Raw genomic sequence first — 86,134 nt, 5'->3', positions numbered from 1 at the left:
AAAGCACACTATTGAGTTCTCAAACAACGAACCACACAGCCACCACCAGCCCCGAACACTCGGAACCAGAGACGACCATCGGTCTCTCGGAAAAACGTCACCGTCTCGATCGGCGGCAACCTGTCCACCGTACCAGACCCTCACACCATCCCGCAAACCTGCGGATCCTCGGTGATGATCCGGCCGGTCAGGACCGGCCCGCCTCGCGGCGACCTGTAAGACTTTACAGACCCCCACCAGGCCACGCAAGCCGGGAGACAGTGAAGTGCGCCACCGCTGCCGAACCCCGGAATTCCGCGGATCCGCAGCGGTGTCATAGCTCAAGACACAGCCTACGGCGATGCCGGTCACTCGTCCAGGCCGGGGTGCGCACCGCTCGCCCGCGTCTGCCGCGCGGGGTCGCAGGCCCCGTTCCCCCCTGCGCTCACCGCCCACCCCAGGCGCCCGGTGCACCCCTCCCCGCTGCCACGACCCGCTGCGGCAGCGCCGCCGGGCGCGCGCGGGGTCGCCCCCCCCCCGGAATAGCCCGACCGGGATCGGCCGTTGCACCCGTGCAGAACCGGCGTCCGCGCCCGTCGTCCCCGCGCCCCGATCTCGCGGACAACGCGGGAGCGGCCACCGCGATCGCTCACCGTCTCGAAAGAAGGCTCACCATGCTCCCCCTGTCCCTCATCGACTTCGCGACCGTCTACGACGGCGAGACCCCCGCGGACAGCTATGTCCGCTCCGTGGACATGGCCCAGCGCGCCGAGGCCCTGGGCTACTCGCGGATCTGGTACGCCGAGCACCACAACATGCCCAGCATCTCCTCCGCCGCCCCGGCCGTGCTGATCTCGCACATCGGAGCGCACACCCGCCGCATCCGGCTGGGCGCCGGCGGCGTCATGCTGCCCAACCACTCACCGCTGACCGTCGCCGAGCAGTTCGGCACCCTCGCGGAGCTGTACCCGGGCCGGATCGACCTGGGGCTGGGCCGGGCCCCCGGCACGGACATGCGCACCCTGCAGGCGCTGCGCCGGGACCCCCAGGACGCCGAGCGCTTCCCCAGCGACGTCGTCGAGCTGCAGGGGTACCTGTCCGGCTCCTCCCGCATCCCCGGGGTGGAGGCGATCCCCGGGCGCGGGACCAACGTTCCCCTGTACATCCTGGGCTCCTCCCTGTTCGGCGCGCAGCTGGCGGCCCGGCTGGGTCTGCCGTACTCCTTCGCCTCGCACTTCGCCCCCGCGGCCCTGGAGCAGGCCACCACGGTGTATCGGGAGACCTTCCAGCCCTCCGAGCACCTGGCCGAGCCGTACGTCATCGCCGCCGTGAACGTCACCGCCGCGGACACCGAGGAGGAGGCCGCCGAGCAGACCCGACTGGTCCGGCGCAACCGGGTCAAGGCCATGGTGGGCCGCGGCAGGGAGTTCACGGAGGAGGAGCTGGACCTGCTGGTGGATTCCCCCGCCGGGCACCAGATCATCGACATGCTGCGCTTCACCGCCCAGGGCACCGGGGATCAGGTGCGGGAGTACCTGGAGCGCTTCACCGCCCAGGCGCAGGCCGACGAGCTGATGGTGTCCCTGCAGTCCCCGACCACCGAGCAGTCCCGCCGCTCCATGGAGATCCTCGCCCAGGCGTGGGGGCTGCCCGCCGAGAACGACGACGCCGCCGCGTCCGCCTGATCCGGCCCGCCGACCCGCGCGGGACTCCGTACGACACCTCGCGATCCGGCATCGCGCCGGTCTGCGATCCGGATCACGAAAAGTCGCGTTCAGGTCTTCCCCTCGCGGGCGGGCGGTGGGATACTGGAGGTGGTTGATCAACCGGACCGATTCCACCGGCAGACGGGAGAGCACATGATCGCTGACCCCGCAGAAGAGCACGCGCGGGCCCGCTGAGGCCCCGGACCGCTTCGACCCCGCTGAGCTGACAGCACACCGCCCAGGGCATCCCGTACGGCGAGACACAGCACGGAAGGCACCGGCCCGGACCCCACGGATTCCGCATCGCAGCGGAGCGAGGCTTCCCGGTCGCCGCGATGAGGGCGAGACCCCACCGAGGAACCGGAGGAACCCGCCTCCCACAGCTCACAGGAGACGGACTCACTGCTTGAGTCCCGCTCCTCCTCTGGCGCCATGCCGACCTCGACGCCCCCACCCGCGATCCACGGCTCCTCGAGCCGCTCGCACCGCCCGTCCTCCGTGACGACGGCGGCAGCCATCCGGATCCGACGCAGGGGGCCGACGGGTCGGCATGAGTGCGTCCGGGGGTGCACCGCAGGTGCCGCCCGGTGCCCGCCATCGGGCGGCACCGCTGGGGACGGGCCCGGATAGGCTCAGTCCATGACCGACGCCCCGCAGCATGTCCGCCCCTGGCAGATCGTCACCGCACCCGCAGGCTCCTTCCGCACGGTGCGCGAGGACGGCGTCGTGCGGGCCCGGGGCATCCGGTACGCCGAGGCCCAGCGCTTCGCCGCCCCCGCGCCCTTCGCCTACCCGCAGACCACTCCGCAGCAGCCCTTCACCGCGGACACCCCCGCCCCAGCCTGCCCCCAGCGCCACCAGGACACCGATGAACGGCTGATCGCCCTCGGCTTCGACGAGCACTGCCAGCGGCTGAGCATCACCCGGCCGGAGGATGGGCGCACGGACCTGCCGGTGCTGCTGTGGATCCACGGCGGCTCCTACACCGGCGGCGCCGGGGACCTCCCGCACTACGATCCGCGCTGGCTGGTGCGGGAGCAGGGCGTGATCGTGGTCAGCGTGACCTACCGGCTGGGGCTGTTCGGCTACCTCGGCGACGCCGGCTCCCGCGAGGCCAACGCCGGGCTGCTGGATCAGCTCGAGGCCCTGCGCTGGACGCACCGCAACATCGCGGCCTTCGGCGGAGACCCGGACAACATCACCGTGGCCGGGCAGTCCGCGGGCGGGCACGCCGCCTGGGACCTGCTGCTGGCCGCGGACGCGCAGGGCCCCGCGACCCGGATGATCCGCCGGGCGATCGTGCAGTCCGCGCCCCTGGGGATCGTGCACGGGCGGACCCAGCGAGTCTGGGAGGCCCTGGCCCCCTCCGCCGAGCAGACCGAGCGGATGCTCGCGGAGACCCCGGAGCAGATCGTCGCCCGGGAATCCGGGATCAACCGGCTGGCCCTGCGCCGGGGAGCCGCGAGGTTCATGCCCTTCTCCACCCGCTACGGCGCGGACCCCCTGCCGCCCGAGGAGCGGCTGGAGGAGGGATGGCGCCGCGCGGCCGAGGCCGTGGACCTGCTGATCGGGACGACGGCGCGGGAGGTCGGCCTGTTCACCGGGATCCTGCCGCCCCTGCAGCGCCTGGGACGCACCCGCTGGGGCTCGCGCGGCGTCGTCGAACCCCTGGTGCGGGCCCTGACCCGGCGCATCTACGCCAAGGACGCCCGCCGCTGGGCACGCCGGTTCCGCGACGCCGGGGGCCGGGTGGGGCTGTACCGCTTCGAGTTCGGGCGCCCCGGGCATCCCCTGGCCTGCTGCCATCTGGCCGAGCTGCCGCTGCTCTTCCCGCACCCCGCCTGGCGCACCGGGCAGGAGGAGGCCGGGGCCGGGGTGACCGGGCCGCAGCTGATGGACTCCTACGATCCCGACACCCTGGAGCGGGCCGGCCGGGAGCTGCGAGCGCGGTGGGGCGCCGTCCTGCACGGGGCGGACCCGGGCGAGCTGACCGGGATCCCCGGGGTCCTGCGGATGCTGCCGGTGGGCGGGCGCCGGGGCTAGGTTGGGAGGCGAACCGCCTTCGAGAGGAGAACCCCGTGCCGAAGACCGACGGGAACGACCGCGCCCGCGCCGAGGAGCTGCCGAAGACCCTGCAGCGCTCGGACCGCAAGGCCCAGGACACCTACGCGCAGACCTACGACTCCGCGATGGAGGAGTACGACGACGCCGAGCGGGCCGCCCGCACGGCGTGGGCCCAGCTGAAGCACACCCACGAGAAGGTCGGGGACCGCTGGGAGCAGAAGGAGCAGTACGGGGACTCGGACGATCGGGCCGCCTCCGCCGGACGCGACGAGGGCGAGACCGCCGGCGGGGTCAACGCCCGGGCCTCCAAGGAGCACCTGTACGAGCAGGCGCAGCGGCTGGGCATCGAGGGCCGCTCCGAGATGACCAAGGACGAGCTCATCGAGGCCCTGGAGAAGGAGAGTCGGCGCCGAACCTCCGGCAGCTGAGGCGGCCGACGCGGCATCCGGGCCCTGCTAGGCCGGGGCCACCGTGACGACCTGGACCCCCGCGGCCCGAAAGGCCTCCAGGTGGCTCGGGCGGGCCGTCGCCCCCGTGACCAGCGCCGAGACGTCCTCGATCCGCCCGAAGCGGTGCACCGAGCTGCGCTCCAGCTTCTCCGGGGAGACCAGCAGGATGCTGCGCCCCGCGGTCTCCAAGCACGCCCGCTTCAGGCGCGCGTCCTCGGCCTCCGTGGCGGTGAGCCCGTGCCCGGGGGCGGCCGAACAGGCGCCGAGCACCGCGACGTCGGCCCGGAAATCCCGCACCGCCTCCACCGCCTGCGCACCCCGGAAGCACAGCGCCACCGGGCGCACCGGACCGCCCGGCACCACGACGTCGGCCCCGGGACGGGCCGCCAGCTCCCCCGCGGCGCGCAGGGACAGAGCCAGGGCCTGGATCGGACGCCCGGCCAGCCGCGCGGCGAGCGCGGCGCAGGTGGTGCCGTCATCCACGATCACCGCCTCCCCGTCCCCGATCAGCTCGGCCGCGGCCCGCGCCATCGCGGCCTTGAGCCCCGGATCCTCCTCCGCCCGCTCGGCGTAGGGGCGGGGGACGCCGTGGGCAGTGCCGCGCCGGGCCCCGCCGTGGGTGCGCACCAGCTAGCTGTCCTGACCGGGGACGTTGGTCAATCGTGAGAACGGCGGCTGGTTGCCACAGGCCGTGTGGGGCCGGTGCTGGTTGTAGTAGTGCAGCCACCCGTCCAGCTCACCTCGGCGTTCGGCTTCGGAGGTGTAGCAGCGGGCGTAGGCCCAGCCGTCAGCCAGGGTGCGGTGGAAGCGCTCGATTTTTCCGTTGGTCTGCGGCCGATACGGACGGGTGCGCTTGTGCCGGATGCCGAGCTCTGCGCAGGTGTCGCGCCATAGGTGTGAGCGGTAGGCGCCGCCGTTGTCCGACAGGACGCGCTCGACGGTGGCGCCGCGGGCGTTGAACCACTCGACAGCCCGCACCAGGACCGCGGTGGCGGTGATCGCGGTTTCGTCGTCGTGGATCTCGGCGTAGGCGACGCGGGAGTGGTCGTCGATGACGGTGTGGACGTAGGCCTTGCCCATCAACGGGTCGTAGTGCTTGTTCTTCGGCTTGCCCGGGGTTGTCGCGCGGTTCTTCTCGCCTTGGCGGCGTCCGACGTAGCGCCAGCCGCCGCCGTCGGGAATGTTGCCGAGCTTCTTCACATCGGCGTGCAGCATCGCGCCGGGATGGTCGTGCTCGTAGCGGCGGACCGGCTCGCCGGTGGCGCGGTCGACGTGGGACAGCCGGTTCAGGTGCGCGTCGACCAGGATGCGGTGGACCGTGGACGGGGCGATGCCGAGTCGACAGGCCAACTGGACTGGCCCCTCGCGAAGGCGCAGTCGCAGGTTGATGCAGCGCCGGGTGGTCTGCGGGCTGGTCCGGTTGGGCGAGTAGCGGGGTCTGGATGATCGGTCCTGCATGGACTCGCCCTGGCGGTAGCGATCGGCCCAGCGCTTCACAGTCGGCCAAGAGACCTGGAAACGGGCGGCGACCTCACTGATCGGCCACCCGTGGTCAACCACGAGTTGGGCGACTTTGAGGCGATGGCGGGGTGTCAGCGCAGCGTTCTGGTGAGTCATTCATGGCCTCATTCTTAGAGTGGTTGCCTCGCGGGTACATGGGCGAGTTGTGTGCGCTGGCTCATGCCGGTTCTGCCGCTGACCTTTCAATGCGTGTGGTGGCGCAGGCCACTCCGCCCAGCACGACAAGCAGCCCCGCCCATTGGATGGGGGAAGGCCGCTGACCGAACATGGCCCAGGCCCACAACATCGTGACGGGGGCTGTCAGGTAGAGCAGGGTGCTGGTTGCGGTGGCCCCCACGTGGCGCAGGCACCAGGTGAAGGTGGCATAGCCGCCCAGGCCTGACAGGAGAACGAGCCAGATGAGCGCCAGCACCAACCGTCCGGAGACGGGAACGCGGAAGCTCCCATCGGCGAGCGCGCAGAGCATGAAGAATCCAGCCGCCACACAGACTTGAATGGTCAGGCTGAGCATGACCGGCATTGCCGGTTGCCACACGCGCTCCAGGAGCGCAGCCGTGGACAGGCCGAGCAGGCTTGCCACCACCAGGCCGACACTGGCCACGCCGGCCGCGCTGATCCCACCAACGCTGAGGGTCACACCGGCAAGCGCCACACCAAGACCAGCCCACTGGCGAATGCTGACGGAATCAGAGAAGACCAGTCGCCCCACGGCGGTGACCAGCAAGGGCTGCAGTGCGCACACCAGGGCAGACAGCCCGGCATCTAGCCCGTGGTGGGCGGCAAGGAACACCCCGCCGAGGAATACGACATGCGACAGCAGCGACAAGGCAACCTGTCGCAACAGATCACCGCGTCCCACGTCGACCACCGCTCGGCGGGTCGAGGACGTCACCATAGAGACGACAAGGAGCACTGCCGCGGTCACCAGGTAGCGCCAAGCCAGTAGCCCCCAGACTCCCACCGCCGTCTGGTCGGCCAAGGACGCGCCCACGAAACCAGAGCTCCACGTCATCACGAATGCTGCAGCCAAGATCCATCGCATCGCAACAGGTAACCATACCGGTCGGTATACTGTCAGTGTATCCGCATCCGAGCCAGGAGCAACCATGGACATGGATCTCGAACCCTTCGCTCCAGTGAGCACCACCCCGGCGGGCCACCGGATCCTCGACGCCGCGACATGGCTCTTCCGGGAACAGGGCATCACCGCCACGGGCGTCGACAGCATCGCCGAGCGTGCCAGCACGACCAAGCGAACCCTCTACCAGCGCTTCGACTCCAAGGACCATCTCGTCGCCTGCTACCTGCAACAACGCGCCCATAACTGGCAGGGCGAACTCGTGACCGCACTGCAGCAAGCCAGCCTCGCGGAAGGCCTCGACATCGTCTACGACCACACCATCCGGTGGGCCGGAGACACACTCCGCGGCTGCGCCTTCGCCAACGCCTGGGCCGAAATCGGGGCCAGTGACCACCAGGCCACAAGGATCATCCTGAACGAGAAGAACTGGATGTTGGCACTCTTCACGATCCTGGCCGAAGGCAACCACCGCATGGCCGGTCTACTCCACCTACTCCACGAAGGTGCCCAGGTCACCGCATCCATCCACCAGGACCCCACAGTCTTCACTGAGGCTCGCACCGCATCCCACCACCTGCTGGCCAGCCGGTCATGAGCTCGACCGGCAACCGTCGAGCTCCGGGGCGCGCTTCTCGATCAACGTGTCCGGTTAGTACAGCTGTGATCATCCAACCACTTACCGTGATCGCATCGCGCGGCCGCGAGGCCGCGCCCCGCCATCGATCCCCTCGGAGGAGACCCATGCCCCGCATCGACCACACCGCGATCTGCGTCCGGGACCTGGAGGCCGCCCGCGGCTTCTGGGAGACCTACTTCGGCGCCACCGCCGACGCCGGCTACCACAACCCCCGCACCGGGCTGCGCACCCACTTCCTCACCTTCCAGGACGGCACCCGTCTGGAGATCATGACCCGTCCGGAGCTCACCGACGGCGCAGGGCACACGGCCTTCGGCTGGAACCACCTGGCCCTGTCCCTGGGCTCCGAGCAGGCCGTGGACGAGCTGACCCACCGGCTGCGCGCCGACGGCTACGAGATCCTCGACGGCCCGCGCACGACCGGGGACGGCTACTACGAGACCGCCTTCCTGGATGCGGAGGGCAACCGCATCGAGATCACCGTCTGACCCCGCCGCCGCGCCGTCATACTCGCGCGCCTGCCCGCCTCCGATCTCCGGCGGAGCTACACTGAGCGCGCCGAGACGCGCCGCACCGCCCGCCCCGGCTCCACCCATCACTTCGGGACCGGGCTTCCGCACGGAGGCGCCGTCCCGCCGCACCATCGGAGGATGACGTATGGTCGCGATCATCGTCGCAGCCCACGGGGAGACGGCCCCGGCGCTGCTGAAGACCTCCGGCATGATCCTCGGGGAGATCGAGGGCGTCACCCCCGTGACGTTCCTGCCCGGCCAGGGCCCCGAGGACCTGCTGGAGGCCTACGCAGCCGCCGTCGGCCCGGAGGAGGACGTGCTGCTGCTCGTCGACCTCTTCGGCGGCAGCCCCTACAACGCCGGAGCCCGCTTCGTCGCCGAACGCGAGCACGCCGACGTCGTCACCGGCGTCAACGTGCCCATGCTCCTGGAGGTCCTGCCCGCCGCCAAGCGGCCCACCGCCACCGTGGAGAAGCTCGTCGCCAAGGCCGTGAAGGCCGGATCCCGCGGAGTCCGCAGCTTCAAGGAGACCATGGCCCCGGCGCAGAAAGCCCCGGCCCAGCAGGCCCCGGCCGCCGGCTCGGCTCCCGCCGCGGGTGCCGAGCAGACGAGCCCGGACGGGCAGGCCTCCACCGACGCCGCCGCCCGCTCCGCCCTGACCCCGCCCGGCGCCACCGCCGCCCCGGAGGGCCAGGCCACCGCCACCCCGGCCGCAGCGGGTCAGGCCCCGCAGGCGGCCCCGACCGGCGCCGTCGTCCCCCTGGAGGAGATCCCCCGGGACCCCGAACGCCACATGGACGTCGCGTTCCTGCGCATCGACTCCCGCCTGATCCACGGGCAGGTCGCCAACAACTGGGTCAACGACATCGCCCCCAAGACCCTGATCGCCGCCTCCGACGCCGCCGCCCAGGACACCCTGCGCAAGACCCTGCTGCTGCAGGTCGGGCCCGCCTCGGTGCGCACCAACGTGCTCACCGTGGAGCGCACCGTGCGCGTGTACTGGAACCCCGACTACGCCGGGATGCGCACCATGATCGTCGTGGAATCCCCGATGGACGCGCTGCGGCTGCTGCGCGAAGGCGTGCGCGTCAAGGAAGTCAACGTCGGCGGGGTCACCTACCGCAAGGGCATGACCCAGGTCTCCGAAGCCGTGTCCGTGGACGACGAGCACGTCGCCGCCTACCGCGCCATCCACGAACTCGGCGTCCCCCTCACCCTGCAGCAGGTGCCCAGCAGCTCCCGCCAGGACATGATGGCCACCCTGAAGGAGAAAGGCATGCTCCGATGACCCCCGTCCAATTCGTCCTGGTCGTGCTCGTCGCGCTGATCGCCGGCATGGCCTCGGTGCTCGACGAGCGCCAGTTCCACCGCCCCATCGTCACCTGCACCCTCATGGGCCTGGTCCTCGGGGACCTGCAGACCGGCATCGTCCTGGGCGGCTCCCTCGAGCTGATCGCCCTGGGCTGGATGAACGTCGGCGCCGCCATGGCCCCCGACGCCGCCCTCGCCGGGACCGTCGCCTCCGCCGTCGTGATCCTCGGCCACCAATCCGTGGGCGAGGGCATCGCGATCGCCGTGCCCCTGGCCGCGGCCGGGCAGGTGCTCACCATCTTCGTGCGCACCATCGCCGTGTTCTTCCAACATCAAGCCGACCGCTTCGCCGAACAGGCCAACTTCCGCGGCATCGAGCTGATGCACTTCTCCGCGCTGCTGCTGCAGGGCCTGCGCGTGGCGATCCCCACCGCCGCCGTCGCCGCGGTGGCCGGGACCAGCATCGTCGAGCAGTGGCTGAACGCGATCCCCGACGTCGTCACCACCGGCCTGCAGATCGCCGGCGGGTTCATCGTCGTCGTCGGGTACGCGATGGTCATCAACATGATGAAGGCCCGCTCGCTCATGCCGTTCTTCTTCCTCGGCTTCGTGCTGGCCGCCTTCATCCCGGACTTCAACCTCGTGGGTCTGGGCATCATCGGCGCCTGCCTGGCCGTCGTCTACGTGCAGCTGAACCCCGTCTTCCACGACCGCATCCAGGCCCCCGCACCCGCCGCGAGCACCGGCCCGCGCCTGGACAACGAGCTCGAGTAGGAGCCACCCCATGACCGTGCAGCACACCCCCGCCCAGCCCGACGCCGTCTCCGGCGCCGAGGCGACGGCCACCGCCCAGAAGCGCCTGACCCGCCGCGACTACGTCTCCACGTACTTCCGCTCGACCTTCATGCTCGGCTCCTTCAACTTCGAGCGCATGCAGGCCATCGGCGTGTGCGTGAGCATGATCCCCGCGATCCGGCGGTTCTACACCAAGAAGGAGGACCAGGCCGCGGCCCTGGGTCGGCACCTGGAGTTCTTCAACACCCAGCCGTGGATCGCCTCCCCGATCTTCGGGGTCACCGCCGCGATGGAGCGGCAGAAGTCCGAGGGAGAGGACATCTCCGCCGCGGACGTCACCAACGTGAAGGTGGGCCTGATGGGTCCGCTGGCCGGCGTCGGGGACCCCCTGTTCTGGGGCACCGCCCGCCCCGTGCTGGCGGCCCTCGGCGCATCCCTGGCGATGAGCGGCTCCATCCTCGGACCGCTGCTGTTCTTCGTGGTGCTGAACATCATCCGCATCGCGACCCGCTGGTACGGCTTCCGGCTGGGCTACCAGAAGGGCGTGCAGGTGGTCTCCGAGGTCGGCGGCAACACCCTCAAGCGCCTCACCCAGATCGCCTCCGTGATGGGTCTGTTCGTGATGGGCGCGCTGGTGTCCAAGTGGACCACCGTGAACATCCCCTTCGTGCTCTCCGAGTACACCCAGTCCGACGGCAAGCACGTGACCAACACCGTCCAGTCCATCCTGGACTCCCTGCTGCCGGGGCTGGTGCCGCTGCTGCTGACCTTCCTGTGCATGTGGCTGCTGCGGCACAAGGTCAACGCGATCTGGATCATCTTCGGGATGTTCGCCGTCGGGATCCTCGGCTACTGGGCCGGGATCCTCGCTCCGTGAGCCGCCGGGCGCACCGGCAGGCGGCCGGGGGCCCGGAGGATCCGGCCGGCTCGAGACCGGCCGGCCGACGGACGGAGGAGCGGCCGAGCTTCCGGGAGACCTTCGTGGCCGTGGGCCAGCAGACCCTGGACAAGTCCCGGCACGACGCCGCCCCCATCGTCTCCGTGGCCGTAGCCGTCACCGTCCTGATGGTGCTGGCGGCGGTGGCGTACACCTGGCTGCCGTGGCTGTCCGTGACCCTGCTGGTGTGCGCCGTGGTGCTGCTGTGGGGCCGGTGGATGATCCTGCGGCAGGTGACCCGGGACCTCGCCCAGATGTCCTCGGCCCGGGAGTCCTTCGCGGCCACCGGAAATCCGGAGTACTCGGAGTTCGTGCGCCTGCGGGCCGAGCAGATGCTGCGGGACAACCGGGCCCTGACCGCCGCGGGGCGCGACGCCGTGCAGGAGCACCTGGCGTGGGCGCGCCGCAGCGTCCAGACGCCGGACGGAGACTGAGCGCGGCGGCGTCGTCGGGGGCGGGGCTGGTGCGTGCTGAGATGCGGGTTTGGTGTTGAGGTGCGCCGTTCGTGCTGAGATGCGGCCCGGCGTGCGGCATCTCAGCACGAACGACGCATCTGAGAACGAATCCCGCACCTCGCGCGGTCGATTCCGGCGGCAGGGCTGGGCGGCGGAGCGCGGTCCAGCGGCGCGCTAAGCTCCTGCGAGGGCGCCGACCGGCGTCCACTGACGACGACGGAAGCGGTGGACCCGTGGAGGACAAGAAGCTCGCGACCCTGGGATGGGTGGCCACCTGCATGTCGGTGGCCATGTACGTGGCCTACATCCCGCAGATCATCGGCAACCTGGAGGGCGACAAGGGCGACTGGATCCAGCCGCTGGTCGCCTCCATCAACTGCACCTTGTGGGTCATCTACGGGATGCTCTACTCCCCGCGGGACTGGCCCCTGGCCGTGGCCAACATGCCCGGCATCGTCTTCGGCCTGCTCGCCTTCTCCACCGCGCTGTTCTGACCGCGGGGCACCCGCACCCGGCCGACCCGGTGCAGAAGCATGCCCTTCCTCCCCTAAAACTGGACATCCTTCCCATAACGGGACGTGTCACGTCCCGTTATGGGAAGGATCTCCAGTTTTGCGGTGGGATCTGAACCCCGCATCTCACGCGGCCCGGCCACCCGGGCCAGGGATCAGGCGAAGGACTCCGAGGCCTCGTCCAGGGCGTCCACCTCGGCCTGGATCAGCTTCACGCCGGGGGCGGCCACCAGGGCCTCGAGCTGCTCGGGGGTGCGGGCCGAGGCGATCGGGGCGGTCACGCCCTTGGCCAGCAGCCACGCCAGCGCGGCGGTGGTGACTTCGACGTCGTGGTTCAGGGCCACCCGCTTCAGGGCCTCCACGACCTTCAGGCCCGGCTCGATCCCGGTCTCGGAGAAGTACGTGGTCACGAAGTCCTTGCGGGCCGCGCCCTCCAGGTCCTCCGCGGAGGAGTACTTGCCGGTCAGGAAGCCGGAGGCCAGGGAGAAGTAGGAGAACACGGCGACGTCGTACTCCTGGGCGATCTCCCGGTAGCCCTGCTCGTAGTCCTTGCGGTGCAGCAGGTTGTACTGCGGCTGGATCGCCACCGGCACCGCCAGCCCCTCGGCCTTGGCGAACTCGAACCACTGGCGCATCCGGTCCGGGGAGTAGTTGGACAGGCCCACGTACCGGGCCTTCCCGGCGCGCACGACCTCGTCGTAGGCGCGGGCCTGCTCCTCGATGGTCACGGACTCGTCGTCGAAGTGCGCGTAGTACAGGTCCACGTGGTCGGTCTGCAGCCGCTCCAAGGAGGCGTCGATCGCCCCGAGCACGGCCTCGCGGCTCTGCCCGGAGTGCTCCGGGTGCTGGCCGGCCTTGGTCGCGATGACCACGTCCTCGCGGTTCTCGCGGGCGGCCAGCCACTTGCCCAGGACCTCCTCGGACTCCCCGCCCGAGTGCCCCTCGGCCCACGCGGAGTACACGTCCGCGGTGTCGATGAAGTTGCCGCCGGCGGCCACGAAGGCATCCAGCACGGCGAAGGACTGCTCCTCATCCGAGGTCCAGCCGAAGGTGTTCCCGCCCAGGTTCAGGGGGAACACGGACAGGTCGGTGCGGGGGATGTCGTTGCGCTCGGTCATGGGGACTCCTTGTCTCGAGGCTCACGACGCCTCCGCCGTGCCGGCGGGGCGTCGTCATCGTCACCTACGCACAACGGGACCGGCGGAAGAGGTATTCCGCCGGTCCCGTGCCGCGGTTGCCGGGACGAACCCGGCGTGGGGTGGATCAGCGCACCCCGGCGGCCTCCTGCCCGGAGCCGCCGGCCGCACCCGACCCGGCACCCGTCCCAGCGGACGGGCCAGCCGCGGACGACGCCGCGGCGTCGCCGTCGGTGCGGATCTGGGAGATGTCGATCGGCATGGTCGACAGGTCGTACTTCTCGTTCTCGTGGATCGTGGCGGCGACCTCCTGGGCCTCCTCCTCGTGCTCCACAGCGGGCATGGACCCGATGAGGTTGCGTCCGGAGGACTCCTTCATGCAGTACACGCCGATGCCGCCCACCAGGCAGGCGAACATGATGTAGTACGCGCCCATCATCTCGGTGCCGAACAGGTTCTGCAGCGCGGAGATGACCAGCCCGGTGGTGCCGCCGAACAGCCCCACGGCCACGTTGAACATCAGGCCCATCGCGGTGTAGCGCCGGTCCGTGGGGAACAGCGACGGCAGGGCGGAGGCCTGCACGGAGACCTGGAACATCATGATGACGCCCATGATCAGCAGCCCCAGGAACGTGGACCAGGTGTGGCCCAGCATCATCAGGCGGAACGCGGGGATCGCGGCGAGGATGCCGACGACGCAGCCGGTGATCATCACGGGGCGGCGCCCGATGCGGTCCGAGAGGGCCCCGAACAGCGGCAGGCCCACAGAGACGATGATCAGCACGGGGATCAGCAGGGCGTTGCCGTGCAGGGTGTCGTAGCCCAGGGTCTCGGTGAGGTAGGTGGGCATGTAGGTGGTCACGGCGTAGCCGACGACCTGCGCGCACATGACCAGGGCGGTGCCCATGAGGATCTGCGGCCAGAAGTCCCGGATCAGGGAGCCGATCTGGCGCCACATGCCGGTCTTCTCCATCTCCCGCTCATCCTGGGCGACCTGCTCGCTCTGCGCCTCGAAGGCGTGGGACTCCTTGATGTGGCTGCGCATGTACAGCCCGATCAGCCCCAGCGGCAGGGCCACCCAGAACGGGATGCGCCAGCCCCAGGCCAGCATCTGCTCGTCCGTGGTGGCCAGCTCGACGACGGTCACCAGCGCGGCCGCCGCGGCGAAGCCCAGGTAGGAGCCCAGGTCCAGGAAGGAGCCCCAGAAGCCGCGGCGCCGGTCCGAGGCGTACTCGGCGATGAAGGTCGCGGCCCCGGCGTACTCGCCGCCGGTGGAGAAGCCCTGGACGAACTTCAGCAGGATCAGCAGGATCGGCGCGGCCAGGCCCCAGGCGGAGTAGCCGGGCAGGCAGCCGATGAGGAAGGTGCCCAGGGACATCATGATGATCGTGAACGCGAGGATCGCCCGGCGCCCGATCCGGTCGCCCAGGGGTCCGAGGACCAGGCCGCCGAAGGGCCGCACGACGAAGGTCACGGCCAGGGTCGCGAAGGTGGCCAGCTGGCCCCACGGCTCCGGCAGCGGGAAGAACACCGCGGCGATGTAGGTCATGACGTAGGCGAACACGCCGATGTCGAACCACTCCATAAAGTTGCCCAGGAGGGTCGCGCGCAGCGCCTTCTTCATCTCGGGCTGGTCCACGACGTGGATGTCGTCGGGGCTCAGCGCCACATGGTCGGGTGAGGGATGGGTTCGGCTCATCAGTAAGTATGCTTTCCGGTCGACAAACCCGGACTACAGTACTCCTTCTGCTGAGCGATGCAATGCAGATCCTCGGTTCGTGGGGGAATTCACGGCGCCCCCGGGCTGGTCTACGCTGGTCCGGTCCCACCCCGCTCCCGAAGGAGACCCATGTCCGCACTGCCCGCCGACGCCGCCGCCCCCCGACCTGCTGGTGCTGACCACCGGCGGCACGATCGACAAGATCTACTCCACCGCCGGTCAGCTGGAGATCCACGAGCCCACCGTCGGCCCGATCCTCGAGCAGGCCGCCACGAACCTGCGCACCGCGGTGCGCGGCGTGCTCGCCGTGGACTCCCTGGACATAACCGCCGAGCACCGACGCATCCTCACCGAGGCGGTGGCCGCGGCCGAGACCCCGCGCATCGTCATCACCCACGGCACGGACACGATGACCGAGACCGCCGAGCACCTGCTCGCCCATCCGGAGGCCGTCGCGGGGAAGACGGTGGTGCTCACCGGGGCGATGCAGCCCTCCTGCATGAGGATCACGGATGCCCCGTTCAACGTGGGCTCGGCCGTCACCGCCGCGCAGCTGCTGGACCCCGGGGTGTACCTCGCGATGTCCGGGCGGGTCTTCCCGGCGGGCACCGTGGCCAAGGACCGGGCGCGCGGGGTGTTCGTGGACCGCTGAGGGTCCGGCGAGTCCGGCGGATTCAGGCGCGGTCGCGCACGCGGCGTCGGCGGCGGCGCCGATGCCGGCGGATCTGCTCCGGGGTGACCGTCTCCAGGTTGCGGGTCAGCGGCTCCCCCGGGGTCCAGCCCTGCTCCTTCAGCGGGCCCCGGCGGATCCGACGCCGCCCCAGGCGCAGCTTGGGGCGCGGGACCGTCAGATCCACCGGGGCCGGCAGGCGCCAGTTGCGCCAGCGGGACAGGATCCCCAGCACCCCGCAGGTCACGATCGCCACACCCATGCCCACGTTGGGCCGGTGCAGCAGCTCCTGGAAGACCACCATCTCAGCACCCCCGATCACCGCGATCGTCGCGTAGAGGGAGTTCCCGCCGAACACCGCCGGGATGCGGTTGACCATGATGTCCCGGATGGCCCCGCCGCCCACCGCGGTGGTGACCCCCAGGGCGACGGCGGGCAGCCAGTGCAGCCCCAGCCCGAGGGCCTTCAGGGTGCCGGTGGCCGTCCAGGCCCCCATGCCGACGAAGTCCAGGACGATCAGCAGCCGATCCGCCCACCGGGACCCCAGATCGATGGTGTAGGCCACCGCCGCCGCGGCCAGGACTCCCACCCAGTACCCGGCGTCGGTCAGGGCCACCGGGAACCCGGAGTTGAGCAGGACGTCGCGGATCATGCCCCCGCCCATCCCGGAGACGATCGCGAGCATGACGAAGCCGACGATGTCGAAGCGGAAGGCCCGCGCGACCGCGCCGCCGAGCAGCCCGTTGGCGGCCACCGCCGCGATGTCCACGGTCCGGAACATCACGCTGGGGTCCCAGTGCTCCACGGGCGGTCTCCTTCGGGGTCGGGGCGGTCGGTCTGGTCGGGGCGGTCGGTCGAGAGGATTCGGCGCGCGGCCCAGGTCAGAGACGCGGGCGGGGGTCGACGTCGTCGGTCTGCGCGGCGTCGGGCCGGGACTTGCCGCGCACGGTCCACAGGGTCCACAGCGGGCCGACCAGGGGGAAGGCGAGCATGACCACGAGGTAGCCGAGCTTGCCGATCGGATCGATGCGGCGGGACCTGCCCACCACCACCAGGGCGACCAGGAACAGGACCGCACAGATCAGGGCGAGGATCCCGATGGTCAGCTCCCCCGGGGACAGCGCCAGCGGGGACGCGGCGGCGAGCGGGATCATGGCGGACTCCTCGGGGTGCGATGGCGGGCCCGGCCGGGGTGCGGGCGGCGCAGGCACCGGATCCCGCGGGCGGGGCCGGAATCCAGCATGCGGGCCGGGTGCGGCCCGGTCAAGACGGGCGGGTGCGGCCAGGTCCGCGACGGCTCCCGGCCCCACCGCGGCGGCGTGTCCAGAACCACGACCCTCGCAGGTACTTAGCTTCCCTCTGCGCTGTAGGATCGAGAAGCCAGAAGATCAGTACGGTGATGATCTGCCGATCCCGCCGACCGCAGGGCCGCCCGAGGGGACCACCGCCGCGCCGCCCCGATCCCTGGCCGGACGCGACCCACCGGCGGCGCCCGCGGCATCGAACGGAAAGGGCATGAGCATGGTCGCCGGACCCTCGCAGCAGGAGCAGCATCGGCACTGGGAGGTCGAGGACGTCACCGTCACCGAACCGCCCGTCATCAAGCGCGCCATCGCGGCGGCCGCCATCGGCAACATCACCGAGTGGTACGACTTCGGCGTGTACGGCTACCTCTCGCTGACCATGAAGACCGTCTTCTTCCCGGAGACCGACGGCGTGCTCGGCAGCATCCTCGTGGCCGGGCTGTTCGCCGTCGCCTTCCTCGTGCGCCCCCTGGGCGGGATGTTCTTCGGCCCGCTCTCGGACCGGATCGGGCGCAACCGGGTGCTCGCGCTGACCATGCTGCTCATGGCCGCCGGCACCTTCCTCATCGGCTGCCTGCCGGACTACCACTCCATCGGGCTGTGGGCGGCCTTCCTGCTGCTGTGCCGGCTGCTGCAGGGCTTCTCCACCGGCGGGGAGTACGGCAACGCCATGACCTTCATCGCCGAATACGCCCCGGACCGACGCCGCGGCCTGCTCGGCTCCATGCTGGAGGCCGGCACCTTCACCGGCTACCTGCTCGGCGCCTCCCTGGCCACCATCATGTCCGGGGGTGCTCAGCCCCGAGGCCATGCTGGCCTGGGGCTGGCGGGTGCCCTTCTACGTCGCCCTGCCCCTGGGCGTGGTCGGCCTGTACCTGCGCTCCAAGCTGGATGACACCCCCGCCTTCGAGGCCATGGAGAAGAAGTCCGCGGCGAAGGAGGAGCACCGCGTGGGCGCCCAGCTGAAGGAGACCTTCCGGCTCTGGCCCAACATGCTCGTGTGCTGCGGCCTGGTGATCGCCTGGAACGTCGCCAACTACATGCTCACCGCCTACATGCCCTCCTACATCCCGATCATGGCGAGCATGCAGGGCGGGCGCGGGGCCGTCTCCGAGCTGACCTCCCAGATCCTGCAGATCATCGTCATGGCCGTGTGCCTGGCGCTGATCCCCGTGCTCGGGTGGCTCTCGGACCGGGTGGGCCGGCGCGCCGTCGCCCTGACCGGCTCCGCCGCGCTGATCCTGCTGGCCGTCCCCGCCCTGCTGCTGATCCGCGCGGACGGGACGCTGAGCACCCTGTTCGGCCTGCTCATCATGGGTCTGTCCCTGATCTGCTTCAGCGCGACCATGCCCTCCACCCTGCCCTCCCTGTTCCCCACCGCCCTGCGCGCCGGGGCCCTGTCCATCGCCTTCAACATCTCCATCTCGCTGTTCGGCGGCACCACCTCGGTGGTCATGGAGACCCTGGTGGGCAAGACCCAGAACCTCATGTGGCCGGCCTACTACCTGATGATCACCGGGGTCATCGGGTTCATCTCCCTGCGCTTCACCCCGGAGTCCAACGGACGGCCGCTGTGGGGGTCGACGCCGGCCGTGGCCCGCCCCGAGGAGGCCCCCGAGCACGTCGCCGAGCTCAACGGCCGGGTCCAGGCCGCGCAGCAGCCCCGCGAGAAGGCGCCCACCGCGGGCTGACCAGCGCGGACGCCCGCCCGGACATCCGCCCCGGCCCCACCTCGCCAACCCCTTCCCCGAGGGTTATGATGGCCTCAGCGTCCCGGGAGGGCAGGCTCGGAGACACCGGGCCCCCGGGCCCGGCGAGGAGGTCAGCGCCGACGATGCTGCGGGCACGCGCCAGACACAGCCAGGGCCGCCGGGAATGGGTCACCACCCGGGACGGGCGCGAGCTGTGCGCCATGGTCATCGACGGCCCCCGCTGCGGTGCGGCCGAGGCCGCCGGGGCCGTGTGTCCCCGCCCCACCGTCATCGTCGAGGCCGACGCGGCGGACACCGGCTCGATGTGGGCGCTCGTGCAGCGCACCGTCGGCGTCTCCGCCCGCACCGTGGTCTACGACCGCACCGGGCTGGGCCGCTCCGCCGGATCGGGTCGCCGCCCGGCTGCCCCGTGGACCCTGGAGCGTATGACCGCGGACCTGGAGGATCTGCTCGAGCACTTCGGCCCCGGACCCTTCGTCCTCGTGGGGCACGGCACCGGCGGGCCCGTGGTGCGCGCGGTGGCCGCCCGGCGTCGGGAGCGGATCTCCGGACTGGTGCTGGTGGATCCCGTGGACGAGCTGGGCCCCGCCCCGACCCAGTGCCGGCTCGGCCCGGTGAGCCTGGGAAGCCTGATGAGCCCGGAGAGCCCGGAGAGCCCGCGCCGCGGCCTCTCCGAGCGGCGTCGCCCCCGGTGGGCCGCAGCGCTGTCCGGCACCCCAGACGCCGCCCGCCGCCTCGCGGCCCTCGCGCGGCACGGACGCTGCCTGCACCTGCTGCCGGAGGACGTCCGCGCGGACCTGGCCGCCGACGGCTGGGACGCCGCCAGCCGGACGGCCTCCGCGCAGCTGCGGGCCTCCCTCGACGAGACCCTGCGCGGCTGGCTGGACCAGTCCCCCAAGCTCGGCCGGATCCCGGTGACGGTGATCTCCGCCGGACGGCGCGAGGCCCGCCAGCCCGCCCGGCTGCGCGCCGCCCTGACCGCGGCCCACGCCCGCCGCGCCGGGGCCACCGGCCACGGCCGCCACGTGATCCTGCCCGGGGTCGACGGGGCGGGGCTGCCCGTGCTGGCCGCGCAGCAGGTGGCCGCCGAGATCCGCGCGCTGGCCGGCTGCCTGCCCGGGCGCCGGGCCTACACCCCGCACCCCTGGCGGCTCTAGCCCCTTCCCACGGGTCCGCGGCGCAGAATGGGAGCATGAGCAGCACCGACCTCCCCGTCTTCTCCTTCGGAACCCTCCTCAACCCCCGCGTCCAGGAGCACCTGTTCGGGCACACCGTGCACGCCCAGCCCACGGAGCTGGCCGACCACGACGTCGTCGACGTGCCCATCCTGGATCCGGCGGTGATCGCGGCCAGCGGCAAGGACGTGCACCCCGGTGCCGTGCGCCGGATCCGCCGCAGCGTCGCCGGGGCTCTGCTGCCCCTGGACGCGCAGCAGCTGGCCGCGGCGGACGCCTACGAGGTGGCCGCCTACGCCCGGCGCCGCACCCTCACCCGCACCCCCGGCGCCACCGAGACCCGGCCCGCGTGGGCCTACCTCAGCGCGAACCCGCTGGCCGTCGCCCAGCGGATCGCGGTGATCGGGGATTCCATCGCCTACGGCCGAGCCAGTCTCGACGGCGGGTGGGCGGCGGCCCTGGGCGCCTGGCACGTGGGCCGCGAGGAAGCCGAGCACCGGCTGTACCAGCTGGCCTACCCGGGCACCACGATCCGCCGGATCGCCCAGCACATCCTCCCGGAGCTCACCGCGCGCAGGGCCGACACCGTGCTGATCAGCGCGGGGATCAACGATCTGCTGCTGGACGGCACCTCCCCGCGGGAGCTGGTGGAGCTGGTGCAGCGGCTGTGCGCCGACCTGGAGGCCGAGGGTATGCGCCCGGTGGTCCTGGGCCCCACGTGGCTGGACGCCCAGCGGGTCCGGACCGTGCTGGGCCACGAGGTGGACCCGACCCTGGTGCGGGAGCACCGCGAGCGCCTGGCCGCGTGGGCGCGGCAGACCCACCGGGACCACCTGGATCCCTGGCCGGTGCTGGAGGGCCACCCCGAGCGGGTGCGCGCGGACGGGCTGCACCCCGACGCCGAGGGTCACCGGATGCTGGCGCGGTGGCTGCTGGGGCTGGCCCAGGGCCCGGCCGAGGACTGGCAGCCCGCCTGACCGGGCAGCCCGACCGGGCCGGGCTCAGCGCTTCCCGAACCCCTGGAAGGCCCTCTCGATGGTCTCGGCGAAGACCGTGCCGCCGGGGATGTTGGGGTGGGTCAGGTCCGACTGCAGCAGGTCCGGGCGGGTGGAGGCGATCGCGTACCAGTCCGCGATCCGCACGTTCGGCCGCTTCTTCGGCTGATCCCACAGCAGCTGGTTGGCGGCCTCGATGAAGGTGGACTGCCCGTAGATCGTCACCAGCACGACGTCGCGGTCCGGGCCGATCATGTCCACCACGCGGTCCAGCACCCCGGGCTCGGGGATGCCGCCGTTGGTGCCGAAGTCCAGGACCACGCAGGGCCCGAGGGTGCCGTCATCCAGGTGCGAGCGCACCAGCCCCTCGGCCTCGTCCCACTTGCGGTTGGGCACCCCGTCGATCACCGCCCCCGGGAACTGCTGCATGAGCCCGGGCGCGGAGACGGCGATCAGGGAGTCCCCGATGAACGTCATGTCCTCGGGCTTGGGGGAGGCGCACTGCGATCCCTTCGGCGTCGGGCTGGCGGAGGGGGTGGCGGAGGCGCTGGCCGAAGGGGCGGCGCTGGCCCGCTGCTCGGCCCGCTCCTTCGCCCGCTCGCGCGCCTTCTGCTGGGATTCGGCCATGGCCTGCTGGGCGGCGTCCACGTCCTGCTCCACCTGGCTGCGCTGCGGGGCGGTGACGACGGCGACCGCGGCGGTGCCGAACAGCAGCACCCCCACCAGCCCGCCGGCCAGGGCGGCGCGCAGGCGAGACGACATCGTGCGCCGGGCGTCGGCCGAGCCGATGGCGGCCAGTCCGGCGCTGAGCACGGTGGCCGCCCCGAGCAGGACGGCGCGGAAGCCGCGGCGGCGCACGGGCTGCTCGATCCACCGCTCGGAGACGGCGGCCAGCACCACGGTGAGCGCCACCGCCGCGGCCTGCACCCCCCCACCACGCGGGGGGTGCGGACGCCGGTGGGCGCCAGGTCGTTTCGGATCTTCAGCACGGGCCAGTGCCGCAGGTAGATCCCGTAGGAGCGGCGCCCCACCCATACGAGGGGCCGGGGCCGGGCCGAGCTGGCTGGCGATCATCGCCAGGGCGCCGAGGCTGACCAGGACCAGCCCCCCGCAGTAGGTGGCCGCGGCCCCCTCGGCAAAGACCGCGAAGCACACGGCGACGACGAGCGTCCCCACCCCCAGCAGCCCCAGGGCGGGGGCCCGCCGGGCGAGCAGGCCGGCGGCCGGGCCCCGGCCCAGCTGTCAGGCGAAGGCCAGGGCGATGCCCAGCAGCAGCCCGAAGGCGTGGGTGTCCGTGCCGTAGTAGACGCGGGTGGGGTCCTCGCCCGGGACGTAGAGACCGGCCATCAGCGCCGCGGAGGCGACGGCCCCGGCCAGGGCCAGGAGGATGCGCGGGGCGGGGCGGCGGCTCAGGGCCATGATCCCGAGGAACAGCAGCGGCCAGACCAGGTAGAACTGCTCCTCCACGGCCAGGGACCAGAAGTTCATGAACAGCACGGGGGCGGTGTGGTGGAAGTAGGAGCCGCCCGCGGCCAGTTCCAGCCAGTTGGTGGAGAAGGTCAGCGCGCCGAGGACCTGCCGGTCCAGGTGCACCCGCAGATCCGGGCCGCCCAGCAGGGACGCCGCGCAGCACACGGTGATGACCACGAGCAGCGCCGGCAGCAGGCGCCGGGCCCGCCGGACCCAGAAGCCGCGCAGGTCGATCCGCCGGTGCGGGCGCGTTCGCGCAGCAGAAGGGTGGTGATGAGGAAACCCGAGACCACGAAGAACACGTCCACCCCGAGGAAGCCGCCGGGCAGCAGAGCCGAGTCCACGTGGTAGACGACGACGGCGAGCACCGCGATCGCCCGCAGGGCGTCCAGGCCGCTGATGTGGAAGCGGCGGGCCGGCGAGCTCGCGGCGGTGGCGTCGGGACCCGCGGGGAGCACGGCGGTCTCGGAATCGGTGACGTCGGAGCCTGCGGGGGCGGGGCGGTCGCTGGGGGAGGAGGGGATCATGGATCCTCGAGGGGCGAAGACGGGGATGCGAAAGGGGAGCGCGGGGCCACCCGACGCCGTCGCCGATTCTAACCCGGGCGAGCCGTCACAGCAGGCGGCTGCGGATCAGGAAGCGCTTGCCCTCCGGGGCCTCCACGGAGAACCCGGAGCCGCGCCCGTCCACCACGTCCACCGTCAGGTGGGTGTGCTTCCAGTACTCGAACTGCTCGCGGGACATCCAGAACCCGATCGGCCCGAGCGCCCCGCCGCTCCCGTCCGGCAGGTCCAGCTCGCCCAGGAGCACGTCCGCCGCGCCGGTGCGGAACTCCCCGGCGGGGAAGCACATGGGCGAGGAGCCGTCGCAGCACCCGCCGGACTGGTGGAACATCAGCGGCCCGTGGATCTCCCACAGGCTCTGCAGCAGCGCCACCGCCTCCCGTGTGAAGGCCACGCGGGAGGCGGTCTCCCCCGCGACGGCGGGGCGAGCCTCGATGACCTCCCGCCCGGGGCCGGCATCAGGCCCGGCACCCGGCGCGGCGCCGTTCGCGGTGCCGTTCACAGCGCAGGACGCCGGGCGGGCGTCGTCGTGGGCCGGCATCAGTACTCGATCACCACACGACCCTCGATCTTCCCGTGGTGCATCTCGTCGAAGATCCCGTTGATGTCCTGCAGCGGGCGCTTGGAGAAGGTCGGATGGATCAGGCCGCGGGCATAGAAGTCCAGGGCCTCCTCCATGTCCCGTCGGGTGCCGACGATCGACCCGCGGATGGTCAGGCCCTTGAGCACGATGTCGAAGATCGGCGCCGGGAACTCCCCCGGGGGCAGGCCGTTGAACACGATGGTCCCGCCGCGGCGGGCCATGTCGATGGCCTGCCGGAAGGCGTCCGGGTGCACCGCGGTGACCAGCACCCCGTGCGCCCCGCCGGTGGCCTCCTGGATCTGCGCGGCCGGATCCCCCGACATCGCGTTGACGGTGAGCTCCGCCCCGTGCTGGCGGGCCAGGGCCAGCTTGTCCTCGGCGACGTCCACCGCGGCCACCCGCATCCCCATCGCCACCGCGTACTGCACCGCCAGGTGCCCCAGACCGCCGATCCCGGAGATGACGACCCACTGGCCGGGCCTCACCTCGGTGCGCTTGAGGCCCTTGTACACGGTCACCCCGGCGCACAGCACCGGCGCCACCTCGTACGGGTCGGCGCCTTCGGGGATGCGGGCCGCGAAGTCCGCGTCCACCAGCATGTACTCGCCGAAGGAGCCGTCCACCGAATACCCGCCGTTGACCTGCTCCTCGCACAGGGTCTCCCAGCCGGTCTGGCAGTGCTCGCAGCGACCGCAGGCCGACCACAGCCACGCGTTGCCCACCAGGTCGCCGACCTGCAGGTCCGCCACCCCCTCGCCGAGGGCCACCACCTCGCCCACGCCCTCATGGCCGGGGATGAAGGAAGGGGTGGGCTTGACCGGCCAGTCGCCGTCCTTGGCGTGCAGGTCCGTGTGGCACACGCCGGAGGCGATCAGCTTGACCAGGGCCTGTCCGGGCCCGGGGGTGGGACGCTCGACGTCGGTGACGTCCAGCTCCTCGCCGAAGGCGCCGACCACGGCTGCTGTCATGGTGCTCATCAGGGATTCTCCTTCGAATCGTCGTGAAAGGGTTCCAGGGGTGCTCGGGGAGGGGCGTGCTCGCCTCAGAAGAGGCCCATCGCGTCCTCCGAGTACGAGACCAGGAGGTTCTTGGTCTGCTGGTAGTGGTCCAGCATCATCAGGTGCGTCTCCCGGCCGATGCCGGAGGACTTGTACCCGCCGAAGGCCGCGTGCGCGGGGTAGGCGTGGTAGTTGTTCACCCACACCCGCCCCGCCTGGATGGCCCGGCCCGCCCGGTAGGCGACGTTGCCGCTGCGGGACCAGACGCCGGCCCCCAGCCCGTAGAGGGTGTCGTTGGCGATCGAGATCGCGTCGTCGTAATCGGCGAAGGTGGCCACGGAGACCACGGGCCCGAAGATCTCCTCCTGGAAGATCCGCATCGAGTTATCCCCCCGGAAGATGGTGGGCTGCACGTAGAAGCCGTCGGCCAGCTCGCCGTCGAGCACGGCCCGCTCCCCGCCGGTGAGCACCTCGGCGCCCTCCTGCCGCCCGATGTCCAGGTAGGACAGGATCTTCTCCAGCTGGTCGCTGGAGGCCTGGGCGCCCATCATCGTGTCCGTGTCCAGCGGGTTGCCCATCCGGATCCGCTCGGTGCGGGCCACCACGGCCTCCAGGAACCCCTCCGCGATGCTCTCCTGCACCAGGGCCCGGGAGGGGCAGGTGCACACCTCCCCCTGGTTCAGGGCGAACAGGGTGAAGCCCTCCTGGGCCTTGTCCCAGAAGGCGTCCTCCCGGTCCATGACGTCCTCAAAGAAGATGTTGGGGCTCTTGCCGCCGAGCTCGAGGGTCACCGGGATGATGTTCTCCGAGGCGTACTGGGAGATCAGCCGGCCGGTGGTGGTCTCCCCCGTGAAGGCGATCTTCGCGATGCGCGGGGAGGAGGCCAGGGGCTTGCCGGCCTCCACCCCGAAGCCGTTGACCACGTTGAGCACGCCGGCCGGCAGCAGGTCCCCGATCAGCTCCATGAGCACCAGGATCGAGGCCGGGGTCTGCTCCGCCGGCTTGAGCACGACGGCGTTGCCGGCGGCCAGCGCGGGGGCCAGCTTCCACACCGCCATCAGCAGCGGGAAGTTCCAGGGGATGATCTGCCCGACCACGCCCAGCGGCTCGTGGAAGTGGTAGGCGGTGGTGTCCTCGTCGATCTGGGACAGCCGCCCCTCCTGGGCGCGGATCGCCCCGGCGTAGTACCGGAAGTGGTCCACGGCCAGCGGCAGGTCCGCCGCCAGGGTCTCCCGCACGGCCTTGCCGTTGTCCCAGGTCTCCGCGACGGCGAGCATCTCCAGGTTCTGCTCCATGCGCTCGGCGATCTTCAGCAGCACCGCGGCCCGCTCGGCGGGGGCGGTCCGGCCCCAGGCGGGGGCGGCGGCGTGGGCGGCGTCCAGGGCGGCGTCGATGTCCTCGGCGGTGCCGCGGGCGATCTCGCAGAAGACCTTCCCGGTCACCGGGGTGACGTTCTCGAAGTACCGGCCCTTGGCGGGCGGCGTCCACTCACCGCCGATGAAGTGCTCGTAGCGGTCCTTGAAGGTCAGCAGCGAGCCGTCGGTGCCGGGATTCGCGTACACGGTCATGGGATCTCCTCCGTCTTCGGGCGCCTCATCGCACCCATGGGTGATGCTAGTCACCCTTCGGGCTCATGTGAAGCGGAGTGCGCGATCCGAACAGACGGAGCGGATTCATGGCTCGACCCCCCGGCCACCGGACTTGCGGCGGATTCGGGATTTCGCCGAGCGGAGCGGCGGACTCATGCACTGCGGAGTGTCGATCCGGGAGCGGGCGGGGCGGCGGGGGCGGGAGGATGCGTTCCCGCAGGGCGATCACCCTGGTCCGCGGCGTCGGGATGGGCCATGCTGGAAGCGGCACCCCATCCGGGGCGCCTCGAGCCACCGAAGGAGCCCGTCATGCCCGATCCCACGAAGGACGACCTGGAGCACACCGCCTCCGAGGAGGAGCCCGGCCAGGGCGAGACCACCGAGGAGGCCGCCGAGCAGCAGATCTCCGGCGGTGCGCAGGAGCGGCGCGGCAGCTGACCCCGTCTCCCCGCGGGGCGCAGGGCTATGCGGCGTGCAGCCGCACCCCGTGCTCCGCGCACCAGCGGGCCAGGTCCTCATGGGGCGCCTCGGTGACGATGTCGTCGATGACGCCCAGGGCCGCCAGGTGGTAGAAATCCTGGTATCCCACCTTGGAGGTGTCCAGGGGCACCACGACGCGCCGTGCCGCCTGGATCGCCGCCTGCTTCACATACCCCTCGGCCACATCCACAGTGAAGATCCCCTGCGGGGTGATGCCGCTGACCCCGATGAACGCGGTGTCCACATGGAAGCGGGAGAGGGTCTCCACGGTGATGGCCCCGCTCAGAGAGCCGCCGACCCGCTTGTACTCCCCGCCGAGCAGCGTGTGGCGGAGGCCGGGGCGCTCCGCGACGGCCATCGCCGCGCCGATCGAGTTGGTCAGCACGTTCACCGCATCCCGCTCCAGATGCTCGGCGAGCACCTCGATCGTGGTGCCGGAATCGAGGAACACCGACTGTCCCTCCTGCACCATCTCCGCGCAGCACGCGGCGATCGCCCGCTTGGCCTCGATGTGGCGGGCCTTCCTGGCGTCATTGGTGGACTGCGGTCTGGTTTCGATCGCGATCGCTCCACCATGGGTGCGTCGCAGGAGTCCCTCCTGCTCCAGGGCGGTGAGGTCCTTGCGCAGCGTGGGCTCGCTGACGCCGAAGGGCTGCACGAGGTCGGCCAGCCGGACGCTGCCGGCGCGTCGGACCAGGTCGGCGATCTTGCGGCGGCGCTGTTCGGCGAAGTCCGTGCTCTGAGCTCTCATCGCTCCCCAGGATACCGGCGTCGCCCAGCGATCGCGGGGCGACGGGCTCCACCCCCCACGTGGTTTCGTTCGTGATCGTTGCACATCACTAGCTTTCGTTCTACGCTCCTTCTGAGCATAAGCGAAAGGTAACGATCATGTTCAAGCGCACCCGAACCCTGAACCGGAACACCACCGCAACCCTCCTCTCTCCCGCCTCCGGGGACCTCGTCTCCCTGTCCAAGGTGCCGGATCTGCTGCACGCCCGCCGCGTGCTGGGCCCGGGCGTGGCCGTCGCCCCGGAGGATGGGCTGTTCGTCGCACCCCTGGACGGCGTCGTGCGCACCAGCCCGCGCAGCCCGCACGCCTACTGGATCCGCTCCGAGGACACGCTGGGCGGCAGCCCCCTGGAGATCCTCGTGCTGGTGGGCACGGACAGCTGCCGCGCACAGGCCCCGGCGGTGATCCCGCTGGTGGCGGACGGGCAGCGGGTCACCGCCGGACAGCCGCTGTGCCGAGCCGATCTGGAGATCCTCGAGGCTCAGGCCAGCTCCACCCTCTCCCCCGTGGTCATCACCGCCCGCCCCGAGGGCACCGCGATCAGCCTCGGCACCGCGCACGCCACCGCCGGTTCGACGCCGCTGGTCCGCCTCACCGCCGCCTGACCCCGCGCCGAACCGTCACCTGCGTGGCATCTGAGCGCCCCGGAACCCCCGCGCGTGACGGTTCGGCGATTCCGCACGCTCCCTACCGCCCGTAGGCGCTGGACTCCGGGTGGTCCAGGGTCGAATGGCTCCGGTTGTCGTGCATGAACAGCACCGCGACCAGGCCCAGCACCCCCACGACCACCACGTACCACGGGAAGACGCCCGCGAAACCCTGCTCCTTCAGGAACAGCGCCACATACTCTGCGGACCCGCCGAACAGAGAGTTGCCGATCGCATACGTGAAGCCCACCCCGAGCCCGCGCACGTGCGCGGGGAACATCTCCGCCTTCACGATCCCGGAGATCGAGGTGTACAGGCTGAGGAACAGCATCGCCACGAGCACCAGCAGTGAGGCGGTGACCAGGGAGGAGGACCGTCCGATGAGCGTCAGCAGCGGCACCACCAGCACGATCATCCCGAGCACGTAGATCAGCATGGAGGTCTTGCGCCCGATCCGATCCGAGAGCCACCCGGCCGCCGGCTGCATCAGCAGATACAGCAGCAGGCACACGGTCATCGCATCGGCCACCTCCCCCTTGGCGAACCCGCCGGTGTTGATCAGATACTTCTGCATGTACGTGGTGAACACGTAGAAGGTCAGCGAGCCGATGCTCGTGATCCCCAGGACCACCCAGAACGCCCGCGGGTAGTCCCGCAGGATGGTCAGGAACCGGCCGGTGGTGCGCCGCTGCCGCTCCTCGGACGTCGTCGTCTCCGCCAGCCCGGAGCGCAGCCACAGGGACACGACGGCGGCCAGCGCCCCGATCACGAAGGGCAGGCGCCACCACCCGGCGGTGATCGCGTCATCACCGAGGGTGTGGGTCATGATCACCGCGAGCAGGCTGGCCAGCAGCTGTCCGCCGATCAGCGTGACGTACTGGAAGGAGGAGAAGAACCCGCGCTTGCCGGCGGTGGCGACCTCGGACATGTACGTGGCGGTGGAGCCGTACTCCCCGCCCACGGACAGGCCCTGCACGCAGCGGACGAGCAGCAGCAGCCACGGCGCGGCCGCCCCGATGGTCTGCGCCGTCGGCAGCATGGCCAGACACAGCGACCCGGCGCACATCAGCAGGATCGAGGCGAGCATCGAGGTCTTGCGGCCGTATCGGTCCGCGACCCGCCCGAACACGTACCCGCCGATCGGGCGCATCAGGAAGCCGACGAAGAACACGGCCGCGGACTTCGCGAAGGCCCCGGTCTCTCCCGTGCCGGTGAAGAACAGCGGCGCGAAGTACACGCTGAAGAACGCGTAGATGTAGAAGTCGAACCACTCCACGAGGTTGCCGCTGGAGGCGGCGAGGATGGACTTCACGACGCTCGCGGTGGAGCCCGCGCCGGGATCGGCGGAGCCCGGTCCGGGATGCCGTCGAGCCTCGGACTCGACTGGGGCCTCCTCGGGGGTTCGGCGGGAAGGTTCCACGGGGGACATGGCAGCTCCTCGATCCGATGAGAGATATTCGCCTCAGAATACTTCCCTCAGAGTAATCCACGTCACCGACGCCGACTGACCCCGCGCCGAGCCGTCACCGGCGTGGCGTCTGAGCCCCTCAGAGCCCCCGCGGGTGACGGCTCGGCGACCGCGGGGGAAGGCACCTCAGCCGTGCTCGGAGAGGAAGCATTCGGCGGCTCCTGTGACCAGCTGGTAGCCCGCGGACTCGCGCGCCTGAGCGTCGAAGGCGTGATTGGCCAGCGGGACCCGCAGATCCGTGACCGCGGCTCCCCGGGCGCGGGCCGCGGCGACGAAGTCCCGCACCGAATCCGGGGGCACGAACGTGTCCGCTCCGCCGCGGATGATCAGCGTCGGCGGGTCACCGCGCGTCGCCCAGGTGCGCGCATCCAGGGTCTGGTAGCGCTCGGGAGGCTCCGCGGGGGTGCCGCCGACGAACTCCTCCGCGGCCTTCCCGGCCCCCAGGGCCCGGACCCGCTGCACCGCGGCCACGTCCACCGTGGGATACAGGGCGACGACGGCGCGCGGCACCGGCAGGGCGGCGGCGTCGTCGATCCCATCGAGGGTCCCCGCCGCGATCCGATCCGCCAGATTCACCGCCAGGTCCCCGCCGGCCGAGTCGCCGAACACCGAGATCCGCCGGGGATCCCCGCCCAGCGTGCCCGCGTGGCGGGCCACCCAGGCGTAGGAGCGGGCCAGGGAGCGCGGCGCCTCCTGCCAGGTCGGGTGCCCCGGGGAGGCCAGCGGGTACTCCGGGCGCACCACGAGCCAGCCGCGCTGGGCCAGATCCCGCAGCGTGGCCTGCATCTGCGCGTCGGTGGTCCAGCCGCCGCCGTGCACATCGAACAGGATCGGGGCGTGCTGGGCCCCGCCGGGCGGCGTCCAGATCTGCAGCCGACCGTGGACCTCATCCTGAGCGGGGATCGTGCGATCCGGGGGCGCGGTCATGGACCCCGGGGCGAGCGTGCGGACCAGGTCCACGGGAGCCCCGGCGCGCTCAGCGGTCACAACGACGGCGCCGTAGGCGGCCCCGGGAACCACCGCGCCCAGCACCGCCAGGGCCAGGGTGCTCAGATCGCGGATCCGGGACGCGACCCGCACGCGGCGGCGTGCCGGCATCCCGGAGAGCACGAGCCCCGCCCCGAGCAGCGCGGCCGGCGCGAGGAAGGGTGCCAGGGTGGGCAGCAGGACGGAGAGGGCGAAGGGCACCTGCTCCGCCGCCGGGACGATGGCGAGGGCGGCGGGGATGCCCGCGAGCGCGCAGAGCACCGCGCCGAGGACCCGACGCAGTCGACCGCGGCGGGCCGATGCGCCCGGGGACCGGCGTCGCGGCCCCGCCGGATCGACAGCGACCTCGCGTCCCCGTCGCGACAAGATTCGCATAGCCTCAGAATAGGGTGCCGGGCCGACGGCCGACAGGGGTCGGGAGCTACAGGTGCAGCCCCAGCAGCATCCCGCCCCAGGCCGCGAGCGTCCCGAGGCCGATGACCCCGAGCAGGTTCGCCGCGGCCAGCCCCCACCGGCGCTCCTGCACCAGCCGCACCGTCTCGACCATCGCCGTCGAGAAGGTGGTGTACCCGCCGAGGAAGCCCGTGCCCAGCACCGCCTGCCACACCGGGGACACCAGCCCACCCAGGGCCAGACCGGTGACCAGGCCCAGCAGGAAGGAGCCGGTGACGTTGATGACGCCGGTGGCCCACGGGAACGCCGCCCACCCGCGCAGCGGCGCCGAACCTGCCGCGACGGCGGACTTCAGCAGCCCGTCCAGCAGCATCCGCACGGCGGCACCCAGCCCTCCGGCCAGGCACACGCCCAGGAACAGGACGAGGCTCATGCGTCCTGCACCTCCCGCTCCGGGGAGGCCGGGGCCACCAGCCGGTGCCCCAGCGCGACGCCGAGGAAGGCCGCCGCCAGCCCCAGCACCAGGGTGGCCGCCGGGTAGGCCAGCCCCACCCCGAGGCCCCGCTCCCCCAGCAGCTGGACGGTGGTCTCGGACAGCGTGGAGTAGGTGGTGAACCCGCCGAGCAGGCCCGTGCCCACGAGGATGCGCCCGGTGCGCCGGATGCCCTGGTCCGGGCCGCGCATCGCCAGACCCTCCAGCAGCAGGCCCAGCAGGAAGGCGCCGAGCACGTTGGCGACCAGCACCGCCCCGCGGCCCTGACCGGCCCCGGGCAGCAGCAGCGTCAGCCCGTACCGCAGCCCCGTGCCCAGCGCGCCGCCGAGGAACGCGAGGCCGAGGTAGCGGAACCTCAGATGCAGGGGGCGCACGGCTGCCTCCTCAGGTCGGACGGATGGACGGCGGATCCGGAGATGATCCGTCTCCACGGTAGTCCCTCCCCCGACCCCGACGCCCCCGGAGCAGGAGAGCGCCGGGGAGCGCCGGAGGAGCCCGGAAACGGGGAGCACAATGGGAGGACTACGCATCCCCTCGCGAACGGAGCACCACCGTGGACCACATCCGACTCGGCGATTCCGGGCTGTACGTCTCCCGCCTGGCCCTGGGCACCATCCCCTTCGGCTCCGGCGGCGGCATGGAGGAGATTGCCGGGCTGGACGACGCCGCCGCGACCCGCCAGCTGGAGACCGCCCTGGAGCGCGGGGTGAACTTCGTGGACACCGCGAACATCTACAACGGCGGGGACTCCGAGAAGGTGCTGGGCCGGATCCTCGGCCGGCACCGGGAGGAGATCGTGCTGACCTCCAAGGCCCGCACCGCCGTCGGGGACGGACCCAACGACTCCGGGGCCTCCCGGCTGCACCTGACCCGCGCCGTCGAGGACTCCCTGCGCCGCCTGGATACGGACCACCTGGACCTGCTGTACCTGCACCAGTGGGACGGGCAGACCCCCATCCGGGAGACCATCGAGACCATGGCACAGCTGATCCGGGCCGGGAAGATCCGCTACTGGGGGGTGTCCAACTACAGCGGCTGGCAGCTGGCGAAGACCGTGTACGAGGCCCGCATGGCCGGTCTGCCCGCCCCGATCGCCCAGCAGGTCTACTACACCCCCGAGGCCCGGGAGATCGAGTACGAGATCATCCCGGCCGCCCGGGACCTGGGGGTCGCCACCTTCGGCTGGTCCCCGCTCGGGGAGGGACTGCTCAACGGGAAGGTGCGCCGCGGGCGCCCGACGCCGTCGGACACCCGGCAGGGCACCGGCTGGCCCGAGCCACACGTGACGGACTGGGACCGGGCCTACGACCTCATCGAGCTGTTCGACGAGATCGCCCAGGAGCTGGGGTGGAGCATCCCGCAGGTGGTGATCTCCTGGATCCTGGGTCGCCCCGGGGTGGCCGGCACGGTGATCGCGGCCCGGCGCCAGGAGCACCTGGAGCAGGACCTGGACGCCGCCGAACTGCACCTGCCGCAGGAGGCCCGCGATCGCATCACCCGCGCCTCCCAGCTGCCGGCCTACTACCCGCTGTGGCACCGGCTGATGAACGGCCAGGACCGCCCGGAGCCGACCGAGAAGGAGTTCTTCGCGGAGCAGCGCGAGCACGTCTTCGGCGCATCGGACGGCGCGTCCGGCGACGACGACTGAGCCGCCCGTGCTGAAGCCGATCCTCTGGCCGGTCCTCGTCCCGTCCCTGCTGTTCTCCATCGGCATCGGGGCGACGATCCCGGTGTACGTGCTGGCCGCGCTGCAGCTGGGGGCCGGCAACGCCCTGGCCAGCGGCACCGTGACCCTGATGGGCGCGGTCTCCCTGATCTTCACGGTCCCGGTGGGCATCCTCATCGACCGGGTCGGGGACCGCCGGGCGATGACCCTGGGCACGGTCGCGGCCGTCGTCGTCACCGCCCTGACGGTGTTCGCGCTGGCCGCTCCCCTGGCCCAGCCGCTGGCCCTGACCCTGTACATCGTCCTGCTGCTGTTGCGCGCCCCCGTGGAGGACATCTGGCGCCTGGCCCGGCAGGCGGTGGTCGCCGAGCACATGCCCCCGGCCCACCTGGGCAAGGCCATGACCGCCCTGGGCGGGACCATGCGGGTGGGCAACCTGCTGGGCCCGCTGATCAGCGCGGCGCTGCTGGTGTGGCTGCCGCTGTGGTCCGTGTACGTGTTCTCCTGCCTGTGCGCGGTGCTGGCCGTGGTCATCCTGAACATCCCGGCCCTGAACCGCGGCTTCGACGACGCCGCGGCCCGCTCCTCCCGCGCGGGTACGGAGGAGCCGGTCCCGGAGATCGGGGCGGCCACGGGGGCCGCCGAACCCGAGGGACCCGCCGAGGCGGCCGCGGATCTGGCCGAACGGGCCGAGCCCGCACCGGCGAGCCCGCGCCCGTCCCTGCGGGCCCTGGCGGTGGACTGGCACGCGGTCTGGCTGGCCGGGATCGGGATCCTGGTGCTGGCCGTGGCCCGGGTGCTGCAGCCGCTGATGGTGCAGCTGTGGGGCGCGTCCATCGGGCTGCACGAATCCGGGATCTCCCTGCTGGTGGCGGTGGGCGCGGCGATCGAGCTGGTGCTGATGTTCCCCGGCGGGTACCTGAAGGACCGGCTGGGCCGGGTCGCGGTGCTCACCGCGTGCCTGGCCGTGTTCGGCGCGGGCTTCGTGCTGATGGGCGCCGTGCCCACGGTGGCGGGGCTGGTCGCGGCCGTCGTCGTGATGGCGGTGGGCAACGGCCTGGGCGCCGGGGTGAACATGACGATCGGGGCGGACCTGAGCCCCGCGGTCGGCCGGGCCCGGTTCCTCGGGGTGTGGGCGGTGTTCACCAATGCCGGGCAGCTGGGCGGACCCGCCCTGGTCTCCGCGCTGCTGAGCATCGCCAGCCTGCCGGCGGCCCTGATCTGCGCGGGCGCGGTGACCCTGGGCGGGGCCGTGTGGACGGCGGCCACCGGGCGGCGCACCGGCCTGCCCGGGCCGCGGCGCTGAGCCGACGCCGACCCGGGAGCCGACCCGCCGCTGAACCGGCACCGGGTCGGCCCCGTGCTCACTCGGTGCCGGCTTCCACATCGATGGTGACAGGATGGGCTCCATGCACCGCGATCAGCGCTTCACCGGCCACATAGCCGGGGTCGGCACCGCCTCGGGGCTGCGCCTGGTCCTGGGAGCCTGGCACACCACGCCCCACGGACCCTTCGCCGACGTCATGCTCGCCCACCCGGACGGCACCCGCCAGCTGCTGGCCCCGGACCCGTGGGTCCGGGACTTCGTGAGCGCCACCTACACCTTCGACGACGCCCGCGTCCTGCCCGTGCGCCTGGCGCGCACCGGGACGGGGCGGGCCTCCCGGTGGGAGGTTTCGGCCGGGCCCCTGGAGTGGAACTTCGCCGTCGGGGCCCGGGACCCCCTGGGGCTGCTGCTGCGCGCCGTGCCGGGGCCGGTGGGCCGCTCCCGCAGCTTCGCCGGGATCACCGACGCCGTCGCCCGCCGGCTCCTGCCCGGGGTGCGCACCCTGGGCACCGCCGGGAACGGGCGCACCGAGTGGTACGCGGCCGCGGACCTGCACCGGATCGCCGACTCCCGGGTCCGGTGGCGCGGGCGCGACGCCGGACCCCTGGCGCCGGTGGACCCGGCCCCGCAGTTCGGCTTCGGCTCCACCCCGCGCACCCCGTGCCTGACGGCCCTGACCAGCACGGTGCGCCTGCCCGCGGGCGGCTGAGACCGCGGGCTTGCGCGCAGAGAAAAAGGAGGGGCCGTTCCCACGCCGTCGATGACGACGCGGGAACGGCCCCTCCGTGGCGGTGCGGACCCTCCCCCGAAGGCCCGCGGCACCGCCGCGGTCGACCACCCCCTATGGTCGGCCCCATGGTCGGCTCCGCCCTGCCGGGCGGATCCCCAGCTGACGGCACCCGGATCCGCGTGCGCCGGCTAGGCGACCACGACCTGATGGCGCTTGGCCGTCTCCCGGGAGACCGACACCTGCACGCCGAGATTCGTGAAGCGCTGCTCCAGCGCCTGGGCGGCCTCCGGCAGGATCTCCTGCTGGATGGCGCCCAACAGCTCCTGCACGTCCACCCGCTCATTGGCGGTGACGTCCAAGGCCAGCTCGGGGGCGCGGGCCGTGCCGCGCAGCACGGCCTTGGCCCGGGTCACATGCTCCAGGTCCTCGACCCGCTGCTCCAGGGCATCCGTGACGGCCGACGCCGGCATCACGGTGGTGCCCTGGCGGGCGTCCCGGTGCAGCTGCAGCGGGGAGGCCTCCTGCTTGCGGGGGGTCTGGGCGGCCAGCCACCACACGGCCAGCAGCACCAGCACGATCCCCGCGGCCAGGGCCGCGCCGGGCAGCCACTGCTGCCCCAGCACGTCCGAGGCCCCCTGCAGGGGCTGGGATCCGGCGTCGAAGCCGTTCAGTCCCCAGGAGGAGACGAGACCGGCGGCGGTCAGGATCCAGAAGGCCCCGGCCAGCAGCAGGACGAGGCCGATCACGGCCAGCCACGCGCGGTTCAGCGCGCCTGCTCTCTTCCTCATGACATCTCCTTCGTCACGGCCCGCACGCGGACCTTCGGCACGGGGGTCACCCCGGCCTCGGACAGCCGACGCTGGACGCTGCCGCGGACCTCCTCCACGATGTCCCGGTGCTCGCGCAGCGGGGTGGTGATCTGCACGATCACGGAGCGCGGATCCGCGGAGGAGCTGACCTTGGTGACGCCGTCCACCAGCGAGGCCTCGGCGGAGGCCAGCCCCGCCAGGGACTTGTTGGTGATCACGGCCTCGGTGCTCCCGTCCACGGCGACCGATTCCGCCACGGGCAGGCTCAGCCGGGCGGCGTGGTGGCGACCGGGCACGATCGCCCCGATCAGCAGCACCAGACCCAGCAGCACCAGGATCACGGCGACGGTCCAGCCGACCGGGGAATCCCAGGCCAGCCCGGAGGCGCCGTCCACGGCGTCGTCGACCTGCGGCATCCAGCGTCCGGAGCTCAGCTGGTCCACGGACAGCCAGATCAGCAGCGCGCCGAGGGCGAGCAGCACCACGCAGGTGACGATGACGGGGGTCAGCCGGGTGGGACGTTGGCGCATTCCCTTCACAGCAGCTCCCTCCTTCCCTGTTCGGTGCGCGGCTGCAGGTAGCCCACGCGGATGTCGACCTGGCGGATCTGCACGCCGGTGGCCTCGCTGACGCGCCGGCGCAGGGTCTCGCGCAGGTCCTCGGTGACCTGGCGGATGGGTGCGGGGTAGCGCACGCCGACCTCCAGGGCCAGGGTCGCGATCCGCCCGGTCAGCTCCACCTTGACGGAGGGGCGGGCGGAGAGGCTCTCCTGCTTGCCGATGCCCAGGACCCCACCCGAGGTGCCCCCGATGTGGGGCTGCTCGGAGGCGATCTGCGCGGCGATCTTCTCGATCACGCGCTCGGCGAGGACGGTGCGTCCCCGCTCGTCGGGCGCTGGGGCCTGCGCGTCGGCGGCGCGGCGGCCCGCGGTGGTGGTCTCAGCCATGGGTCACCTCCGGTCGGAGGACTTGCCCATCAGGGAGCGCAGGTCCAGGCGGCCTTCGAGCACCAGACCGACCACCAGGCCGATCGCGCCGAAGAGCACCACGATCAGGAACATGGAGAAGGTCCCGAAGGCGGCGACGATGCCGAGGACCAGGCCCACGAGCAGACCGAAACGAGTGGTGTTCATGATGAATCCTTAGAGATGAGTGTCCAGAGGGCCGCGCCGCCGCGCCCCGCGAAGGTCCGACGGATCGGAGCTGTGCGGGTGGTTCGCGGCGCGTCGGCGCGGCCGGTGGGGATGCCGCCCCCGCTGGGGTGGCGGGGAGGACTACTGGAGCTGCTTGCCCTCGTCCTCGTTGTCGTCGTTCTCCTCGGGCAGGTGCACGTCGGTCACGTTGATGTTGACCTCGACGACCTCCAGGCCGGTGGCCTGCTCCACGGTGGAGATGACGTTGCGGCGGATGGAGCGGGCGACGTCCACGACGGAGGCGCCGAACTCGATGATGATGGACAGGTCCACCGCGGCCTGGCGCTCGCCCTTCTCCACGGACACGCCGCCGGAGACGGAGGTCTGGGCGCCGGGGATCCGCTCGGAGACGGCGTCGAAGGCGCGACGGGCGGCGTTGCCCATCTTGTACACCCCACCGACCTCGCGGGCGGCGATGCCGGCCAGCTTGGCGACCACGGTGTCGTTGATGGTCGTGGTGCCCTGCGAGGTCTGCAGCGGGCTGTTGTTGGCCCCCTTGTCCTCGGAGCGCTGCCCGTTCTGCTGAGCAGAGGAGGTGGTGGACTTGATGTCGTTGGTGTTGGCCATGTCGATGACTCCTTCCTCATGACCGCCATCGGCGACGGTCACCAGTACAGACGCCGCCCGTGCGGAATCCTCACGCAGGTTCTCGAGATTTTTTTCCGGCGGCTTCCCGGAGGGGTGCCCGCGGACCTCCCCGCGGGAGCCCGGAGGACCGCATCGTCCCCAGTCGGACCGGGATTGTGCGGAGTACGCCGGGGGAGAACCCCGAGGGGCGACGTCAGATGCGTCACGTACCCTGGGGAGGGCAGCCGCCCGGCCCGCGACCCCGCGGAATCCCCGGACACGGCCACCGAGCAGCAGCGACCACCGACGAACGGAGGGGAACCACGGCATGGTCCGGCACGAGCCCGCAGGGCCCGACCTCGAGGACATGGACCTCGCAACGGTCGGGGAGCGCGCCCAGGACGGAGACCTGGAGGCCTTCGAGTCCCTGGTCATCCGCTACGAGACCTCCCTGTTCCGCATGGCCTACCGCATGCTCGGGGACCGATCCGAAGCGGAGGACGTCACCCAGGAAACCCTGATCTACGCGTGGCAGAAGCTGGAGACCCTCCGGGAGCCGGTCACCTTCCCCACCTGGCTGCTGCGCATCGGGGCCAACCGCTGCAAGGATGCGATCCGCAGCGACTCCCGCCGCGGCACCCAGGCGGTGGAGGACGAGACCCTGGAGCGCATCCCCTCGGCGGCGGCCGGGGAGGACCCGCACCGCCGGGCGGAGAGCCGGGCCGGGATGGATCAGCTGAACCGGCTGCTGCAGACCCTCCCCGAGGATCAGCGGCTGGTATGGATCCTCCGGGAGCTGCACGGGTACTCCTACAATCAACTGGCAGAGACGCTCGGAGTCAGCGAAACCGTGGTCCGGGGCCGGTTGGCCCGCACCCGGAAGAATCTGGCGCAAGGAATGGAGGCGTGGCGATGAGCAGCCAGCACCAGGACGTCGACCCCGAACGGCAGCGGTCCGGCACGGGCCCCGCCGCCCCGGAACCACATGTCGTCGGCCCCTCGGACCCCGCCGCGCCCGACGAGGGTGAGGAGCTGCTGGGCTGCGGGCGCCCCATCGACTCGATCTGGGCCACCCTGGACGGCCCGCCCGATGAGCACCAGCGCAGCTGCGAGTACTGCACCCAGGCCCGGCACAGCCTGCAGTCCCTCGCGGCCCTGACCGATGCGGCCCGGGCCGAGGAGCAGGAGCTGGCACCGGCCCCCTCGATCCGCTCGCGGGTGATGGGCTTCGCCCGGATGCACGTGCGCCGGTCCCACCCCGTCCTGGCGTTCCGCACCGACTCCTCGGAGCTGTTCGTCAGCCAGGCCGCGGTGGCCGCGCGGGTGCGTCGCACCGTGGACTCCTTCCCGGGTCTCACCGCCCGGCGCTGCCGGGTCAGCACCGAGCAGACCCTGCCGGACGGGGAGCGGCCCCTGCACCTGCGGGTGAGCATGAACATCTCCCCGGAGAGCGTCTACACCAGCTATGACCGGAACCTGCGCACCGCCATCGTGGAGGATCTGCGCGATGAGCTGGGACTGACAGCCCAGACGGTGGACTTGGAGATCGAGGACATCAATGATCGCGTCTAGCACGGCCGCCGCCCCCCAGGGGCAGGCGCCCACCAGCCTCATCCACCGGATCGCCGAGGTCCTCGACGCCGACCCCGACGTCGTGCGCCGGGAGCCGACCCTGGCCCAGTTCGTCACCAGCCTGCGCCGCGGGCAGGCCCGCGAGCGGGTGGACGGGCTGCGGGTCTCCGAGACCGACGCCGGGGTGCGCGTCTACGCGGAGATCACGGTCCGGCGGGAGCGTTCCCTCCTGGAGATCCACCGTCGTCTGCGCGACGCGGTGGAGGCGGCGGTGCTCGAGCAGACGGGTCGGGCACCGGCCCTGCTGGATCTCACGATCCTCGGCACGGAATAGCCCGAGACAGCGCGAGCCTGCGCCGCAGATTCACCGCGGCGCAGGCTCGACGCTCTGCTGGGCCCCGGGATCACCGAGGCCCGTCGGTCCTCAGAGCTCGACGGTCTCCGAGGAGCCCTGCGGGCGCTGCCCGGTGACCTTGGCCTTGAGGATCGCGCCGAGGGCCTTCGCGCGCCCACCGGGCTGACCCCAGAACTGGGCGGACTCCCCCTCGAAGCGCAGCACCCCGAGGTTCGGATCCTCCTTGCCGTGCTCGAACCAGGCGCCGGCGGCGTCGTTCCACAGCCGATCGATCGTGGCCCGGTCCTCCTCGAACTCCACGGTCCCGGACACGGACAGCCAGGATCCGGCCTCGGCGAAGGCGAGGTTGACCTGGCCGTTCTTCCGCAGGTTCTCCGCCTGATCCCCCTGCAGCCCGATGAAGAAGCGCACCACGGCCTCCTCGGTGACCTCCTGCGGGGTCATCGGGTAGGACTGCAGGGTGCCGTCGGCGGCGACGGACGCCATCATCACGAAGCGCTCGCCGCGCATGATCTCGACGATGTCCGCGCGGGTCAGTTCCTCGGCCATGGTTCTCCTCCTGGGGTTGGGGTGCCGCCGAGCCCGGGGCTCGTACGGCGGGTGGTTCCGCCTCCCATGCTCCGCCGCCCCGCTCCCGTTGGCCAGGGTGCGGGGCCGGTTGCGCGCACGGCGGACGGAGCCGACGCCGCCACCCAACATCATGGGCGGCGGCGTCGGGTCCCTCTTACGGGGTGCGCAGGGTCAGGAGGAGGACGAGGAGGTCAGGTCGTAGACCGTGGTGCCTCCCACCGTCGTCGCGGTGAAGTGCTCCTGGACCCACTGCTGGATGGCGGAGGAGCTGGAGTCACCCATCCCGCCGCCGCCCATGCCGCCGGCGATGAAGTAGTGGATCTTCCCTTCGGAGACCATCTGCTTGAACTCGTCCAGCGTGGGGTACGGGTCCGAGCCGTTCCAGCCGCCGATGTCCAGGACCTCGGTGTCCGACGCGAGCATGTAGTTCGCCGCCCCGGTCGCGCCCATGGTGGCCGCGGAGTACTCGGTGCCGGCGTTCTCCAGCAGCTCGGTCAGCTCGGCGTTGGACTCGCCCATGCCGCCGCCCATGCCGCCCTGGGCCCCGTCGGTCTGGGTGCCGTCGGAGGTTCCGGACGCGGACGCGTCGGTCTGCGCGGAGTCGGTCCCGGTCTGGCCCGCGCCGCTCTGACCGGTTCCGTCCTGGGAGGTGCCGTTCTGGGCGGCACCCCCGGGCGCGGTGCCGGTCTGACCGGTGCCACCCTGGGTTCCGTCCGTCTGGGTGCCATCCGTCTGGGCGCCGTCGGTCTGCCCCGCGGCCCCGCCGCCGGGGGCACCACCCGTGCCGCCGCCGGGTCCGCCCATCCCGGATGCACCGGCCACGGCCGGCCCGGAGGACGGGGTGGAGCCGGTGTGAGCCTGGCCCGCGGTGGCGACACCCCAGGAGGCCGTGCCGAGGCCGCCGAAGATCAGCGCGGCCAGGGCCAGCACCGTACCCATCCGGCGGAAGCCGCCCGGGCGCAGCCGGTGCACACCGGCCGCGATCGCGACCGCGGTGAGGGACCCGCCGATCAGGATGACCCAGGGCAGCCACGGCAGCCAGTCCGCCCCGGCGCTGCGCAGCAGGGCGAAGTTCCAGATCACCGTGATCAGGAGGGTTCCGGCCAGCGTCCAGCGGGCCGGGGCGTACTCGCGTCCTCGCCACAGCTCGACGCCGCCGATGGCCACCAGGGCGGCGACGGCCGGGGCCAGGGCCACCACGTAGTAGGGGTGGATGGTGCCCTGCATGAAGGAGAAGATCCCGGCGGTGATCACCAGCCAGCCGCCCCAGACCAGCAGGGCCGCGCGGGTGCCGTCCGTGCGCGGGGCGCGGCGGGTGAACCAGAGGCCGGCCACGAGCAGCACCGCGGCGGCGGGCAGCAGCCAGGAGATCTCCGGGCCGAAGCCGGAGTTGAACATCCGCAGCACGCCGGTGGAGCCGCCGAACATGGAGCCGCCACCGCCGCCCCCTCCGCCGCCGTTGCCGGAGCCGCCGAAGATCCGGCCGAGGCCGTTGTACCCGAAGACCAGCTCCCAGAAGGAGTTGTTCTCCGTGCCGGCCATGTACGGGCGGGAATCGGCCGGCCAGGCGTAGAACACCGCGGCGTAGGCCAGCACCGGCAGGCACACGCCCACCGCGGCCACCGCGAGATCGCGGATCCTGCGCACCCATCCGCCGCGGGCGGCCACCAGCACGGCCAGGGCCAGGGCGGGCAGGATGAGGAAGCCCTGGAGCATCTTGACCAGGAAGGCCAGACCCAGGATGAGTCCCGCGCCGAACAGCCACCCGGTGGAGGCGAAGCGCCGGGCCGGGTCGGATTGGATCGCGCGGATGGTGAAGTACGCGCCGAGGGTCAGGCACAGGGTGAGCATCGCGTCCGGGTTGTTGAACCGGAACATCATCACGGCCACCGGGGTCAGGGCCATCAGGGTTCCGGCGATCAGCCCGGCGATCTTGCCGCTGGTGCGCTTGACCGCCAGGTACAGCACCCACACGGCGGCGATGCCCATGAGCGCCTGCGGCAGCAGCACCGTCAGGGAGCTGAAGCCGAAGAGGCGGGCGAACAGCGCCGGGATCCAGTAGGCGGCCGGCGGCTTGTCCACGGTGATGCCGTTGTTGGCGTCCAGGGAGCCGAACAGCATCGCCGTCCAGGATTTCGATCCGGCACGCACGGCGGCGGCGTAGAAGCTGTTGCCCCAGCCGGAGATGGTCAGGTTCCACAGGTACAGCACGGCGGTGCCGAGCATCATCAGGGCGACGGCGGGGTTCAGCCATCGCGGTTCGCCGGGTGTCCCGGCGATCAGCCGCCGGAAGCGGCCGGGGGTTCTCTGGGTCAGCATGGTGCTCCTCAAAGGATCAAGGGGTTGGGGAGGGGGTCAGGGGTGGGTTCAGGCGGCGCGGGCGGCGTCGGCCTCGGCGGGCTCCGCCGGTCGCACCGTCTCGGGAGTGCCGGCGAGGCGCGCCTCGGCGGCGTCGGCTGCGGATTCGGCTGCGGCGTCCTCGCGGGGGCGGAAGACCCACCAGCGGAACAGGAGGAACTTCAGGACGGTCGCGGCGAGGTTGGCCAGGACGACGGCGATCACCTCCAGCACGGGGTGGTTCCCGCCCAGCGCGTCCAGGCCCGCCAGGGCCCCGGCGGTCAGGCCCCAGCCGAGGAAGAACACGATCAGGCCCTGCAGCTGGTGCTTGGCCGCTCCGGCGCGGCCGGTGACCCCGAAGGTGAAGAAGCGGTTCACGGCGGTGTTGGCCACGGCCGTGATGATCAGGGCCAGGAAGTTGGCCCACTGCGCGCTCATCGTCATCCGGCACAGCACGAAGATCAGCAGGTAGGCGAGGGTGGAGCCGACGCCGACGACGCAGAAGCGCACGGCCTGGGAGAACAGGGCGTTGGACTGCCCGGCGATCGCTCCGCGGCCGAGTTCCGCGCGCAGGGCGCTGACCGGGATCCGGCCGGTGGCCATCTCCTTGGACAGCCGGATCATGCCCTTGATGTCGTCCGTGGCGGTCTTGACCACGTCCACGCTGGAGTGGGGGTCATCGGTCCAGTCGACGGGGACCTCGGCCACGCGCAGGCCGACCTTGTCGGCGAGCACCAGCATCTCGGTGTCGAAGAACCAGGCGGCGTCCTCGGTGTAGGGCAGCAGCTTCTGGGCGACGTCGGCGCGGATGGCCTTGAAGCCGCACTGGGCGTCGGAGAAATGGGCGCCCATGAAGGTGCGCAGCATGAGGTTGTAGCAGCGGGAGATGAACTCGCGCTTGGCCCCCCGGACCACCCGGGAGCTGCGGTTCAGGCGGGTGCCGATGGCCAGGTCCGAGTGCCCGGTGATCAGCGGGGCGACCAGCGGCTGCAGGGCGGCGAGGTCCGTGGACAGGTCCACGTCCATGGACACCAGCACGGCGGCGGCCGGGTGGGTCCACACCTCGCGCAGCGCCCGGCCCCGGCCCTTCTGGTCCAGGTGCACGGTGCGCACCGCGGGCAGCTCGCGGGAGAGGCGCTCGGCGATCACGAGGGTCTCGTCCGTGGAGGCGTTGTCCGCGACGGTGATGGAGTACGTGTAGGGGAAGTGCTCGGCGAGGTAGGCGTTGAGCCGGCGCACGCAGGCCTCGATGTCGGTCTGCTCGTTGTACACGGGGATGGTCACGTCCAGCACGGGCTGCGGTCCGCGGGTGTCCACGGGGTCCCGGCCGATGTCGACGACGCGGGCGGCGGCCGCGGTGCGGGAGGTCAGGGACTGGGGGGTGGGGGCTGTGGTGGTCATGGGACCAGCGTCGAGGCCCGGTGTGTGCCGCCTGTGTGGCGCTGCTGTGCCGTTGCTGTGACTGCGGAGGGGCGGGGCGGGATGGGGGCTGGGGCAGCAGCGGGTGGCCTGGTCAGGCGAGACGGCGGTCCTTACGGCGTTGCGCTGTCTCAGAGGGCTCAGACGGGATCGTCATCCGCATGGGGGTTCTTGAAGAGCGAGTCCAGCATCGCCCCTCTTCAACGAGAAATCGCCCCCTGCAGTCGGTTCTGGGCATCCACCGCCGAGAGGATCTCATAGATCATGATCTTCCCTGGTCGAAGTCGAGGACCGTGGTCTTGACGGATGGCCTGGCCGTCAGCTTCACGGACACGCCCCGGCCCTCTTCGGTGAATTCTGCGGTGAACTTCTCGCCCCATGATCTGATGGACAACCCCTGGCGGAAGTGCAGCATGCGACCATCGCGCCCATCGAACTTCACGGATTCGACGGTCGCGACACCGAGGAGGAAGACCTCCTGCGCCTCTTCCATCGGTCTGTCGATGCGCAGGGAACCGGTGGACCTGACCCCGCTCCTCGTGATCTTGAATGTCTTCACACCCTGCGTGTACTCGGCATGCCAGGGGCGCAACCTGATCCGGTGTACTGCGCCCAGCAGAAGACAGGCGGCGAAGGTCAGGGCATACGAATAAGCCCAGGCGTATGATTCCTCAGAGGTTGCCGCCAGCGTTATCCTCGTCGCCGCCGAACTGAGGATGAGCCCAGCCGTCCCCGCCGGAAGATATCCGAAATGCCACTCCATCGGTGAGGACCTGATCATCGAAACGCCCAATGCCCGTGGGTTGATGTCATCGAGAGGACCCGGTCTCTTCCGGGCACCGGGTGCCGCTCATCAGATCCGGCGGAGCGCTCAGATCCTCCGGCTCCATCCGCAGCACCCGAGCCTCGCGATGCCATCAGCATCCGAGGTCGGGGCAGGACGGGAAGCGGCATCGCGACCCCCTCGACAAGGCACGCAGGCCCACACCACGGAGCGCGATCCGGTGCCTGATGAGAAGTGTCAGACATCATGTGGGCTCCGTCAAACTCATCCCTCGCGGGCGGCTTCGAGGCAGGACCCTACGGTCGAAGCCCGAGCTCGGGGTGCCGACGCGGGACGCGCCCGCCGCGGCCTCGCCCTCTCCCCCGATCGATTCGAGCAGGCCGGGCGAGAGCGCGGTACCGCGAGGATGAGACGATGCGGTCTGCACCCCCGGGAACCACAACCGCGGGCGCAGACCGCATCCATGCCCTCCGGATCCGGCAGAAGTGTGTCTCGGGGCAGCGAAGCCCCGGAGCGCGGACCGGGAGCGTCCGCGGGTGCGAGCCCGTCCCATGACGCCGGAGGCGGGGAGAACGGGAGGGCTGACGGTCCTGATGGAGCCGATGCCCCGCGGATGAGACACCATCGTGCTCTCCCCCACGAGGTGAGGCAACCCGAAGGAGACGCCCAGCCCCCGCGCCATCGCGGGTGCGGGGCGTCTCCCCTGGTCACGCGCCGAGACCCCCCGAGAGTGATATTCCTCACCATCAGGGGCTGGGTCAGGAGTCCGTCCCGGAGGAGTCCGACGACGACCCCGAGCCCTGGCCCGCGGCCCCCTGCCCGCCGGAGGCCCCACCCGCCCCGGACGAACCCGAGCCGGTCGAGCCCGTCCCCGACTGGGCGGCCTGCAGCGAGACGAGGGTGACGGCGTCGTCCTTCTTGGTCCCGGAGGCCATGACCTCATCCCCCGTGGAGATGCCGCTCACCAGGGAGGAATCGGACACGGTGTAGACCTGGGTGTGCCCGTCGGAGGACTTCACGGTCACGGAGGAGTCGGAGATCTTCTCCACCGTGCCGGTCTGGGTGATGGTGGTGACGTACTCGCCGTTCTGCTCGGTGACGCTCTGCGAATACAGCGGCTGCCCGCCGGCGATGCCCAGCCCCGCAGCGCCCATGCCCGGTGCGCCGCCCTGCGCGGTGCCGCCGGCGCCCGTGCCCGACTGGCCGGTCCCCGACTGGCCCGTCCCCGACTGGCCCGTGCCGCCCTGCTGCCCGGACTGACCCGCGGCGCCGGAGCCGTCTCCCGACTGGCCCGCGCCCGCCTGGCCGCCACCCATCCCGCCGCCCATGCCGCCGGGTCCTCCCTGGCCCTGGGAGCTGGAGGAGTCCGCGGCGGAGGACAGCCCGTAGGCGGCCGCGGCCGCGCCGCCGGTCACGGCGATCGCGATGGCCGCCGTCGCCGCGGTCTTCCGGGTGCTCCAGGTGCGCCCCGCCCTGCGGTCCCGGGCTCGCTCCCACTCCTCGGCGGGAGCGCCCCAGGCCGGGGCGGGACCCCCGGCGATCGGCTCGGTCTCCTGTCGGTGCGTGGCGGGGTAGGAGGCGGCGGGGCGGGTCGCCTCTCGGCGGCGGGAGCCGGCCTCGGTGCGGCGGACGTCGTCGACGCCGTAGCCGTCGTCGACACGGTGGACGCCCTCGGAACGGTGGACGCCGTCGGCGGAACGGTTGGCGTCCTCGGCGCGGCGGGCCGCCTCCTCGGCGGATCGGCGGGCGTCATCCTGCGGATGCTGTGCGGAGTCGCGGGTGGTCATGGCTGGGGATCCTCTCGGTCGGGTCCGTGGTTGGTCCCTACCGACGATCCGGAGGCCGCCTGTGCCCCGGCTGTGTCGGCGTGTTCGGGTTGCTGTGACCTGGCCCCGAGACGCCGCCCAGGCCCCCGTGGCGGGCAGACCGCGGGCTAGTGTGTGGAGCATGAGCCAGAACACCGCCGCCTCCGCCACCGAGCTCGCCCGGAACCTGCCCGCCCTCGAGCACCCGGACGGCAGCCGCATCCGGGCGCTCGTCGTCGACGACGAGGCGATGCTCGCCGAGCTGATCGGCTCCGGCCTGCGCATGACCGGGTGGGAGGTGCGCTCCGCCGGGGACGGCCCCTCCGCCCTCGCCGCCGCCCGCGAATTCCGCCCCGATGTGCTGGTGCTGGACATCATGATGCCCGGGTACGACGGCGTCGAGCTGCTCTCCCGCATCCGCGCCTTCCAGCCGGAGGTCCCGTGCCTGTTCCTGACCGCCAAGGACTCCGTGGATGACCGCATCCAGGGCCTGGCCGCCGGGGCCGATGACTACGTGACCAAGCCCTTCTCCATGGAGGAGGTGATCATCCGCCTGCACCGGCTCGTGCAGCGCTCCGGGGTCGCCGCGGTGGACGACGCCGAGCTGGTGGTCGGGGACCTGGTGCTGAACCAGGACACCCGCGAGGTCACCCGCGGCGGGGAGGAGATCACCCTGACCGCCACGCAGTTCGAGCTGCTGCGCTACCTCATGGAGAACGCCAAGCGCGTGGTGTCCAAGGCGCAGATCCTGGACAGCGTGTGGAATTACGACTTCGGCGGACAGGCCAACATCGTGGAGCTGTACATCTCCTACCTGCGCAAGAAGATCGACGTCGGCCGCGAACCCATGATCCACACGGTGCGCGGGGCCGGGTACGTCATCAAACCCGCCGTCTGATGGCCCTCGCGCACGACGACGCCACCCCCGCCCCGCGCGGGCCGGCGACGAATGAGGCGGCCGCGACCGGGGCCGCCGGGGGCGGGACGGCCGCGAGCGGTTCCGCGACGGCCCCGCGCCGCCCGGCGGCCCCCGCGCGCGCCGGGCTGCTGCACCCGGGCCGGTGGCGGCTGCGCACCCGGTTGATCGCGATCCTCCTGGCGTTCCTGGGCATCGCGTGCCTGGTGATCGGCGCCGCCAGCTACGCCGCGATGGACGCGAACCTCACCGGACAGCTGCGCACCCGACTCGCCGAGGCCTCCGACCGGGCCACCAGCTTCGCCGGACCGCACCGCGGCCAGGACGGCACCGGCGCCGATGGCTCCGCCGGGGGAGCCGACGGCGGCCAGGATGCGGCCACGAGCACCCCGAGTCCCTCCTCCACCGCCCCCAACCCTCTGAACGCCCCGGGCCAAGCCGCCGGAACCCTCAACGCCCGGGTCGTCGGCGGCGAGTTCGTCTTCGGCGGGATGCTGGACACCCGCGGCTCCGCCGTCGCCCTGACCGCCGCCGATGAGCAGACCCTGCTGAACCTGCCGGTCGGGAAGGAGGCGCAGCGGGTGAGCCTGTCCCAGGGGGACTACCTGGCGCTCGCGGAGAAGGACGCCAGCGGGCAGACCGTGATCACCGGGCTGCCCACCGCGGACGTGGACCGCACCCTGACCACCCTGCTGCTGATCACCGTCGGCGTCAGCGCGGCCGCCCTGGTGCTGGCCGGGCTGCTCGGCTCCTGGGCGATCCGGCGCACCATGAAGCCGCTGGAGCGGGTCTCCGCCGTCGCCACGGACGTCTCCCAGCTGGATCTGGGCGCGGGCCAGCTGCCCCCGGAGACGCGGGTGGCTCCCGCGGATGCCCGCCCGAGCACGGAGGTCGGCGCCGTCGGGCACGCGCTGAACCTGATGCTGGAGAACGTGGATTCGGCGCTGAGCGCGCGGCAGCGCTCCGAGGACCGGGTGCGGGAGTTCGTCGCGGACGCCTCCCACGAGCTGCGCACCCCGCTGGCGGCGATCCGCGGGTACTCCGACCTGCTGAAGTGGACCGAGGACCTCACCGGGGACGGGCAGCGCTCCCTGGGCCGGATCGACTCCCAGTCCCAGCGCATGGCGGCCCTGGTGGAGGACCTGCTGTTGCTGGCGCGCCTGGACCAGGGCCACCAGCCGGTCAGCGAGGACGTGGACCTGACCGAGCTGGTGGTGGAGAGCGTCTCCGACCTGCAGGTGGCCGCCCCCTCGCACCGCTGGGCCCTGGAGCTTCCCGAGGAGCCGGTGGTGGTGCGCGGGGACCCCCGGCAGCTGCGCCAGGTGCTGATGAACCTGCTGTCCAACGCCCGCAAGCACACCGACGACGGCACCACCGTGACCACGGCCCTGGGGGTCAGCGCCAACCGCCGGGAGGCCGTGCTGACGGTGACCGACGACGGCCCCGGCATCGACCCGGACTTCCTCCCGCGGATCTTCTCCCGCTTCGCCCGGGCGGATCAGGCTCGCTCCGGGGAGGTCGGCACCACGGGCCTGGGCCTGGCGATCGTCAAAGCCATCGTGGAGAGCCACGGCGGCCGGATCGCGGTGGCATCCCGCCCGGGCCGCACCGAGTTCGAGGTCCGCCTCCCGACGGCGACGGCGACGGCGTCGTAGCCGAGGGGCCCGGGGCTGGAGGCCAGACGGCTCACCGACCCGGCGCATCCGTTCCCATCCGGGCCTCCCCGGGCGGCGAGGCGGCGCATTCGTTCCCAGGAACGGCAAACTTGGGAACGGATGCGCCGGGTCGATGGAGGGTGGGAACGGGTGCGCCGGGTCGGCGGGTCTTCGCGCGGGAAAACCGGGACCCCGGAGCCCCGAGTCCGAGACCAGACCCCTCCCCGAGACCGGAACCCTCCGGCCCGGCCTACTCCCCCAGCTGGGCCGCCAGGTAGCTCGCGCTCGCGCCGGCGCCGTCGGCCACCTCGCGCGGGGTGCCGGCGGCGACCACCCGGCCGCCGTCCTGCCCCGCGCCGGGACCCAGCTCGATCACGTGGTCGGCCTGGGCCACCACCCGCATGTCCAGCTCCACGACCACCACGGTGGACCCGGCATCCACGAGTCGCTGCAGGTGGGCCAGCAGCCGGTCCGTGTCCGCCGGGTGCAGGCCCGCGGTCGGCTCATCCAGCACGTACAGGGCGTCCCCGCGGTGGCTGCGCTGCAGCTCGGCGGCCAGCTTGACCCGCTGCGCCTCCCCGCCGGACAGCTCCGTGGCCGGCTGGCCCAGGCGCACGTAGCCCAGACCGACGTCGTCGAGGACCTCCAGGGTGCGGCGCACCTCCGGCACCTCGTCGAAGAACTCCCGGGCCTCGGCGACCGTCAGGTCCAGGACCTCGGCGATGTTCCGCCCGTTCCACGTGATCTGCAGGGTCTCCGGGTTGTAGCGGGCGCCGTGGCAGTCCGGGCACGGCGAGTAGACGCTGGGCAGGAACAGCAGCTCGACCATGATCCACCCCTCCCCCTCGCAGGTGGGGCAGCGTCCGCCCGGCACGTTGAAGGAGAACCGGCCGGGCTTGTACCCGCGGCTGCGGGACTCGTCGGTGCCGGCGAACAGGCGGCGGACCCGGTCGAACAGGCCCGTGTACGTGGCCACGTTGGAGCGCGGCGTGCGCCCGATGGGCTTCTGGTCGATGCCGACGACGCGGCGCACCCGAGCGACGTCGCCGGCCACCGCGCCGCGGGTGGTCTCCGCGTCGGTCTGCAGCAGCAGGGACGCCTCATCCGGGGCCTGCTCGGCGGTCTCCTCCGGGTGGGCGGCACCCCCGGCGGCGTTCGCCCCGGCGCGGGCCAGCAGCTCCGGCAGGGCCTGCCCGACCAGCGTGGACTTGCCCGCCCCGGAGACCCCGGTGACGGCGGTGAGGCAGCCCAGGGGGATCCGCGCGTCGGTGCCGTCCAGGTTGTGCCGGTGCACCCCGGTCAGCTCGAGCCACCCGGTGGGGGTGCGGCCCGCGGGCTCGGGGCGGGCGGCGTCGTCAGCGAGGTAGCGGCGGGTCACGGACTCCTCCACCCGCGCCAGGCCCGCCGGCTCCCCGCTGTAGAGCACACGCCCGCCGTCGGAGCCCGCGCCGGGGCCGATGTCCACCAGCCAGTCCGCGGCGCGGATGACGTCCAGGGAGTGCTCGATGACGAACACGCTGTTCCCGGCCGCGCGCAGGTCCCGCAGGATCCCCAGCAGCGCCTCCCGGTCCCGCGGGTGCAGCCCGGCGGAGGGCTCATCCAGGACGTAGACGACGCCGAACAGCTCGCTGGACAGCTGCGTGGCCAGGCGCAGCCGCTGCAGCTCCCCCGGGGACAGGGTGGGGGTCGCGCGGTCCGGAGAGAGGTAGCCCAGGCCGAGGTCCAGGATGGGGCGCAGCCGGGCCAGCAGATCCCGGACCAGGCTGCGGGCCGCGGCGATCTTCTCCGCGGAGAGATTGGGGGTGGTGCGCACGTCCCCGCCGCCGGCGTGGGCCGAGCCGCCCGCGGCCACCCGGGCCTCGACGGCGGCGCGGCGGGCGGCCTCATCCGGCAGGGCGGCGGCCCGGACGTCCTCGGGGGCGGTGGGGGTCCAGGCGTCGTCGAGCACGGGGGCCAGCAGGTCCCGCAGCTCGTGCAGGGGCAGCGCGGAGATCTCGGTGATGTCCAGGCCCTCGAAGGTCACGCTCAGCGCCTCGGCCTTGATGCGCCGGCCGCGGCACGCGGGGCACACGGCGCCGGTGAGGAAGCGGGCGGCGCGCTTCTTGGCGGCGGCGGACTTGGACCCGGCGAAGGTGTCCAGCACGTAGCGGCGCGCCCCGACGAAGGTCCCCCGGTAGCTGGGCTCCGCGCCGTCGGCCTTCAGCCGCCGCACCGCCTCCGGGCTCTCGGCGTGCCGGTACACGGGGATGGTGGGACGCTCCTCGGTGTAGAGGATCCACTCGCGGGCGTCAGCGGGCATGTCCTGCCAGGGCGCATCGATGTCGTAGCCGAGGTTCACGAGGATGTCCCGCTGGTTCTGCCCGTGCCAGGCCCCGGGCCAGGAGGCGATGGCGCCGTCGCGGATGCTCAGGGTGGGGTCCGGGACCATGAGGTCTTCGGTGACGTCGTAGACCCGGCCGATGCCGTGGCATTCCGGGCAGGCGCCCTCCGGGGTGTTGGGCGAGAAGTCCTCGGCGTAGAGCATGGGCTGGTCCGCGGGGTAGATCCCGGCGCGGGAGTACAGCATCCGCAGGACGTTGGACAGGCTGGTCACGGAGCCCACGGTGGAGCGGGCGGAGCCGCCGGTGCCGCGCTGCTGCTGCAGGGCCACGGCCGGGGGCATGCCCTCGACGGCGTCCACCTCCGGCACGCCCGCCTGGTCGATCAGCCGACGGGCGTAGGGGGCCACGGATTCCAGGTAGCGCCGCTGGGATTCGGCGAACAGCGTCCCGAAGGCCAGCGAGGACTTCCCGGACCCGGAGACCCCGGTGAACACGACGATGGCGTCGCGCGGGACCTCCAGGTCCACGTCGCGCAGGTTGTGCTCGCGGGCCCCGCGCACCCGCACGACGTCGGGGGCGGGGGTGGCGGGGGTGGGTGAGACTTGGACGGCGGTGGGCGATGTGGGGGCGTCGGGGGCAGCGTTGGGCTGGTCGGTGGGCATGTCCCATGCCTACCACGCCGGTGGGGAGGGGCAGGTGGGCATGGGTGGAGGAGGGGCGGGGAGCCGTGGAGTCGAACGGTCGTGGCCCCGCCATGGACGTCATCTTCGGGGAGGTGATCCTCCCCCACCCTTCCCCGGCGTTTCACGTGAAACGCTGGGGAGGGAGACAGACCACCGAGAAAGGAACACCATGTACCACCAGCACCTCAAGCCGTTCCCGCAGGACTTCCTCTGGTCCGCCTCCACCTCCGCCTACCAGGTGGAGGGCGCGTGGAACGAGGACGGGAAGGGCCCCTCCGTCATCGACACCAAGCCGGCCGACGAGCTGCCCGAGGGCACCGCGGACTACACCGTGACCGCGGACCACTACCACCACGTCGAGGAGGACGTGGCCCTGATGGCCGAGATGGGCTTCCGCGCCTACCGATTCTCCATCGCCTGGACCCGCATCATCCCGGACGGCGACGGCGAGGAGAACCCGGCCGGCATCGCCTTCTACCACCGGCTCATCGACGCGCTGCTGGAGCACGGCATCGAGCCCATCGTCACGGTGTTCCACTTCGACACCCCCGCCACCCTGGACGCCAAGGGCGGATGGGCCGCCCGCTCCACCGCGGACGCCTTCGTCCGCTACGCCGAGGTGCTGTTCCGCGAGTACGGGCACAAGGTGAAGTACTGGCTGACCATCAACGAGCAGAACATGATGATCCTGCACGGGCGCAAGCTCGGCATCATCAACGCGCTCACCGATGACCCGGAGAAGGAGCTGTACCAGGTCAACCACACCATGTTCCTGGCGCAGGCCAAGGCCATGATCCTGCTGCACCAGATGCACCCGCAGGCCAAGATCGGGCCCGCCCCCAACATCTCCTACGTCTACCCCGCCTCCTCCAAGCCCGAGGACGTCATCGCCGCGGACAACTACAACGCGGTGCGCAACTGGCTCTACCTGGACCTGGCCGCGCGCGGGGAATACAACTCCACCGCGTGGGCGTACCTGGAGGAGAAGGGCATCGCCCCGCAGATCGAGGTGGGGGACATGGCGATCATGAAGGCCGCCAAGCCGGACTTCATCGCCTTCAACTACTACAACACCACCACGATGGCGGACGCGCCCTTCGGCGGCGGCGCCTCCGAGCGCTCCGAGGAGGCCGACCAGCAGATCTCCGAGGGCGAGGAGGGCTACTTCAAGGCCGTGTCCAACCCGAACCTGGGGATGACGCAGTTCGGCTGGGAGATCGACCCCGTCGGCATGCGCATGACCTATCGGGCGATCTGGGACCGCTACCACCTGCCGCTGATCGTCACCGAGAACGGCCTGGGCGCCTTCGATGAGCTCACCGAGGACGGGCACGTGCACGACGACTACCGGATCGACTACCTGCGCCAGCACATGGAGCAGACCCAGGAGGCCATCACCGACGGCGTGCAGATCCTCGGGTACTCCCCGTGGTCCGCGATCGACCTGGTCTCCACCCACCAGGGCATCGCCAAGCGGTACGGGTTCATCTACGTCAACCGCACGGACGATGACCTGAAGGACCTGGCCCGATACCGCAAGGACTCCTTCTACTGGTACCAGCAGCTGATCCGCACCGGCGAGCTCCCCCCGAAGGACTGGACGCCGTCGTACTGAGTGGGCAGGCGTCCGGCCCGTCCCGCCACGCGCCACCGAGACGGCGCTGCGGTTCCCACTTCCCCCTCTCGAGGACGCGAGACGGCGCATCCGCTCCCAGATCCGTGGATTCTGGGAACGGATGCGCCGGGTCGGCAAAGGTGTGGGAACCGCAGCGCCGTCTCGCGCGTCGGAGGGAGAGGAGAATCCAGCCGAGGAACGTGGGACAAGCTGTCCCTCCCACCGCGGCGGCCCAGGGTGGAGGATGGATCCATGCCCCGAGACACCAAGCAGACGCTCAAGGAATTCCTGCGCGCCAAACGCGCGACCGTGAGACCTGAGGATGTCGGCATCGTGGATTCCGGGCCGCGTCGGGTGCCCGGGCTGCGACGAGAGGAGGTCGCCGTCCTCGCCGGGGTCAGCGTGGACTGGTACGTGCGTCTGGAGCAGGGGCGGCAGGTCACCCCCTCGGAATCCGTGCTGCACGCCGTCGCCCGGGCGCTGCGCCTGGACGACGCGGAGCGGGAGTACCTGTCCAACCTGGCCCGGCCCTCCCGCACCCCGAACCCGCTGCAGCGCGACGGCGCCGTGCGCCCGGGCATCCGCAGGATGCTCGACGGGATGAGCGGGCAGGCGGCGTTCGTGCTCGGCCCGCGGATGGAGGTCCTCGCCGGCAATGAGCTCGCGTGGGCCCTGCTCGCAGACTTCCCGGCGAAGCCCGCAGACGATCGCAACCTCCTCCGGTGGATCCTCACCGATCCGGATGCCCGGGGCTTGTACCGGGACTGGGAGAAGATCGCCTCCGAGATGGTCGGCGTCCTGCAGCTCGAGGCCAGCGCCCGCCCACGGGACCGGGAGATCGAGGCGCTGGTCCGGGAGCTGAGGGCCTCGAGCCCCGAGTTCGCCCGGTGGTGGACCCGCCCCAACCCCCAAGGCAGGACCTCCGGGATGAAGCGGTTCCGCCACCCGCAGGCGGGTGATCTCACCATCGAGTGGGAGGCGTTCGCGGTGCCGGATGACTCCACGCAGACCCTGTTCATCTACTCCCCGCACGACGCCGGCTCGGCGGAGGCCCTGCGCCTGCTGGCGAGCTGGCGCGCCACCCTCCTCCGGGACCGCGACGACGTCGCCCCCGGCGCGCCGGTTCCGGGGCAGCTTGCCGCGCCCGCCACCTCCTCCGCCGTGACCGCACCCGAAGCATCAGAAAGGCAGCAGATCTCATGACGCATACCGCTCTCGTCACCGGAGCATCCTCCGGCATCGGCTTCCACATCGCCCAGGAACTCGCCCAGCGCGGCTACGACATCGTCGGCGTCGGCTCCAGCGAGCGCATCCTCGAGCTGCCGGAGAAGCTGCCCGACGTCGAGGTGATCCCCCTGCGCGCGGACCTCACCGACCGGGCCGACGTCGAGCGGCTCTGGGAGGAGTTCGAGCGCACCGGGCGCACCCTGGACGTCGCAGCGCTCAACGCCGGGCGCAGCCTCGGCGGATCCTTCCTCGACACCGACCTGGAGGACCAGCTGCAGCTGCTCGAGCTGAACGTGACCTCCCAGGTGATCCTCGCCAAGCACGTCGTGCAGACGATGGCGCGGCAGGGCGGCGGCCGGATCCTCATCACGACGTCGCTGTCCGCCACCACCCCCACGCCCTACGAGTCCATCTACGGGCCCACCCGAGCGTTCATGTTCAGCTTCGCCGAGGGGCTGCGGGAGGAGATGAAGGAGCACGGGGTCAGCGTGACCGCCCTGCTGCCGGGGGCGACGGCCACCGATTTCCACGACCGCGCGGGCATGCAGAAGACGAAGTTCGGGGACAACTCCTGGAAGAACGATCCCGCCGAGGTCGCCCACCAGGGGGTCCAGGCGCTGTTCGACGGGCGGGACCACGTGATCGGCGGGAACCGCGCCACGCAGCGGGCGGCCCTGCTGAACAAGCTCTCCTCCGAGGAGGCCAAAGCCCGGCGCTTCGCGAAGGACTCCCGCCCGCAGCAGTGAGGCGACGGCGTCCCGTGCCTTCACGTTTCGCCGCCGAGACGGCGCTGCGGTTCCCTTTCCCACGGATTTCGGGAACCGCAGCGCCGTCTCGGTGTGGGGGTGGGTGGGTTCCGGGGGTCGGGCACGGGGCGGTGGTGGGAGGTTCTAGAAGTCCATGCCCAGCACGTAGGCGGCCTGGCCGATGTGCTGCAGGGCGTCCTCGGAGACGCTGACCAGCCGGGCCGCGCGGGTCACCGGCGGATCCCAGCTGCGGTCGATCACCTCGGCCAGATCCTCCGGGGAGAGGGTGCGCAGATACGCCTGCTCGGCGTCGACCACGGCCCGCAGGTACGCGTACAGCAGGTCGGCGTCCTCCACGACGACGGCACGCGCCTGCTCCGGGGTGTGCCCGTACCCGTGATCCTGCGGGTCCAGCCCCAGGTCGAAGCGGCGGTCGAAGCCCTGCGCGGTCCACACCTGCTCGGCGTCGGCCAGGTCCGCGACCTGTGCGTCGATCTCCCGGGCGGCGTGCCACAGCAGCCACGCGATCGAATTGTCCTGCCCGCCCGGGTGGGCGTTGAGCTTCTCGGCGGTGAGCCGCTCCGCGAATCCCTCGGCGGCCTGCAGGGGACGGGCGGCCAGGTCCTGGAGAACATCGATGGCATCCATGCCCGCGACCCTACTCCCCCGCCCCCGCCCGGAGTCGCGAGGCGGCCGACATCCACCGGCCGACGCCGACCCGGCGCATTCGTTCCCAGAATCCGCGAATCCGGGAACGAGAACGCCGGGTCGGCGAAGAGGAGGCTCCCCTGTCGGAACGAAAGCGCCGTCTCAGCGAGAGAAGGCGCCCAAACCCACCTGGCACCGAAGACAGCCTCATCCGCCCGCGAGTGTGCCTCCCTCCGCCCCGAGGCCATCCAGTGCCACCAGGGCCTCGTGCTCCGATGTCCCCGGGGCCGCCGAGTACACGCTCAGCCGCTGCCCCGGTGTGCCCTCGATGCTCATCGCCTGGAAGTCCAGCGCCACCCGGCCGACCACGGGGTGGTGCAGCACCTTCACCGCCTGCGCGTGGGTGCGCACGTCGTAGGCCTGCCACAGCGCGGCGAACTCCTCGCTGTCCCGGCGCAGCTCCTCCACCAGCTCGGCCAGCGCGGCGTCCTGCGGATCCGTGCCGGCCAGCGAGCGCAGCCCCGCGATGCAGTGCCGGGCATGCACCTCCCAGTCCTCCGGGTACAGCGTCCGCGCCGCCGGGGCCAGGAAGAGATAGCGGATGATGTTGCGCCGGTGTGGGGGCCATTCATCCATGCCCGGGAACAGCGCCTCGGCGGGCGGATTGGCGGCCAGCATGTCCCCGGTGCGGGTGAGCACGTACGCGGGGAAGGGCCGCAGCGCCTCCAGGATCTGCGGGACGGAACCCGGCAGTCGGTGCGCCGGTGCGTCGTCGGCGATGGGGCTGACCCCGGCCAGCACCGCGACCTCCTCGCGGCGCAGCCCCGGGGTGCGCCGCATCCCCGGTCCCGGGGTGAGTCCGACATCGTGAGGAGTCAGTCCCTCCCGCCGTGCCCGCAGGAAATCGCCCAGTGCGCTGCCGTCCACGCGCCGCCTCCGCTCCTCGTCCTCGTGCCTCATCCGATGCCTCCGCAGATCCCGGGTGGGGACGCGGATGTCCGGGCACCAGCATCGCACCCGGGTCCCCTCCGCGGGTCCCGATCAGCCCCGGCCAGAGGGGGTGTGCTGTGCCCCCTCATGGGCCGGGACTGCCAGGGCGGCGCAGCGGGGCGCAGGGTGGGGGATCAGAGGGGCGGCGTCGGCGTCGTCCCCAGGACAAGCACAGGAAGAGGACCCCATGAGCGAGCAGACCCCCGAGTACGTCGGCGACTGGCAGGCCAACCCGTGGACCCTGGTGTATCAGGGCGCGATCACCGCCAATGAGCCGGGAGCGGTGAACATCCACCCGGTGAGCTACCTGCTGGACGGCCGCCGGATCGCGGCGAATGTGTACACCCCGGCGGGGTACCGGCCGGACGGGCGATACCCGGGGATCGCCGTCGCCCACCCCAACGGCGGCACCAAGGAGCAGGTCTCCGGGCTGTTCGCCCAGCGCCTGGCGGACCTGGGATACGTGGCGATCGCCGCGGACGCCGCCTTCCAGGGCGCCAGCGAGGGTCAGCCCCGGCAGACCGACAAGCCCGCGCACCGCGTGGAGGACATCCGCGGGATGGCGGACTTCCTGGGGACCTTCCCGGGGGTCGACGCCGCCCGGATCGACCTGCTCGGGGTGTGGGGGGGGGCGGCGGGTACGCCATCAAGGCCGCCCAGACGGACAAGCGATTCACGGCGGTGGCCACGCTGAGCATGTTCAACTCGGGGCTGATCCGGCGCAACGGGATGAACGACTCCGCGGCGGACACCATCGGGCAGCGGCTGGCGCAGGCCGCCGAGGCCCGGCGGATCGAGGCGATGGGCGGGGTGGTGCGGTACCTGGCGGATGCCACCCCCACGCAGGAGCAGATCGAGGCCCTGCCGGAGGGCAGCCTGTACCGGGAGGGCTTCGAGTACTATCTGCAGACCCACCACCACCCGCGCTCCAGCTCCCGGTACACCGCCTCGAGCATGATCGACCTGATGGCCTTCGACGCCCGGGACCAGGTGGAGCTCATCGACCAGCCGCTGCTGATGATGGCCGGCTCCGCGGCGGACACCAAGGACATGAGCGACGACGTGTTCGCCCGCGCCACGGGAACCCAGGACAAGCGCTTCCACGTGATCGAGGGCGCCTCCCACATCCAGACCTACTGGGTGCCGGAGTACGTGGACGACGCCGTCGAGCAGCTGCGCGCGTTCTTCGGCGAGCACCTGGCCTGAGGGGCGCGGGGGTGCGCGGGGTGCGCGACCCGGCGCATTCGTTCCCATCTAGCTCGGCTTCCCCCGCGAGACGGCGCTTTCGTTCCCAAAATCCGCAAATCTGGGAACGAGAGCGCCGTCTCGGCGCACGGGGTGGGGCGAGTGGGAACGAGAACGCCGGATCGGCGAACAGGGCGGGGCGCCCGGGAACGAGAGCGCCGCCTCGGCGAGCAGGTCCGGACCCGTGGGAGCAGGCACCACCTTCCCAGGCATCTGCCGACCCCCCGCCCGTAGACTGGGGGGGACTGCGCGCGGTCGAGCAGCGTGGAAGGAGGTGCGCCGGTGCGGATCCTGCGGATCTACAACAACAACGTGGTGCTGGCCTCCACCGACGCCGGCGAGGAGGCCGTGATGATCGGGCGCGGCCTGGGCTTCGGGAAGAGGAAGGGCCAGCGCCTGGACCCGGAGAAGGTGGAGCAGACCTTCGTCCCGGAGGGCGCGGGCGGTCCGGATCAGATCGGCGCGCTGCTGTCCGAGCTGCCGCCGGGGATCCTCACCCTGGCCACCGAGCTGGAGGAGCAGGCCCGCGCCGAGTTCGGCCGGGACCTGCCGCATTCCTTCGTCCTGCCGCTGGCGGATCACCTGAACTTCGCGGTGGTGCGTGCCCGGGACGGGATGCACATCGAGTACCCGCTGGCCATCGAGGTCGCACAGCTGTACCCCCGGGAGGCGGCCTTCGGGCGCCGCGCCGTCGAGCTGACCAACGAGCGCCTGGGGGTGCGCCTGCCCCCGGAGGAGGCGACGCCGATCGCCCTGCACCTGGTCAACGCCCAGTTCTCCGGGACGGACCTGAGCCGCACCTACCGGATGACGGAGATCTTCGCGCAGATCTTCGACGTCATCTCCTCCTACTACGGCCGCCCCGTGGACCAGACGCAGCTGTCCGTGGCCCGCTTCGTCACCCACCTGCGCTACCTCTTCGTGCGTGCGGAGCAGGGGCGCCGGCCGACCGTCGCGGACCCCACCCTGCCCGCGATCCACGACGCCGTGCGCACCGGCTACCCGGAGGCCTACGCCTGCGCGGACAAGGTGATGCTGCTGCTGGACATGCACCTGGACACCACCCTCGGCGAGGACGAGCACACCTACCTGACCATCCACATCGCCCGCCTCGCCGCGGACATGTGGGGAGAGGACGCCGCGCACCACCCCGGTCGCCCGGCCGAGGCGCCGCTCCCGGGCGACGCCGGAACCCAGCCCGATCAGCCGTCACCGAAGGACACCCCGTGACCCCCAGAACCTCCATCATCATGCCCGTGCACCGCACCGGCGGACGCGTCATCGGGGCGATCCGCTCCGCCCTGGCCCAGACGGACCCGGACTTCGAGCTGCTCGTGCTCATCGACGGCTCCCCGGAGGACTCCCAGCAGGTCCGCGCCTTCCTCGCCGAGCACCCGGACGAGCGGGTGCGGGTCTTCGACGACGAGCAGAACCGCGGCGTCTCCGCGGTGCGCAACCGCGGCCTGGACCAAGCCCGCGGGGAATGGGTCTGCTTCCTCGACGCCGATGACCGCTACCGCCCGCACTACCTGGCGACCCTGCACGCCTTCGCCGCGGACCAGGGCGCCGACGTCGCCGCCTGCGGGCACACCCTGGTGCGCACCACCGGGGAGGAGCAGGATCGCTTCCGCACCCCCGCCGGGGTGCTCACCGGGCGCCAGGCCGCCGTGAAGCTGCTGCGCGATGAGATGACCTCCTTCGTGTGGGACAAACTCGTGCGCCGCGACACCGTCGGGGACATCCGCTTCCTCCCGGATGTGCACCGCGGGGAGGACACCGTGTTCTGCGCCGCCGTGCTCACCGCGGCCCGGCGCGTCGTCGTCGTGCCCAGCTCCCTCTACGAATACGGGGTGGGTGCGGGCTCCCTGACGTGGGGGCGCGTCACCCCGCCCGAGGAGTCCCTGCGTCTCATGCACGGGCTGGCCCGAGCCGTCGGGGACCTCCTGGACGCCCCCGAGGGGCGCCGGGCGTACACCGTCACCTGGGTGCTGATCTTCCTCAACGCCGCCCAGCAGTCCCTGATGCGGCGGATGCTGCTGCCCCGACTGGCGGACAGCCTCTCCGCCGAGGCCCGGCAGGAGGAGAGCGCCCAGGCTCTCGCGGTGATCCGGGATTCCCGACGCCGGATCACCTGGAGACAGCTGGCCGGCACCGCCTCCGCGGCCCCGCTGTACGCGGCGGCCGGGGCGCTGCTGAAGCTCTCCCCCGCCCTGTACCGCCTCATCTACGGGTCGTACGTGCGCCGCACCTACGGCCTGTAGCCCCACCGCCTCCCGGGCTCACCGGGGGTGTTCACTACACTGGTCATGGCCCGCCTCCCCCGATCGGGTCCCTTTCCCGCAGAACGGAGCCGATGACCGTGGAGTGGCTGAGCCTGGCCCCCGCCGTCGGGGTGTGCCTGCTGGTCCTCATCACCCCCGGCCTGCTCATCACCCTGGGCACCCGGGTGCGGGGCTTCGACGCCGTCGCCCTGGCCCCCGGGCTCTCCCTCGGCGTCACCGCGCTCACCGCGATCCTCGCGTCGTGGCTGGGGCTGCGCTGGGCCCTGTGGATCCCCCTGGTCGGGGGGCTGCTGGTCGGTGCGGCCCTGCTGGGGCTGCGCCGTCTGCTCGCCCGCCGGGACCTGCTGGACTGGCCCCGGCCTCCCCGCGGCTCGGCGCCGCCGGCCATCACGTCCTGGCGCTCGCGGGCGCAGGGCACCGCCTGGCTCGCACTGCTCCTGGGGACGGCGCTGTGTCTGCTCGACCTGGTGAGCGCGATCGGCGATCCGCAGGGCTTCTCCCAGACCTACGACAACAACTTCCATCTCAACGCCGTGCGCTGGATCTCCGAGACCGGAGACGCCTCCTCGCTGACCGTGCAGCAGATGACCTCCGGCGGGCAGTCGGCCGGGTTCTATCCCACGGCATGGCACGCGGTCACCGCCCTGGCCCTGCCGGTGGCCGGCGGCAGCGTGCCGGCCGCCACCAACGCCATGACGCTGGCCGTCGGCGGGGTCGTGTGGCCCCTGTCCGTGGTGCTGCTGGTCCGCTCGATGGGCCGGTTCCGCCGCGGTACCGTCCTGGCCGCCGGCGTCCTGTCGGCCGGGTGCACCGCATTCCCGCTGCTGCTGCTGTGGTTCGGGATCCTCTACCCCAACCTGCTCGGGCTGTCCGTGCTGCCGGCGGGTCTGGCGATCGCGGTGCAGCTGCTGCGGGTGAGCACCCACCGGATCCTGAGCACCGGGCAGGCGGGGCTGCTGGTGCTGCCGTTCCTGGCCGGCATCGCCCTGTCCCACCCGAATGCGCTGATGTCCCTGCTGGTGCTCTCCGCGCCGATCCTGCTGGTGCGCGGCGCACGACAGGTGCGCGCCGTGGCCGCCGGGCGGATCGGCTGGGGGAGGTTCCTCCTGCAGCTCGGTCTGATCGCGGCGTGCCTGGGGGTGCTGTGGATCCTGTGGGGCGTGGTGCGCCCGGCGGATCGGGTGCTGCACATCTGGAAGCCCGAGGCCACCGGCCCGCAGGCCATCTGGGAGGCCGTGTCCATGTCCCCGATGGGCGCGTACCACCCGGAGTGGATGGTCGCCGCCCTGGTGCTGATCGGCGCGGTCTCCGTCGTGCGCCGCCGCCGGTACGTCTGGGTGCTGCTGACGTACCTGACCGGCGCCTGGTTCTACATCGCCGTGCGCTTCCTGGACGAGGCGCACGGGCGGATCTTCATCACCGGGGTCTGGTACAACGACGCCTACCGGCTGGCCGCGCTGCTGCCGGTGGTCGCGGTGCCGCTGGCCGTGGTGGGCGCGGATGCCGTGCTCCGGGTGGTCCGCCACGGCTGGGAGGAGCGCACATGGTACGAGACCCGGAGGGCACACGGCGGCACCGAAGCCGCGCCGGAGACCATCCGGGGTCAGGAGAACCCGTCGGGGGAGCTGCCCCCGTGGGTCGAGGTCCCCGCCGAGGGGGGATCCGCCGCGTCGCGCAGCGGGCGCGGACGACGTCGCCTGCTGCACGCCCTGAGCGCGCCGGGACCGTCCACGTCTCTGCTGCTGCTGGCGATCGTGCTGAGCACCCAGCTGGGCCAGCCGATGCGCACCATGGAGCAGGATGTCCGGGAGCGTTTCACCGTCTCCGCCGACTCCTCCCTGGTGGATGCGCAGGAGATGGACGTGATCGAGCATGTGGACCAGTACGTGCCGGCGGGCCAGAAGGTGCTGGTGGATCCGTCCAGAGGTGGGTCGCTGATCTACGCGCTGGCGGATCGTGAGGTCTCCGCGACCCACCTGGCCTACCGGGATGACCCCGATGCCGCCGTGCTGGGGGAGAAGCTGAACCAGGCCTACTCGGATCCCTCCGTGTGCGAGGCCGTGGAGAGCTCCGGGTACTGGTACGTCGCGGACTTCTCCGCACCCGCCCTGGTGAGGAATCCAGGACACACGTACCCCGGGCTGGAGGATCTGGTGCAGGATGGCGTGGCGGAGCCGGTGTACCAGGACGGGAAGGCGCAACTGCTGAGGATCACCGCCTGCGGCTACTGACCCGCGCCGACCGGGCATAGACCGACGTCGACCGCGGTTGCAGCGGACGTGCAGATCTTCACCGCGATCATCATCGGGGCGGGCCAGGCCGGACTGGCTGCGGCCCACGAGCTCGCGCGCCGGGGCCTGGAGCCGAGGCAGGACTTCCTGGTGTTGGATGCGGGCGACGGTCCCGGCGGGGCGTGGCGGCATCGGTGGGATTCCCTGGTGTTCGGGCGGGCCCACGGGATCGCGGACCTGCCCGGGCTGCCCCTGGGACAGCCGCCGCGGGAGGTGCCGGCTTCCCGGGTGGTCGCCGAATACTACGGCCGCTATGAGGAGGAGTTCGGGCTGGCGGTGCGCAGGCCGGCGCGGGTGACGCGCGTCGAGGAGGACGCCGATCGGCCGGACCTGCTGCGCCTCACCGCCCGCGAGGATTCCGAAGATCGCATATACCTGGCCAGGTATGTTCTGAGTGCGGCGGGCACCTGGACGAGCCCCTACGTCCCCACGATCCCGGGCATCGGGGAGTTCCGCGGGGCTCAGCTGCACACCCGAGACTATGTGCGCCGCGAGGACTTCGCGGGTCGGCGCACCCTGGTGGTCGGCGGCGGGCTCAGCGCGGTGCAGTTCCTGCTGGAGCTGGCTCCGGTCACCGAGACCATCTGGGCCACCCGGCGCCCTCCCAACTTCACGGACCGCGGATTCGACGCCGGGTGGGGCCGGGAGGTGGAGGAGGCCGTGCGGACCCGGACCGCCGCGGGCCGCGCCCCCGCCAGCGTGGTGCGCACGACCGGCATCCCCCTGTGGGAGGAGTACGCGCGCGGGGTCGAGCAGGGGGTGCTGGTCAGCCGCGGGATGCCGGAGCGGCTCACCCCCACCGGGGCCGTGTGGGGCCCGGATCCCTCCGGAAAGCAGCTGCCCGCGGATCGGGAACCGGAAGCCGCCGCCTCCGGAGGCCTGGGACCCTCGGCATCGGAGGAGCTGGTGATGCCCGCGAGCTGGGACCCGTTCCCGGCGGGTCACGAGGAGCCGGTGGACGTGGTCTTCTGGAACACCGGGTTCCGCCCGGCCATGAATCACCTGGCGCCCCTGAGGCTGCGCGAACCCGGCGGCGGGATCCGGATGCTGGATGAGGTCAGCCCCGCCCGCGACCGACGGGTCCTGCTGGTGGGGTACGGCTCCACGGCGTCGACGATCGGCGCCAACCGGGCCGGGCGGCTGGCCGGTCGCACCCTGGCCCGCCGTCTCGCCGAGGACGAGCGCCCCCGAGGATGACGCCGGGGCACCACCGACGCCCTCCCTCTCGCCCAGCTCTCGCTGCCCACCCCGTCGCTCCGCCGGATGATTTCGGGAGCCGTGCGGTATTTCAGGAGCCCCCGCAGTGCTCCCGAGACACCGCGCGGCTCCCAAAGCGCTTCGGCCGAACCCGCTCCGCTGCCCGGGTGGCGCGGCGGGACCCCCGCGTGGGCGGCGGCTAGCCTGGAAGCGGACATCCTCCCCGCGCGCAAAGGACGGCTTCGTGGCACCCCAGCTGATGGCCTTCGATCTGGACGGCACCCTGATCTTCGATCTGCGGATCGCACAGGAGAGCATCGACGCGATCCGCGCCTGGCAGGAGGCCGGGAACCTCGCGGTGTGCGCCACGGGCAAGTCCATCGCCTCCACCCGTCACGCGCTGGAGGGCACGGGCCTGCGCTTCGACTACTGCGTGACGTACACGGGCGCCGTCATCACGGACGCGGATCTTCGGGTGCTGCGCGCCAGGACGCTGCCGGGTGAGGTGGTCCAGGAGGTGGTGCAGCGGATGTCGGGGGAATCCGGCGTCGCCGTGTACGGCACCACCCTGGACACCGACGACGTGCGCTTCTCCAACCGCACCGGCCGGGCCAGCACGGAGATCCTGCCGCACTTCGTGGAGATGGACGCCGCGCAGATCCCGGAGCACGAGTTCGTCGGGGTGCCGCTGTGGGTGACGGACCCGGAGAAGATCGACCCGCTGCACGAGGAGCTGTCCGCCCGCTACGTCGGGGTCATGGACTGCCACCGCAACCAGACCTTCCTGGACCTGGTGCCGCCGGATACGCACAAGGGCACGGGTCTGGCGTGGCTGGACGAGCACCACCTGGGTGGTCGCTACGAGACGTACTCGATCGGGGATTCGTGGAATGACCTGGGCATGCACGCCTGGGCGGACCACTCGGCGTCCTTCCCGTATTCGCCGCAGGCCGTGCAGGAGGCCACCGAGACCGTGGTGCCCACCGCAGCGGAGTGGATCCGCCGCCTGCTCGCCTGATCCGCAGCGCCCCACACAGGGGGGGTCAGCGGCGCGGGTAGGGCTCCAGGACGAAGGTGCGGCCGTCGGCGGTGGAGCGTCGGCACAGGTCCGCGAAGTCCTCGCCGTCGTGCACGCGGGTGCGGACCTCTGGGCGGCGGGTCAGCGGGTACAGGCTCAGCCCCACCATCACCGCGAAGGAGTGACCGGTGGCCGTGAATCCGGTGCCCGGCAGGAACCCGTAGACCACGACGCCGAGCAGCACCGTCAGCAGCGCCGCCCGGTTCCATCCGCGCAGCCGGTAGACCATGATCCCGGCCAGGGCCATGAACCCGTAGCTGGCGCCGGTGTCCTGCACGTTCCACAGGGACTCCGGCCCGTGGAACCAGCGGATCCGCACGTAGACGCCCCACGCGGTGAGCAGGGTGGCCACGATGTGCCCGGTCGCGAAGACGACGACGGCCCGCCCTGTGCCCAGCCACCGCTCCGCCGGAGCGAGGAACACCAGGAACAGCGCGCCCCACAGCAGCAGCTCCGTCCCGGAGACGAAGAACGCGCTGCGCACCAGGACCCGCAGGGGGTCGCGGGTGAGGTGCTCCAGGTTGGTGGACTGCGCGGCGAGGAACAGCTCCTTGGCATGCTCCGGCATCCCCAGCAGCACCCAGGTGGTCACCGCAAGGATCCCCACGTAGATGCAGGTTCCGGGGGCACTGGCCACGTACCACCGCAGGTATCCGCCGTGCCGCTGCCAGAAGGTGCGCATCCAGCGGGTGGGGGCCCAGCCCTGGGCCAGGGAGATCAGCACGAGCACGGCCGCACCGAGCGCGAGCAGCCGCGCGATCATGGGGAGCATGGACCACCATCCTAAGCGTCGCGGGAGGATGGGACGGCGCGGGTCCTCCCGTAGACTCTCCCGATGACCTCCTCCCGCCGCACCGCAGACTCCCCCGCGACGCTGCTGATCATCGCCGACCCCGGTCTGCCCACCCGCCGGCTGCGCCGGATCCAGGATGATCTGGTCCGGCGGCTGGAGACGACGACGCCGGGTGGGGCCCGCCTGCTGACCCGCACCGGAACCGTGCGGGTGCGCCCGGATGACACCATCGACCTCGGCGTCGCCGCGGATCTGGCCCCGGATGACCGCACCGTGGATGCGACCATCCTGCTCACGGAGATGCCGCGGCACGCCGGCGGGCACCCGCTGGTCGCGGAGACCTTCGCGGACCAGCGCGTCGCCGTCGTCTCCTGCCCCACCCTGGGGGTGCTCTTCCCCCGACGCCGCCTGGTGCGCACCATCCTCGCCTGCGCGGCCCGGCTGCTGGATGCGAAGGAGGACCGGGGAAGCCAGCACTGGAACCGGTGGAAGCGCCACCCTGCCACGGGGCACCTGAGCCTGTTCGCCCACACGATCACGGGGGTGCCGCGCACCGTGTTGGGGATGGTCGCGGCCAACGACCCCTGGAGCACCGCCCCGAAGCTGTCCAGCGCGATGGCGGCGGCGGCCGGTGTGGGGGCGTTCGGGGTGTTCTACAGCTCCATCTGGCAGATGTCCGACGCGCTGAGCACGGCCCGGCTGCTGAGCATCGGGGTGCTGGCGGTGGTGCTGATGACGGGATGGCTGCTGGTGAGCAACCGCCTGTGGGATCGCCCGGCGAAGGAGCGGCTGGGCACCGTCGTCGGCCTCTACAACGCCTCCACCGTGCTGACGCTGCTGCTGTGCGTGCTGGTGCTCTACGCGGGGCTGGTGGTGCTGATCCTGCTGGCGGGGCTGGTGGTGATCGACCCGGAGTTCATGGCCGCGACCCTCGGCACCGGGGAGGTCGGGTTCACCAACTACCTGGACATCGCGTGGATGAGCGCGGCCATGGGGGTGGTGGCCGGGGCTCTGGGCTCCAGCTTCGACTCGCAGACGGATCTGCGGCGCCTGACCCACGGGCAGCGCGAGCGCCAGCGCCGCCTGGCGGAGGAGAGCGGGGAGGGCTCGCAGGACGCCGCGCCCGGGACCCACCGGGGGTGAGTCCCGGGCGCGGGCGTCGGGCCGGGGTCAGTCCTCGACGACGCTGACGGTGACCTCGATGTTGCCGCGGGTCGCGTTGGAGTAGGGGCAGACCTGGTGGGCCTGGTCCGCCAGCTGCTGGGCGACGTCGTGCTCCAGGTGCGGCAGCACGACCTCCAGGGCCACGGCCAGGCCGAATCCGCCCTTCCCGTTGTCCCCGATGCTGACCTTGGCGCCGACGGCGGAGTCGGAGGTGTCCGCCTTCGCCTGGCGGGCGACCATCTTCAGGGCGGAGTGGAAGCAGGCGGCGTACCCGGCGGCGAACAGCTGCTCGGGGTTGTACCCGTTCCCGGACCCGCCCATGGACTTCGGGGTGGCCAGGTCCAGCTCGAGGTCGGCGTCCTTGACGGAGACGTGGCCGTTGCGGGCTTCGCCGGTGGACAGCGCTTCGGTGGTGTACTTCGGTTCCATGGGGTCCTCCTCGGGACGTTTCCGGTGGTCGAGCTCCACACTAGGCCCGGTCTCGGGCCGGGCACGACGCCGCCCGGCCCGGTTCCGCTGTCAGCGCGAGGCGCCGTCGTCGTCCCGGTCCCGGGCGGCGGGTGCGAGGATCAGCTCCGCGCCGCGCACGCCGTCCAGCAGCGCGGGGTCCGGCTCCGTCCCGGTGCGCAGGATGCTCAGGTGCCCGGTGTCCTCCAGGATGACCCCGCGCACCTGGTCCAGCCGGGTGATGCCGGCCGCCCGCAGGGCCGCGCAGATCTCCCGGTGCGTCAGGTGGGCGCGGCGCAGCGATCGCTCCAGGAATTCGCCGTGGGCCATGAGGGCCAGGGGCTGGTGGCGCAGCCGCCGGGTGGCGCTCACCCGCTGCAGGGTGCCGAAGAGGATCTCCAGGAAGATCAGGGTCCCCAGCCCGACGATGCCGGCGCCGAGGGTCGGGTGGTTGCCGAGGATCACGCGCCCGGCCACCGCCCCGAACATGATGATGATCAGCGCGTCCAGGCCGTTCCAGCTGGACAGCAGCCGCACTCCGAAGACCCGCACCAGCAGCACGAAGCACAGGTAGATGCCCACGGCTGCGGCGATGACCACGGGGATCCGCCAGGGTTCGATCCCCAGCTCCCTCCACACCAGGTGACCCAGATCCGGCGGCAGACTCATGCCGCCCATCCTAATGACGACGCCGTGCGCCCCCACCGCCTCGGCGCTCTGCTCCCGTCACGCTGGGTGCAGGATGTCACGGACCGGCCGCGCCATCCTGCACCCGGCACGACGTCGGCGGGAGGGACCAGGCGGCGGGGACCCCCGCCTCACCCCCTGACGAGACCCCGGACCACCTCCACCACCCGCTCGAGGTCCTCCCCCGTGGTCTGCACGGCCACGGACAGCCCGGCGTCGTAGTACAGCCCGTCCCCGATCAGCAGGATCGCCCGGGCCCTGCCCGGATCCCCCACCTCCTCGAGAATCAGCGCGTACCAGTCCCGGTGGATGGATTCCAGCAGCTCGCGCACCGCGGGGTGGGAGTCCTGGCTCAGCTGCGCGGCGGCGACCATCGCCCGGTCCAGGGGCGCATCCTCGTACACGGAGGAGCGCACGTAGTGCACGGAGGCGCCCTCGGAGCAGGTGCGCATGGTGTGCAGGTCCTCCCGGATCATCTCCCGCAGCCGATCCAGCTGCCCCTGCACCAGGGCGTCCTTGTCCTTGAAGTGGTAGAGCAGGCCGCCCTTGGACAGACCTGCGCGCTCGACGACGGCGTTCAGCGTGGCCGCGCGCTCTCCCCCTTCGATGAGGAGGGATTCGTAGGCGTCGAGGATGCGGTCCCGTGAGCTCATGATCCCGACCCTAGCCCCTGGCGCGCTGAACCGTCCAGACGGTACAGTAGCGGACGATCGACCGCATCCCCCTGCCGCGAACCGTCACTCCCGTGGCCTCTGGACCGCCCAGAAGCCACGCCCCTGACGGCTCGGCGGGGAAGACCCGAGCAGCACCGTGAGGAGGACCCGTGTACACCGCGCCCCTGCCCCGCATCACCCCGACCACCGGAACGCACCCCACCGCCGCCCAGCCCCCGCACCCCGCCAGCGCGCGACGCCGCTGGGCCGCGCTGAGCGTGCTCATGCTCCCGGTGCTGCTGGTCGCGGTGGACAACACCGTGCTCTCCTTCGCCCTGCCCGCGATCTCCGAGGCGCTGCGCCCCAGCGGCAACCAGCTGCTGTGGATCGTGGACGTCTACCCGCTGGTCCTGGCGGGGCTGCTGGTGCCGATGGGCTCCCTGGGGGACCGGATCGGTCGGCGTCGGCTCCTGCTGATCGGGGCCACCGGGTTCACCGCGCTCTCCGCGGCGGCCGCCTTCGCGCCGTCAGCGGGCTGGCTGGTCGCCGCGCGGGCCGCGATGGGCTTCTTCGGGGCCATGCTCATGCCGGCCACCCTCTCCCTGATCCGCAACATCTTCCCCAACCCCCACGAGCGTCGCCTGGCCATCGCCATCTGGGCGGCCGGATTCTCCGGCGGGGCCGCCCTGGGGCCGATCGTCGGCGGCTTCCTGCTGGAGCACTTCACGTGGGGCTCGGTGTTCCTGCTCGCGGTGCCGGTGATGCTGCCGCTGCTGGCCCTGGGCCCGATCCTCGTCCCGGAGTCCCGGGACCCCCACCCCGGCCCGGTGGATCCGTGGAGCATCCTGCTGGCCCTGGCCACCATGACGCCGCTGATCTACGGCATCAAGACCTTCGCCACCGAGGGTCCGGGCTGGCAGGCCCTGATTCCGGCGGCGGTGGCGCTCGCGGCCGGCTTCGCCTTCGTCCGGCGCCAGCTGCGCCGCCCCGAGCCGATGCTGGACGTGCGGCTGTTCCGCAACCCCGTGTTCACCGGGGCCATCCTGTCCAACCTGTTCAGCGTGTTCTCCCTGGTGGGGTTCCTGTACTACATCTCCCAGCACCTGCAGCTGGTCAGCGGCTACTCCCCCATGCAGGCCGGGTTCCTGCTGCTGCCGGGTCTGGCGATCACGATCGTCGCGGGCCTGGTGGTGGTGCGCCTGGTGAAGCGGTGGCGGCCCTCCCGGGTGGTCACCGGCGGGCTGCTGCTCAACGCGGCGGGCTTCGCGTTGGCGGCCTGGGCGGGTCCGCAGGGTTCCGACGTCGGGCTGATCGCGGCCTTCGCGGTGCTGGGCGCGGGCATCGGCTTCGCGGAGACCATCGCCAACGACATGATCCTGGCCGCGGTGCCGGCGCAGAAGGCCGGGGCGGCCTCGGCGATCTCGGAGACCGCGTACGAGACCGGCTCCGTGCTGGGCACGGCCGTGCTGGGCTCGGTGCTGAACTTCGCGTACCGGGCGCACCTGGAGATCCCGGCCGGGATTCCCGACGACGCCCGGGAGGCTTCCCGGCAGACCCTCGGCGGGGCGGTGGACGCCGCCGGGACCCTGCCCGGACAGCTCGGGGAGGCCCTGCTGGACTCGGCCCGGCGCGCTTTCGACTCGGGGGTGCTGATCACCAGCCTGATCGGGGTGGTGCTGATGCTCGCCGCCGCGGTGATGGCCTGGCGCACCCTCGGCGGAGCGGACGAGAAGCTGGAGACCACCCGGGACTGAACCGTCGCAGCCGGCGCCACCCCCCGGGGAGGAGACCGCCTCTGAGAGCGAAACCCCTGGTCAGCACCCACTGCCCGGGAGAGACTGGTGGGGTACACCACCGTCATCGGAAGGCTTTGAGACCATGGACCTGGGCATCGAGGGCAAGATCGCGCTGATCACCGGAGGGGACTCCGGGATCGGCTGGCACACCGCCCAGCGGCTGCTGGCGGAGGGGGCCGTCGTCGTCATCTCGGATCGGGATGAGGAGAAGCTGGCCGAGGCCGCCCAGCGGCTGGAGGCCCCGGAGGGCCGCCTGCACGCCTTCCCCGCGGACATCACCAGCCAGCAGGACCTGCGCCGTCTGCACGAGCAGGTGCGCGAGGCCGCCGGGAGCATCGACATCCTGGTGCAGTCCGCCGGGATCACCGGCGCCCAGGGGTACTTCCACGAGATCGACGACGCCGGGTGGACCGACACCCTCGAGGTGGATCTGCTGGGCCCGGTGCGCCTGATCCGGGAGTTCCTGCCGGATCTGCGCGAGGGCGGCTGGGGCCGGCTGGTGCTGCTGGCCTCGGAGGACGCCGTGCAGCCCTACGACGACGAGCTGCCCTACTGCGCGGCGAAGGCCGGGATCCTGGCGCTGGCCAAGGGCCTGTCCCGCACGTATGCGCGGGAGGGGCTGCTGGTCAACGCCGTCTCCCCGGCCTTCATCCGCACGCCGATGACGGACGCGATGATGCGGCGGCGCTCGGAGCAGCTGGGCGTCTCCTTCGACGAGGCGATCGAATCCTTCCTGGACGAGCAGCGCCCGCACATGGAGCTCAAGCGCCGCGGCACCCCGGAGGAGGTGGCCCCCGTGATCGCGTTCCTGTGCTCGGACCTGGCGTCCTTCGTCAACGGGTCCAACTACCGCGTGGACTCCGGGTCCGTGGCCACCCTCTGACCCAGCACGCGCCGGCCGGCGCACCGCCCTCGTCACGCTGGGTGCAGGATGTCGCGGACGGTCCGTAGACATCCTGCACCCAGCGCGTCATCGGCGACGGAGGTTCAGCCGGCCTGAGCCCCCTCGCCGGCGAAGGGGTAGTCCGTGTACCCGTGCGGGCCGGGGGCGTAGAAGGTGGACGGGTCCGGGGTGTTCAGCTCCAGTCCCTCCCGCCAGCGGCGCACCAGATCCGGATTGGCGATCAGCTCCCGCCCCACCACCGCGGCATCGGCGAGATCCTCGGCCACGATGCGCCGCGCCTCGGGCAGCTCGGTGACTTCTGCGAACCCGGAGTTCAGCAGAAACGCGCCGGGGAAGCGCCCGCGCAGGTGCGCCACCAGGTCCCCGTCGATCTCCCGGTGCAGCACCGAGAGATAGGCCGGGTGGGCCTCGGCGATGCCGTCCAGCAGCGCATCGTAGGTGGCCAGCACATCCTGCCGATCCCGCTCCAGGGTGCCCTGCACGTTGTGCTCCGGGGAGATGCGCAGACCCACCCGATCCCCGCCGATCTCCTCGGCGACGCCGCGCACCGCCTCCACCGTCAGGCGCGCCCGGGCGGCCGGGGAGCCTCCCCAGGCGTCCTCGCGGTGGTTGGCCGAGGGGCTGAGGAACTCGTGCAGGAGGTACCCGTTGGCCCCGTGCAGCTCGACGCCGTCCGCCCCGGCGTCCACGGCCCGGCGGGCGGCAGCCCGGAACTCCTCGACGATGCGGGGTACCTCCTCGGTGCCCAGGGCGCGGGGCACGGGGGCCTCGGCCTTGCCGGCGAAGGTGTGCACGCCGGTGCCGGAGGCGATGGCGCTCGGCGCCTCGGGCTGGGCGCCGCGCAGCAGATCCGGGTGGGACATGCGCCCGCCGTGCATCAGCTGCAGCACCAGGGTGCCGCCCTCGGCGTGCACCGCCTCGGCGACCTTCGCCCAGCCGGTGGTCTGGGCGTCGTCGGCGATGCCGGCCTGGCCGGGGAAGGCCCGGTTGGTGAAGGCGGTGAAGGTGCCCTCGGTGACCACCAGGCCGGCGGAGGCGCGCTGGGCGTAGTAGCGCGCGTGCAGGTCCGTGGGCACGCCGTCCTCCCCGGCACGCTGGCGGGTCAGGGCGGCCATGGTGATGCGGTTGCGCAGGTGCAGGGCACCGGCCTGCAGCGGATCGAACAGGGTGGTCACGGGCGTGCTTCTTCCCTCGGGGATGCGGACTGTGCCGTGGAACCACCCCGCATGCCCGGCTATTCCCACCCCTCGAAGTCCCCGTATGACGCCGCGCGGTGCCGGGCGGGGTCACCGGTTGCATTCCGCGGGTGGGCGCAGTTGTCTGAGGGGAGCATGAGCCCTCGAGGCGAGGACGAGCGAGAGACCAGGAGACCTGTGTGCACCCCTATGACCAGATCACCGTGGAATCCCTGGTGGGCAAGTCCGGGATCAAGTGGTCCCAGGGCGAGGGGGTGATCGGGGCGTTCATCGCGGAGACGGACTTCGGGGTGGCCGAGCCGATCCGCGCGGCCCTGCGGGACCTGGATGAGCGGGACCTGTTCGGCTACGCCCCCGCGTGGATGGTGCGGGAGCTGCAGGAGGCCACGGCCGAGCTGTACGCGCAGGAGCACGGCTGGCGCGTCCCCGCCCGGCAGGTCGCGCCCCTGCCGGATGTGATCGCGGGGTTCGCGGCCTTCCTGGACGTGTTCACCGCCCCCGGGGCCCCGGTGATCCTGCCGACCCCGGCGTACATGCCGTTCCTGCGGGTCCCTGGGCTGCACGAGCGCCGGATCATCGAGGTGCCGATGCGCCGGGATCCCGAGGCGAGCACCCCCTGGCGGCTGGATCCGGCGGATCTGGAGACGGCCTTCGCGGCGGCCGACGCCGAGCTCGCTGCGGCCGCGGCATCCGGGGACGCGGCCTCGCGGTCCGCGGCCGGGGAGGGACCGCGCCATCGGGGGCCGGTGCTGATCCTGTGCAATCCGCACAACCCGACGGGCAAGGTCCACACCCGGGAGGAGATGGCCCAGATCGCCCGGGTCGTGCAGGCCCATGACGGGTGGGTCTTCTCCGATGAGATCCACGCCCCCGTGGTCTACTCCGGTGCCCGCCACGTTCCCTACGCCTCCACGGGGGCCGCGGCCGCGGGCCACACGGTCACGGCCACCGCGGCGTCGAAGGCCTTCAACATCCCGGGGCTGCGCTGCGCCCAGCTGCTCTTCTCCGACGAGGCCGACGCCGCCCGCTGGGCCGAGCGCGGGGAGTTCGTCTCCAAGTCGGCGTCGAACCCGGGGATGCTGGCGACGACGGCGGCCTACCGCGAGGCCCGCGTCTGGGCCCGGGAGACCCGGGACTACCTGGAGGGCAATCGGGATGAGCTGGGGGATCTGCTGACCCAGCACCTGCCGGGGGTGGGGTGGATCCCGCCGCAGGCGACCTTCCTGGCCTGGCTGGATGTCTCCGCGCTGGGCATCCCGGGGTGTCCGCAGGAGTTCTTCCTGGAGCGGGCCGCGGTGAGCCTGACCGACGGCGCCCAGTGCGGGCAGGGCCTGGGCGGGCACGTGCGCCTGAACTTCGGGATGCCCCGCCCGGTGCTGCGCGAGGCCGTGGAGCGGATGGGTCGGGCCGCAGCCCAGCTGGCCTGAACGCGGTCCGAGGAGGCGGCCGAACCCGTCGAATCGGCCGCTGACCTGGTGACACGCCGGCTCAGAAGGTTGCATGATGGAGGGACACGGATCCGCGGCGCAGGCCGCTGGAGCCACCGAACCACACGGAGGAGAACACCATGCGCGCACTGACCTGGCAGGGTCCCGGAGCGGTCGAGATCGCCGAGGTCCCCATGCCCGAGCTGCGGGATCCCACCGATGCGATCGTTCGGGTCACCTCGACGGCGATCTGCGGCTCGGACCTGCACCTGTACGGGGTGCTCGGGCCGTACATGGGCCGCGGAGACGTCCTGGGCCACGAGTTCATGGGCGTCGTGGAGGAGGTCGGCGCGGAGGTGACCGGCCTGCAGGTCGGGGACCGCGTCGTCGTGCCCTTCAACATCTCCTGCGGGCGCTGCTGGATGTGCTCGCGAGGCTTCTACGCCCAGTGCGAGACCACCCAGAACACCGAACGCGGCACCGGCGCGTCGCTGTTCGGCTTCAGCAAGCTCTACGGGGAGGTTCCGGGCGGGCAGGCCGAGTACGTGCGGGTGCCGCATGCGGACTTCGGACCGGTGAAGGTCCCCCACGGCTTCGCCGACGAGCGGGCCCTGTACCTCTCCGACATCCTGCCCACCGCGTGGCAGGGCGTGGCGTGGGCGAACGTCCCCGACGGCGGCACGCTGGCGGTGATCGGCGCCGGGCCGATCGGTCAGCTGGCCGTGCGCTCGGCACGCCAGCAGGGCCACGCGGAGCGGATCATCGCCGTGGATCTGGTGGATGAGCGGCTGGAGCTGGCCCGGGCCTGGGGCGCGCAGACCATCGACCTGCGCGAGGTGGATTCGGTCGGGGATGCGATCCGGGATCTGACCGGCGGACGCGGAGCGGATTCGGTGCTGGATGCCGTGGGCATGGAGGCCCACGGGAACCCGGTGGCCGAGCAGGTGGTGAAGGCCGTGGGGAAGCTGCCCGGCGGCGTCGGGCAGAAGGTCATGGAGACCGCCGGGATCGACCGCACCGCGGCGCTGCTCAGCGCGATCGACGGCGTGCGCCGCTCCGGCACCGTGTCCATCAGCGGGGTGTACGGCGGCACCGCCGATCCGCTGCCGATGATGACGATGTTCGACAAGGGGATCCGCCTGGCGATGGGTCAGTGCCACGTGCGGCAGTGGACCGAGGAGCTGTCCGAGATCCTCTTCCAGGACGAGGACGTGCTGGGGGTGGAGCAGCTGGCCACCCACCACCTGGCCCTCTCCGATGCCCCGGAAGCCTATGACATGTTCCGGGATAAGCGGGACGGCTGCATCAAGGTGGTCCTGGACCCCACCCGCTGACGCCGGGCCGGGCCGGGCTGAGTCGGGCACGGTGACACGCTGGGTGCAGGATGTCGCGGACGGTCCGCGGCATCCTGCACCCAGCGTGACGGCCGACGCCGGGGAGGACGCCGCCGCACCCACTACGCTGGATTCCCATGAAGACCCCCGTGCCCGAGTACCTGTCCGAGCTGCTGGATGCCGTGCGCGAGAAGGACGGCGGTGCCGTCGCGGACTACATCCCCGAGCTGGCCAAAGCGGACCCGGAGCTTTTCGGCGTCGCCCTGACCACCGTGGACGGGCGCACCTACTCCGCCGGGGATGACGAGCACGAGTTCTCTATCCAGTCCATCTCCAAGCCCTTCGCCTACGCTGCGGCGCTGACGGACCGCGGGGTGGAGGAGATCATGTCCAAGGTCTCCGTGGAGCCCTCCGGGGAGGCCTTCAACGAGCTGTCCCTGGAGCGGGGCACCAACCGCCCCAAGAACCCCATGATCAACGCCGGGGCGATCGCGGTGCACAGTCTGCTGATGAACCCGGAGGCCTCCCTGGAGGAGCGCGCCGCGCACACGGTGGAGTTCTTCTCCCGGCTGGCCGGGCGGGAGCTGCAGATGGACGAGGAGGTGTTCCGCTCCGAGCTGGAGACCACGGACCGCAACATGGCCCTCGCGCACATGCTGCGCAACTACGGGATGTTCGAGGAGCACGCGCACAACGTGGTGGCCGGGTACGTGGCCCAGTGCGCCATCCGGGTCACGGTCCGGGACCTGGCGATCATGGGTGCCACGCTGGCCAACGGCGGGGTGCAGCCGAGCACCGGGGAGCGGGTCTGCTCCCCGGAGGTGGCCCGGCAGGTGCTGGCGGTGATGGTCTCCGCGGGGATGTACGACGCCTCGGGGACGTGGTTCGCCGACGTCGGGATCCCGGCGAAGTCCGGGGTGGCCGGGGGTGTGCTGGGGGTGCTGCCGGGGCAGCTGGGCATCGGCGTGCTCTCCCCGCGCCTGGATGCGCAGGGCAATTCGGTGCGCGGGGTGCAGGTGTTCCGGAAGCTCTCCGACGACATGGGCCTGCACCTGATCAACGTCCACGCCTATGGGCACGACGCGGTGCGCTCGGTGCGCCAGGTGGGCCGGGATCTGATCATCAAGCTGCAGGGGAACATCGGGTTCACCGGTGCGGAATCCGTGCTCTCCCAGCTGGAGTACGTGCAGCCCCCGGAGCACGGCGCCGTGATCTTCGATCTCACGCGGGTGACGAGCCTGAACGACGTCGGGCGGCGGATGCTCCTGGAGGGGATGCTGCGGCTGAAGCAGGATGGTGCCCGGGTGGGGCTGATCGACACGGACGGGGTGCTGCCGGATCCGGATCTGGGCGATGGCACCTACCCGGAGCGGCGCGGGCGCATCCGCGCCGCCCTGCGCACCGCCCAGTCCCTGCGCCAGCCGGAGACGACGTACCCGCACAGCACCCGCTGACATCGCCGATCGCGCTGACGCCCCCGGTTCCGACGACGCTCACCCGAGCGTCCACGCGGGGTGCCCGGCCCCGCGGCGTCGGGCCCCCGAGGAGAGGAGACCGGGCCGATGAGCACCACCGCACACCCCGCCCAGCAGACGCGGGCCGGATCCGGCGTCCTGCTGGTCATCGGCTCGTGCATCTCCCTGCAGTTCGGCGCGGCCCTGGCCACCCAGCTGTTCGCCCCGCTGGGCTCCTGGGGGGTGACGACGCTGCGCCTGGTGCTCGGCGCCGTCGTGCTCCTGGTGCTCACCCGCCCGGCCGTGCGCGCGTGGGACCGGCGGCAGTGGCGGGCCGTGGTGCTGTTCGGGGCGACGATGGCGCTGATGAACGGCTTCTTCTACGCCGCGATCGCCCGCATCCCGCTGGGGGTGGCGGTGGCCCTGGAGTTCCTGGGGCCGCTGGTGCTCTCCGCGGTGACCTCCCGGCGGGGACTGGACTTCGCATGGGTGGGTCTGGCCCTGGGCGGGATGGCCCTGCTGGGGGTGCAGTCCGTGCTGGGCGGGGCGGGCCTGGACCCGCTCGGGGTGGTCTTCGCGCTGATCGCCGGGCTGTTCTGGGCCGGGTACGTGCTGGCCAGCGGGCACGTGGGTCGGCTGGTGCCGGGCACGGGCGGGCTGGCGGCGTCGATGACGGTGGCGGGTCTGCTCCTGCTGCCGGTGGGGCGGGCAGCGTGGTGCGGGCAGGGCAGGAGCCGCATCTGCTGGGCCTGGCGCTGCTGACCGCCCTGCTGGCCTCGGTGATCCCGTACTCCCTGGAGCTGGCGGCGCTGCGGCGGGTGCCCGGCCAGGTGTTCAGCATCCTGCTGAGCCTGGAGCCGGCGTTCGCGGCGCTGTTCGGCTGGCTGCTGCTGTCCCAGCGCATCGAGGGGCTGCGGCTGCTGGCGATCGCCCTGGTGGTCCTCGCCTCGATGGGCACCACGGTCTCCGCCTCCGTGGGGGCGCGACGGGCCCGACGTCGGGCGGCGCGGGTGGCCGAGGAGGAGCCGGCGGGGCTCATCCCGCCGGAGGAGGTCGTGGTGGGGGGAGCACCGGCGCCCTGCCCGTCGTGGCCGCGGACCCCGAGCAGACCGAGACCGCGCGGAGCAGGTGAGGCCCGCCCCGGCTATCGTGGGCCGCATGCGAGTCTTCGTCTTCGACGACGCCTGCGGCCCGTGCACCCGGGCGGCGGCCTTCCTGCGCCGGCGCGCCGGGGCGGGTGCCGCCGGAACGGATGCCGCGGGCGCGAGCGACGGCGCGGGCGCGGGCGCGGGGCTGATCGTGCTGCCCTTCTCGCGGGTGCGCGAGGAGCTGGATGACGCCGCCCGCGAGCGCTTCGCCCGCGAGGCCCTGTACGCGCAGGGCCCGACACCGTCGGCCGCTCCTCCGACGGAAACCCTGCCGACGTGCTCCCTCCCGGTGGATGATTCTCCGGGGGATCGCCCGGCGGCAGCGGTGCGCGCGATGCCCGCGGGGTGGGAGCTGCCGGGCCGCGCGGCCTGGGGGCACGCGGCGATCGCCCGGGCGCTGCTGGCCTCCCCGCATCGGGTGGATCGGCTGGCCGGTCGGGTGATCCTGGCCCGACCCGTCGCCCCGGTGGCCCGCCGGGTGTACGGGTGGGTGGCCCGGCATCGTCGGGTGCTCAATCCGCTCTTCCCGCCGGCTGGCTAAGCTGGGGCCATGCTGCCCTTCCTGCTGATCCAGACCCGCGACGATGACGCCGTGGTGGCCGACGAGCTGCGCTCCACCGCCGAGCTGGGAGGCTTCGGCCCCGGCCAGCTGGCGCAGCTGCAGCTGGATCGGATCTTCGCGGAGGATCCCCGCCCGGCCACCGGAGAGCCGGAGCCGGGCGATGAGGCGGACAGCCCCCTGGCGTCGTCGGAGCAGCAGGCGCCCCCGGCCCTGGACTGGCCGGCGATCCTTCAGGCGCATTCCGGGGTGATCCTGTGCGGCAGCCCGTTCAACTCCTCGGACCCGGAGGAGTCCAAGTCCGCGCTGCAGCGGCGGGTGGAGGCGGAGCTGCGGCGGATGCTGGATGAGGTGGTGCGCCGGGACTACCCCTTCTTCGGCGCCTGCTACGGGGTGGGCACTCTGGGCCTGCACCAGGGGGCGGTGGTGGATCGGACCTTCTCCGAGGAGGCCGGGCCGATCCGGGTGACGGTGACCCCGCAGGGTCGGCAGGATCCGCTGCTGGCCGACGTCGAGCCGGTGTTCCAGGCCTTCGTGGGCCACAAGGAGGCGGTGCGCACCCTGCCGCCGGGGGCGGTGCTGCTGGCCGGGGGCGAGGCCTGCCCGGTGCAGATGTTCCGCATCGGGGCGAACATGTACGCCACGCAGTTCCACCCGGAGCTGGATCAGCGGGGCCTGCTGCACCGGCTGCGCGTGTACGCGAACCACGGCTACTACGACCCGGAGAACGCCCAGGAGCGCTTCGACGCCGTGCGCGCGGCCGAGGTGACCCAGCCCCAGCGGATCCTGGCGAACTTCCGCCGCCGCTACGCCCGCTCGGCCTGAGCGGCCCTCCCCCTCCCCGGGGCGCCGCGGACCCGTCATCGGACGCCGCGGGCCCGTCGTCGGCACTTGCGACCACCGCCGAATCATTTGACGCATCAACTTTTTTTACCCGGGAATAAAGCCCACACACCCGAGGTTGGACCGGTCAGACCACGAAGCAGCACCGCCGGGAGGCGGAGCACGAGGCGAAGGAGCCGAGACCATGCAGTTCGGGATCATGACCATCGGGGACGTCACCCAGGACCCCACCACCGGCACCACCCCCACCGAGCACGAGCGCATCCGCAGCACCGTGGAGATCGCGAAGAAGGCCGAGGAGATCGGCATGGACGTCTTCGCGACCGGCGAGCACCACAACCCGCCGTTCGTGGCCCCGGCCAACCCGCCGGTGCTGCTGGCCAACATCGCCGCGCAGACCGAGAAGATCATCCTGTCCACCTCCACCACCCTGATCACCACCAATGACCCGGTGCGCCTGGCGGAGGACTACAGCTACCTGCAGCACCTGGCGGAGGGCCGGGTGGACCTGATCATGGGCCGCGGCAACACCGGCCCGGTGTACCCGTGGTTCGGCAAGGACATCCGGCAGGGCATCCCGCTGGCGGTGGAGAACTACAACCTGCTGTACCGGCTGTGGCACGAGCAGACCGTGAACTGGCAGGGCAAGTTCCGCACCCCGCTGCAGTCCTTCACGCTCACCCCGCAGCCGCTGGACGGCGTCGCGCCGTTCGTGTGGCACGGGTCGATCCGCTCCCCGGAGATCGCGGAGCAGGCGGCGTACTACGGCGACGGCTTCCTGCACAACAACATCTTCTGGAACAAGGAGTTCACCCAGCAGATGATCGAGCTGTACCGGCAGCGCTACGAGCACTACGGCCACGGCGCGGCGGATCAGGCCTTCGTGGGCCTGGGCGGGCACGTGTTCATGCGGCCCAACTCGCAGGACGCCCGCCGGGAGTTCCGCCCGTACTTCGACAACGCCCCGGTCTACGGCCACGGGCCCTCCATGGAGGACTTCATGGATCAGACCCCGCTGACCGTGGGCTCCCCGCAGGAGGTCATCGAGAAGACGCTGAGCTTCCGCGAGTACGCGGGGGACTATCAGCGGCAGCTGTTCCTCATCGACCACGCGGGCCTGCCGCAGAAGACGGTGCTGGAGCAGCTGGACCAGCTGGGTGAGATCCTGCCGACCCTGCGCAGGGAGTTCGACGCCGGGCGCCCGGCCCACGTCCCCGAGGCCCCGACCCACGAGTGGCTGGTGCGCCGCCACGAGGACGGCATGGACCCGGTGCCCGGGGGTCGTCCGGATTCCCCGGCGGGCCGGGAGCGCGCCGCCCAGCAGGAGCGGCAGGCCGAGCAGGCCGGGGGCGACGTCGACGCCACTCGGCAGGACACGACGCAGCGGTAGAGTCCGCACGAGCAGACGGCAGCGAGGAGTTGACGGTGATGACGAGAGCATCGGAGAGGATCCGCCTGGTGGTGGTCTCCGCCGGGATGGGGGAGCCCTCCTCCACGAGCCTGCTGGGCGAGCGGCTGGCCGAGGCCTCCCGGGCCGCCCTGGAGGCCTCCGGGCTGGCGGTGCGCATCGAGCAGATCGGCCTGCGGGGCCTGGCCCACGGGATCGCGGATCACCTGACCATGGGCTTCCTCCCCTCGGGGAAGCTGGCTCAGGCGCTGGACGCGGTGCGCGCGGCGGACGCGGTGATCGCGGTGACGCCGACCTTCAAGGCGGGGTACACGGGGCTGTTCAAGTCCTTCTGGGACCTCACCGAGGACGGGGACATCGCGGGGACCCCGGTGCTGCTGGCGGCCACCGGCGGCTCGGCCCGGCATTCGCTGATGATCGACACGGCCCTGCGCCCCCTGTTCTCCTATCTGCGCGCGGACCTGGTGCCCACCGGGGTCTTCGCGGCCACGGAGGACTTCGGCGCGGATGCCGCCCTGCAGCAGCGCATCGATCGGGCCGGGGCGGAGCTGGCCCAGCGGGTGGCCTGGCGCGCCGGGACCGCGCTGGGCGCCCGGGACGACGCCGAGGACGTACCGATCCCGGCGTCGGTCCCGGACGAGGACGCCGTACCCGCCGAACACGAGGAGGCTGGGCACGAGGGCGGCGCGCACCGGCCCGACGGCGCAGGATCTGCGAGTTCGGCGGCGGACGGCCCGATCCCGGACGCGCGGGCGGCCCGGGCGGTGGACTCGGAGCTGAACGCGGGCCAGGGTGAGAGCTTCCGCCCGGCCTCGGGACTCTCCGCGCTGAAGCTGACCCCGTTCGATCAGCTGCTGGGGGACCAGGCGCCGTCGTCCTCCTCGGGCGGGGCCCGGGCCGGGAAGTAGACCCAGCTCTACCCCGGTTCACACCCTCCCCCACTGTGCGGCCGGGGCGGCGCGAGAAGACTGGATGCCATGATCACCGACATCTTCTCCGCCACCCTGGCCGCCATGACCCTCCAGGAGTCCGCCCTGACCTGGGGGACCCTGGGAGTGATCGCGGCGGTCTCCCTGGGTCTGCTGGCCCTGCTGTTCGCGACCCTGGTCTCCATCGTCGCCTCCCCGCGCTACGCAGCGGGCGGCAAGGCCCTGTGGATCCTCGCGGTCTTCGCCTTCCCGGTGCTGGGGCCGCTGGCCTGGTTCATCGCCGGGCGCACCACGGGCCTCGACCGCTCCGCCGCCCCGGTGCGCTGACGAGGGGGACCCGCCATGACCGAGCACGTCCTGGGTACCCTCCCCCACGACGACGCCGCGGCCGGCGGGCGCACCACGGGCGGTCTCGCGGCGTGGCTGGGTCTGGTGGCCCCGCAGCGCTCGCTGCACCACCTGTGGTGGGAGGTCCCGCTGGCCCTGCTGGCGCAGGGTCTCGTGCTGGCCGTCTCCGCGTCGGTGCTGCTGACGGAAGGCGTGCCCGCCCGGGATCCCGCGGGTCCGGCGTACCGGGAGATGCCCTGCGGGGTGTTCGTCCTCGGGGTGGTGCTGACCGTGGTGGCGGTTCCGCTGCTGCAGGAGCTGCTGCTGCGCCGCGGCCTCCTGGACTGGCTGCTCCCGCGCACGGGGGCGCCGGGGGCTGTCGCCCTGAGTGCTGCGGCCACGGCTCTGCTGCATCCGGTGCCGGTGCTGATGCTCCCGGCCGCGGTGGGCGGACTCGCCTGTGCGCTGTCCTACCGCTGGCACGCCAGCCTGTGGGCCCCGTGGATCCTGCACGCGGCCCTGACCGCCCCGCTCGCCGGGGCCACGCTCGTCGTCCTGCTCGCCCCGTGATCCCGATGCCGACCACCGACCCCCTGCACCGCGGGGAGAATGGACCACGATGAGAACCAGCCTGTGGCGGTGCCTGGCCCGGCCCGCGTACCTCTTCTCCGCCGCCCCGTGGGCGGCGCTGCTCGCCCTGATCACCCCGCCGGTAACGCTGCTCCTGTGCACCGGGATCGTGGTGTTCGTGCCCATCCTGGTGCTGGGCGGGGAGACGGCGGTGCCCCCGGTGGTCACCGCCATCTTCGGCCTGCTCATCCTGGTCAGTCCCCTGCTGCTGCTGGCCCTCGCCCCGGCCGGCGCCGTCTGGTACGGGCACGTGCAGCGGTGGCTGCTGCGCATGCTCGGCTTCCGCGGGGTGTCCAACGCGCACGTGCCGCTGCCGGTGCGGCCCGTGAAGCGGTGGTTCTCCGTGCGGTACCGGGAGCCGGCCACGTGGCGGGAGGTGCTGGCCAGCGTCATCGACGCCGTCGCCGCCGTGCTGTTCACCCTCCTGCTGGGCGCGGAGGCCTTCGTGCTGGGGGTGTGCGCCTTCTGCGCCGGGTACCTGGGGATCTACCGGGCGCCCCTGGAGGACATGACCGGCGCCCCGTGGCGGCTGCGCATCGTGGACGGGGAGCTGACGGGCAGCTCCGCCTCCTACACCCCGGAGGACTGGTGGCGCTTCGCCGCCGCCGGGCTGGTGGCGCTGCTGATCTTCGGGTACCTCAACGGTCTGGTGGCCGCCGCGTGGGCCTCCCTGACCAAGGCGCTGCTGGCCCCGCGCCCGGAGGAGATCCAGCGGCAGGTGGACCGGCTGACCTTCTCCCGCGCCGCCATCATGGAGTCCTTCGAGGCGGAGCGGCGCCGGATCGAACGGGACCTGCACGACGGCGTGCAGCAGGAGCTGGTCAACCTCAGCCTGCGCCTGGGCATGGTGCAGATGGAGCTGGGAACCCTGAGCGCCGAGGGCGCCCGGACCGGGCCGGCGCAGCGGCAGCTGGCCCAGGCGCAGGAGCAGACCACCCACGCCCTGCAGACCCTGCGCAACACGGTCCGCGGGATCTACCCGGCCGTCCTGGAGGATCACGGGCTGCGGGCGGCCCTGGAGGAGCTGGCCAACAACGCGCTGCTGCCCACGGAGCTGACGTGGGCGGCGTGCGCGAAGCTGCCGCCCGACGTCGAGCGCACCGCCTACTACGCGGTCAGCGAGGCCATGACCAACGCGCTGAAGCACTCCGCGGCCACCCGGCTGCGCATCACCGCGCACACCGCGCAGGGGGCGCTGACGGTGCAGGTGCACGACGATGGGCAGGGCGGGGCGGACGCCGCACGCGGCTCCGGGATCAGCGGACTGGACGAGCGCGCCCAGGCCCTCGGCGGCTCGGTCACCGTGGACTCTCCGGTGGGCGGGCCCACGGTGCTGCGGCTGTGGCTACCCTTGGTTGCGGAGCGTCCCGGGCACAGCCTGCCGTGGGGCGCCCCGCGGGTCACCCGGATCTGACCGGTTCCGGCGGTCGGCCCGCGCTCGCCGTCGTCCCCGTGGGAAAGGCCCCGTACCGTGCGCATCGTCCTCGCCGAAGACTCGACCCTGCTGCGCGAGGGCTTGGTGATGGTGCTGACCCGCATGGGCCACGAGGTGATCCGGCAGGTGGGCGACGCCCCGGGGCTGCTGGCGGCGGTGGCCGAGGAGCAGGGCCGGGAGGGCCTGGACGTGGTGATCACGGACGTGCGGATGCCCCCGGGCAACGCCTCGGACGGGCTGCAGGCCGCCCAACAGCTGCGTCAGCGCTACCCGGGGCTGCCGGTGCTGGTGCTGTCCCAGTACATCGCGGCGGCCTACGCCCGGGAGCTGTTCTCCGCGGACTCCGCCGGGTTGGGGTATCTGCTGAAGGACCGGGTGGGGCGGATCGAGGATTTCTCTCGTGCCCTGGAGACGGTGGCCGGCGGCGGGAGTGTGATCGACCCGGACGTGGTCCAGCACCTGATGGGTTCGGCACGGCAGGATCAGCGTTCGGGTGCTCTGGAGCGGCTGACCCCGCGGGAGCGGGAGATCCTGCAGCTGATGGCGGAGGGGAAGTCCAACCAGGAGATCGAGGCGCAGCTGTTCGTCTCCTCGGCGACGGTGGCCAAGCACATCGGCAACATCTTCGACAAGCTGGGGCTGGACCCGGATACCGGCAACCGCCGCGTGCGCGCGGTCCTCGCCTTCCTGCAGCGCTGAGGCGCGTGGCGGCGTCGGGGTGATGCCGCCTACGGGTACCGGGAGAAGTCGATGTCGGTCCAGTTGTAGGCGACGGTGAGATGGATCGGGGGATGAATCTCCTTGCTGACCCTCTCGGCGAGCCCCCGGAACCAGAGCGCCATCGCCAGCTCACCATCAGAGCTGTTGAATTCATCATCCCGTGCAGTTCGAACCACAGACTCGCCCAGGTGCGCAGATCCCTCTTCAGGTCATCAGGAAGGGCGATGAACCACTCAGCATCCTCGCGCTCCTCAACCCAGGAGATACCGGTGAACGGGTACTCATCCCATACGGGAGCCATGATCAGCTCATCGTCATCGATTTTCCTGACCCTCCAGGAGTGAATAATCTCCCTGATTCTGTTCAGCATCTCCCGCTCCTCGTTCATCCTTGCCCTGGGGCTCTGTGTGTCCTGATCCTGTCCTGGTGCGTCAGGCGGCCTTGGCGCTGAAGTAGGCCTGCACGGCGTCGGAGGCCGCCTGCTGACCCGTCTGCTGGTCCGCGAACCCCTGGGAGACGACCGCGACGGCGTAGGCGTCCTCCCCCACGGTCACCACGGCGGAGGAGGTGATGTGCCAGGCCCCGGTGTCCTCCGGCAGCCATCCGTTCTTCACCGAGACGTCCGTGACCTTCCGCCCAGCCACCTCCTTCCCGGACATCACGCCCCCGCCCCAGTTCTGGGAGGAGTTATCCGGGGTCATCAGCGAGCGCAGGTAGTCCAGGTCATCGGCCTCCACCCAGTCCACGCCCTCGGCGATGCCGCGCATGATCTGCACCTGGTCCTGCGCCCACGTGCGGTCATCTCCCCAGGAGCCCTGCGAGCGGGTGCGCCGCACGCCCAGCTTCTCGTAGGTGGTGTTCAGAACCTCCGCGGCCTGCGGGTCCCGGTAGTCGACGATGCCGGAGGTGTCTGCGGCGGAGCCGGGCAGGTCCCCGGTGATGCTGCGCTGGGTGTCACCGAGCCCGAGGAACAGCTGCTGGGTCGCGGCGTTGTCTGAGTAGACGACGGACTGGGTCATCAGGTCCTTCTGGTGCTCCCCCAGCCGGCCACCCGCCTCCTTGGCTTGGCGCAGCACGGACAGGGCGATGGGGATCTTCACGACGCTGGCCTCGTAGCTCCA

General features: G+C 71.9%; 88 protein-coding genes (1 of these 88 running past the window's edge). 51 read left to right on the top strand and 37 right to left on the bottom strand.

The annotated features are described in order from the left end of the window. Nucleotides 1–653: 653 nt before the first annotated feature. The 3 genes from NQ707_RS07500 (at nt 654) to NQ707_RS07490 (ending at nt 4,177) form a co-directional block, all read left to right on the top strand. Nucleotides 654–1,664: an LLM class flavin-dependent oxidoreductase gene (locus NQ707_RS07500; RefSeq protein ID WP_058730994.1), complete on the top strand. Its 1,011-nt coding sequence runs from the start codon at nt 654–656 to the stop codon at nt 1,662–1,664. A gap of 660 nt (nt 1,665–2,324) precedes the next feature. Continuing rightward, nucleotides 2,325–3,728 carry a carboxylesterase family protein gene (locus NQ707_RS07495; RefSeq protein WP_058730993.1) on the top strand — a complete coding sequence of 468 codons (1,404 nt, stop codon included), beginning with the start codon at nt 2,325–2,327 and terminating at the stop codon, nt 3,726–3,728. A gap of 35 nt (nt 3,729–3,763) precedes the next feature. Next, nucleotides 3,764–4,177 carry a ChaB family protein gene (locus NQ707_RS07490; RefSeq protein WP_058730992.1) on the top strand — a complete coding sequence of 138 codons (414 nt, stop codon included), beginning with the start codon at nt 3,764–3,766 and terminating at the stop codon, nt 4,175–4,177. Nucleotides 4,178–4,204: 27 nt separating this feature from the next. On the opposite strand, the gene NQ707_RS07485 is transcribed toward NQ707_RS07490, so the two are convergent. The 3 genes from NQ707_RS07485 to NQ707_RS07475 form a co-directional block, all read right to left on the bottom strand. Next, nucleotides 4,205–4,825, bottom strand: coding sequence for a DeoR/GlpR family DNA-binding transcription regulator (locus NQ707_RS07485; RefSeq protein ID WP_404435286.1), 621 nt, complete (start codon nt 4,823–4,825; stop codon nt 4,205–4,207). 3 nt (nt 4,826–4,828) lie between these two features. Then, nucleotides 4,829–5,815, bottom strand: a complete 987-nt coding sequence (locus NQ707_RS07480) for an IS481 family transposase (protein ID WP_404435284.1) — start codon at nt 5,813–5,815, stop codon at nt 4,829–4,831. Nucleotides 5,816–5,876: 61 nt separating this feature from the next. Further along, a complete protein-coding gene (locus NQ707_RS07475; RefSeq protein ID WP_196826278.1) occupies nt 5,877–6,749 on the bottom strand; it encodes a DMT family transporter in 873 nt (290 codons plus the stop codon). A gap of 76 nt (nt 6,750–6,825) precedes the next feature. Here NQ707_RS07475 and NQ707_RS07470 point away from each other — a divergent pair, with 76 nt between their 5' ends. From NQ707_RS07470 to NQ707_RS07440, 7 genes are all read left to right on the top strand, one after another. Next, on the top strand, nt 6,826–7,395 hold the full coding sequence (locus NQ707_RS07470; RefSeq protein WP_058730988.1) for a TetR/AcrR family transcriptional regulator: 570 nt from the start codon (nt 6,826–6,828) through the stop codon (nt 7,393–7,395). A gap of 146 nt (nt 7,396–7,541) precedes the next feature. Further along, the gene (locus tag NQ707_RS07465) at nt 7,542–7,925 is read left to right on the top strand and encodes a VOC family protein (RefSeq protein ID WP_404435282.1); all 384 of its coding nucleotides are present in this window, start codon (nt 7,542–7,544) and stop codon (nt 7,923–7,925) included. Between the two features lie 169 nt (nt 7,926–8,094). After that, nucleotides 8,095–9,237, top strand: a complete 1,143-nt coding sequence (locus tag NQ707_RS07460) for a mannose/fructose/sorbose PTS transporter subunit IIA (protein WP_279752174.1) — start codon at nt 8,095–8,097, stop codon at nt 9,235–9,237. Further along, nucleotides 9,234–10,034, top strand: a complete 801-nt coding sequence (locus tag NQ707_RS07455) for a PTS mannose/fructose/sorbose transporter subunit IIC (RefSeq protein WP_129358062.1) — start codon at nt 9,234–9,236, stop codon at nt 10,032–10,034. Before NQ707_RS07460 ends, NQ707_RS07455 begins: the two co-directional genes overlap by 4 nt. A gap of 10 nt (nt 10,035–10,044) precedes the next feature. Beyond that, nucleotides 10,045–10,932: a PTS system mannose/fructose/sorbose family transporter subunit IID gene (locus NQ707_RS07450; protein ID WP_058730984.1), complete on the top strand. Its 888-nt coding sequence runs from the start codon at nt 10,045–10,047 to the stop codon at nt 10,930–10,932. Continuing rightward, complete coding sequence (locus NQ707_RS07445; RefSeq protein WP_404435279.1) at nt 10,929–11,426, top strand: hypothetical protein; 498 nt, start codon at nt 10,929–10,931, stop codon at nt 11,424–11,426. Before NQ707_RS07450 ends, NQ707_RS07445 begins: the two co-directional genes overlap by 4 nt. 254 nt (nt 11,427–11,680) lie before the next feature. After that, the gene (locus NQ707_RS07440; protein ID WP_058730982.1) at nt 11,681–11,941 is read left to right on the top strand and encodes a SemiSWEET family transporter; all 261 of its coding nucleotides are present in this window, start codon (nt 11,681–11,683) and stop codon (nt 11,939–11,941) included. 173 nt (nt 11,942–12,114) lie between these two features. Here NQ707_RS07440 and NQ707_RS07435 read toward each other — a convergent pair whose 3' ends face one another. Continuing rightward, nucleotides 12,115–13,077 (bottom strand): aldo/keto reductase, encoded by a 963-nt coding sequence (locus NQ707_RS07435; RefSeq protein WP_224799941.1) that lies wholly within the window; start codon nt 13,075–13,077, stop codon nt 12,115–12,117. A gap of 145 nt (nt 13,078–13,222) precedes the next feature. Further along, nucleotides 13,223–14,794 carry an MFS transporter gene (locus NQ707_RS07430; RefSeq protein ID WP_404435276.1) on the bottom strand — a complete coding sequence of 524 codons (1,572 nt, stop codon included), beginning with the start codon at nt 14,792–14,794 and terminating at the stop codon, nt 13,223–13,225. A 193-nt stretch (nt 14,795–14,987) separates the two neighbouring features. Between NQ707_RS07430 and NQ707_RS07425 the strand changes: the two genes are divergently transcribed. Further along, nucleotides 14,988–15,467: an asparaginase domain-containing protein gene (locus NQ707_RS07425; RefSeq protein WP_224799943.1), complete on the top strand. Its 480-nt coding sequence runs from the start codon at nt 14,988–14,990 to the stop codon at nt 15,465–15,467. Nucleotides 15,468–15,489: 22 nt separating this feature from the next. Here the strand turns inward: NQ707_RS07425 and NQ707_RS07420 are convergent, their stop codons facing one another. Both NQ707_RS07420 and NQ707_RS07415 read right to left on the bottom strand, forming a co-directional pair. Beyond that, entirely contained in the window at nt 15,490–16,290 is an 801-nt protein-coding gene (locus NQ707_RS07420; protein WP_058730979.1) for a trimeric intracellular cation channel family protein, read from the bottom strand. Nucleotides 16,291–16,366: 76 nt separating this feature from the next. Further along, nucleotides 16,367–16,639 (bottom strand): hypothetical protein, encoded by a 273-nt coding sequence (locus NQ707_RS07415; RefSeq protein WP_404435273.1) that lies wholly within the window; start codon nt 16,637–16,639, stop codon nt 16,367–16,369. 361 nt (nt 16,640–17,000) lie between these two features. Here NQ707_RS07415 and NQ707_RS07410 point away from each other — a divergent pair, with 361 nt between their 5' ends. The 4 genes from NQ707_RS07410 to NQ707_RS07395 all read left to right on the top strand — a co-directional run bounded on the left by NQ707_RS07410 (nt 17,001) and on the right by NQ707_RS07395 (nt 20,653). Further along, nucleotides 17,001–17,684, top strand: coding sequence for an MFS transporter (locus NQ707_RS07410; RefSeq protein WP_217995722.1), 684 nt, complete (start codon nt 17,001–17,003; stop codon nt 17,682–17,684). Next, nucleotides 17,581–18,480, top strand: a complete 900-nt coding sequence (locus NQ707_RS07405; protein WP_207483734.1) for an MFS transporter — start codon at nt 17,581–17,583, stop codon at nt 18,478–18,480. The genes NQ707_RS07410 and NQ707_RS07405 overlap by 104 nt, the downstream gene beginning before the upstream one ends. Nucleotides 18,481–18,623: 143 nt before the next feature. Then, on the top strand, nt 18,624–19,658 hold the full coding sequence (locus tag NQ707_RS07400; protein ID WP_404435271.1) for an alpha/beta fold hydrolase: 1,035 nt from the start codon (nt 18,624–18,626) through the stop codon (nt 19,656–19,658). A gap of 35 nt (nt 19,659–19,693) precedes the next feature. Continuing rightward, on the top strand, nt 19,694–20,653 hold the full coding sequence (locus NQ707_RS07395) for an SGNH/GDSL hydrolase family protein (protein WP_279752176.1): 960 nt from the start codon (nt 19,694–19,696) through the stop codon (nt 20,651–20,653). 24 nt (nt 20,654–20,677) lie between these two features. On the opposite strand, the gene NQ707_RS07390 is transcribed toward NQ707_RS07395, so the two are convergent. The 6 genes from NQ707_RS07390 to NQ707_RS07365 form a co-directional block, all read right to left on the bottom strand. After that, nucleotides 20,678–21,583 (bottom strand): hypothetical protein, encoded by a 906-nt coding sequence (locus tag NQ707_RS07390; RefSeq protein ID WP_260009780.1) that lies wholly within the window; start codon nt 21,581–21,583, stop codon nt 20,678–20,680. A gap of 330 nt (nt 21,584–21,913) precedes the next feature. After that, a complete protein-coding gene (locus NQ707_RS07385; RefSeq protein WP_375542990.1) occupies nt 21,914–22,324 on the bottom strand; it encodes an acyltransferase family protein in 411 nt (136 codons plus the stop codon). Further along, nucleotides 22,231–22,668, bottom strand: coding sequence for an acyltransferase (locus NQ707_RS07380; protein WP_109562240.1), 438 nt, complete (start codon nt 22,666–22,668; stop codon nt 22,231–22,233). Before NQ707_RS07380 ends, NQ707_RS07385 begins: the two co-directional genes overlap by 94 nt. An 85-nt stretch (nt 22,669–22,753) precedes the next feature. Further along, on the bottom strand, nt 22,754–23,245 hold the full coding sequence (locus NQ707_RS07375; protein ID WP_100463515.1) for a DUF779 domain-containing protein: 492 nt from the start codon (nt 23,243–23,245) through the stop codon (nt 22,754–22,756). Further along, a complete protein-coding gene (gene adhP / locus NQ707_RS07370) occupies nt 23,245–24,264 on the bottom strand; it encodes an alcohol dehydrogenase AdhP (protein WP_224799946.1) in 1,020 nt (339 codons plus the stop codon). The genes NQ707_RS07375 and adhP overlap by 1 nt, the downstream gene beginning before the upstream one ends. A 65-nt stretch (nt 24,265–24,329) precedes the next feature. Further along, on the bottom strand, nt 24,330–25,853 hold the full coding sequence (locus NQ707_RS07365; RefSeq protein WP_100463512.1) for an aldehyde dehydrogenase family protein: 1,524 nt from the start codon (nt 25,851–25,853) through the stop codon (nt 24,330–24,332). A gap of 330 nt (nt 25,854–26,183) precedes the next feature. Between NQ707_RS07365 and NQ707_RS07360 the strand changes: the two genes are divergently transcribed. Next, a complete protein-coding gene (locus tag NQ707_RS07360) occupies nt 26,184–26,312 on the top strand; it encodes a hypothetical protein (RefSeq protein ID WP_260007669.1) in 129 nt (42 codons plus the stop codon). A gap of 25 nt (nt 26,313–26,337) precedes the next feature. Here NQ707_RS07360 and NQ707_RS07355 read toward each other — a convergent pair whose 3' ends face one another. Continuing rightward, nucleotides 26,338–27,105, bottom strand: a complete 768-nt coding sequence (locus tag NQ707_RS07355; RefSeq protein ID WP_058731460.1) for a DeoR/GlpR family DNA-binding transcription regulator — start codon at nt 27,103–27,105, stop codon at nt 26,338–26,340. A gap of 137 nt (nt 27,106–27,242) precedes the next feature. Between NQ707_RS07355 and NQ707_RS07350 the strand changes: the two genes are divergently transcribed. Next, complete coding sequence (locus NQ707_RS07350; RefSeq protein ID WP_196826274.1) at nt 27,243–27,749, top strand: PTS glucose transporter subunit IIA; 507 nt, start codon at nt 27,243–27,245, stop codon at nt 27,747–27,749. An 82-nt stretch (nt 27,750–27,831) separates the two neighbouring features. On the opposite strand, the gene NQ707_RS07345 is transcribed toward NQ707_RS07350, so the two are convergent. The 4 genes from NQ707_RS07345 to NQ707_RS07330 all read right to left on the bottom strand — a co-directional run bounded on the left by NQ707_RS07345 (nt 27,832) and on the right by NQ707_RS07330 (nt 31,506). Then, nucleotides 27,832–29,220 carry an MFS transporter gene (locus NQ707_RS07345; protein WP_081046115.1) on the bottom strand — a complete coding sequence of 463 codons (1,389 nt, stop codon included), beginning with the start codon at nt 29,218–29,220 and terminating at the stop codon, nt 27,832–27,834. A 165-nt stretch (nt 29,221–29,385) separates the two neighbouring features. Beyond that, nucleotides 29,386–30,507, bottom strand: coding sequence for an alpha/beta hydrolase (locus NQ707_RS07340; RefSeq protein ID WP_064725746.1), 1,122 nt, complete (start codon nt 30,505–30,507; stop codon nt 29,386–29,388). Nucleotides 30,508–30,667: 160 nt separating this feature from the next. Continuing rightward, nucleotides 30,668–31,072, bottom strand: coding sequence for a CrcB family protein (locus NQ707_RS07335; protein WP_058731457.1), 405 nt, complete (start codon nt 31,070–31,072; stop codon nt 30,668–30,670). After that, the gene (locus tag NQ707_RS07330) at nt 31,069–31,506 is read right to left on the bottom strand and encodes a CrcB family protein (RefSeq protein ID WP_064725748.1); all 438 of its coding nucleotides are present in this window, start codon (nt 31,504–31,506) and stop codon (nt 31,069–31,071) included. Before NQ707_RS07330 ends, NQ707_RS07335 begins: the two co-directional genes overlap by 4 nt. 179 nt (nt 31,507–31,685) lie before the next feature. On the opposite strand from NQ707_RS07330, the gene NQ707_RS07325 reads away from it, so the two are divergent. From NQ707_RS07325 to NQ707_RS07315, 3 genes are all read left to right on the top strand, one after another. Then, nucleotides 31,686–32,780 carry an aldo/keto reductase gene (locus tag NQ707_RS07325; protein ID WP_061225111.1) on the top strand — a complete coding sequence of 365 codons (1,095 nt, stop codon included), beginning with the start codon at nt 31,686–31,688 and terminating at the stop codon, nt 32,778–32,780. Nucleotides 32,781–32,787: 7 nt separating this feature from the next. After that, nucleotides 32,788–34,104, top strand: coding sequence for an MFS transporter (locus NQ707_RS07320; RefSeq protein ID WP_100463511.1), 1,317 nt, complete (start codon nt 32,788–32,790; stop codon nt 34,102–34,104). Between the two features lie 103 nt (nt 34,105–34,207). Continuing rightward, nucleotides 34,208–34,834 (top strand): hypothetical protein, encoded by a 627-nt coding sequence (locus NQ707_RS07315; RefSeq protein ID WP_100463510.1) that lies wholly within the window; start codon nt 34,208–34,210, stop codon nt 34,832–34,834. Between the two features lie 209 nt (nt 34,835–35,043). On the opposite strand, the gene NQ707_RS07310 is transcribed toward NQ707_RS07315, so the two are convergent. The 5 genes from NQ707_RS07310 to NQ707_RS07290 form a co-directional block, all read right to left on the bottom strand. Further along, nucleotides 35,044–35,643, bottom strand: coding sequence for a hypothetical protein (locus NQ707_RS07310; protein WP_058731708.1), 600 nt, complete (start codon nt 35,641–35,643; stop codon nt 35,044–35,046). Further along, nucleotides 35,640–36,194, bottom strand: coding sequence for a DUF6286 domain-containing protein (locus tag NQ707_RS07305; RefSeq protein ID WP_058731709.1), 555 nt, complete (start codon nt 36,192–36,194; stop codon nt 35,640–35,642). Before NQ707_RS07305 ends, NQ707_RS07310 begins: the two co-directional genes overlap by 4 nt. Nucleotides 36,195–36,199: 5 nt before the next feature. After that, on the bottom strand, nt 36,200–36,610 hold the full coding sequence (locus NQ707_RS07300) for an Asp23/Gls24 family envelope stress response protein (RefSeq protein WP_081046368.1): 411 nt from the start codon (nt 36,608–36,610) through the stop codon (nt 36,200–36,202). Nucleotides 36,611–36,613: 3 nt separating this feature from the next. After that, nucleotides 36,614–36,796 (bottom strand): hypothetical protein, encoded by a 183-nt coding sequence (locus NQ707_RS07295; protein WP_058731710.1) that lies wholly within the window; start codon nt 36,794–36,796, stop codon nt 36,614–36,616. 141 nt (nt 36,797–36,937) lie between these two features. After that, nucleotides 36,938–37,423, bottom strand: a complete 486-nt coding sequence (locus tag NQ707_RS07290) for an Asp23/Gls24 family envelope stress response protein (RefSeq protein WP_058731711.1) — start codon at nt 37,421–37,423, stop codon at nt 36,938–36,940. A 367-nt stretch (nt 37,424–37,790) separates the two neighbouring features. On the opposite strand from NQ707_RS07290, the gene NQ707_RS07285 reads away from it, so the two are divergent. From NQ707_RS07285 to NQ707_RS07275, 3 genes are read left to right on the top strand one after another with little or no spacing between them, the layout of a single operon-like run. Further along, nucleotides 37,791–38,339 carry an RNA polymerase sigma factor gene (locus NQ707_RS07285; protein ID WP_165590127.1) on the top strand — a complete coding sequence of 183 codons (549 nt, stop codon included), beginning with the start codon at nt 37,791–37,793 and terminating at the stop codon, nt 38,337–38,339. Further along, entirely contained in the window at nt 38,336–38,995 is a 660-nt protein-coding gene (locus NQ707_RS07280) for a hypothetical protein (RefSeq protein ID WP_129358054.1), read from the top strand. Before NQ707_RS07285 ends, NQ707_RS07280 begins: the two co-directional genes overlap by 4 nt. Continuing rightward, the gene (locus NQ707_RS07275; protein ID WP_058731714.1) at nt 38,982–39,329 is read left to right on the top strand and encodes a hypothetical protein; all 348 of its coding nucleotides are present in this window, start codon (nt 38,982–38,984) and stop codon (nt 39,327–39,329) included. The genes NQ707_RS07280 and NQ707_RS07275 overlap by 14 nt, the downstream gene beginning before the upstream one ends. Before the next feature lie 90 nt (nt 39,330–39,419). Here the strand turns inward: NQ707_RS07275 and NQ707_RS07270 are convergent, their stop codons facing one another. The 5 genes from NQ707_RS07270 to NQ707_RS07250 form a co-directional block, all read right to left on the bottom strand. Next, the gene (locus tag NQ707_RS07270) at nt 39,420–39,899 is read right to left on the bottom strand and encodes a pyridoxamine 5'-phosphate oxidase family protein (protein ID WP_129358053.1); all 480 of its coding nucleotides are present in this window, start codon (nt 39,897–39,899) and stop codon (nt 39,420–39,422) included. 192 nt (nt 39,900–40,091) lie between these two features. Continuing rightward, a complete protein-coding gene (locus NQ707_RS07265) occupies nt 40,092–42,239 on the bottom strand; it encodes a glycosyltransferase family 39 protein (RefSeq protein WP_058743661.1) in 2,148 nt (715 codons plus the stop codon). A gap of 48 nt (nt 42,240–42,287) precedes the next feature. Further along, nucleotides 42,288–43,658: a glycosyltransferase gene (locus NQ707_RS07260; RefSeq protein ID WP_404435263.1), complete on the bottom strand. Its 1,371-nt coding sequence runs from the start codon at nt 43,656–43,658 to the stop codon at nt 42,288–42,290. Nucleotides 43,659–43,938: 280 nt separating this feature from the next. Further along, a complete protein-coding gene (locus NQ707_RS07255; RefSeq protein WP_061225116.1) occupies nt 43,939–44,439 on the bottom strand; it encodes a hypothetical protein in 501 nt (166 codons plus the stop codon). A 779-nt stretch (nt 44,440–45,218) separates the two neighbouring features. Next, entirely contained in the window at nt 45,219–46,247 is a 1,029-nt protein-coding gene (locus NQ707_RS07250) for a hypothetical protein (protein ID WP_404435262.1), read from the bottom strand. A 160-nt stretch (nt 46,248–46,407) separates the two neighbouring features. Between NQ707_RS07250 and NQ707_RS07245 the strand changes: the two genes are divergently transcribed. Both NQ707_RS07245 and NQ707_RS07240 read left to right on the top strand, forming a co-directional pair. Further along, nucleotides 46,408–47,163: a response regulator transcription factor gene (locus tag NQ707_RS07245; protein WP_058731667.1), complete on the top strand. Its 756-nt coding sequence runs from the start codon at nt 46,408–46,410 to the stop codon at nt 47,161–47,163. Further along, entirely contained in the window at nt 47,163–48,836 is a 1,674-nt protein-coding gene (locus NQ707_RS07240; protein ID WP_100463505.1) for a cell wall metabolism sensor histidine kinase WalK, read from the top strand. The genes NQ707_RS07245 and NQ707_RS07240 overlap by 1 nt, the downstream gene beginning before the upstream one ends. A gap of 250 nt (nt 48,837–49,086) precedes the next feature. Here NQ707_RS07240 and NQ707_RS07235 read toward each other — a convergent pair whose 3' ends face one another. Next, nucleotides 49,087–51,819 (bottom strand): excinuclease ABC subunit UvrA, encoded by a 2,733-nt coding sequence (locus tag NQ707_RS07235; protein ID WP_129358052.1) that lies wholly within the window; start codon nt 51,817–51,819, stop codon nt 49,087–49,089. Nucleotides 51,820–52,009: 190 nt separating this feature from the next. Between NQ707_RS07235 and NQ707_RS07230 the strand changes: the two genes are divergently transcribed. The 3 genes from NQ707_RS07230 to NQ707_RS07220 all read left to right on the top strand — a co-directional run bounded on the left by NQ707_RS07230 (nt 52,010) and on the right by NQ707_RS07220 (nt 55,428). Beyond that, entirely contained in the window at nt 52,010–53,455 is a 1,446-nt protein-coding gene (locus NQ707_RS07230) for a glycoside hydrolase family 1 protein (protein ID WP_404435259.1), read from the top strand. Between the two features lie 252 nt (nt 53,456–53,707). Next, entirely contained in the window at nt 53,708–54,658 is a 951-nt protein-coding gene (locus NQ707_RS07225) for a helix-turn-helix transcriptional regulator (protein ID WP_224799953.1), read from the top strand. Beyond that, nucleotides 54,655–55,428 (top strand): SDR family oxidoreductase, encoded by a 774-nt coding sequence (locus NQ707_RS07220; RefSeq protein ID WP_064725033.1) that lies wholly within the window; start codon nt 54,655–54,657, stop codon nt 55,426–55,428. The genes NQ707_RS07225 and NQ707_RS07220 overlap by 4 nt, the downstream gene beginning before the upstream one ends. Before the next feature lie 144 nt (nt 55,429–55,572). Here the strand turns inward: NQ707_RS07220 and NQ707_RS07215 are convergent, their stop codons facing one another. Then, on the bottom strand, nt 55,573–56,076 hold the full coding sequence (locus NQ707_RS07215; protein WP_064725034.1) for a DinB family protein: 504 nt from the start codon (nt 56,074–56,076) through the stop codon (nt 55,573–55,575). A gap of 207 nt (nt 56,077–56,283) precedes the next feature. After that, nucleotides 56,284–57,036, bottom strand: coding sequence for a transcriptional regulator (locus NQ707_RS07210; RefSeq protein ID WP_129358050.1), 753 nt, complete (start codon nt 57,034–57,036; stop codon nt 56,284–56,286). 217 nt (nt 57,037–57,253) lie between these two features. On the opposite strand from NQ707_RS07210, the gene NQ707_RS07205 reads away from it, so the two are divergent. The 7 genes from NQ707_RS07205 to NQ707_RS07175 all read left to right on the top strand — a co-directional run bounded on the left by NQ707_RS07205 (nt 57,254) and on the right by NQ707_RS07175 (nt 65,099). Next, nucleotides 57,254–57,760, top strand: a complete 507-nt coding sequence (locus tag NQ707_RS07205) for an alpha/beta hydrolase (RefSeq protein ID WP_404435256.1) — start codon at nt 57,254–57,256, stop codon at nt 57,758–57,760. Then, nucleotides 57,748–58,272 (top strand): alpha/beta hydrolase, encoded by a 525-nt coding sequence (locus tag NQ707_RS07200; RefSeq protein ID WP_404435254.1) that lies wholly within the window; start codon nt 57,748–57,750, stop codon nt 58,270–58,272. The genes NQ707_RS07205 and NQ707_RS07200 overlap by 13 nt, the downstream gene beginning before the upstream one ends. Before the next feature lie 321 nt (nt 58,273–58,593). After that, entirely contained in the window at nt 58,594–59,541 is a 948-nt protein-coding gene (locus tag NQ707_RS07195) for a PRD domain-containing protein (protein WP_224799955.1), read from the top strand. Further along, nucleotides 59,538–60,572, top strand: coding sequence for a glycosyltransferase family 2 protein (locus NQ707_RS07190; protein WP_404435252.1), 1,035 nt, complete (start codon nt 59,538–59,540; stop codon nt 60,570–60,572). The genes NQ707_RS07195 and NQ707_RS07190 overlap by 4 nt, the downstream gene beginning before the upstream one ends. Nucleotides 60,573–60,664: 92 nt before the next feature. Further along, complete coding sequence (locus NQ707_RS07185; RefSeq protein ID WP_358292931.1) at nt 60,665–62,824, top strand: DUF6541 family protein; 2,160 nt, start codon at nt 60,665–60,667, stop codon at nt 62,822–62,824. 48 nt (nt 62,825–62,872) lie between these two features. After that, a complete protein-coding gene (locus tag NQ707_RS07180) occupies nt 62,873–64,081 on the top strand; it encodes an FAD-dependent oxidoreductase (RefSeq protein WP_404435250.1) in 1,209 nt (402 codons plus the stop codon). 244 nt (nt 64,082–64,325) lie between these two features. Next, nucleotides 64,326–65,099: an HAD-IIB family hydrolase gene (locus tag NQ707_RS07175; protein WP_232238539.1), complete on the top strand. Its 774-nt coding sequence runs from the start codon at nt 64,326–64,328 to the stop codon at nt 65,097–65,099. Between the two features lie 25 nt (nt 65,100–65,124). On the opposite strand, the gene NQ707_RS07170 is transcribed toward NQ707_RS07175, so the two are convergent. Continuing rightward, nucleotides 65,125–65,931 carry a rhomboid-like protein gene (locus tag NQ707_RS07170; protein WP_058730412.1) on the bottom strand — a complete coding sequence of 269 codons (807 nt, stop codon included), beginning with the start codon at nt 65,929–65,931 and terminating at the stop codon, nt 65,125–65,127. Nucleotides 65,932–65,994: 63 nt separating this feature from the next. On the opposite strand from NQ707_RS07170, the gene NQ707_RS07165 reads away from it, so the two are divergent. Then, a complete protein-coding gene (locus NQ707_RS07165; RefSeq protein ID WP_058730411.1) occupies nt 65,995–67,095 on the top strand; it encodes a hypothetical protein in 1,101 nt (366 codons plus the stop codon). A gap of 27 nt (nt 67,096–67,122) precedes the next feature. On the opposite strand, the gene NQ707_RS07160 is transcribed toward NQ707_RS07165, so the two are convergent. The 3 genes from NQ707_RS07160 to NQ707_RS07150 all read right to left on the bottom strand — a co-directional run bounded on the left by NQ707_RS07160 (nt 67,123) and on the right by NQ707_RS07150 (nt 68,903). Beyond that, nucleotides 67,123–67,545 (bottom strand): organic hydroperoxide resistance protein, encoded by a 423-nt coding sequence (locus tag NQ707_RS07160; protein WP_058730410.1) that lies wholly within the window; start codon nt 67,543–67,545, stop codon nt 67,123–67,125. A gap of 90 nt (nt 67,546–67,635) precedes the next feature. Further along, nucleotides 67,636–68,232 (bottom strand): DUF421 domain-containing protein, encoded by a 597-nt coding sequence (locus NQ707_RS07155; RefSeq protein ID WP_061225127.1) that lies wholly within the window; start codon nt 68,230–68,232, stop codon nt 67,636–67,638. Nucleotides 68,233–68,381: 149 nt separating this feature from the next. Further along, nucleotides 68,382–68,903 carry a TetR/AcrR family transcriptional regulator gene (locus NQ707_RS07150; protein ID WP_058730408.1) on the bottom strand — a complete coding sequence of 174 codons (522 nt, stop codon included), beginning with the start codon at nt 68,901–68,903 and terminating at the stop codon, nt 68,382–68,384. Nucleotides 68,904–69,073: 170 nt separating this feature from the next. On the opposite strand from NQ707_RS07150, the gene NQ707_RS07145 reads away from it, so the two are divergent. Both NQ707_RS07145 and NQ707_RS07140 read left to right on the top strand, forming a co-directional pair. Then, nucleotides 69,074–70,657, top strand: a complete 1,584-nt coding sequence (locus NQ707_RS07145) for an MFS transporter (RefSeq protein ID WP_404435247.1) — start codon at nt 69,074–69,076, stop codon at nt 70,655–70,657. 124 nt (nt 70,658–70,781) lie between these two features. Beyond that, nucleotides 70,782–71,582: an SDR family NAD(P)-dependent oxidoreductase gene (locus tag NQ707_RS07140; RefSeq protein ID WP_064725041.1), complete on the top strand. Its 801-nt coding sequence runs from the start codon at nt 70,782–70,784 to the stop codon at nt 71,580–71,582. A gap of 104 nt (nt 71,583–71,686) precedes the next feature. Here the strand turns inward: NQ707_RS07140 and NQ707_RS07135 are convergent, their stop codons facing one another. Further along, complete coding sequence (locus NQ707_RS07135; RefSeq protein ID WP_058731501.1) at nt 71,687–72,778, bottom strand: alkene reductase; 1,092 nt, start codon at nt 72,776–72,778, stop codon at nt 71,687–71,689. A 200-nt stretch (nt 72,779–72,978) separates the two neighbouring features. Here NQ707_RS07135 and NQ707_RS07130 point away from each other — a divergent pair, with 200 nt between their 5' ends. The 13 genes from NQ707_RS07130 to NQ707_RS07070 all read left to right on the top strand — a co-directional run bounded on the left by NQ707_RS07130 (nt 72,979) and on the right by NQ707_RS07070 (nt 84,992). Continuing rightward, nucleotides 72,979–74,226 carry a MalY/PatB family protein gene (locus NQ707_RS07130; RefSeq protein WP_100463492.1) on the top strand — a complete coding sequence of 416 codons (1,248 nt, stop codon included), beginning with the start codon at nt 72,979–72,981 and terminating at the stop codon, nt 74,224–74,226. 140 nt (nt 74,227–74,366) lie between these two features. Continuing rightward, the gene (locus tag NQ707_RS07125; protein WP_144937380.1) at nt 74,367–75,560 is read left to right on the top strand and encodes a zinc-dependent alcohol dehydrogenase; all 1,194 of its coding nucleotides are present in this window, start codon (nt 74,367–74,369) and stop codon (nt 75,558–75,560) included. 137 nt (nt 75,561–75,697) lie between these two features. Further along, the gene (locus NQ707_RS07120; protein ID WP_404435244.1) at nt 75,698–77,014 is read left to right on the top strand and encodes a glutaminase; all 1,317 of its coding nucleotides are present in this window, start codon (nt 75,698–75,700) and stop codon (nt 77,012–77,014) included. Between the two features lie 108 nt (nt 77,015–77,122). Further along, the gene (locus NQ707_RS07115) at nt 77,123–77,776 is read left to right on the top strand and encodes an EamA family transporter (RefSeq protein WP_404435242.1); all 654 of its coding nucleotides are present in this window, start codon (nt 77,123–77,125) and stop codon (nt 77,774–77,776) included. Next, nucleotides 77,728–78,351: an EamA family transporter gene (locus NQ707_RS07110; protein ID WP_404435240.1), complete on the top strand. Its 624-nt coding sequence runs from the start codon at nt 77,728–77,730 to the stop codon at nt 78,349–78,351. Before NQ707_RS07115 ends, NQ707_RS07110 begins: the two co-directional genes overlap by 49 nt. Then, nucleotides 78,314–78,703, top strand: coding sequence for a hypothetical protein (locus NQ707_RS07105; protein ID WP_404435238.1), 390 nt, complete (start codon nt 78,314–78,316; stop codon nt 78,701–78,703). Before NQ707_RS07110 ends, NQ707_RS07105 begins: the two co-directional genes overlap by 38 nt. Nucleotides 78,704–78,712: 9 nt before the next feature. Further along, nucleotides 78,713–79,546 (top strand): glutamine amidotransferase, encoded by an 834-nt coding sequence (locus NQ707_RS07100; RefSeq protein WP_100463488.1) that lies wholly within the window; start codon nt 78,713–78,715, stop codon nt 79,544–79,546. Between the two features lie 202 nt (nt 79,547–79,748). Then, nucleotides 79,749–80,954 (top strand): LLM class flavin-dependent oxidoreductase, encoded by a 1,206-nt coding sequence (locus tag NQ707_RS07095; protein WP_404435236.1) that lies wholly within the window; start codon nt 79,749–79,751, stop codon nt 80,952–80,954. A gap of 38 nt (nt 80,955–80,992) precedes the next feature. After that, nucleotides 80,993–81,880 carry a CE1759 family FMN reductase gene (locus tag NQ707_RS07090; protein ID WP_404435234.1) on the top strand — a complete coding sequence of 296 codons (888 nt, stop codon included), beginning with the start codon at nt 80,993–80,995 and terminating at the stop codon, nt 81,878–81,880. Nucleotides 81,881–81,949: 69 nt separating this feature from the next. Beyond that, entirely contained in the window at nt 81,950–82,228 is a 279-nt protein-coding gene (locus NQ707_RS07085; protein ID WP_064725048.1) for a PLD nuclease N-terminal domain-containing protein, read from the top strand. 15 nt (nt 82,229–82,243) lie between these two features. Then, nucleotides 82,244–82,798, top strand: a complete 555-nt coding sequence (locus NQ707_RS07080; RefSeq protein ID WP_058731399.1) for a CPBP family intramembrane glutamic endopeptidase — start codon at nt 82,244–82,246, stop codon at nt 82,796–82,798. Between the two features lie 49 nt (nt 82,799–82,847). Then, nucleotides 82,848–84,272, top strand: coding sequence for a sensor histidine kinase (locus tag NQ707_RS07075; RefSeq protein ID WP_058731398.1), 1,425 nt, complete (start codon nt 82,848–82,850; stop codon nt 84,270–84,272). Between the two features lie 57 nt (nt 84,273–84,329). After that, a complete protein-coding gene (locus NQ707_RS07070; protein WP_081046298.1) occupies nt 84,330–84,992 on the top strand; it encodes a response regulator transcription factor in 663 nt (220 codons plus the stop codon). Nucleotides 84,993–85,444: 452 nt separating this feature from the next. Here NQ707_RS07070 and NQ707_RS07065 read toward each other — a convergent pair whose 3' ends face one another. Further along, nucleotides 85,445–86,134, bottom strand: the 3' portion of a protein-coding gene (locus NQ707_RS07065; RefSeq protein ID WP_058731397.1) for a serine hydrolase. 333 nt of this gene lie beyond the right edge of the window; 690 of the gene's 1,023 nt are visible here — the last part of the coding sequence; its start codon lies off the right edge, out of view; its stop codon occupies nt 85,445–85,447.

This window comes from Rothia sp. BD8 (genome assembly GCF_044878465.1).
Lineage (GTDB): Bacteria > Actinomycetota > Actinomycetes > Actinomycetales > Micrococcaceae > Rothia > Rothia kristinae.
Note: the sequence above shows the minus strand (reverse complement) of the source record. Positions and strands in the feature narration are given on the sequence as shown.

Coding starts and splice junctions, on each gene's coding strand:
- NQ707_RS07500 (WP_058730994.1), top strand. CDS start 654: ATGCTCCCCCTGTCCCTCATCGACTTCGCGACCGTCTACGACGGCGAG.
- NQ707_RS07495 (WP_058730993.1), top strand. CDS start 2,325: ATGACCGACGCCCCGCAGCATGTCCGCCCCTGGCAGATCGTCACCGCA.
- NQ707_RS07480 (WP_404435284.1), bottom strand. CDS start 5,815: ATGACTCACCAGAACGCTGCGCTGACACCCCGCCATCGCCTCAAAGTC.
- NQ707_RS07470 (WP_058730988.1), top strand. CDS start 6,826: ATGGACATGGATCTCGAACCCTTCGCTCCAGTGAGCACCACCCCGGCG.
- NQ707_RS07465 (WP_404435282.1), top strand. CDS start 7,542: ATGCCCCGCATCGACCACACCGCGATCTGCGTCCGGGACCTGGAGGCC.
- NQ707_RS07460 (WP_279752174.1), top strand. CDS start 8,095: ATGGTCGCGATCATCGTCGCAGCCCACGGGGAGACGGCCCCGGCGCTG.
- NQ707_RS07455 (WP_129358062.1), top strand. CDS start 9,234: ATGACCCCCGTCCAATTCGTCCTGGTCGTGCTCGTCGCGCTGATCGCC.
- NQ707_RS07450 (WP_058730984.1), top strand. CDS start 10,045: ATGACCGTGCAGCACACCCCCGCCCAGCCCGACGCCGTCTCCGGCGCC.
- NQ707_RS07435 (WP_224799941.1), bottom strand. CDS start 13,077: ATGACCGAGCGCAACGACATCCCCCGCACCGACCTGTCCGTGTTCCCC.
- NQ707_RS07430 (WP_404435276.1), bottom strand. CDS start 14,794: ATGAGCCGAACCCATCCCTCACCCGACCATGTGGCGCTGAGCCCCGAC.
- NQ707_RS07415 (WP_404435273.1), bottom strand. CDS start 16,639: ATGATCCCGCTCGCCGCCGCGTCCCCGCTGGCGCTGTCCCCGGGGGAG.
- NQ707_RS07410 (WP_217995722.1), top strand. CDS start 17,001: ATGAGCATGGTCGCCGGACCCTCGCAGCAGGAGCAGCATCGGCACTGG.
- NQ707_RS07400 (WP_404435271.1), top strand. CDS start 18,624: ATGCTGCGGGCACGCGCCAGACACAGCCAGGGCCGCCGGGAATGGGTC.
- NQ707_RS07395 (WP_279752176.1), top strand. CDS start 19,694: ATGAGCAGCACCGACCTCCCCGTCTTCTCCTTCGGAACCCTCCTCAAC.
- NQ707_RS07380 (WP_109562240.1), bottom strand. CDS start 22,668: ATGATCCCCTCCTCCCCCAGCGACCGCCCCGCCCCCGCAGGCTCCGAC.
- NQ707_RS07375 (WP_100463515.1), bottom strand. CDS start 23,245: ATGCCGGCCCACGACGACGCCCGCCCGGCGTCCTGCGCTGTGAACGGC.
- adhP (WP_224799946.1), bottom strand. CDS start 24,264: ATGAGCACCATGACAGCAGCCGTGGTCGGCGCCTTCGGCGAGGAGCTG.
- NQ707_RS07365 (WP_100463512.1), bottom strand. CDS start 25,853: ATGACCGTGTACGCGAATCCCGGCACCGACGGCTCGCTGCTGACCTTC.
- NQ707_RS07360 (WP_260007669.1), top strand. CDS start 26,184: ATGCCCGATCCCACGAAGGACGACCTGGAGCACACCGCCTCCGAGGAG.
- NQ707_RS07355 (WP_058731460.1), bottom strand. CDS start 27,105: ATGAGAGCTCAGAGCACGGACTTCGCCGAACAGCGCCGCCGCAAGATC.
- NQ707_RS07350 (WP_196826274.1), top strand. CDS start 27,243: ATGTTCAAGCGCACCCGAACCCTGAACCGGAACACCACCGCAACCCTC.
- NQ707_RS07345 (WP_081046115.1), bottom strand. CDS start 29,220: ATGTCCCCCGTGGAACCTTCCCGCCGAACCCCCGAGGAGGCCCCAGTC.
- NQ707_RS07335 (WP_058731457.1), bottom strand. CDS start 31,072: ATGAGCCTCGTCCTGTTCCTGGGCGTGTGCCTGGCCGGAGGGCTGGGT.
- NQ707_RS07315 (WP_100463510.1), top strand. CDS start 34,208: ATGCACCGCGATCAGCGCTTCACCGGCCACATAGCCGGGGTCGGCACC.
- NQ707_RS07310 (WP_058731708.1), bottom strand. CDS start 35,643: ATGAGGAAGAGAGCAGGCGCGCTGAACCGCGCGTGGCTGGCCGTGATC.
- NQ707_RS07305 (WP_058731709.1), bottom strand. CDS start 36,194: ATGCGCCAACGTCCCACCCGGCTGACCCCCGTCATCGTCACCTGCGTG.
- NQ707_RS07300 (WP_081046368.1), bottom strand. CDS start 36,610: ATGGCTGAGACCACCACCGCGGGCCGCCGCGCCGCCGACGCGCAGGCC.
- NQ707_RS07295 (WP_058731710.1), bottom strand. CDS start 36,796: ATGAACACCACTCGTTTCGGTCTGCTCGTGGGCCTGGTCCTCGGCATC.
- NQ707_RS07290 (WP_058731711.1), bottom strand. CDS start 37,423: ATGGCCAACACCAACGACATCAAGTCCACCACCTCCTCTGCTCAGCAG.
- NQ707_RS07285 (WP_165590127.1), top strand. CDS start 37,791: ATGGACCTCGCAACGGTCGGGGAGCGCGCCCAGGACGGAGACCTGGAG.
- NQ707_RS07280 (WP_129358054.1), top strand. CDS start 38,336: ATGAGCAGCCAGCACCAGGACGTCGACCCCGAACGGCAGCGGTCCGGC.
- NQ707_RS07275 (WP_058731714.1), top strand. CDS start 38,982: ATGATCGCGTCTAGCACGGCCGCCGCCCCCCAGGGGCAGGCGCCCACC.
- NQ707_RS07270 (WP_129358053.1), bottom strand. CDS start 39,899: ATGGCCGAGGAACTGACCCGCGCGGACATCGTCGAGATCATGCGCGGC.
- NQ707_RS07265 (WP_058743661.1), bottom strand. CDS start 42,239: ATGCTGACCCAGAGAACCCCCGGCCGCTTCCGGCGGCTGATCGCCGGG.
- NQ707_RS07260 (WP_404435263.1), bottom strand. CDS start 43,658: ATGACCACCACAGCCCCCACCCCCCAGTCCCTGACCTCCCGCACCGCG.
- NQ707_RS07255 (WP_061225116.1), bottom strand. CDS start 44,439: ATGGAGTGGCATTTCGGATATCTTCCGGCGGGGACGGCTGGGCTCATC.
- NQ707_RS07250 (WP_404435262.1), bottom strand. CDS start 46,247: ATGACCACCCGCGACTCCGCACAGCATCCGCAGGATGACGCCCGCCGA.
- NQ707_RS07245 (WP_058731667.1), top strand. CDS start 46,408: ATGAGCCAGAACACCGCCGCCTCCGCCACCGAGCTCGCCCGGAACCTG.
- NQ707_RS07240 (WP_100463505.1), top strand. CDS start 47,163: ATGGCCCTCGCGCACGACGACGCCACCCCCGCCCCGCGCGGGCCGGCG.
- NQ707_RS07235 (WP_129358052.1), bottom strand. CDS start 51,819: ATGCCCACCGACCAGCCCAACGCTGCCCCCGACGCCCCCACATCGCCC.
- NQ707_RS07230 (WP_404435259.1), top strand. CDS start 52,010: ATGTACCACCAGCACCTCAAGCCGTTCCCGCAGGACTTCCTCTGGTCC.
- NQ707_RS07225 (WP_224799953.1), top strand. CDS start 53,708: ATGCCCCGAGACACCAAGCAGACGCTCAAGGAATTCCTGCGCGCCAAA.
- NQ707_RS07220 (WP_064725033.1), top strand. CDS start 54,655: ATGACGCATACCGCTCTCGTCACCGGAGCATCCTCCGGCATCGGCTTC.
- NQ707_RS07215 (WP_064725034.1), bottom strand. CDS start 56,076: ATGGATGCCATCGATGTTCTCCAGGACCTGGCCGCCCGTCCCCTGCAG.
- NQ707_RS07210 (WP_129358050.1), bottom strand. CDS start 57,036: ATGAGGCACGAGGACGAGGAGCGGAGGCGGCGCGTGGACGGCAGCGCA.
- NQ707_RS07205 (WP_404435256.1), top strand. CDS start 57,254: ATGAGCGAGCAGACCCCCGAGTACGTCGGCGACTGGCAGGCCAACCCG.
- NQ707_RS07185 (WP_358292931.1), top strand. CDS start 60,665: ATGACCGTGGAGTGGCTGAGCCTGGCCCCCGCCGTCGGGGTGTGCCTG.
- NQ707_RS07170 (WP_058730412.1), bottom strand. CDS start 65,931: ATGCTCCCCATGATCGCGCGGCTGCTCGCGCTCGGTGCGGCCGTGCTC.
- NQ707_RS07165 (WP_058730411.1), top strand. CDS start 65,995: ATGACCTCCTCCCGCCGCACCGCAGACTCCCCCGCGACGCTGCTGATC.
- NQ707_RS07160 (WP_058730410.1), bottom strand. CDS start 67,545: ATGGAACCGAAGTACACCACCGAAGCGCTGTCCACCGGCGAAGCCCGC.
- NQ707_RS07155 (WP_061225127.1), bottom strand. CDS start 68,232: ATGAGTCTGCCGCCGGATCTGGGTCACCTGGTGTGGAGGGAGCTGGGG.
- NQ707_RS07150 (WP_058730408.1), bottom strand. CDS start 68,903: ATGAGCTCACGGGACCGCATCCTCGACGCCTACGAATCCCTCCTCATC.
- NQ707_RS07140 (WP_064725041.1), top strand. CDS start 70,782: ATGGACCTGGGCATCGAGGGCAAGATCGCGCTGATCACCGGAGGGGAC.
- NQ707_RS07125 (WP_144937380.1), top strand. CDS start 74,367: ATGCGCGCACTGACCTGGCAGGGTCCCGGAGCGGTCGAGATCGCCGAG.
- NQ707_RS07120 (WP_404435244.1), top strand. CDS start 75,698: ATGAAGACCCCCGTGCCCGAGTACCTGTCCGAGCTGCTGGATGCCGTG.
- NQ707_RS07115 (WP_404435242.1), top strand. CDS start 77,123: ATGAGCACCACCGCACACCCCGCCCAGCAGACGCGGGCCGGATCCGGC.
- NQ707_RS07100 (WP_100463488.1), top strand. CDS start 78,713: ATGCTGCCCTTCCTGCTGATCCAGACCCGCGACGATGACGCCGTGGTG.
- NQ707_RS07095 (WP_404435236.1), top strand. CDS start 79,749: ATGCAGTTCGGGATCATGACCATCGGGGACGTCACCCAGGACCCCACC.
- NQ707_RS07090 (WP_404435234.1), top strand. CDS start 80,993: ATGACGAGAGCATCGGAGAGGATCCGCCTGGTGGTGGTCTCCGCCGGG.
- NQ707_RS07085 (WP_064725048.1), top strand. CDS start 81,950: ATGATCACCGACATCTTCTCCGCCACCCTGGCCGCCATGACCCTCCAG.
- NQ707_RS07080 (WP_058731399.1), top strand. CDS start 82,244: ATGACCGAGCACGTCCTGGGTACCCTCCCCCACGACGACGCCGCGGCC.
- NQ707_RS07075 (WP_058731398.1), top strand. CDS start 82,848: ATGAGAACCAGCCTGTGGCGGTGCCTGGCCCGGCCCGCGTACCTCTTC.